Here is a 104,148-nt window from a genome sequence, read left to right on the forward strand (position 1 = left end):
TTGTTCCTTCAGGAAAACATCCCGTCGGTGTTCTTGGCCGCTCCGGACTCTCGCTCTCCGGCGCCTCACTCGCTGACTTGAAGAAAGTTACGCGGGTCGGACATGCAACGTCAAATCGCCTGGACAACAGCTGCTTACGCGTACATCAGTGCAGGTCAGCGCTGCGCTCGTGGCTCCGCATTCCGGGCCTGGGGACCACTTTCGCGAATTCGACCTGCTGTGATCACCAACACGGGCGGTCGTTGAGCGTGTCGTATTGACACCGGGTCATCCCGGACGGTCCGCAATACTGCCCATTTGTCGAGCTGTCCCCACCATTTGGACAGTTACCCTCCGTTCCCCTCCCCCATAGCGTCGGAGAATGACCACCGCACTCCTGTCCCAGTCTCGCTTCGTCACCGATTGCGTTGTGGTGCAACAAGGCTCACCGGGCTCGGGTGCCCAACGGGTGGGGGCCCTGCAATGGAGGCACGGCAGTACGGGTCGCCTCGAGATCGGTCATGACCTCGACCTCGCCACCGTGTCCGACACCCGGATGGTGGCTGAGCTCGAAGGACTGGTGCAGTGCGGTCTCCTCGAGGGCCGGCAGCAGTTCGAAGACGCGGCGACCGGCGTGATTCTCACCTGTGCCGACGACGCGGGCGACTGCTGGCGCGCTTTCTACGCCAATTCTCTGCGTGAGTTGTCGGCTGGCCGATCACCATTTGCACCCATTCACAAGCGAGCGCTCTCGCTCATCAGCGGATCGAGCCTCTTGGAGGTCGGTTGCTGTTTCGGATTCTTCGCGTTGCAGGCCGCCGCGGGTCACTGCGCCGACGTGTACGCGTGCGACATCTCGGCCGGGGCGGTGCGACTGCTCGACGAGGCCGCGCGGCAGCGCATATCGAATGTGCAGGTCGAGTGCGGTGACGCCCTCGCGCTCCCCTACCCGGATGACTTCGTCGACACGGTCACCCTGATCCACCTGCTCGAACATCTGCCCGGTGGTGCGGACATCGCCATCGCCGAGGCACTACGCGTGGCTCGCCGGCGGGTTGTGATCGCCGTTCCCTATGAGCAGGTCGCGAGCGCACACTTCGGCCATCACCACACACTCACCCCGCAGACGCTGACCCGGTGGGCAGAGACCGCCGGACAGCCGGACGCCCTGACGTTCTCCGACCACGGTGGCTGGCTCGTCCTGGCGGCTGATCACAACGGTCGCTAGATCAGGCCACGCTTACTGGCCGCGTACACCGCCTCCGTGCGCTTGGAGACGCCCAGTTTCCGAATGATGTTGCGAATGTGGAACTTAACGGTTGACGCGGAGATGAACAGCGTCTCTCCGATGCTCTTGTTGGAGCTGCCGTCGGCGAGCAGCCGCAAGACCTGTCGCTCCCGTTCGGTCAATGTCTCGGAGTGTCCTTGCCCGGTGACCGCGCGCAGCACCACAGCTGCGCTGCGCGAGTCGAAGGCGCTTTCTCCCCTCGACACAGACTTGATCGCCCGCACCAACTCGGTGGTGTCGATGTCTTTGACCACGTAACCCTTCGCGCCGCTGCGAACGGCACGGACCACCAGGTCGTCGTCGAGGAACGTGGTGAGAACCAGTGCCGCGACCGCTGGATGCCGCCGTGTCAACTCGCTGATCAGACGCAGGCCCTCATAGTCGGTGCCGGCTGTGAGCTTGAGGTCGACAACCATCACGTCGGGCGCGAATCTGGCTGCGCCTTCGAGCGCCTCGCCGACGGTATCGGCTTCTCCCACAACCGAAATGGAGCTCTCGCGTTCCAGGAGAGAGCGCATCCCCTCGCGCAGCAGCGCATGGTCGTCCACCAGCATGGTGCGGATCGGTCGTTTGCCCCCGGCAGGTGCGCGGTCGGTCACGTCCATCATCTGTCCACCCTGTCAGTTGTCGGAATCTCCACCACGATGCGTACGCCGCCGAGCCGGGAGCGGCGAATCCTCAGATCGCCACTGAGCTCTGCGGCCCGGGATCGCATGTTCGCGAGCCCGTGATGCCGTCCGGCCAGGTCACCCACGGTCGCGGCGCGCATCACCCGGCGCATGTACTCGGGGTCACCGGAGCCGTCGTCGTCGACGGTCAGACGGACGTCGCTCTCGGAGTAGAGGAGCACAACTCGAGCATTGGTTGCCTGGGCGTGCACCGCGGTGTTGAACAACGCCTCCCCTGCTATCCGCAAGATCGCGTGCTGGACATCGTGGGCCAGGTCTCGCTGACGGCCTATCACCCTGACATCGGTCCGGAGATCATCCGGCATGTGCATCGAACAGAGTTCATCCAGGATGGCGGCCAGGTCACCGGCACGATCGGAGGGAGCGTGATTGAGCGTGTAGATGACCGATCGCACCTGCTCCACGGCATCTTTGGTCAACTTCCCCGCCACGGCGAGGCGATCCGCGATCGCCGGGTCGGCATCGATGCGGCACACCTCGATCTGGACGCCGGCCGACAACACCGACTGTGCAACCGAGTCGTGGAGCTCTCGCGCGATACGTGCGCGCTCGGTGTTGAGGACCTCTTGGCGCATGGCCGCCGAGAGTTCGCGCTGAGTGCGTTCGAGTTCGGCGTTGCGCTCGGCCAGGTGTGCGGCGTGACGACGGCTCTCCTCGTACGCCTGCTCGGCGCGCACCAGCAGGTGCCGGCTCTCCTCGAACAGGGCCGCGTTCAGAAGCGCCACTGTGGCCTGACCTGCGAGAATCCGAAGAACCACCACGTCGGTCGGATCGATGGTGTGCGTCTGCGAGATCCACGCGGACAGTCCTCCGACGACCTCTCCGTTCAACTCGACCGGTACGTGAATGTGGTGGGCTTCGATGACCGGCCGGCCCAATCTCGTCATCTGGCCACGTAGGACGTCGTTGAGGCGGTTGAGCACTTCGTCGGGTAAGCCCACCGGTTTGCCCGCCGAACCCGCGCCTTCGAAGGCGTACACATCACCGTCCGCATCCATCATGAGGTGGCGCGGCCCCGTACGTTCGAGTCGACCATCGCTCAACGCAAAAAGAACCCATTGGGCCCCGAGATGCTCGCGCGCTGCGTCGAGCACCGACAACACCAGGGTCTCGGGTCCCTCCGCCGTGCGCACGAGCGCTCGGGAGATCCGTTCCAGCGCGCCCACCACGCGCGTCAGGCGTTGCTCGACACCCCTGAACTGCGCATAGTGGCTGCCTTTGACCGAACGTAGGCCGACCAGTGACTCCAGGTCACCCGGCCCAGGACCCGACGGCCGGCCCGTCACAGCGCCTCCCGGTACAGATCGGCGACGGTGGCCGCGTCCGGCTGGCGCGGATTGGTGGTCATGCACGAATCGGCCAGCGCGTGCGCGGAGAGCATCTCGATGTCCGCGCTGTTCACCCCGAGTGGCGACAGACTGGCCGGCATCCCGATCCGAAGGGCGAACTTCGAGACCTGATCGGCGAGCCGATCGGCCACACTCATCGGTGTTCCATGAGTGGACAGCCCCACTGCCTCCGCCAGATCGACGAAACCGTCGGCACACACATGGGCGTTGTAGCGGATGACGTGCGGCAGCAGCACCGAGTTGATGGCGCCGTGCGCAGCATCGCAATGCCCGCCGACAGGGTGGCTCATGGCGTGCGCCGCCCCGAGGATCGCATTGGTGAACGCCATGCCCGCCTCGAGTGAAGCGTGGGCCATGGCCACCGACGCCTCCGGATCGGCAGGGTTGTCGACCAGTCGTTCGAGATGACGCCAGGTGGTCGAAAGGGCCTGCAGCGCAAATGTATCCGTCATCCGACTATGGGCGATGGAAACGTAGGCCTCGATGCAATGGGTCAGCACATCCATTCCGCACTGGGCAGTGACCTCGGGTGGAACCGTGGCCAGCACCCGTGGGTCCACGACGGTGACGTCGGGGACCAAACCCCGGCCGATGATCGTGATCTTGGTGTGCCGCGCTGGGTCGTTGACGATGCAGAACTGGGACACATCCGAGCCACTGCCGGCGGTGGTCGGAATGGCCACCACCGGAGGCAACGGACGCGTTGCCCGGTCGATGCCTTCGTATTCGAGGATGTGGCCGCCGTTCGACGCCAAGATCGCGACGCCCTTGGCCGCGTCGATCACCGACCCGCCTCCGAGCGCGATGATCCCGTCGCCCCCGTGTCGTTTGTACTTCTCGAACGCCGCTGCGACTTCCTGGGCACGAGGATTGGGCGAGATACCGGTGAAACAATCCGAATGCAATCCGACCGACACGATCCTGTCCGACAACTCGTCGAACCACGGCGTGGCACGGATCTTCTGATCGGAGACCACCAGCGGCCGGCGCATCCCCAGTCGGGAAGCAGCAAGAGCGGCCTCGGCCAGCGCGCCGTCGCCGATGATCATCTCGGGAGCATGAAACTTCACGATCCGTGGGGACGGCATGCTGCGCATCATGATCCGATTCCTGTCCGTGGGTGGCAGCCGGTGACTCGGTCGCGCGCGCCGCACCCACGCTCGACCCTAGTGACCACGTGGCCTGCTCAACACGATTTCTGTCAACTGGTGTCCTGTCATCACCTCATGGTCGCTTTCCTGGTACCGCTCTCCGTCACGACAATGCCGTACCGATCTCGTCGGCACGTTCGAGAAGTTCTTCTGCATCGCGCGCCACGACCACGGCATCGCAATACTCGGCGTACTCGCCCATCCCGCAACCGGTCTGGCTCCAGTATCGGCGTGGCTCCGGAGTGACCCAGGCGAGTCGGTGCGTGCGGCGGCGCACTTCGCCGAGTAGGTCGGCCCGCGCAGCGAACCCGTTACCGCGGGCATCGCCGACAAACAAAACACTCGTACGAGCGTCGAGCACACCACCGTGTGTTGTCAGCAATCCGTCCAGGACGCTGCCGTAGTCGCTGGTGGCCGCAAGATCGAGGCCAGGAGCGGACAAGATCCGCGCCAGCGCATCATCTCCGGTGCCGACGAGCAGTGGAGTCGTGACATCGATCGGCTTGTCGACGAAGGCCAGGACCGTGCACCGGTCGGCGATGTGATGCAGGGACTGTGCCAGCCGGAGGATGAAGCCGGTGACCGGGCGCACCGACAAGGACACGTCCACCACGATGACCAGCCGCACTCGGCCCGCCACCAGCGTGCGCCGATAGAGGTCGACAGGGTCTCCATCGGTACGCAGCGCCGCGCGGAGGGTGTGCCGGATCGCCAGCCGGCCACGGCCCTTAGTCCGTGCGCGAGTACGCGGGGCACCTCGCATGCGTCGGACGATCCGGTGGCACGCCTGATCGATGTCTGCTCGGCTGATCGTCGGCGTCGTTGCGTCCCCGGGACGAGGTTCGTCTTCGGCGGCCGGCGCGTCCCGGGTGAGCGCCTCGACGAAAGACTCGATCGCGGCCATCAGGTGTTCGAGCTGAGCCGGATCGAGGTCGTCGGCGCCGGCGGTCCCGTAGACGCGCCGTGCGTCGTAGTCATCGAGCCGGTCCAACACGGCTTGCGCGTCCACGAGCGAGAGGATGCCCGACCGCACTCGCATCGGCGCCGACGAGAGGTCACCGGCTGTGGCCGATCCGGCATTGTCCACCTCGATCGTGTACGTGATACCACCCTGCGTGGAGCCCGAATCCGGGTCTACCGCAAGAGCTTCCGCGCCCGCCGAGACCGTGAAATCGTTCTCCTCGCGGTGCGCCGACTCACCATGGCGTTCACTTCGTTCGGGATCCGAGTCGAAAAGGTCGCCAACCTCTTCGGTGTGCTCGTCGGCCCCGACCATCCGGGCGGCGCCCTGCAGTTCGTCATCCCATTCGAACTCATCTGGCAATCCGCCGGGGGTCCCCCGCACGGTCGGCAGGGCTCCAGGGTCATCGACCGATGCGGGCCCGGTCACGAACAATGCGTTGAACACCGCGTCGAAGGCCGGTCGCTCGTAGTCGTACTTGACGGTGACCGCCTGCAGCGCAGGGCGCAACACCGACAGCTCTGATCCGTAGAGGGCCAGGACACGGCGGGCCTCGATCGTCTCGGCCGGCGACACCCGCACCCCTCGGCGCCGCAACATCCGTCCGAGCACGCCGGCAAGCACGTCTAGTACGGGATCGCGACCCGCGGTCATCGTCGGCCCGAGGACCGTGCCCGGCCGGCTCCGAAGGCTGCAGCCGTGACCGACCCTCTCGTTCCGCTGCCCGCGGCGGCGGGAGTCCCAGCAGTAGTGACGCCGTCTCGGGCATCGTCACCCGACAACTGCGCCTGAACGGTGTCGACGTCTGCGCCGAACTTGACGAGCAAGGACAGCAGCGCCCGCGTGTTCTCACCCGACACCCCGCCGAGCACCGACGCCGCCCGCGCCGCATCCACCACCTCAGCGATCGATGGACTCTTACGTAGCGGCATCGCCCGGAGCCGCCCGGCGAGCGCCACGACGTCCGCGACCGCAGACTCCTCGACCTCGGGCGCACGCGACGCCACGATCTCCCGCTCCCGTGCGGCATCCGGGTAGTCGACCGAGAAGTGAACGCACCGACGCTTGAGTGCCGCCGACAGCTCGCGGGTATCGTTCGAGGTCAGAACGATCCACGGCTGCGAGCGGGCGGTGAAGCTCCCCAGTTCGGGCACGGTCACCTGCTGTTCGGCCAGGACCTCCAGCATCACCGCCTCCATGGCCTCGTCCGTGCGGTCGACCTCGTCGATCAGCAACACAACGGGCTCAGGCGACAGGATCGCCTCCAGCAAGGGCCGGGCCACCAAGAAATCCTCGGTGAACACCCCGACATCTTCGCGGGCAAGCGCCGCCGACGCCGCGGCCAGGTCGGCATACCCTGCCAACTCGGTTGTGATGCGGTCCCGGAGCATCTGCACATGCAGGAGTTGGCGTGCGTAGTCCCATTCGTACAGCGCCCGGGAATCGTCGAGACCCTCGTAACACTGCAGGCGGACCAGTCGGCGTCCCGACGCTGCGGCCAGCGACTTGGCGAGTTCGGTTTTGCCGACGCCGGCCGGACCTTCCAGCATCAGCGGTCTGCCGAGCACGGTCGCCAGATGAACCACCACCGAGAGGTCGTGGTCGATGACATAACCGTTGCCACGCAACGCCTCCGCCAGAGCTTCCGGGCTGTCGAATGATGCTGCGTCCGAGTCGATCCGGGATTCGTACGCCAACTCCGTCATGGTGTCCTCTCTTGCTCGAATCCGGTGTCAGTACGAACCGCTGAAAGCGTGCGACACCATCGGGATCAGGGATTCGACAGTCGACTCGCGCGGGTTGCCCGGCGTGCACCAGTCCCCCATCATGTGTTCGGCGATCGCCTGGACCTGCTTGTCCGAGGTGTCCATCTTGTCGCCACGACCTTCGTACTTGCCTGTGTTCATCCGGTTCTTGTCGTAGCTGTCGATCCGCAGCTGACCGAAGTTGTCAGGGATGCCCAGATCCTTCGACAATCGGATGGCCTCCTCCACCGCGGCATCCGCTGCCTGAACCGTGGTCATCTTGGACGTGTCGACGCCCATCAACTTGGCGATCTCGGCATAGCGCTCGAAACGGGAGGGCAGGTTGTATTCCCACACCCGAGGCAATGCGATGGCGTTGTTCAAGCCGTGATGACTGTCGTAGAAGGCGCTGACCGCGTGCGACAGCGAATGCACCAGGCCCAGTCCGCCGGAGTTGAAGGCCTGCGCCGCGATGTACTGCGCATGCATCATGCCGGTCCGCGCTTCCAGATTCTTCGGATCGTAGACCGCCGTCCGTAGATGGTCGCGAATGAGCTCGATCGAGTACTTGGCATTGCCCAGCGACGGGGCGAAGTCGAGCCGCGACACGTAGGGCTCGCTGGCGTGGGCCAAGACATCGAACCCGCAGAATGCGGTGAAGTGTTGGGGGCATGTGTAGTACAGCAGCGGATCATCCATCGCGAGGTCGACGAGGCAGGTGTCGTCGAATGCCACCCATTTGTGTGGATTCGCCATGTCGGAGGTGTCGGTGATGACGTAAGCCCACGAGGTCTCCGAGCCGGTACCCGCCGTGGTGGAAACCGCGATGTGTTTGGGGTTCTCCTTGTTGGTCGCCTTGGAGAATCCCTCGAACTCGTTGATGTTGCGCCCGTCGTGGGCGATGACCATCCGGGCACCCTTTGCGGCGTCGTGGCTCGAACCGCCACCCACGGAGATGATCCCGTCGCATTTCTCCGACTGATAGAGCGCGGCGGCATCCATGCAGTTGTAGTCCTTGGGATTGGACTCCACCTGATCGAACAGCACCACGTCCACGCCCTGGTACTCGATCTTGCCGGTGAGTTCTTCGATGATGCCCGAGCCGCGGAGACCGGTTGTCATCAGCAGGACCCGCGACATACCCAGTTCCTTGGCCTCGACACCGATCATGTCGTGAGCGCCGACCCCCAGTTTCGCCTTGGGGAACGGGTGAAACTCCTTGATCGGGAATTCCCAGATCTGGTTGAGCTCGATGGCCATGGCGTGTATCTCCTTGTGCTGGGCGGAAACTGTTGCCTCACAAGGATGTTGCCCAGCTCACACCGGAAACAAGGTCACCTGACCCGCGCAGTGGGGGTTCATGTCCATCACGTCAGCACGGCGACCTGGCCATCAGGACAGGTCCACCGCTTCGGTCACTACTGCGGAAGCGGCTCGACCCGTTCGATCTGTGCGCCGAGGCTCCGCATGATCTCGACGAAGTCCGGATAGCCGCGGTCGATGTGGGACACATCGTGAACCTCCGTGACCCCATCGGCCACCAAGCCGGCCAGGACCAGGCCGGCTCCGGCACGGATGTCCGAACTCCAGACCGGCGCGCTCGACAGTCGTTCGATACCGCGGATCACGGCGTGATGGCCATCGGTGCGGGCGTCTGCACCCAGCCGGACCATTTCCTCGACGAAACGAAAGCGAGCCTCGAAGACGTTCTCAGTGATCACCGACATCCCGTCGCTGATCGACGCGAGGGCGATGGCCATCGGCTGCAGGTCGGTCGGAAATCCGGGGAACGGCAGAGTCGAGTAGTTCACGGCAACGGGCCGGCCGGACTGGGCGACCCTGAAGCCATTCTCGTATTGGGTGACCGTCGCGCCTGCCCCGGACAGCTTCGTGAGAACGAGCTGGAGATGTTGAGGGTCGACACCCCTGACCGCGATGTCGCCGCGGGTCATCACCGCTGCGATCGCCCACGTGGCGGCCACGATGCGGTCCCCGATGACCCGGTGGGTGACCGGTTGGAGACGGTCCACCCCCTCCACGGTCAGGGTTGACGTGCCCGCCCCGGAGATCTTGGCACCCATCTGCTGCAGCATGACGCACAGATCGACGATCTCGGGTTCACGCGCGGCGTTGTCGATCGTCGTCACGCCCTCGGCCAGCACCGCTGCCATGAGGATGTTCTCCGTGGCTCCGACAGACGGGAACTCCAGCGCGATCGGCGCGCCGATCAACGTGTCGGCCTCGGCGACCACACAACCGTGCTCGATGACACTGCGCGCACCGAGCAAGCGCAGCCCGTTCTGGTGCATGTCGAGTGGCCGGGAACCGATCGCGTCGCCGCCCGGTAGCGCGACCACAGCTCGACGGCATCTGGCGATCAGCGGCCCGAGAACACACACCGAGGCGCGGAACTGCTTCACCGCGTCGAAGTCCGCGTGGAACTTGGGCTCGGCCGGGGTGTCGATGACCACGGTGTCGCCCGAATGGCTCACCGACGCTCCGAGTCCGCGCAGGACCTCGGCCATCAGAGGGACATCGAGGATCTGCGGGCAGTTGGTGATGGTTGTGGTGCCTTCCGCCAACAGGGCAGCTGCCATCAGCTTCAGCACGCTGTTCTTGGCGCCCACGACCTCGACCTCACCGGTCAGCCGCGCGCCCCCCGTCACCAGAAAACGATCATCCACGACACGTAGCCTAAGCGACCGGTCGCAGCGCGACCCCGACGGCCCGCCACTTGTCCAAGCCCTCCCCGAAATAGACACCCGGAAGTATCTCCGTCGAGACCGAAATCGCGAATTTCGTTGCGCGGTCGCTGTTTTCCCCACTCGGAACACCGAACGATCGCTCCCTCCGCACCAGCAGATACATCAGGACAAAGGTCACCGTGTCCGTTGCCCATGCCGTCATCGACCGCGCCGACGGGTAGATTTCATCCATGGCTGTACACCTGACCCGCATCTACACCCGAACCGGAGACAACGGCGAAACCGGGTTGAGCGACTTCTCCCGAGTGTCGAAGAACGACCCGAGGGTGATCGCCTACGCAGACTGTGACGAGGCAAATGCCGCGATCGGGGCAGCTCTGGCTCTCGGCAACCCGGACCCGGAGATCGCGGAGATCCTCACGCGCGTGCAGAACGATCTGTTCGATGCCGGCGCCGACCTCTCGACACCGGTCGTTCCGGATCCGAAGTACCCCCCGCTGCGCCTGCTACAGAGCTACATCGACGATCTCGAGGTGTGGTGCGACCACTACACCGACAAGCTGGAACCGCTCAATTCGTTCATCCTGCCGGGCGGCAGTCCGCTGAGCGCGCTGTTGCATGTGGCCCGAACCGTCACACGACGGGCGGAGAGGTCCGCGTGGGCTGCCATCGACGCTCACCCCGATCAGACGAGCGCGTTGCCGGCCAAGTATCTGAACAGGTTGTCCGACTTGCTCTTCATATTGTCAAGGGTCGCCAACCCGGGCGGAGACGTGCTCTGGCAGCCGGGCGAGCAGCGAAGCCGCGCCAAATCTGGAACGGGAAACGACCAGTAGGTCGGAGATCAGCGGCGGCGCTCGCGGCCAGTGCGTTCGGCACGCTGAGACGGGCGGGATTCGAGCCAGGATTGAAAGGCTGTGACGGCGCCGCCGTCGAGCGCAAGCTCAAACGCGCCGTCCCGGTCGGCGAGTTCGAGGATCACCATGTCGTCGTCCATCACGTCGGCCTCGGACGGCGTGGGCCCGCGGCGTCCTTTGGACACGACAACTTGACGCAAAACCAGGCGGTTGGGGCCGGGACGCATGCTGCGGAGCCGGAAGTACTCCATCGCGTTGTCGTCATAACGCACCACGCCATGCCGCCACGCTCGACCGTCATCAGCGGGGAGTTCGCGCAACAGCGCAGAAGTACCCGCGCCGCGCAGCTGATTGATGCGATAAAAAACGTAGAACATCGCCAAGGTGACCAGTACCAACACCGCAAGGGCAATCAGATTCCAGTGCACAACCGACACCTCCTTCTGCCCCCGCTAGAAAAACACCCGGTCCCCGCAAACTCCTCGAAGTTCGCGGGGACCGGGGAAACGGCTAGCCGTCCAGATGGTCCCCTGGTCACCAGGATGCCATCCGATCGACGATCTACTTCACGTGGCCCAGCTCTTCGACCGCACGCAGCCGAGACTGCGCACGGATGTAACGCTCGCTGCCCTCTTCTTCCGACTCCAGAACGGAACGTTCTGCGTCGGCGTCGACCTCGTCTGCCCACTCGGCAGACTCGGCGAGGACGGTGACGGTCTCACCGGTGACCGACAGGAAACCACCCTGCACGGCCGCGACTTTGCGTTGACCGCCTTCTTCCTCGATCAACACGAAACCGCCTTCGACCAATTGTCCCAGCAACGGCTCGTGATTGGCGAGGACACCCAGCTCACCTTCGGTGGTCTGAGCGATCACGAAGGTCGCCTCACCCGAGTACAGCCGCGTGTCCGCCGAGACGACCTCGATGTGAAATGCGGTGTCAGCCATGGATTTCGGTCACTTCCCAGAGATTCGTGCGGCAGCAGCCTCGACGTCATCGAGACCACCACAGCTGTTGAACGCCTGCTCGGGCAGGTGATCGAACTCACCCTTGGCGACCCGGTCGAATGCCTCGATCGTGTCGGCAAGCGAGACAACCGAACCCTTCTGACCGGTGAACTTCTCGGCGACCAAGAAGTTCTGACCGAGGAACTTCTGGATGCGACGAGCGCGCTGGACGGTGACCTTGTCCTCTTCGGACAGCTCATCCATACCGAGGATGGCGATGATGTCCTGCAGTTCCTTGTACTTCTGGAGGATCCGCTTGACCTCGTTGGCGACGCGGAAGTGCTCGTCTCCGACGATCGAGGCCTCCAGGATCCGCGAGGTCGACGTCAGCGGATCCACCGCCGGGTAGATACCCAGCTGCGAGATCGGACGGGACAACTCGGTGGTGGCGTCGAGGTGCGCGAACGTGGTGGCCGGCGCCGGGTCGGTGTAGTCGTCGGCGGGCACGTAGATCGCCTGCAGCGAGGTGATCGAGTTACCACGCGTCGAGGTGATGCGCTCCTGGAGCTCACCCATCTCGTCGGCCAGGGTCGGCTGGTAACCAACGGCAGACGGCATACGGCCGAGCAGCGTGGAGACCTCGGAACCGGCCTGCGTGAACCGGAAGATGTTGTCGATGAAGAGCAACACGTCCTGGTTCTTGACGTCGCGGAAGTACTCCGCCATCGTCAGCGCGGACAGGGCCACGCGCATACGCGTGCCCGGCGGCTCGTCCATCTGTCCGAACACCAAGGCGGTGTCCTGGAGAACGCCCATCTCCTCCATCTCGAGGTGGAGGTCGGTGCCCTCACGGGTGCGCTCACCGACGCCGGCGAACACCGAGGTGCCGGAGAACTCGCGAGCGATACGGGTGATCATCTCCTGGATGAGGACGGTCTTGCCGACACCGGCACCACCGAACAGACCGATCTTTCCGCCCTTGACGTACGGGGTGAGAAGGTCGATGACCTTGATGCCCGTTTCCAGGATCTCGGTCTTGCCCTCGAGCTGATCGAAGGCTGGTGGCTTACGGTGAATGCCCCACTGCTCGCCGTCGCGACCGAGCCCCGGTGTGTCGAGGCAGTCGCCGAGAGCGTTGAAGACGTGTCCCTTGACCACGTCACCAACAGGCACCGAGATCGGCTTGGTGGTGTCGGAGACCTCGGTACCCCGGGTCAAGCCGTCGGTCGGCTGCATCGAGATGGTGCGGACAAGATTGTCACCGAGGTGCTGAGCGACCTCGAGCGTCAACTTCTTGGCCACCGAGGGCAGCGTGATCTCGGCGTGAAGGGCATTGAAAAGCTCGGGCACTGCGCCACGCGGGAACTCCACGTCGACGACAGGTCCGATGACTCGTACGACCCGGCCGGTCACCGAGTCTGCGGTCGAACCCGAGACGGATTCGGTTACAGCTGTGGTCATGTTGTCTCTTCCTCTTTGTCGGTGCGCGGGTGGTGATCCGCGACCGCCTTTGGCTTGTTGCTGCTAGTTCGCGAGCGCGTTTGCGCCGCCGACGATCTCGCTGATCTCCTGGGTGATCTGTGCCTGCCGCAGCTGGTTTGCCTCGCGCGACAGGTTGGTCACCAACTCTTCGGCGTTGTCGGTGGCGGCCTTCATCGCGGTACGACGGGCGGCCGACTCCGATGCCGACGAATCGAGCAGGGCCGCGTACACGCGCGTTGCCACATACTTCGGCAGCAGTGCCGAGAGCAACGTCTCCGCACCGGGCTCGAACGTGTAGTTGCGCGCCGGCGTGGACGACTCGTCGTCGTCGCTCTCCGACACCACAAGCGGTGCGATCCTGCGAACCTCAGGCGACTGGTTGAGCATGCTCACGAACTTGGTGTACACCAGGTGCAGTTCGTCGACGCCTTCGATCTTGCCGCCGTCGAGCCCGTCGATCTCCGTGCCCGAGCCGGCAGCGAACAGGTCCACCAAATGGTCGGTGGCTTCCGCCGCGTTGTGATACTCAGGCTGCTGCGAGAACCCCGTCCACGAGCCGGCGACGTTGACCCCGCGGAAGGAGAAGTAGCCGAGGCCCTTCTGTCCGGTGATGAACAAAACCGTCTCTTTGCCCTCGTCCTCGAGCAACTCCAGCAGTTGCCGGGTTTCACGCAAGACGTTGGAGTTGTACGCACCGCACATACCGCGGTCACTGGTCACCACCAACACCGCTGCGCGTTTCGGGTTCTCCCGGGCGACGAGCAACGGATGGTCGAGCGTGCCGGCTCCGGAAGCGAGCTCCGAGAGCACCGCGGTCATCTCCTGCGAGTACGGCTTGGCGGCCGCCACCCGCGACTGCGCCTTGACGATGCGCGAGGTCGCGATGAGTTCCTGGGCTTTGGTGATCTTCTTCGTCGACTGGACTGACCGGATGCGTGAGCGCAGATCACGAATACTTGCCATGGGCGTGTCTCACACTCCTTTCGGTTTGGTCATGGATTGTCGAATCATCTGCCCTAGGACTTCCGGACCTTGATTTCTTCGTTGTTGACTTCGTCGGCCGCGAGAGCGCCCGGATCTTCCTCATTGACCGATCCGGGGCCGTCGCTGGCGAGGAACGACTTCTTGTACTTGTCGGCCGCGGCCTTGAGTGCCTCTGCCTGATCGTCGGACAGAGCCTTCCCGCCCGCGATCGAGTCGTAGACGCCCTTGGCACCGTGGTGCAGGTGATTGAGGAGCTCGCCCTCGTACCGGCGCACGTCGTCGACGGCAACCGAGTCGTAGTGGCCCTCACCCGCGAGGTAGATCGAGACGATCTGGTCCTCGACGGACACCGGGGAGTACTGGTCCTGCTTGAGCAGCTCCACCCAGCGAGCACCGCGGGCCAGCTGGGCCTTGGATGCGTCGTCGAGGTCCGAGGCGAAAGCCGAGAAGGCCTCCAGCTCACGGAACTGCGCAAGCTCCAGACGGAGCGAACCCGAGACCTTCTTCAGACCCTTGGTCTGCGCTGCACCACCGACACGAGACACCGAGGTTCCCACGTTGATCGCGGGGCGGACGCCCTTGTTGAAGAGGTCCGACTCGAGGAAGACCTGACCGTCGGTGATCGAGATGACGTTGGTCGGGATGAACGCCGAGACGTCGTTGGCCTTGGTCTCGATGATCGGGAGACCGGTCATCGATCCGCCACCGAGCTCGTCGGACAGCTTTGCGCAACGTTCGAGCAGACGGGAGTGCAAGTAGAAGACGTCACCCGGGTATGCCTCGCGGCCCGGCGGGCGACGCAGCAGCAGCGAGATGGCGCGGTAGGCCTCGGCCTGCTTGGAGAGATCATCGAACACGATGAGGACGTGCTTGCCCTGGTACATCCAGTGCTGGCCGATGGCCGAACCGGTGTACGGGGCCAGCCACTTGAATCCGGCCGAGTCAGATGCGGGAGCCGCGACGATGGTGGTGTACTCCATCGCGCCGGCCTCGTCGAGCGCGGACTTGACGCCCGCGATGGTCGAACCCTTCTGGCCGATCGCCACGTAGATGCAACGCACCTGCTTGGTCGGGTCACCGGTCTCCCAGTTCGCCTTCTGGTTCAGGATCGCGTCGATGCAAACAGCGGTTTTGCCGGTCTTACGGTCGCCGATGATCAGCTGACGCTGGCCGCGGCCGATGGCGGTCATCGCGTCGATGGCCTTGATGCCGGTCGCGAGCGACTCCTCGACGGGCTGACGCTCGAGGACCGATGCCGCCTGGAGCTCCAGCACGCGCTTCTCGTCCGATTCGATCTCGCCCTGGCCGTCGATGGGCTGACCCAGCGGGTTCACCACACGGCCGAGGAAGTTGTCGCCGACCGGGACAGACAGCACGTCGCCGGTGCGGCTGACCTGCTGGCCTTCTTCGATCTCGTCGTATGCACCGAGGATGACAGCACCGACCTCGTCCTCGTCGAGGTTGAGGGCCACGCCCAGAACCCCGCCCGAGAACTCGAGCAGTTCGTTCGCCATCGCGCCCGGCAGGCCGCTCACGTGGGCGATACCGTCCGAGGTGTCGGCGACTACGCCGACTTCTTCGCGCGATGCCTCGGCCTGGAATGACGAGACGTACTGCTCGATCGCTCCCTTGATCTCGTCGGATGAGATCGTCAACTCCGCCATGAGTACTCGTTCCTTGCTTTCGTTTTCGCTTGTGGTCTAAGTGTGCCCGCGCCGGAGTGTGTCCGGTCGGGTGTCGCGCCCGTCGGGCTAACTCGGCAAGGTCTCGCTCGCCTTGGCCAGTCGGCTGGCCACGTCACCCTCGATGACTTCGTCGGCAACGATGACCTTGAAACCGCCGAGCAACTGCTCGTCGATCTCGATCTGCACCGACATGTCGCGTCCGTAGATCCGCCCCAGCACTGTGCTGAGCCGCTCGATCTGCGCATCGGTCGGCAGTGCCGCCGCGATGACGTGTGCAACCGACTCTCCGCGTCGAGCAGCAGCCAGTTCGGCGATGCCTGACACGGTGACGTCGATCGGCTGATGTCCGCGCTGCAACTGCACAGCCTGTCGGACCAACGCTCCGGTCTCGTCCGTGACCTTTCCGCCGATGACCCTGTCGAGCAACTGCAACCGGCCCTCGGCAGGTGCATTCGAGTCGGACAGCAGTCGCGACAGATCAGGTTCTGCCAGCAGCAACCGACCCAGCCGGAACAGTTCGTCCTCGACCTCGCCGATCTTGCCGCTGCGGTCGGCGACCGTCAGCAGCGCGAGCCGGGCGAGCCGCTCGAGTGCGGTGAGGAAGTCAGCGGTGGCCGACCATTTCGCATCGACAGCGGACTTGACGATGTCGAGGGTGGTGTCGGACACCTTCCCCGACAGGATCGAATCGACCAGCGAAGCCTTGTGCTGCGCCTCGTCGGTGGACTCAGCCAGGTGCTTGCGCAGAACCGGGTTGGCCGCGAGAAGGATTGCGACCGAACCGAGTTCGTCACCGATCGTTCGTAGCTGCTCGACATCCGCCGAGCCGGTCTTCTCGTCGAACGTGCGTGCCAGGGTGCGTACCGAGTCACGGCTCGCCGCCCGCATCGAGTGGGTGCCGATTGCCTCACCGGTGGATGTGGACTCCGGAGCGACACCGCCTTCGGCGGCCATCTGCTCCAGCTCTGCCAGAACCCTGTCAAAGGAATCCTGCTTGGCCTTCGGGTCCTCGAGGTGCTCACGCACCAGGTTTCCGGCGACGTCGAGTGAGGCCAGCCCCAGTTCGCCACGCAGCTGACGGATCAGTGCCTGGCGGTTGAGGGCGACCTGCGCCTTGCCGTGCTCGGTGATGCGCTTGACCTCGGAGTCGGCTTGATTACGCATCTGTTCCGCGATCGCCTGAGCGTCACCGCGTGCCTCTTCACGGATCTGGCTCGCCTCTGCCCTGGCCTGCTCGAGTGCTGTGGCGTGAGCATCTTTCGCCTCGGCGAGCCGGGCCTTGGCCTGCTCGCTCTCGGCGACCTGCGTGGCGATCGTTTCCTTCTGCGCCGCAACGGATTTACGCAGCGGCGGAAGAACGTATCGGATGAAAACGAAGACAACGACGGCAAAGCCGACGAGTTGTCCGATGAAAATATCCACTGGTCAGTTCACCGTCCCGGTCTTTTCGCCCTCGGTCGCGGAGACACGATCGAGGGATGCCGACAACTTCGGGTCCGACGAGACGTCGAATCCGAGTACTCGGCTGGCCAGCCCGGAGGACAGCCTGCCCAGTTCCGCGCGGGCCTCCGCCGCAGCCCGCTGCCCTTCGGCGGCCAACTGTTCGGAGGTGTCGCGCTGAACCGCGTCCGACTCCTCGGTTGCCCGCCGCCTCATCTCCTCGAGGTTCTCGTTGCCCTTGGCACGAGCCTCGTCGCGGATGCCGGTCGCCTCGACGCGGGCGCCCTTCATGGCGGATCGGTATTCCGATTCGGCATCCTCGAAACTCTTGGCCGCGGCCTTGTTGTCCTCGTTGGTCTTCGAGACCAGTGCCTCACGTTCTTCGAGGACCTGGCGGATCGGCGGAACGATGAACTTGCCGAGCACCACCAGCACGATGATGAAGATCAAGAGGACAACGAAGAACGTGCCGTTGGGTATGAGGAAATTCTCTGCGGCGAGATCCATGGTGTCGTTTTACCTGTTTCCCGAAATTATTCGGCGCTGATCGGGGTGGCGAAGACGAACAACGCCATGAAGGCCAGGTTGATGAAGTACGCAGCCTCGACCAGACCGACGGTGATGAAGAACGGAGTGAACAGGCGGCTCTGCGCTTCTGGCTGACGCGCGATGCCTGCGATCAGCTGCGCACCGGCCAGACCGTCACCGATACCGGCGCCAATAGCGCCGCCGGCCATGATCAGACCGCCGCCGATCAGTGCGCCCATGCCAATCATTGGATCCATTTACTTTTCCCTTTCGGTGGTACTGACAATCGGATTGCCAGGTCTTATGGCCCCGCCGGCATCGCACCGGCAAGGGGTCGTGCTAGTGGTGCTCGTCCTCCAGCTCCATTGACTGGCTGAAGTACAAGATGGTCAGCAGGGTGAAGATGAACGCCTGAATGAGGCCGACGAAGAGGTCGAACATCTTCCAGATCGAGTTGGGGGCCCACATGATGTAGGCGGGGAAGATCGCGATCAGCGAAACCATCACGCCGCCGGCGAACATGTTGCCGAAAAGACGGAGTGAGAGTGAGACGGGCTTCGCGATCTCCTCGATGATGTTGATCGGGGCCAGGCCGATGGCGTGACCCTTGATCAGGGCCTTGGGATGGCCGAGGAAGCCGCGACGCTTGACGCCGGCCGCGTGGTACGCGACGAAGACGAACAAAGCGAGCGCGTAGACGAAGTTCGCATCGGAGGCCGGCGGTTTGAGCCACTCCCCGGTGCCTCCGCCTTCCTTGCCGTACTGGACCGGCAGCACCGAGATCCAGTTGGCGACCAGGATGAAGATGAACAGCGTCACGGCCAGTGGCAGCAGGAACGGCGCGACGCGCATGCCGATCGAGCTCTCGACCTGGCCGCGCATCTGGGAGGTGAGGGTTTCGAAGAACAGCTGTACCGGGTTGGGAACACCCGACGTCATCTTGGCCCGCACGTAGAAGGCCAAGCCGAGCACGACCAGGGCCGCAAAAGCGGTCCCGATGATGGTGTCCAGGTTGAAGGTCATCCCGAACAGATCGACGTGGGTGTGGTGCCCGACCTCGATCTCTGCCTCGGCGAGATACGACGTATCTGTCATGACTGGGTACGAAGTCCTTTCATCACTGGAATAACCGTGTTGAGAACCAGGATCACCTGACACAGCGCGAGTCCGAACATCACGCCCAGACCGTCCGGCCTGGCGAGGAACGCCACCACGAGAGCGACGATCGTCAGGAGCGCCAGACGCAGGGCGGAGTTGATCGCGATCGGCCGCTTGCGCGGATTCTCTTCAGCGGTGATTCCTTGCACATACAACTGCACGAGCTTGGCATTGGCCAGACTCAGGGCCAATCCGACGAACATCCAGATACCGAACATGACGTGGCCCAAGTAGGCGCTTGCGGCCACTGCGACGACGACCAGCAATCCACTCAGGATTGCGGGGCGCACCAAACTCAGCGGGACATCCGGGAATACCGGCGCCGAGTCGGAGCTTGACGTCGTCATGCACCTCTCCTCAAGGGTCCAGCGGGTTCGCTAGCTCTGGGGGCAGCCTGGTAGAGCCGTGCCCGTCGATCTGGAACATGATCGGGGCGACAGCTCATCGATCCCTGTGACCATATCAACACTGTCGTGGCCTGCCACCAGGGGGTGCATTGACCGCGATTGCGGCTCTCACCTTGGTGATTCGGCTACTACAGACGATAGTACTACGTCGCATCGCATACCCGAAATGTCCGGGTTAGGTTGCACTTCGTCCCAGATTACTGGACACGGTTCCACCGGCCGCCACCCGGTCAGGCAGATGCGCCCTGGCGGTGTCGTCGACGAAGGCGCGGGACTATGGTAGCGACCATCGCGAGGACCAGTCCGGCTGCCAGGACCGGTACCACCACCGACACCGAGAAGAACGTGCTCGCAGCCGCCCCGAAGGCCAGGAGTCCGACCCAGAGGTAGATGAGCAGCACCACGCGCCTGTGCGAGTGACCGATCTCCAGCAGTCGATGGTGCAGGTGCATCTTGTCCGGTGTGTAGAAGCCGACACCCGCCCTGGTCCTCCGTACGACCGCCATCAGCATGTCGAGCATCGGGATGAACATGACGGCCGCCACCAGGATGATCGGCGAGAGCAACGTGAACACATCGGCGGGGCCGTAGGCGTTGGTGGCCACCCTGCCCGATGCGCTGGTCGAGGCCGTGGCCAGCATCAGCCCGATGAGCATCGAGCCGGAATCGCCCATGAAGATGCGGGCGGGCTGAAAGTTGTGCGGCAGGAAACCGAGGCATGCGCCGGCGAGAATCGCCGAGATGAGGGCCGGTGGGTAGTAACTGACGTCGCCCCCCTGGTCTCGGAGCAGACCCAGCGAGAAGACGCAGATCGCCAACGACGCGATGAGCGCCAGACCGGCGGCGAGCCCGTCGAGGCCATCGACGAAGTTCATCGCGTTGACCGTTGCCACGGTGACCGCGATCGTGAGCAATCCCGCCTGGAGTGGGTCCAGCACCACCGTGCCGATGTCGCCGAACGGGACGTACAGCAGATACCAGCTCACACCCATGATCACCAGGACACCGGCAGCGGTCAGCTGGCCGACGAACTTGGTCAAGGCGTCTATCCCCCAGCGGTCGTCGATGATTCCGACGAGCACGATGACCCCACCGGCGACGACAACGGCGTTCATGTCGTCGGTGTATGCGAAACCCCTTGTCAGAGCGGGTAACTCGCCGGCCAGAGCCATCCCGGCGAGCACACCGATGTACATGCCGACACCGCCGAGACGCGGCGTGGGAATCGCGTGGACATCCCGGGTCCGCGGAACGGCCACCGCACCAGTGCGCGTGGCGATGACCCGCACGACACCGGTGGCGAGATAAGTGATGACCGCGGCGGCGAGCCCGACGAGCATCAGCTCCCGCAGCGGGACGCCTGCACCACTGCTCGTGAGGCCGGACTGCGCTGCGATCAGCACACCACTGCTCTCAAGGGAACTCGAATAGGCCGCGAACACGGGTCAACGCTACTAGCGCGGGCTCGAAAAGCACGCAAGCGGTCGACCTGACCCGCCAGCGAGATCGAGCCGACTCAGCTCCGCAGGCTCTCGACTCCGGTGCCCAGCACCTCGGCGATCTGCTCGGCACTGATCGCACCCTCGCGCAGAATCTTGGGACTGACGTCCGTGAGGTCGACGATGGTCGACGGCATCGCCTTCTCGGCCGGTCCACCATCGAGGTAGACGGCAACCGACTCCCCCAGTTGCTCCCGGGCCTCGGCGGCGGTGGTCGCCGGCGGTCGGCCGGAGATGTTCGCGCTGGAGACGGCCATGGGCCCGACCTCCCGAAGGATCTCGATGGCCACCGGGTGCAGCGGCATCCGCAGCATCACCGTGCCCCGCGTGTCACCCAGATCCCAGGCCAGCGAGGGAGCCTGGTGGACCACCAGACTCAGGCCGCCGGGCCAGAACGCCCGGGTCAGTTCCCTCGCCGTCGACGACACGGACAACACCAGGCCGTCGATGGTGCTCCACGAACCGACCAGCACGGGCACGGGCATGTCCCTGCCCCGCCCTTTGGCGGCCAGGAGGTTGTTGACCGATTCGGAATCGAAAGCGTCGCAACCCAACCCGTACAACGTGTCGGTGGGCAGGACGATCAGGCGGCCACCTTTGGCGGCGCCGACGGCGGCCCGGATACCGGCCGTTCGAGAATGGGGATCGTTGCAGTCGAACGTGGTGCTCACGGGTCCCATCCTTGCATGGTCCCCCTGGCCCACATCCGCGACGTACCCGCCGGTCAGATGCGGCGGGACGTCGTCGTTCTGGTGGCGGTGACAAAACGCGGCCGTCCGGCCAGATCGTGGTTCTGGACGATCGAATCGAACCGGCCATCGGCGGTCAGCACCTCGATCACCGCCTGCCCCGTGCTGTCGTCGTGCTCGATGGCCACTTCGCCACCCGCCTCGAGGAGCTGGGCGACGGTGGCGATCATCGGACCGATGACCGACATCCCGTCCGCTCCCCCGAACAGTGCGAGGGGCGGATCGTGGTCGACCACCTCGACCGGCAATTCGGCTGTCTCGGGTATGTAGGGCGGGTTGGCGACCACGACATCAGCCCTGATCCCGGTCAGAACGGCCGGGTCCCGAACGTCGCCCTGATGCACCTCGACTCGATCCGCAACCTGATCGGACATCCGCGAGAGGTTCCGGTGAAGCCATCGGAGTGGCTCGTCGGCAATCTCTACGGCGTGCACCACGGCGTTGCGCCGAGCATCCGCGATGGACAACGCGAGTGCACCGCTTCCGCTGCACAGATCGACCACCACCGGTTCGGCAACGTCGGCAATCGCCTCCAGTGCCCACGACAGCAGCGCCTCGGTTTCCATCCGGGGTATGAACACCCCGGGGCCGACCTCAAGGTCGACCATGCCGAACTGGACGTGACCGATGATGTGCTGCAAGGGCTCACGCGCGCGCCGCCGGTCGATCATCGCGCGGTACGTGTCGGCCTGCTCCTGCGTCAGCTCGTCGACCGTGACGAGGCCGCCCACGGATGTGCCGGCCACGTGAGCCAGCAGAAGCGCTGCGTCCACGTCTGGGCTGGGGACGCCTGCGGCGGCCAGTTCGGCCGTCGCGGCCCTGCGATGTTCGCGCGCGTTCACTCCGCCTCGAGGCGGGCCTGGCGATCGGCGGCTCGGAGGGCGTCGAGGAGTGCGTCCATGTCGCCTGCGAGAACGGCGTCGAGGTTGCTGGCCTTGTAACCGATCCGGTGGTCGGTGATGCGATTCTCCGGAAAGTTGTAGGTGCGGATCCGCTCAGAACGATCAACTGTCCGCACCTGCGCCGCCCGTCCTTCCGACGCCTCCGAGTTGGCTGCCTCCTCGGCCGCCGCCTGCAGGCGTGCAGCGAGGACCTGCATCGCGCGGGCCTTGTTCTGCAATTGCGATCGTTCGTTCTGACAGGTCACGACGATCCCGGTGGGCAAGTGGGTGATCCGGACCGCGGAGTCGGTGGTGTTCACGCCCTGTCCACCCTTGCCCGAACTGCGGTACACGTCGATGCGGAGATCCGAATCGTCGATCTGCACCTGCTCGACCTCATCGGGTTCGGGATAGATCAGCACGCCGGCAGCCGAGGTGTGGATACGCCCCTGCGACTCCGTGACCGGCACACGCTGGACGCGGTGTACGCCACCCTCGAACTTCAGTCGCGCCCACACACCGTCCGGACCGTCGCCTCTCGACTTGATCGAGATGGTGACGTCCTTGTACCCGCCGAGATCGGACTCGGTGAGTCCGAGGGTCTGGGCCTTCCAGCCGTGCCGTTCGCAGTACTTGAGGTACATCCGCGCCAGATCCGAGGCGAACAGGGCCGACTCCTCGCCGCCTGCGCCCGATTTGATCTCCAGCACCACGTCGTCGCCGTCGTGGGGATCGCGCGGCGACAACAGGTCGGTGAGGGTGGCGTCGAGATCGGCGGCGGTCTTCTCCAGCTCGGGTATCTCGGCCGCAAATGCCGGGTCGTCCGCGGCGAGTTCGCGTGCCGCCTGCAGATCGTCCTGTGCTGCTTGAAGTTTGGTGTACGTGGCCATGATCGGCGCGAGTTCGGAGAAGCGCTTGCCCACGCGGCGCGCTGCAGCGGGGTCGTCGTGCAGCGAAGGGTCGGAGAGCTGCGACTGCAAGCCCGCATGCTCGGCGAGAATGTCGTCGATCGCGGACGGCTCGGGGCTGCTCATGACCTGTTCCTACTCGAGAAGTTGTGACCGGCGGGCGTGACGTCAACCGGGTGATTCGACGAAAACGGCGTCTGACCTGCCGTGAAGGCAGACCAGACGCCGGACGATCAAGCTATTTCTCGGCTGCAGCGTCTTTCTTCGCCGGACGCTTGCCGTAACGCTTCTCGAAGCGTGCGACGCGGCCACCGGTGTCGAGAATCTTCTGCTTGCCCGTGTAGAACGGGTGGCACTGCGAGCAGACCTCGACGTTGATCCGACCGTTGTCCTTGGTGGAACGGGTCTGGAAGGTGTTCCCGCAGCCGCAGACCACAGTGGTCTCGACGTACTCGGGGTGGATTCCTTGCTTCATTCTGGTGTCCCTTTCAATGGTCGCCGGGTCACCTTCGCGGATCGAAGGTGTGAACCGGAACCGGACTCGACCGTTCAGTATGCCAGAGCCGCCACCACGTCAGCGAATCGCTAACATTCAAGCGATCGAGGGCGGGCATACATCCTCGGCACGATCAGTGGAACGACCTGACAATCGTTTTCATTCCGCGACATCCTCTACGGCAGGCAGATCCATGACACGGGCAACACACCTCGCGACTGCAGCAACTGTGCTGGTCTTCGGCCTGGCAGCCTGCACATTCGAGCGGTCCGGCGATCCGGTCGCCGCGTCAGCGGACTCCGAGGCGTCCGCGAGCTTCCGCCCGTCTGCCGACAATCCGGATCCGACCGACGACATCGAAGGCGTCGAGAAGCAGTACTTCCCCGCTGCTCTTCATGTGGTTCCCACCGATCGCGTCCGTTACTCGTTCAGCCCGCCCATCGGTGGCCGACACGATGCTGTTTGGGCCGCCTGCACCGGGGTGGTCTACAACGCGGGCATCCGTTCGGAAAACGCCGTGCACTCGCTCGAACACGGAGCGGTCTGGCTCACCTACAACCCGGAAGACCTCGACGCCGAGGCCGTGGAATCGCTGGCGGAGCGCGTCGACGGAGTCGACTACACGATGCTGTCGCCCTACCCCGGTCTCGACCGGCCGGTGTCGGTGCAGTCGTGGGGGCATCAGCTCAAGGTCGACGATGCCGACGACCCACGTATCGACCAATTCATCACCGCGACGAAACAGAACATCCAGAGCGGTGTCTACCCGGAAGCCCCAGAAGAGACCGGCTACCCCGAACCGGGGGCCACGTGCGCGGCGTCCGGCGCGTTCGATCAGCTCGATCCCCCACCGTTCGATCCACGCCCCGGCACCCTGCCGGAGAACTGAGCACTGCCACCACGCACGAACCCACCCACCCGTTCGGCCCGCCCTGTGACGGGTGGTCCCACGGGATCAGGTGGGTTCGGTGGCTGCGAGCCGGCGACTAGTCGTCGCCCATGGCTCCCGGTGCGGTCTTCTGGACCTGCATGAGGAACTCGATGTTGCTCTTGGTCTTCTTCAGCTGACTCACCAGGAGATCGATTGCCTGCTGCGAATCGAGGCCGGCAAGCACGCGCCGCAGCTTGTGCACGATCGAGAACTCCTCGGGCGAGAGCAGCAACTCGTCCTTGCGCGTGCTGGACATGTTGACGTCGACGGCCGGGAACACCCTGCGCTCGGAGATCTTGCGGTCAAGTTTGAGCTCGGCGTTGCCGGTGCCCTTGAACTCCTCGAAGATCACCGTGTCGCCGGTGGAACCGGTCTCGACCAGAGCCGAGGCGATGATGGTGAGCGAGCCGCCGTTCTCGATGTTGCGGGCAGCACCGAGGAAACGCTTGGGTGGGTACAGCGCCGTGGAGTCGACACCACCGGACAGGATCCGGCCCGAAGCCGGCGACGCATTGTTGTACGCGCGACCCAGCCGGGTGATCGAATCGAGCAGCACCACAACGTCTTTGCCGTCTTCGACCAGACGCTTGGCCCGCTCGATCGCCAGCTCGGCCACCGAGGTGTGGTCTGACGGCGGGCGGTCGAAGGTGGAGGCGATGACCTCACCCTTCACCGACCGCTGCATGTCGGTGACCTCTTCGGGCCGCTCGTCCACGAGCACCACCATGAGGTAGCACTCGGGGTTGTTGATCGAGATGGCATTAGCGATGTTCTGCAGAATCGTCGTCTTACCGGCCTTGGGCGGGGACACGATCAGTGCACGCTGTCCCTTGCCGATCGGCATGACCAGGTCGATGACGCGGGTGGAGATGCGCTCGCTGGTGGTCTCCAAGCGAAGACGCTGATTCGGATACAGCGGGGTCAGCTTGTTGAACTCCGGCCGGCGCTTGGCGGTCTCGACGTCAGCGCCGTTCACCGAATCGAGCCGGACCAGCGGATTGAACTTCTGACGCTGGTTCGACTGCTCACCATCGCGCGGGACCTTGACCGCCCCGGTGATCGCGTCACCGCGACGTAGCCCGTTCTTGCGGATGAGGTTCATCGACACGTAGACGTCGTTCGGTCCGGCGAGGTAGCCCGAAGTACGAACGAACGCGTAGTTGTCCAGCACATCGAGGATTCCCGCGACCGGCTGCAACACGTCGTCGTCGGAGATCTGTGGCTCGCGCTCGTTGCCGCCACCGCCGCCTTCGCCGCGGTCACGTCCCCGTCGACGCTCACGGAAACGGCGTCCCCGCCGACCGCCGCGGCCGTCGCCGTCCTCGTCGTCGTCACGGGGACCGTTGTCGCGGTTGTCACGGGGGCCGCTGTTCTGGCCACTTCCCTGATCGTTGCGGTTGCGGTTCCTGTTGCCCTGCTCGGAGCGGTTTCCCTGCTCCGAACGGTTGCCCTGGTCGTCGCGGTTGCGGTCGTCGCGGTTGCGGTTGTCACGGCCCTGGCCTTCGCGGCTGGAGCCGCTGCTGCCCTGGTTGTCGCGGCCCTGGTTGTCGCGAGTCTGACCCTCTCGGGTCTGATTGTCGCGGCCCTGACCCTCGCGACCCTGGCTTTCACGGCCCTGGTTGTCCCGACCTGCGGCCTGCCCGTCGCGACCACGACGACGCTGCCGCCGCTGGTCGTTGCCGTCTGCCTGGTCACCGTCTTGGGAAGACTCGTCGGTCTTCGGCGCAGCCTTCTCCTCGGCAGGCGCCGCAGTGGCAGCTTGCTCGGGTTCGACCTTTGTGGTTTCGGTGGTCTTCGTCGCTGCTTCGGCGGCGGGTTCCGCAGGGGCGGAGGCGCTCTTGACCTGCGGCTTCTCGGCAGTGGCAGTCGGCGCGTCCTCCGACGGCGCCGTTCCTGCCGAGGTCTTGTCTGCGGGCGCCTTGCTGGAGGCGGCCTTGCCCTTGATGGCAGGTGCGCTGGACGCCCCGCCGCTCTGGCGTTCCTTGATGGCCGCGATCAGGTCGCTCTTGCGCATACCCGACGTGCCCTTGATGCCCAGCTCTCCCGCCAGGCCACGAAGTTCAGTCAGAACCATTCCCGATAGCCCGGTCCCACGACGACGTTCGGCTTTCGGAGTGTCAACTCCACCGAGGTCGAGCGTGTTCTCCGAGCCCGGTGCAGTGATCAGGTCCGTATCCGTCAACGGATATCCTTTCCTTCCCCCGCCGGTAGATTCGCGAGGGCCAAAGTTCTCGCACCCGGAGCCCAGGTGAGAGGTGCCGCTTGTTTTTCAGCGGTCTTATGAGGCGTGTGTCGTTTGCCGCGCTTTATATTTCACGGACTGGCGCCCGCGGGCTGTGATTCGAATTTGACATCCGATGAGAAGCACGCTCGGGTGAAAACATCCGCGGCTGGACGGGTACATGCTAGCCAGGATCAGTAGTTCGGGCAACACCCACAGAATGCGGCGTGTTCACAAACTGCGAATCAATCAAAGTTGCACCCGCCGTGGTCAGTGTACGACTACTCCGGGTGCAATCTCTACTTCCTGCAGAGCAAATCCCAGCTCAGCTGCCTTGTCGCGGGTCTGAGGTGGTAGTTCCGACGCCGTCAGCGCCAGCACGGTGGGCCCGGCGCCCGACACTGTGGCCGGCACCTGCCGCTCACGCAACCATCGCACCAGAGCGGCCGTCGCCGGCATCACCGGGGCCCGGTAGTCCTGGTGCAGTCGATCCTCGGTCGCAGCCATCAGCAACTGGGGTTCGGTCGTCAACGCCACCACGGCCAGGGCCGCGCGGCTGACATTGAAGACCGCATCCGCCCGGGACACCGCGTCCGGCAACAACCCACGGGTGACCGCGGTCGACGACTCGACCTGCGGAATCATGGCGTAGGCGCGAATACCTGGATGCAGCTCCAGCGACCTCGCGAAGTAATTGAGTGCCGGCGAGTCCCCCGCCACGTCGGAGGTGTGGACGCCCGCGGTGGGTTCGGACCAGGACACGACTGCCGAACCGAGGACACTCGCCGAGGCATTGTCCGGGTGGCCTTCGAACTCCGACGACAGCTGGATCAACGCCTCGGTGGACAGTTGTGTTCCCAGGCCGGCTGCGCGGACCAGGCCGGCGGCGACCGCCAGCCCGCCGACGACTGCGGACGCCGACGACCCCAGACCACGGGCATGGGGAATGCTGTTGCGGCACTTGACGTCCAGGCCCGGGGCCGTCACGCCCGCCGCCGCCAGCCCCCGATTGATCGCCCGGACAACCAGGTGTCGCTCGTCGAGCGGTACTCCCTCGGCGCCTTCACCGCTGACGGTGATGCGCAGTGCATCGCCACCGACGGTGACGGAGATGTCGTCGTAGATGCCCAGAGCGATACCCAGACAATCAAACCCGGGGCCCAGATTGGCACTCGACGCGGGAACCCGCGCTTGCGCCTGGACCCCCGCAGGCAGAACGGGATTCACGTCCACACCTTCGCGACGGAGCCCAGCCACGTGCGAGTCATCGCCAGAGGATTCATCAGTCCGCGTTGCCCACACCGTCATGATCGGTTCCCATCAGCCCACATTCAGCGCGCGTGCGACAGCCACCGGATCAACCGGGATTGCCTCTACCGGCGGGATGCCGGCCAACGCGGTGTCGGGATCCTTGAGGCCGTTGCCGGTGACGGTGCAGACGACGAGCTCGCCCGCAGACACCCAGCCCTCTTCACGGGCGGCAAGAAGTCCGGCGACACTGGCGGCCGACGCCGGCTCGACGAAGACACCTTCGTGGCCTGCGATCAGCCGGTAGGCCTCGAGGAGTTTCTCGTCGGTGGCAGCCCGGAATTGACCACCCGATTCGTCTTTGGCGGCCACTGCCTGGTTCCAGCTGGCGGGTGAGCCGATCCGGATGGCGGTGGCGATCGTCTCGGGATCCTTGACCGGTTTGCCGGTGACCAGAGGGGCCGCGCCGGCCGCCTGCACGCCGAGCATGCGAGGGGTCGACCCGACAACACCGTCGCGGTGGTACTCGGTGTAGCCCTTCCAGTACGCGGTGATGTTGCCCGCGTTCCCCACCGGCAACGCATGCACGTCAGGAGCCCTGCCGAGCACATCCATGATCTCGAAGGCGGCAGTTTTCTGACCTTCGATGCGGGCGGGGTTCACCGAGTTGACCAGCTCGATCTCGGTCCACTCGGCGGTGGCCTTGCGAGCCAGTTCGAGGCAGTCGTCGAAGTTGCCCTGCACCTGGATGATCTTCGCGCCGTGCATCACGGCCTGGGCGAGTTTGCCCATTGCGATCTTGCCCTCGGGGATGAGGACGGCGCACGTGATGCCGGCGCGGGTCGCGTACGCGGCAGCCGAGGCCGAGGTGTTCCCGGTGGACGCGCACAGCACCGCGGTCTTCCCGTTGTTGACGGCGTTGCTCACGGCCATCGTCATCCCGCGGTCCTTGAACGAGCCGGTCGGGTTGAGGCCCTCCACCTTGAGGTACACCTCGCACCCGGTGATCTCGGACAGGTGCGGTGCGGCGATCAACGGTGTGCCACCCTCGAGCAGGGTGACGACCTTCCAGTCGTCCTTGACAGGCAATCGGTCGCGGTACGCCTCGATCAATCCCGGCCATGCGCGGTGCACGGCGACAGACTCACTCATTGGTTCCCTCCAGTCGGAGAACGCTGGACACGCTCAGGACGGCCTCCAGCTTCTCCAGTGCCGCAACGGTTTCGGACAATGCCGCATCAGGTGCGCGATGGGTGACCACCACGAGCCGGGCGTCGTCGCCGGCGCCTTCCTGGCGAACGGTCGAGATGCTGATGCCTCGTGAGGAGAACTCTCCGGCGACTGTTGCGAGCACCCCGGCGCGGTCCGCCACCCGCATCGACACGTAGTACCGGGTTCGCACGTCACCCATGGGGGCGATCGGCAGCGACGCGTACGTGGACTCCAGTGGGCCACGACCACCGTGCACTTTGTTGCGCGCAGCCATCACCAGGTCTCCCAACACCGCCGATGCGGTGGGTGCGCCACCGGCACCTTGTCCGTAGAACATCAGCCGACCGGCGTTCTCGGCTTCGACGACCACCGCGTTGAAAGCGCCGTTGACCGCCGCGAGAGGATGTTCGAGCGGTACCAGCGCCGGATAGACGCGGGCCGAAATGCGTTGCTGCCCATCCTCACCGACGATCCGCTCGCAAATCGACAGCAGCTTCACCGTGCAGTCGAGTGCCTGTGCCGAGACGAGGTCGGCAGCGGTGATCTTGGAGATGCCCTCGCGGTAGACGTTGAGCGCGGTGACCCTCGAATGGAAGGAGATCGACGCCAGGATGGCTGCTTTCGCCGCCGCGTCGTAGCCCTCGACATCGGCCGTCGGGTCGGCCTCGGCGTAGCCGAGTCGGCCTGCCTCGGCGAGCGTCTCCTCGTAGTCACTGCCGTCGGCGTCCATCGCGGACAGGATGAAGTTGGTTGTGCCGTTGACGATTCCGGCGACACGGTTGACGGTGTCACCGGCGAGCGACTGCATCAGCGGGCGGATCACCGGGATGGCGCCGGCCACGGCCGCCTCGAAGTACAGATCCACCTTCGCCCCGGCTGCGGCAGTCGCGAGTTCGCCGGTGTAATCGGCGAGCAGCGCCTTGTTGGCGGTGACCACGGACTTGCCGCTCTGCAGCGATTCGCGGATCAACATCCGCGGCGGGTCGATGCCGCCGATGAGTTCGACAACGATGTCCACGTCGTCGCGGGCAACGAGGTCTTCGGGCTTGTCGGTGAGCAGGGCCGGGTCCACCCCGTCACGAGGAACATTCAGGTTCCGGACGGCGACCCCGCGCAGTTCCAGTGGGGCACCGACCCGTGCCTGCAGATCAGCGGCGTTGTCGGTGAGGATGCGAACCACCTCGGTACCGACATTTCCCATTCCGAGTACCGCAACGCCGATGGCGCGGGCCCCGTTGTCGTTGATTCGGCTGTCCGTCACTCGTTCACCTCCAAGCTCAGTAGATCTTCGACAGTTTCACGACGCAGGATCACTCGCGCGTCGCCTCCCCGCGTGGCGACCACGGCGGGTCGGGTGACCATGTTGTAGCGACTCGACATCGAGTAGCAGTAGGCGCCGGTGGCGCCCACCATCAGCACGTCGCCGGGGCCGACATCGTCGGGAAGCCAGCAGTCGCGGATGACGATGTCGCCGCTCTCGCAGTGCTTTCCGACCACCCGACTGACCACCGCGTTCGCAGTGGAGACCCGCGACGCCAGCCGGACGTCGTACTCGGCCTGGTACAGCGAGGTGCGGATGTTGTCGCTCATACCGCCGTCGACGGACACGTAGCGGCGATGAGCTCCGCCCGGACCGAGCTGGACGTCTTTGACCGTGCCGACGGTGTACAACGTGACACCGGCCGGACCGGCGATCGCTCGGCCCGGTTCCACCGCGATGGTCGGGGTGGGTAGGCCCAGTGCGGCCGATTCACGTTCGACGATGGCCGCGAGTTTGTCGGCGACTTCCTGCACCGGAGGCGGGTCGTCGGAGGGCAGGTATGAGATACCCAGTCCCCCACCGAGATCCAGGATCGAGAGTTGGGCGGTCTTGTCCACGCCGAACTCCGAGACCACGTCCCGAAGCAAGGACAGGACACGGTGGGCGGCCAGCTCGAAACCACCCACGTCGAAGATCTGCGAACCGATGTGGCTGTGCAGCCCCACCAGTCGCAGGTTGTCGGTGGCAAAGACGCGTCGGACCGCGTCCATCGCCGTGCCACCGGCCAAGGAAAAGCCGAACTTCTGGTCTTCGTGTGCCGTGGAGATGAACTCGTGGGTGTGCGCCTCCACACCCACGGTGATCCGGATGAGGACGTCCTGGACCACGCCGAGCCGGCCGGCGATCTCATCGAGACGTTCGATCTCGATCATGGAGTCGAGCACCACGTGCTCTACGCCCGAGGTGACCGCGAGTTCGAGCTCGTACGGCGATTTGTTGTTGCCGTGCAGGGCGATCCGATCGGCCGGGAAACCCGCACGCAACGCCACCGTCAGCTCGCCGGCCGAACACACATCGAGAGACAGACCCTCTGAGTGCACCCAGCGCGCGACCTCGGTGGACAGGAACGCCTTGGACGCATAGTGAACGTGCTGCGCCGATCCGAATGCCTTTGCCATCTCGGCGCATCGCGCCCGGAAGTCCTCTTCGTTGATGACAAACAGTGGGGTGCCGTATCTCTCGGCCAGCTCGGTGACCGCGATGCCGCCGATCTGCGCCACACCGTTCTCATCGCGACCGGTGCCCTGCGGGTAGATCGCCTCCGGCAACTGCGCGAGTTCCTCTGGAGAGTTGGGCCTTTCGGCCAGGTGCGGTGCCGCCACGACCTCCGCGTGCCGTGGTCCGGCGGGGTGTGCGTTCACATTCGCTCCGGTGCGCTCACGCCGACCATCGCCAAACCGTTGGCGATGACCTGCTGGGTGGCGCCGCACAGAGCCAACCGTGCGGCGTGGAGATCGGTGGGTTCCTCGTCGCCCTGAGGCAGGACCCGGCACCGGTCATAGAACTTGTGGTACGTGCTCGCCAGCGCTTCGAGATACCGGCAGACACGGTGCGGCTCACGCAATTGCGCGGCTGCAGCGACCACTGCGGGGAAGTCTCCCAGCGTACGGATCAGGTCACCCTCGGCCCGATCCACCAGCAGCTCGAGGTGGTCGGTGGCGGCGGTGAGACCCAGGGCCTCGGCATTGCGGCCGATCGCCGCGAGGCGGGCGTGCGCGTATTGCACGTAGTAGACCGGGTTTTCGTTCGACTGGCTGACGAGGAGGTCGAGGTCGATGTCGATGTTCACGTCCACCGACGACCGGATGAGTGAGTAGCGGGCGGCGTCCACACCGACCGCGTCCACCAGATCGTCGAGGGTGATGACCGTGCCCGCCCGCTTGCTCATCCGCACCGGCTGCCCATCGCGCACGAGATTGACCATCTGCCCGATCAGTACCTCCAGACGGTCGGGGTCGTCGCCGAGCGCCGCGGCCGCAGCCTTGAGCCGGACGACGTAACCGTGATGGTCGGCGCCGAGCATGTAGATACAGAGATCGAACCCGCGGTCACGCTTGTCCTTGAAGTACGCGATGTCGCCTGCGATGTACGCCGCCTCGCCGTCGCTCTTGATGACCACGCGGTCTTTGTCGTCACCGAACGCGGTCGACCGCAGCCACCAGGCGCCGTCGTTCTCGTAGAGGTTGCCGTTTGCCTTCAGTTCGGCGATGGCCTTGTCGACCTGACCGCTCTCGAACATCTTGTTCTCGTGTGTGTAGACGTCGAAGTCGGTGCCGAACTCGTGCAGGTTCGCCTTGATCTGCGCGAACATGAGGTCGACGCCCCGGGCACGGAATGTCTCGAGCCGCTCTGCCTCCGGGAGGTCCAGAGCGCCGGGCGCGGCGTCGAGCACCTGTGCCGCGATCTCACCGATGTAGGCGCCGGCATACCCGTCCTCGGGAGTGGGTTCACCGAGTGCGGCGGCAACCAGCGACCGCGCGAACCGGTCGATCTGTGCGCCGTGGTCGTTGAAGTAGTACTCGCGGGTGACCGCGGCACCTTCGGCCGAGAGGACCCGGCCCAGCGCGTCGCCCACGGCAGCCCACCGCGTGCCACCGAGGTGGATCGGACCGGTCGGGTTGGCCGAGACGAACTCGAGGTTCACCCGGAGTCCGTCGAGAGTCGTTCCGGTCCCGTAGGCCGCACCACGTTCGATCACTCCGGCGACCACCACGTTCTGCGCGTCGGCGGCGAGTCGGATGTTCACGAAACCGGGTCCGGCGATCTCGGCGGTGGCGATGCCCTGACGGCTGGAGAGCTCGGCAGCAAGCCATCCGGCCAGCTCACGCGGGTTGACGCCGACCTTCTTACCGAGTTGCAGCGCGATGTTGGTGGCGTAGTCGCCGTGCTCGGGATTGCGCGGCCGTTCCACGACAACACTCTCCGGCAGCGCGGACGGGTCGAGTCCGTGGTCGGTGAGGACGGTTGAGGTGGCGGCATGCAGCAGCACCGCGAGGTCGGCGGGGGTCACGATGCACCATCCTATTGGCCCGCACCTCATCATTGACAATCGCCGTCTCCCTGCACAGCGATTGCCGTCGACGCGCACAAGTACACTGTCGGTCGCCGGTTCACATGCCGGCACGCACTCGTTCGCTCACCCCAGTTTTTGCACCGAAAGAGATCCATGGCCGACGCCGATAAAAAGGGCAACAAGATTCCCAAGAAACCGTCCACCGCAGGTAAGTCCGGCAAGAAGAAGGCCGGGCAGGTCCCCGTGGTGAAGGCGGGGGGCGTCGGACGGCAGATCCCCTGGATGACCATCGGCGCGGTGGTGGTGATCATCGCGCTCGTCGGCGGACTCGCCGCGTACCTGGTACCCAAGTATCTCGATCAGCGTGAAGTCGCGAAGTTCACACCGTCGGCGTCCAATCCCGACCCTTCGGACAAGATCGACGGCGTCACCAAGATCTATTACCCGGCCGGTCAGCACGTGCAGCCGACGCAGCGCGTGGCCTACGACCAGTCGCCTCCGTTCGGCGGACCTCACGACGCGGTCTGGGCCGCGTGTACCGGCATCGTCTACCCGAACCAGTTGCGGACCGAGAACGCCGTCCACGCGCTCGAACACGGTGCGGTCTGGATCGCCTACAACCCGGACACCATCGCTCCCGGCGACCTCGACATCCTGCAGGACAAGGTCGAGGGCGAGCCGTACATGCTGATGTCGCCCTACCCGGGCCTGGACACGCCGATCTCGCTGCAGTCGTGGGGCCATCAGCTCAAGCTCGACTCCGCAGGCGACGAACGCGTCGACCAGTTCATCGAGGCACTGCGGCAGAACTCGAACAGCGGCGTGTACCCCGGCCAGCCCGACGCCACCGCGTATCCCGAGATCGGGGCCTCCTGCGCGGCGACGCCCGGTGCGTTCGACCCGAACAGCCCGCCGCCGGCGGACGTCGGCCCGATCCCCGCTGACGCCATCCCCATGGACGGCACCGGCACCACCCCCGCCACCGAGGAGGGGCTGGTCGCACCGGAACAGCCGATGACCACTGCTCCCGCCCCGGCGCAGCCCGTCCCGGCCACACCTGCGGGCTGATGGACGACTCGGAGTCCAGTACCGACTCGAACACCCCCCAACAGGCCGAGCCCGGCTCGGATACCGGGAGCGGACCGGCTGAGGCCGAGCGGACCCCCGCTTCTGGCGTACAACGCCGGCAGTTGCCGGCGATGCTGGTGCTCGGCGCGGTCGCCATGCTGCTGCTCGGTGTGGTCGTCGGTCTTTTGCTTCGCATCAGCTTCGAAGGCGACGACAACAACAGGCCCGCCGAAGACTCGGCTGCGGTGGGCTTCGCGCAGGACATGATCCGTCACCACCAGCAGGCTGTGGAGATGGCGACCGTCGAGTTGTATGGCGGAAACGACCCCCAGGTGCAGTCGCTTGCCTACGACATCCTCACCTCGCAGACCAACCAGATCGGCCAGATGCAGTCGTGGCTGACCCGCTGGGACTATCCGCTCGACAATCCCGACGAGGCGATGGCCTGGATGCAGGGTCACAGTGACGGGCACGGTCACGGGGGCAGCACTGAGTCGAGCATGTCGATGGGGCCGAGGGCGCCCGGTTCACCCCCGATGCCGGGCATGGCGACCACCGAGGAGATGACAAAGCTGCGCACGCTGCAGGGCGCCGAATTGGACACCTACTTCCTGCAGTTGATGTTGCGCCATCATCAGGGCGGGTCCGAGATGATGGAGTTTGCCACCGAGCGCGATCACGTCCAGGAAGACTTCGTCCGGCAGCTCGCCCAGCAGATGGTCAATGTCCAGCAATCGGAGTCGGACACGATGGCGAAGATGCTCGAACCCCGTGGGGCGCAACCTCTTCCGATGAACTAGTCGCCGGTCACCGCGCGGGCGGCAAGTCCTCGAAGACCGATCGCCAGTACTCCTCGGGAACGGTGTGGCCGGACTTGAGGATCAGCGCCAGGCCGGTCGCCATGAAGATGCCCAGGATGCCCAGCCACAGGCCGAACACCCCGATGGCAATCCAGGCCGCGGTGACCAGTGGCGGCCACGGATCGACCACCACCAACAGCGGGGCGAACAGGAACCCGAGTCCGATGTACCAGGACGAGCCTGCCCGATCCATGATCAGGACCGCCCGTAGCCAGCGCGGCGCCCCGGGCACAGTGGTTGTGACTGCGTCTTGTCGATCGATATCCATGCCTTCAGGGTCGCCGCATCGGTGGTCGAAAACGATTACGCCGGAGGTAAGAAAAGCACCCCCGCCTCCGTAGTCCGCCCACTGCCCGGCGATATGGCAACGGAAAACGAGAACACGTTCTAGTATGGGACCGTCCACACACGGCTCGGGGATGGTGCATGTACGACTTCGAAGAACGACGTGACGATGACTCCGCCCTGTCATCAGAGCGGTTTCCCAAACCGCCCCTCGCGCTGACCGCGCTCGAACTGGCTCGCGTGATGGTCGAGTACCCCACATCGGCGGTGGTGGACGCCATCCTCCCGAGCCATGGTGTGGGCGAGGGACGTCCGGTGCTGGTGATCCCCGGTTTCTACGCAACCGATGGCCTCACCAACAGGATGCGCTCCCATCTGCGCGGTCTCGGTTACCGAGCCCACGGATGGCACCTCGGCCGCAACTTCGGATTGACCGACCAGATCGTCGAGGGGCTACCCGACCGACTGGACCGACTTCACCAACGTTATGGCGTGCAGGTCAGTGTTGTCGGCTGGAGTTTCGGCGGCCTGCTCGCCCGGTGGCTGGGCCACGAACGTCCCGACGCGGTACGGCAGGTCATCTGCCTGGGGTCCCCGTGGCGGCCTGAGGGTGAGGTGACCAGGACGACGGCGATGTTCGAGCACGCCGCGCGCAAGTACGGCCTCGTCGACAACGCGCGAGAGATCGTCGACACTCTCCGAGGACCGCTGCCCGTCCGGTGTACGGCGATCTATTCCAAGACCGACGGGATACTCAACTGGCGCAGTTGTGCACTCGACGAGGACGACAACTGCGAGAACATCGCCGTTCTCAGCAGCCACATCGGGCTGGTCTCCAATCCACTGGCCCTGAGCGTGCTCGCCGATCGACTGGCCCAGAACCCGCTTGCGCCAGAACCTTTCGACTGGGCGCGGTGTGTTCGTCATACCCTCCTCGGTCCATCGGTGAGCGCCCCGACGTTGAGAAAGACCGCATGAGCACCGACAAGACGGCCGGCGAGTCCGGCAACGAGCCCACAGGCGCAGAGTCGGACGAAGAACTGTGGGAATTGCGTGACGGAGCCTGGGTGACCCGGTTGATACCGATCCTGCGATTGGCGGTCAAGGGCTGGTTCCGGTCCGAGGTGAAGGGCATGGCGAACGTGCCCGATGGCGGAGCGCTGCTGGTGTCCAATCACTCCGGAGGCCTCCTCGCGATGGACGTGCCGGTGATCGCGGTGGAGTTCTTCGATCACTTCGGCAGTGAGCGCCCCCTGTACGTGCTGGCGCACGACATGCTGTTCATCGGCCAGGGAAAACAACTGTTCGCTCGCGCGGGTTTCGTTCCGGCCAATCGCCGCAACGCCGACCAGCTCCTCCGCAGCGGCGGCGTCACCATCGTCTTCCCCGGCGGCGACTACGACGTGTTCCGGCCGTCCACATCTGCCAACCGCATCGACTTCAACGGGCGTACGGGGTACGTGCGGACCGCTCTCGAAGCCGGGGTGCCCATCGTCCCGGTGGTGAGCATCGGAGGGCACGAGGCCCAGATCTTCCTCAGCCGCGGTGAGGATCTCGCCAAGCTGTTGCGTCTCGACAAACTCATGCGGACCAAGCTCGCTCCGCTGTCCTTCGGATTCCCCTTCGGGTTGTCGCTGCAGTTCCCTCCGAACCTGCCGATGCCGACCAAGATCGAGACACGGGTGCTCGAACCGATCGACATCGTCGCGGAGTTCGGACCCGACCCCGACATCGCTGAAGTCGATCGTGTGGTCCGCGACCGTATGCAGTCCACGTTGGATGAGATGGCCCGGGCACGCCGCTTCCCGGTGCTCGGATGACCACAGGATCAGGAGCCACGTAGTGACCGAGTTGATTGGCCGAATTCGCCGGATGCTGTGGACCATCGGGGTACTCGTCCGCAGCGGCATGCTCGCCCCGCTGCGCCCGGACAAGTACCTGCGGATGGGACTCGTGATCTGGCGTCAGGGCACCACACCGATGACCGGCCTCGGGTTGGCAGCAGTGCGGCGGCCGAACGCCACTGCCCTCGTCGACGAACTGGGCAGCCTGACGTGGGCGCAGCTCGACACCCGTAGCGACGCTCTCGCCACGGCGTTGCGCGACCTGCGGCGAGAGCCTGACCAGACCGTCGGCATCCTCTGCCGCAACCACCGTGGCCTCGTCGAAAGCCTCTTGGCATCAACAAAACTCGGCGCCGACTCGCTCCTGTTGAACACCGGGTTCTCGGGCCCTCAGCTCACGGAGGTACTCCTTCGCGAGCACACCGGCGTCCTCATCTACGACGAAGAGTTCGCCGACCTCGTGGCCCACGCCCGTTCGCACGTCGAGGATCTCGCCGAAGTGATCGCGTGGACAGACAGCAGCACCGACGCTCCCACCGTCGAAGGGCTCATCAACAAACATCGTGGCGCCAAACGTCCGGGACGTCCCGATTCCCCGGGACGTATCGTCCTGCTGACCTCCGGCACCACCGGGACCCCCAAAGGCGCACGCCGCTCCGGTGGCGGGGGCGCCGGAGCGCTCGCGGCCATGTTCGACCGCATCCCCTGGAAGGCGGAAGAGAAGATCGTCGTCGCGGCGCCCATGTTCCACGCCTGGGGCTTCGGGCAGCTCGCCGTGGCCGGGACGATGACCTGCACCGTGGTGATGCGCCGCAAGTTCGACCCGGAGGCGACGCTGAAGTTGGTTGCCGAGCACCGGGCCACCGGTCTTGCGCTCGTGCCGGTGATGCTCGAACGCATCATGGACCTGCCGTCCGACGTCCTCGACCACTACCAGCTGAGCTCACTGCGTTTCGCCACGGTCAGCGGATCGCGGATGAGGGCCGACGCCGTCACCGGGTTCATGGACCGGTTCGGCGATGTGGTCTACAACAGCTACAACGCCACCGAGGCGGGCCTGATCAGTACGGCGACACCTGCGGACCTGCGCGCTGCGACAGACACTGCCGGCCGGCCCGCGGCGGGTACCGAGGTGCGGATCCTCGACGACAACCTCGACGAGCTGCCTGTCGGCGAAGTGGGAAAGATCGCCGTGTTCAGCAACTCTCACTTCGAGGGGTACACGTCGGGTGACTCCAAGGACTTCCACGGCGACTTCATGTTGTCGGGCGACGTGGGCCGTCTGGACGAGAACGGCCGGTTGTTCGTGGTCGGCCGCGACGACGACATGATCGTCTCGGGTGGCGAGAACGTCTATCCCCTGGAGGTCGAGGAGACGCTCAACGCCCACCCCTCGGTCCTCGAAGCTGCAGTGCTCGGAGTGGACGACGACAAGTACGGACAACGGCTGGCGGCCTACGTGGTGCTCAAGCCCGGCGAAGATGCCTCCTGCGACGATCTCAAGGCACACGTCAAGTCCCAATTGGCCGGCTTCAAGGTGCCCCGCGACGTCGAGTTCCTCGACGCCCTCCCCCGCAACGCCACCGGCAAGGTGGTCAAACGCGAACTCACCGGACCCGCGTGATGACAAACGCGGAACAGTTTGGGTAAGTCGCCGATGACGCGACCCGGACCCCTCCATACTTCCGGAATGGAGCGAATGGAAGGGGTTGATGCCGGCTATCTGTACATGGAAACGCCAACCATGCACATGCACACGCTGAAGATAGCCATCATCGAGCCGCGAGAGGGTTTCACGTTCGAGCGTTTCCAGGAGCAGATGCTGGCCAGGCTCGGCCAGCTTCCCCCGCTGCAGCGGCGGGCTCTGCCTGTCCCACTCTCGCTCAATCACCCGCTGTGGATCAGTGACCAGCCGATCGAGCCCGCGCGGCACCTCTTTCTGCACGACCTGCCGGACCCCGGGGGTATGGCGGAGCTCGAGGCGGTCACCGGCGAGATCGCGGGAACCCCGCTCGACAGGTCGATCCCGTTGTGGGAGATGCATGTGTGCCAGGGCATGGCGGACGGGCGAATAGCGGTGATAGGCAAGATGCACCACGCGCTCGCGGACGGCGTGGCGGCCAACGCATTGCTGGGCAACATCACCGACCAGAGTGATGATCCCGAACAGAACCCTGCGCCACAAGAGGATTCGAGGTCTGACAGCTGGGACCTCGAACCGACGCCCACCAAGGCCGAGCAGACCCGGCTTGCCCTGTCCGACGCCATCCGCCAGATGGGCACGGTGCACGGCCTCCTGTCGCGTACGGCGTCCGGAGTCAATGCGGTGGTGCGGCATCGTCGGGGTGAATCGGTGTCGGTACCCAGACCGGTCCTCGACGCGCCCCGGGCATCGTTCAACGGCGCTCTCGGCGCCTCGCGCATCTTCGCCACGTGCACGCTCCCCCTCGACGACATCAAGCAGGTGCGAAAAGCCAACGGCGTCACCGTAAATGATGTGGTGCTGGCGATCGTCGCCGGAGCGCTGCGCGACTGGACCCGGTCGCGCGGTGAGGACCTGTCCGGATCACTTCTGGCCGGGGTGCCGGTGTCGACCGACGACCCCGAGGGCCCCGCGCGTCTCGGTGGCAACCGGGTGTCGAATCTGTTCACAACCCTCGCGACCGACGTGGACGACCCACGTGAACGGTTGCTCGAGATCTCGCGGACAACCGCGGCCTCGAAGAAGGTGCAACAGCACCTGGGTCCTCACATGCTCACCGACTGGGTGCAGTTCACTCCACCGGCACCCTTCAGTGCGGCCCTCAAGCTTTATTCGAAATACAACATGGCGGCCAGACACTCGCCGCCGTTCAACGTCATCGTGTCCAACGTCAAGGGTCCGGCGCAGGACGTGACAATCGCCGGTTCGAAGCTGAGTGATCTCTTCAGCGTCGGACCACTCATCGAAGGTATCGGCCTCAACGTGACCGCGTGGTCCTACGCCGGTCGGCTCAACGTCTCGATCCTGAGCTGCCCAGACCTGGTGGACGATCTCAGTCCGCTCGTGGCACGTATGCGTCCGGCTCTCGATGAACTGGCGAACATGCCCGACTGAGCAGTTCGAGCGAGAGGACGACCATATGACAGTGCAGCTGGCCGGCAAGGCCCTGAACCGGGTCGCGAGTACCAGTGCCGACGCCCTACGCACCGGGCTGGGGGCAGGACTGAAGCAGATCATGCCGTCCGCACCTGCAGTCGACGCCGTGCCCGAGGGCCGGATCGTCGAGCTTCCCGGGCGTGGCCGGACATTTGTCGTCGACGTGCCCGGCCCCTCACCCACCGCCCCCACGATCGTGTTGCTGCACGCGCTGGGATGCACCTCGTATCTGAGCTGGGTGGCCACCTTCAGCGAGCTGTCGCAGCACTACCGGGTTGTCACGTTCGACCAGCGATGGCATGGGCGGGGTATCCGGTCGTCGCGTTTCCGGTTCGTCGACTGTGCAGACGATGTGGTGGCCGTGATGGACGCCCTGGGCATCGAACAAGCAGTCGTGGCCGGCTACTCCATGGGCGGCGCAGTGGCCCAGTTGACGTGGCAGCGGCACCGGAGGCGTGTATCGGGCCTGGTGCTCTGCTCCACCGCGAGGAACTTCCGCGGAAAAAAGGGTGAGCGACTGTTCTTCCCACTGATGACCGCGGCGATGCATCCGTTGGCCAGCTTCGCGCTGTCGCATGTCGACCGGCTGGCACAGACCCTCCCCGAGCTGCCGTCGGTGGAAGTGGCGAACCCGACCGCGTGGAGCAAGGTCGAGTTCCGCAGTACCAGCGCCTGGTCCCTACCCGAGGCGCTCGGTGAGCTCGGTCGTTTCGACTCTGCGGCCTGGATCGGCGGGGTCGACGTTCCGACTGCTGTGGTGGTGACCGGAAAAGACCACATCATCCCCTCACGCCGCCAGCGCAAGTTGGCCGACTCTATACCCGGCGCCCAGGTCTTCACCGCACGCGGTGGGCACGCGGCCATCGTGTTGGGGGCAACAGGGTGGGTTCCGGTGTTTCTCGAGGCGGTCCAGAACGTGACCGATCGTGTGACACCCGGTACCAGAGCAGCGATCTGAGCCGGAGATGTCGCCTGAATCTGTGCCCCCGGCAGGATTCGAACCTGCGGCCTTCCGCTCCGGAGGCGGACGCTCTATCCCCTGAGCTACGGGGGCTCATTGGGCGAGAGTCAGCCTAGCGCATCGGGTGTGGGCATCCCAAAACGGATGCGCCGGGCGCGTTCACACGGCCACGAGGTGAGCCCCGCCCACACCCTGATAGCGCTGCGGTGTGCACGTGAGCACGATGACCTGGGTGTTCCGTCCGGCGTGTCCCAGGACTGCTCCCATGCTGGCCAGGCGCTCGGGGTCGGTGTAACCAAGGGCGTCATCGATGATGACCGGAACGCCGTCTGCGGGGTCGACGAGCATGGCGCACGCCAGCCGGCTGATGATGCCCAGCTGTTCTTTCGCACCGCCGGAGAGGGCATCGTGGTCAACGGTGACCCCGTCGAGCGTCCGGGTGGTGATGCGCAACTCCTCATCGATCCCGACGCCCAGGCTCGACCCGAACACAACCTTGCCCAGCCGGAGCACCTGGTCGGTGAACGGCTGGACATAGCGGCGCCGGGTGTTGTCGCGGTGACGCTGCAGCGTGTGGAGCAGCAGTTCTGCCGCCTGCGCACGGACCCTGACGCGCTCCAGGACGCCCTGCGCGCCTTCCAATTCGGTTGCTGCGACATGTAACTGGTCCAGCTGGCCATCGTCGCGACGGATCTCGATGCGCGTACGCAATTCGGCGATCTCGGTCCCGAGACCGGCCAGGCGCGGCTCTGCATGCTCCACCAGCGCCGAGACGTTGGCGTAGTGCAGTTCCAGTGTCTCCGGGTCTGCCTCGTCGATGTCGCGGGCGGCATGTGCCAGCGCCTTCTCCACTTGTGCGATGTGCTCGAGGATCGCCACGCGCCGCTCCTCCAGCGCCTCATCGGTACGCCCGTCGCACAATTGATGGTGCTGGTCTCGGAGACCATCACGATCGGCGCGCAGCTGGACGAGACGCTCGTCCAGGATCCGGTGCTCGTTGTCCAGACTGCGCAGCTCGCTCTGCACCTCCGCTCGTTGCTGTGTGACCCCGGCGAGCCGAACCGAGGCGGCACCTGCACGCCGTTCGGCCTCCTCGACGTCGACGGTGGCTGTGGTCGTCGGCTGCGCGTCGATCCGAGATGTCAGCTCGGCCAATTCGGCACGCAGAGTGTCCTCGTCACGGTCACCCAGAACCGCGGCCAGCTGTGACCGAACGCTGTCGACCGCGTCTGACGCCCGTTCGCGACGGCGCACCTGGGCCCGCAACTCGGCGACGTCCGCGACACCGCGTTCGTCAAGGAAACCCGCAAGGGCCCGCTCCGCACCGGCCAGTCGGCCGGCCAGGGTTGCCGACTCGGCCCCGGGCGCCACGGCCACCCGCACCACACCGTCCACCTCCACGACCGTGCCCTCGGTGAGGGCGAACTCGGTGGATGCCGTATCGACACCGTCGACGGTGATGGCGTGGTCTCCGAGTTTCGTGACCGTGACAAATGCTGCAGCAGAACGTGATTCGGCGCCCGCGATGGTGACTCGCTGGGCGAGGTCTTCGGCGATGTCGAGGTCGTCGTGGTCACTGGTGACAGCGGCGACCTGGCGCCGGGCGGCCGTCAGCTGTTCGCGCAGCGATCCGACGCGCTCCAGCAGTGCGGTGACCTCGTCGCGGCGCGTGCGCAGCGCACCGTTCTTCGCCGCAGCCCTGGCGGCGGCGACCTCCTCGGCCGCCCGGACCTCTGCCAGCCGCGCATCCTCCATGTCGCGGTCGAGGCGCGTCAGCTCGACCCGTCGTGTGTCCGCGACACCTCTGACGTGTTCGACCGCCCGGACGGTCACGTCGATGGTGTGCTCACAGTCGTTGACCCGCTTGCAGGCTGCGGCGCGCTGGGCCTTCTCGCGGTCGAGAGACTGCAATTCGTTCTGGAGAGAGCGCATTTCGGTTCGGGCCTCGTCATGCCGCCGTTGCAGCCCCACCGCCTGCTCTCGCTGCTCGGTGAGCGAGGCCAGTTCCACCTTTGCCATCTCCAGCGAGTTCGCCAGCTCCCGGCGCGTGGTGGTGAGCGTCTCCAGGCGCGCCGCGTCCGCGGTCACCTGGTCCATCGCAGCGGCCAGCTCGGTGTGACGAGCCTGGGCGCGTTCCATATCGGCTGTGGCCGCGGCCAGTTCCCGGGCAGGACGACCTTGTGCCGCAGTGAAATAACGTTCGTACTCCGCACGTACAGCGTCTAGCAACGCCGAGTCATCCGACCCGGGGTCGGTTCCCGACGACGTCGTGCCTGCTGCGGTGTCCAGCGCACGAGACAACGCAGCGCTCGACGACAGTTCGCCGACCACCGGGTCTCCTGCCTGGAGCAGGCGCAACGCCTTGAACAGGCCCGCGTCGACACGTTCATCGAGGATGGCGCACACACGCTCGTGGGCCGCACGGCCACTGAGCTGCTCTCTCACCGGCTCATCGATGACCAGTTCCGTGCGGGCACCCCTGTTGTACTGCTTGGTGTAGGTGAATCGGTAGGGGCCGCAGCTGATGTCGGCCTCCACCACCGACCCGACATCGAGACCGGATGGGACGACGGCACGTACCTTGGCGCTCTTGCTGTCCGAGCGCACCTCCAGCAGCAGATCGAGAGCCTCGATCATCGATGACTTACCGGCCTCGTTGGCACCTTCCACCACGGTGACCCCGACCTCGGGAAAGATGATCTCCCGCTCGGTGATCCCGCGAAAGTGGCTCAGCCTCAGTCGATGCAGCTTCACCGGCTACCACCGGCCAGCCGGAAGAGCAGGGCGAGGGCCTCCTGCGCCACGGCTGCCTGCGAGTCGGTGGCGCGTGCCAGCTCCGACAGTTCGGTGACGGCGTCGCCGATGAACCCCGTCAGTGCCATCTCGGCGAAGTCCTCGTCGTCGGGTCTGATCACCAGGTCGTGACGCAGATCCCAGAACGTCAATGCGGCAAATCGATCCGAGAACTCCTCGAGCATCGCATCGAGTTCTGACCGTTCGGTGATGCTCACGGACCCACGCAGCGCCAATTGCACCACGGTGTTCGCCTTGTGGTCGAAGGCGTCGAGGCGCCGCCGCAACCCGGAGATGTCGTCGGCGCTGTTGATGTCGTGCTCGACGGTACGAAAAGCCCACTGCCCCACGGGTTCGGCAGTGACATGCACGGTGTTCTCATCGCGCGCAGGGGTGACACCCGGCATGTACTGGCCGCGGGTGAGGGTGACCACCAGCGCTCGGCCCGGATCCTCCTCGCGGTGATCGTAGTTGGTGACTTCCTGCGCCCCGGAATACCAGATCCGGCCGGTGTCACCGATATCGGTGACCGAATGCCGGTCTCCCAGCGCCACATAGTCGATCAACCCGTCCGCGATGGCACGTTCGAGTTCGGCGACCTGGATGAGGGTCGGGTCGTCGGAGTCGGGCGCGAGCGTGTCGACCCGGCCATGACCGGCAACGATGCGGATGTCCTCGCTCGGCCCGAGCATGGAGACCTGCTGTGCGATGGTGTCGGCCAGCGGCACCTTGCTGGTCCACGGCGCGGCGATCAGCTGCAGGCCGGGGCGCACCTGAAACGCACCGACCGTTCCGAGAACGTGGACGTGGTCGGGTTTGTGGTCGGTGAACACGCGCGAGTTGTAGATGCTCGCGGCGTCGAGTGGGTCGTGATTGCCCGGGAGGAGGTACACCGGGCACCCGATCTGCTGCATGTGGTCGAGACTTCGACGGATGACGCGCGAGGACACCTGCCGGTCCTCGAACACGTCACCGCACACCAGGACGAACTCGGCGTTGTGGGTGGCGGCCAGCTGACCGATGCGTCCGATGGCCTCCTGACGCGCTGCTGTGTACCGCGCCTGGGCATCGCCCTTGAGGAAGTGCCTGGTCATGCCGAGCTGCCAGTCCGCGGTGTGGATGAAGGTCACCTCCTGCGCAGGCAGCGACAACGGCAGAGCTGCACTCATGGGTGACCTCCCCTCGTGGCCCGGATCGAACACAGTGACGACTGGTCCGATCCTACGAGTGGTGTCCGACAGAGCGTTGGATCTTCAGCGGTGGGTCACGCATCGCTTGTCGAGGCGGACACACCGGCTTTCAGTATCGCTCGCTCTCGATCACCACCGGTCCGGCCACCGCGAGCACGATCAGCCGTGTGTCGTCGGCGATCTCGTAGCCGAACTGGTATCCCGTGTCGATGTCGTAGCGCGAATCGCGGTCCTGTCGGCGACCACTTCCGTCGACCACGATGATCTCGCACAATCCCGGTTGGGTCTCGGCGCTGCACGAGTAGTCGATCAGCTCCGGCGACGGCTGCGGGTCGACCACCGACACCCCGGCATAGATTTCCGGGCTCACGGCTTCGACATCGACGGTGACCTCGTCTCCCGATCCGATCGTGGCCGCGGGATCTCGGGCGGCCAGCCCCGAGAAGTCCAATCCGACAACGGCTTTCAGGAGGTCGGTGTCGACCCGTGAGATGGCCCGCTGGGCGATTGCGATCCAGTCGAAATAGGTTGCCACCGGACTGATCTTCCAACCGCCGTCGGCCGGCACCGCGACCACATGACCGAAGGCACCGTACAGACGCTCGGCAAAAGGGCCGCCATCGGAGATGCATCCCTGGTCGCCCTCCCCGACCGTGCGTATGCAGTCACCGTCGAAGACAACTGTTGCCTCGGTGCCCTCGGAACGGAGTGTGGCCTCGAACTTGTCGATCCGGACCCGCGCCTGGTCGTTGTCCCCCCTGGTGACCTCGACATCAAGATCGTCGATCGTCACCGGCGACTCGATTCCGAAGTCGAAGTCGAACTCGGAGTCCGCCTCCAGCTCAGCATTGATGCCGGGGGCGTATGTCTTGAGCAGTCGCGACTCGACCCCGCCCATCGCGTCCGCGACATGAGTGACGTCAGCGGTCTGGAGGGTCTCGACCAGTCCCTCGACGAATCCGGTCAGCGCCTGTTCCGGAGAGTCATAACCGGCTTCGGGCGGGCCGGGATCAGCTGTCTGCCAGCCCAATTCCTCTGCGGTGTACTGGGCCGCAGTGAATGTGGGACTGACGAACCAGCCACCGTCGCGCAGCACCGACATCAGGAAAGGCGCCTGCTCGCGGTCACCGACCACCGCCGTCTCGGTGCCGGTGTCGACGTCGTCGGCTGTGGTGGTCTTGTAGGAGACCTCGGGTCCGGCGATCGAGACCTCGATCTCGACGGCACCGACCGCCGCCGGATCAACGTCGGGGACGAGGTCGGCCAGCGACTCGATTGTTCTGGCGTCGATTTTCAGGATGATGGTGGCGCGTTCGATCGAGACCTTCGTCAGATCGGCTTCCACCGCCTCGGACGTCAGACGCAAGTCCGATATCTCCACCGAGATGCCTTCGAATTGATCGATGGGTGACTGCCCGGCGGATCCCAGCTTGCTCTGCAGGTCGCCGATATCACCGATGAGTCCGGCCAGCTGGTCGGTCTCATCCGGCGGCAACAGTAGCCCGAGCCTCGTCCAGTCCTCCTCCTCGAGAGCGCCCAAGAAGTCCTTCACCGAGTTCGTGGCGCTCGACGCCCCGTTGACCTGGGTGACGAGTAGCCGGTTCACCGCGAATCCGCCCGTCGCCACCAGGACTATCGCAGCCACGATCGCAATGGCCTTGAGAAGGCCGGGGTTACGTGACGGGCCGGGCGGTCCGGGTTGCGGCGCAACGGGGCCGGGATTCGACGAGTAGCTCATCGGATCACACCACTTCGGGCCAGGGACGGCGCCAATGCCTCACGCCACACGATGAACGCCGGCACCACGAACCCGACAAGCCAGAGCGCCAAGGGCGCCGGCAGGTTCCAGTTCACCCGCACACTCATCACCACCAGGACCGCTATCGCAGAGATGACGAGTCCGATCGCAAAGCCGAACAACGCTTTCTGCTGGTCCCCCGGCCCACTCGACATCCTGTCGCGCACGAGTGTGGCCCCGGCCAGGGCGAGCGTGAAGAACACCAGCGCTGCGAGCACGGCGGACGTTGCCGAGTACAGGGTGAGCCCGGCGACCGACAACGCCACCCAGAGCAACGACACCGCCATCACCACACCCAGCGGCGCACTGTAGTACTCGTGCTGCGTCATCGCGATCCGGCGCGGTAGCGCAGGCGACAACGCGGCAGCCCCGATCCCACCGAGGACGGCGATACCGAGGTAGCCCGTGGTCACCGAATCAACCGATTCGTATGGCACTCCCGGCAACGACACCATCAGCGCCCACCCTGCAGCAGCCCATCCCAGAAGCGAAAGCGACAGGGACGAACCAGTTTTACCGGTGGCCGCCGACAGGATCAGGCGGCCGACCACGATCAGCCAGGCCGCGGCTGCGGCCGCGGAGACCAGCGGATCGAGGACGCTCACGCGCAGGCCTGCGACGGCATCGAGGTTCTCCACGAAACGCACCACATCGATCACCACAGCGGACACCGTCATCACCGCGAACAGCCCGCCGACGACAAGAAGAAGAGCCCGCGACTGCCGACCTGCGACGCCGAACCCGTCGTGGCCCGAGACATCGAAGAGATCGGCCTCACGCGGCTGTCCCGCGAGAACCGCTCCCGCCAGCCCGATCCATACCGCCGGACCGAAACCCGTACCGCCGTAATCCCATTCGGTCCAGCGGCATGAGATATCCCAGCCAAGGCAGACCATGACCACTGCGAGATAGGGGGCCACACAGATCAGTTTGAGCGCACGCAGCTTCGCCGGCGTCCACGTCTGCCCGAACATTCCCCTCCGACTCGCGGCCGGCAACAACAGCGACAGCAGCGAGAGGCCCGTGACGATCGCGACGTCGACGCGGAACAACGCGAGGGTGTCGGCGTCCCAGTCCAGACCCAGCGAGGCCAGCAGCGCCACAGCCGCCAAGAAGTCGCGAATCCGGTCTGCTCTCGTGGGTGCCCACGGAGCGCCACCGACAAGCGAAGCCGAAGGCGGACGTTGCAACACATCCGAGGGTTGCGATGGGGGCACCGTTCCTGGTTGCAAAGTGCGCTCCTCCCGTTGGGCACCAATGCAGGTCACATCGTAGGTCAGGGTGAAGGAAAATCCTGTCATCCATTCGGCGCAGGGATACTGGGCAGATGAACCCCTCCCCCCGCAGCCACATGGTGTTCGCTGCCGCCGCCGGAACATCCAGTGTGGCGCTGGGACTCGGCGTCGGCTACCTGCTGGCACCTGCCGTCGATCGGAGTTCGTCGCCTCTACAGGCCGTGGGGTCCGAGGTGATCGACCGCATGCCCGAGGGTCTCAGGGAATCGGCCATCGATGCGTTCGGCACTGCCGACAAGACAGTGCTGCTGGTGACCATCGCGGCAATCATGGCGGTGCTCGCCGCTTGCGCCGGAGTGGCCGAATACCGGCGTCCCCCGGCCGGACTCGTCATGGTGGCCCTGGTCGGAGCACTCGGGGCCGCAGCGGCGGTGGCGCGGCCGAACGCGTCGCTCGGGTGGGCGCTACCCACGATCGCCGGGGTGGTGGTCGCCGTGCTCGTACTGCACTGGCTGATACGGGCACTGCCCCCGCGGGGCGGCGAACCCGCAGACCACAACGATGCGCACGGCGACGGGTCTGCCACTGCCACCGACCGACGCCGGTTCCTGGTCCGAGCCGGTGCAGTCGGCGGCGGGGCGGTCCTGGCCGGACTCGGCGGTGTGACCGTCCGACGGGTCAGTGGCGGGGTGGGAGCCGATCGCGGCGCCTTCGCCGTGCCCGATGCGAGCAACCCGGTCACCACACAAGCGCCGTCCATTGCTCAGGTCAGCTCGTTCATCACCCCCAACGACGACTTCTATCGCATCGACACCGCGCTCGTGGTGCCACAGGTCAAGAGCACAAGCTGGTCGCTGCGCATCCACGGGATGGTCGATCGAGAGATCAGGCTTGATCTCGACCAGCTACAACAAGACAACAGCGCCTTCGACGCCGTCATCACATTGACCTGTGTGTCCAACGAGGTCGGCGGCGACCTCGTCGGCAACGCGACCTGGACTGGCTACCGCCTGAAGGACCTCCTGGCTGCGGCCGGCCCGTCCGCGGACGCCGACATGGTGTTGTCGACCAGTGCCGACGGATGGACCGCCGGTACTCCACTGACCGCATTGACCGACGGTCGCGACGCCATGCTGGCGGTGGGGATGAACGGTGAACCGTTGCCGCTCGAACACGGCTACCCGGTCAGGATGGTCGTCCCGGGCCTGTATGGATACGTCTCGGCGACCAAGTGGGTCGTGTCGCTCGAGGTCACCAGATTCGATCGCGCGGAGGCCTACTGGACCACGCTCGGCTGGGCCGAGAAGGGGCCGATCAAGACCAGTTCGCGCATCGACGTGCCGAGGACCGGTTCCTCACTCACCAGCGGCCCGGTCACCGTCGGAGGCGTGGCCTGGGCACAGCACCGCGGCATCAAGGGCGTACAGGTGCAGGTCGACGACGGGCCGTGGAACGACGCAGAACTGTTGGATCCCAACGTGATCGACGCATGGCGACTGTGGAGGTGGCAGTGGGATGCCCCATCCGGCGAGCACCGCCTGAGGGTTCGGGCCATCGACGGCGAAGGCGCAGCGCAGATCGAATCGGAGACGCCGTCGGTGCCGGACGGAGCGACCGGACTGCATTCGGTCGAGGTGCAGGTCCGGCCCTGAGCTAGCGCGGCTCGGCGCAGTCGGCCATCCATCCGGCGAGCAAAGCCAGCGACCTCCGCGCTGCGGCATCATCGCGGTCGACGAGCCACCACTGCACGGTGCCGAACAGCATCTGCAACGCAGACCGCACCAATTCACGTTCGGACACTTCCCATCGCATCCCGCAGCGATCGCCGATCTCGGAAAGATAGGTGTGTCCGTACTTCTCGGCGATCGTGTGTTGCAGCAGCGCCTGACCGGCCGACGCCGATTCCGTCGGCTGCCGCAACGAGAACAGCATGGACTCGATCATGAGCAGCCAACGATTCGGGAATTCGGCCGCGCGTGCCCACACCGCAGTGACCGCCTCCTGGATGGAGATCCGGAGCGCGTCCCGGCCGGTACCGAGGTTTTCGGTGGGCACCGAAGCGAGAAGCGCCTCGAGTTGCTCGGCGATCACCTTCTCGATCATCGCGGCGACGAGTTGTTCCTTGTCGTCGAAGCAGTAATGCACCACGCCGAGGGAGACCTTGGCTTCCTCGGCGACACCACGCACGGTCACCGCGCTCATCCCGCCGCGGTCGGCAAGCGTCAGAGCGCAGTTCACCAATTGTGCGCGGCGGTCCTCCACCGACAACCGGCGCGAACCTGGAACGTCACTGCGCATGGCGCACAGTACATCCCGAGACGAGCGCCGACGTCAACCACGGTGGACACACGGCTGGTCAGTCCCCCGCGCCAGATTGCGCCGCGGCTTTCGCAGTGCTGTTCGCCTTCGGAACCCCGGCTGCGCCCTCGGTGCCGGCGGGGACTTCGCCTGGTTGCGACCCGCCCGCGGGCACCACCGCTTCCATCATGTGCCGCGGCCTGGCAAAGGCTGCAGCAGCGACGACACCGATCAGCAGGGCCGCAGCCGGCAGCAGGAGCGACTGCCCCATCGCTGCGGAGAAACCGTCCCGAACCGACTCCGGGAGCCGTCCGGCCTGATCCATCGACGAAGACCCGAACCCGGGGACCTCTGCGGCGAGGCGGGTCTGCATCAGGGCACCCACCGCAGCGCTACCGAGCACCGAGCCGATGAGACGCGTGGTGTTGTACACGCCGGCACCGGCCCCGGCACTGGTCATCGGGAGGTTTCGCGTCGCGGTGGCAGCCAACGGCGCCCAAATACCCGAACTCGCCGCGCCCATGAGCGCCACGGGCAGCAGAAGCTGCCAGATCGGGGTGGTCGGCGTGGCGATCATCGCGAGCCAGCCGATGGCCACCGCGTTGAGCAGCAGGGCCGTGGCGACGATGTATCGAGGGTGGACCCGGTCGACCTGCCGGCCGACTATGGGCGCGAGCACGCCGGTGAGAACCGCCATCGGCACGGTCACCACGGCCGACTCCGTCGGGGTCAGACCCGCGACGAGCTGCAAGTAGTACATCAGCGGGACCATCATCCCGGCCGTCGCAAAACCCATCGTCGTGATGCCGATACTCGCCAGTGAGAAGTTCCGGTCGCGGAACAGGCGCAGGGGCACAAGCGGTTCAGCCGACCGCCGCACGGTCAAGATCTTGTGCTGCCAATAGACGAACAACGCCATCAACACCAGGCCGAAGCCGATGAGTCCCCAGATCCAGGCCGCCCAGTCGTATTTCTCACCGTCCTGGATACCGAAGACCAGGCACGTCAGACCGATGCCGCTGAGCGCCATGCCGACGAGGTCGAAGTGGCGTTTGCTCGTGGACACCTGCGGCACCAGCTTCCACGCCAGCGCCAGACCGATGATGCCGACGGGGACGTTGACGAAGAAGATCCACTCCCAGCCCAGACCGTCGACGAGCCCGCCACCCGCGAGCGGCCCGATCAGCGTCGCGACACCCGCGACGGTGCCCCAGACACCCATCGCCGCGCCACGCTTGTTCTCGGGAAAGATCCTCGTGATCAGTGCCATCGTCTGCGGCGTGATCAGCGCCGCGCCGACACCCTGCAGACCGCGCGCGAGGATGAGCATCTCGATCGAACCTGCGAACCCGCACCACACACTCGCGACCGTGAACACCACGAGGCCTACGAGATACACGTTCTTCGGTCCGTACCGGTCACCCAGACGTCCGGCGACCAGCATGGGCACCGCGTAGGTGAGCAGATAAGCGCTCGAAACCCAGATGACCCCGTTGACATCGGTGTCGAGCGCCCGCTGAATGGCGGGCTGGGCAACCGAGACGATGGTCATGTCCACGAGGATCATGAAGAACCCGATGCACAACGCGCCCAGCGCAAGCCAAGGTCTGGTGGTGATGGCCGGGGTGGGGCTGGGGCTACTCACTGTCTTCCTCTGTTCTGTTCGATGGGGTCGTGCGCGCCAACCACTCCTCGATCCACAGGAGGTCGCCGTTCTCCAGCCGATCACGCAGGCTCTCGGTCCAGGCGATCTCAGCCTGCATCACCGCCTGCCGGCAACCGGCATCCAGCAGGAACATCTCGGGGATGCCGCCTTTCGAGGCCGCTTCCACCGACCGGTTGACCGATTCGAGTTCGCCTCGCATCGCACCGAGCCGCTCGGTGAGAAGCCCGACAACCTCATGCCGGCCCAGCGAGTGCGCCTCGGCCAGGGCGAGGTAAAAGCTCGGGTACTCGACCGCGGGTGTACGAAGCATTGCCGTGAGAGAGCGGCGCAAAGCGCTGGTGCCCGCCTCGGTGATGGCGTAGACGGTTCGTTCGGGCCGGTTGCCGGAACGCTGAACACTGTTGATCTGCAACAGATCCTGGGCGTGCAGCCGGTCGACTGTGTGGTAGAGCGATCCGGGTCGGGTCTTGGCGAAACGGTCCTCGTTGCGTTCGAGCAACGTCTGGACCATTTCATACGGATGCATCGGCCGTTCCGCCGCCAGCCCGAGGACAAGAACGGCCAACGGGGTCAGTTCGACATCGGCAGCAGCACTGCGTTGCGTCATCGTCCTCCCCCACCCGGCCTTCGGCCCCGAATAGTCCATGTGGAATATACCGCGTCGAAGTCCGTCTGCCCAGCCCTGATCAACGGCTACCCTGGAAACGATGAGCACCGAGTCGACACACTCAGCGCACGACACCCCCGGCACCTACGTGACCACCGGTGAAGAGTTCGTGCGGGACACCCGATACATCGACAACCGCATCACGCGTGACGGCGTCGGACCCGCGGGCGAGACATTCAAGGTCGAGCCCGGCCGGTACCGGCTGATCGTCGCCCGCGCATGCCCCTGGGCGAACCGGGCGATCATCGTGCGCCGACTGCTGGGTTTGGAGTCGGTGCTGTCGATGGGCCTGTGTGGCCCGACCCATGACTCGGACAGCTGGACCTTCGACCTCGACCCCGACGGACTCGACCCGGTCCTGAAGATCCCGCGCCTGAAAGACGCCTACCTGACGCGATACCCGGACTACCCGCGGGGAATCACCGTCCCGGCCATCGTCGACATCCCCACCGGCGCCGTGGTCACCAACGAGTTCCGCCAGATGACCCTCGACTTCTCCACCGAGTGGGTCGACCACCACCGGGACGGGGCTCCTGACCTCTACCCCGAACATCTGCGCGGCGAGATCGACGAGGTCATCGACGTCGTCTTCAAAGACGTCAACAACGGCGTGTACCGGTGCGGCTTCGCCGGCAGTCAGGACGCCTACGAAACCGCCTACGATCGTCTGTTCACACGTCTCGACCAGCTCTCCGACCGGCTACGCGAGCAGCGTTACCTGGTGGGCGACACCATCACCGAAGCGGACGTGCGCCTGTTCACCACCCTGGTCAGATTCGACCCCGTCTACCACGGACACTTCAAGTGCAATCGGTCCAAACTGAGTGAGATGCCCGTGCTCTGGGCGTACGCGCGCGACCTGTTCCAGACCCCCGGATTCGGCGACACCGTCGACTTCACCCAGATCAAACAGCACTACTACATCGTTCACGAGGACATCAATCCCACGAAGATCGTGCCCAAGGGACCGGATCTGTCCGGCTGGCGCACCGCTCATCACCGTGAAGCACTCGGCGGTCGACCGTTCGGCGACGGCACCCCGCCACCGCCGCCCATCGACGGCGAAGTGGTTCCCGCCGGACAAGGAGCCTGACCCATGGCCAAAAAGCAGCTGTCGTCCATCGGCGATGGACAGATCGTGGGGGCCGGACGCAAACCGGAGGGCATCCTGGACGCCCTGGTCGGTCAGGCGCAGCACCTGCAGGCACCCGCCGTCGCCAAGTACGTCAACCACCTGCGTCAAGAACACCCCTACGAGTCACCGGCACAGATCATCGCCCGGCTCGAACAGCGCTTCCTGATGGCTGTGACCGGATCTGGCGGAGCGGTCGGCGCCGCGGCTGCGTTCCCGGGTGTGGGCACCGTGATGTCCCTGGCATCCCTGGGCGCCGAGACCGCCTTCTTCATCGAGGCATCGGCACTCCTGTCGCTGGCCATCGCCGATGTGCACGGCATCCCGATCGACGACCGCGAACGCCGCAAAGCCCTCGTGCTGACGGTGGCGCTCGGTGAGTCGGGGCTGGCTGTGGTGCGTGACTCACTCGGCGCGAAGTCCGGCGGAACCATGGGCCGTGCGCTCGGCGGCGTCATACCGGCACCGGTCATGCGCACACTCAATCAGCGGTTGGTCAAACGCTACCTGCGCAAGTACACCCTCCAGAAGTTGCCGTTGGCGGCCGGCAAACTCCTTCCCGCCGGCCTCGGCGCGATCATCGGAGGCGTCGGCAACCGCACACTCGGCAAGATCATCATCAACAACTCACGCAAGGTCTTCGGCCCTGCTCCCAGGGAATGGCCGTCGAACCGTCCCCACATCATCGCGCCATACGACGGGCCGTCCCCTAGTTGACGGCTCCGCCAGAAGACGTTCGACCCGGGTGGATCCGGCGGCTGACCCGGGAATGTCTGCGTCACCGCAGACTGGTTGTCATCGTCCTCGCTGTCACCGGCCTCGCGCTGCTGATCGACCTCACGATCCCCCTGCTGACCAAGGCCGCGATCGATGAAGCCACCGGGGCCGCCGAGCACGGTTACTCGATCGCTGCGATCGCCGGGGTCATGGTGGCGCTGGCATTTGTCCGATTCGGATGCCAGTACGGTCGCCGCCTGACCGCTGGACGACTATCGCTCAACGTGCAGAATGCGCTGCGGTTGTCGATCCTGAACAGCGTGCTCCGCCTCGACGGTGCGGCTCAGGATCAGATCCGCACCGGGCAGGTGGTGTCGCGCAGCATCACCGATTTGCAGCTGGTGCAGGGCCTCCTCGCGATGGTGCCCCTCTCGCTCGGCGCGATGGTGCAGGTGGTTCTCGCCATCGGGGTGATGTTCTACCTGTCACCCTTGCTCACAGTGGTTGCCCTGCTGGTCATCCCGGCCGTGTCGGCCATCGCCTTCAACAGTCGCAAACGCCTGTTCGCCGCCACCTGGTCCGCGCAACAATCGGCCGCCGACCTCGCCCAGCACGTGGAGGAGACGGTGACCGGCGTCCGGGTCGTCAAGGGCTTCGGTCAGGAGGATCGGGCTGTCGACGAGCTCGTGGGCCTGGGCCGTCGGCTGTACTCCATGCGCCTGCGGTCGGCGAAGATCAACGCACGTTTCGCGCCGTCGCTCGCGGCCGTGCCGCAGCTGGGGATGGTCGCGATCATCGCCCTGGGCGGGTACCTCACGATGCAGGGCTCGATCACGGTCGGCACCTTCCTCGCGTTCGCCACCTACGTCACCACGATGACCGGACTCGCCCGGCTCCTCACCTCACTGCTGGTGTCGGCGCAACTCGCGCGGGCCGCCGTCGAGCGCGTGTACCAGGTGATCGACGAACCACCCGATCCCGCTCTGTCCGCGCGCAGCACCCTTCCCGGTGATGCCCTCGGACTGGCGCTGAACAACGTCACCTTCACCTACCCGGGAGCCCGAACACCCGTGCTGAACGGGGTCGACCTCCACATCGCCCCCGGTGAGGTCGTGGCCGTCGTCGGTCCGCCCGGCTCGGGCAAATCGACCCTCGCCCTACTCGCCGACCGCTTCTACCGGCCCCAGGCCGGCACGATCGAATTGTCGAACAGCCACGGCAGTTTCGACATCTCCACGGTGGAGACACAGGAACTCCGGTCGACGGTCGGCGTGGTCTTCGACGAGGCCTTCCTCTACTCGGACACCGTTGCCGCCAACATCGCCCCGAACGCCCACGTAGGCAAATTCGACACCACCACCGACGAGAAGCCACCGCTGCCGTCGGGCATCATCTCGGCCGCCGAACGAGCCGGCGCACACGGTTTCGTGACCGCACTCGAACACGGATACCGGACCATCGTCGGAGAACGAGGACTGACACTGTCGGGCGGACAACGCCAGCGCATCGCACTGGCCCGCGCGCTCTATGCCGACCCCCGCGTACTGATCCTCGACGACGCGACCTCTGCGGTCGACGCGCGGACCGAGGCCGACATCTTCACTCATCTGCGCACCTCCACGCGGACCATGTTGATCCTGGCCCATCGCCGGTCCACCCTGACCCTTGCCGATCGTGTCGCCGTTCTCGACGGAGGCCGCATCATCGACGTCGGTACCGAGGCCGAACTCAACGCTCGCTGTGCCCTCTTCCGCTCACTGATGAGCACGGATGTCCGCGACGTCGACCTCGACGAGGAACTCGCCGCCGATCAGCCGGTGGCGGTCGATGAGCTCTGGCCGAGCGAAACACCCGATCGCGAGCCGCGGCTGCGCAAGGTCGCGGCACCGGCGACGATGGGTCCTCGCGGCGGTGGCGGGATGGCCGGCGCGCTCGGTGCGATGGCTCCGACCCCGAAACTCCTCGAAGCGGTGCAGGCGCTCCCCCCGGCCGACGAGTCACCGGACGTCGACGACAACGACATCCGCACCGATCGACCCGACTTCTCGCTTCGTCAGTTGCTGCGCCCGGTTCGCTGGTTGCTGGCGTTGGTCGTGCTGTGCATATCCATCGACACCCTGGTGGGTCTGGCCTTCCCGACGATCGCCCGCTACGGCATCGACGGAGCCACGGCCGACCGGTCGAGCCATCTGTGGTTCGCGGCCGGTGCAGGTCTGGGCGCCGTTGCGATCGGATTCGCGGCTACCGCCGTGATGACCGTGATCACCTCCCGCGCCGGCGAGCGCGTCCTCTATGCACTGCGCGTGCGAAGTTACGCGCACCTGCAGCGACTCGGCCTGGACTACTACGAGCGCGAACTGTCCGGGCGGATCATGACGCGCATGACCACCGACGTCGATGCGCTGTCGACGTTCCTGCAGACGGGTCTGTCGACCGCGATCGTCAGCACCCTCACGGTGGTCGGTGTGGCGGTTGCCCTCATCATCACCGACGCCTCTCTCGGACTGCTGATGCTGGTGGTGTTCCCGCCGATCATCGTGGCGACGATCGTGTTCCGCCGGATCTCGTCGCGTGCCTACACCCGCTCACGGGAATTGGTCAGCGAGGTCAACGCCGACTTCCAGGAGAACGTCGGCGGCGTGCGCACCACCCAGGCCTACTCGCACGACGGCTTCGCCATGGCGCAGTTCTCGGCACGGGCTGCGGCGTACGTTCGGGCCCGCATGGTGTCCCAGCAGGCGATCTCGATCTTCTTCCCCTTCATCACCCTGATGTCCGACCTCGCGACCGCGGGAGTGATCGCCTTCGGCGCCCACCAGGTTGCCGGCGGCAGCACCAGTGCGGGCACCCTCGTCGCGTTCGTCCTGTATCTCGGCATGCTGTTCGGTCCGGTCCAGCAGCTCTCGCAGGTCTTCGACGGGTACCAACAGGCGCTGGTCGGCCTTCGCCGGATCTCCGATCTGCTCGCCACCCGCAGTAGCGTGCGCTGTCCCGACGGCGTGCCCGAACTCGCCGTGGCGACACCGGAGAACGGATTCACCGGGCACGCCGAACTGCGAGAGGTCGGGTTCCGCTATCCCGGGTCGACAACCGATGCGCTCGCCGGCGTGGACCTCGATCTACCCGCCGGCACCTCGCTGGCCCTGGTGGGTGAGACCGGCGCGGGCAAGTCGACCATCGTCAAGCTCCTCGCCCGGTTCTACGACCCGACAAGCGGATCGGTGCGGATGGACGGCACCGACATCCGGGGCTTCCGGTTGTCGTACTACCGCTCCCGACTGGGCGTGGTCCCGCAGGAACCCCACCTGTTCACCGGCACCGTCGCCGACAACATCGCCTATGGCAGACCAGACGCCGACCACGAGCAGATCGTCGCGGCGGCTCGCGCGGTGGGGGCGTTGTCGATGATCTCGGCGCTGCCGGGTGCCATGAACCATCCGATCGGTGAGCGGGGGCAAGGACTGTCCTCCGGTCAGCGACAGCTGATCGCGCTCGCCCGTGCCGAACTGGTGGACCCCGACCTCCTGCTGCTCGACGAGGCGACCGCCACGCTCGATCAGGCCACCGAACGACGGGTGATGGCAGCCGGCCGGCACCTCACCGGATCACGGAGCTCGGTGATCGTCGCGCATCGACTGGCGACCGCGGCGCGAGCCGACCGCATTGCCTTGGTCGCCGGCGGGCAGATCGTGGAGCTCGGAACACATGACGAGCTCCTGGCGTTGGACCGAAGGTATCGCGCCCTGTGGACGGCGGGTATCACGCCGGACGAGGCGAGCGAACCGACAGCCGGACACGGCGGCAACCGACCGGCATAGCTTCGGCGGCACTCGGGGACTAACCTTTAGACCTGGATACTTCGAACGGAGTTCCGGGCGGCGTGATAGCGGCGGAGACGGCCCCTGGCGCGGGACTCGACATGGATACGTAAAGGGAATTGAGGCGAGATACTGCCGTGAGCAGCAGTTCGATTTCAGACTTCGGACAGAACGAGTGGCTGGTTGAGGAAATGTACCAGCGCTTCAAAGAAGACCCGAGCTCGGTGGACCCGAGTTGGCATGACTTCCTGAAGAGTTATGGCGCAGAGGGTAATGGGTCCGAGGAGGCGAAATCCCCGCCGAAGTCGGCGTCGAAGGCGACTGCTGGGTCACAGCCGAAGGCCGACGCCTCATCGAACGGCTCTGCTGCCCCCAAGTCCTCCGCCAACGGATCCGCGGCCAAGCCCGCTGTCGACCCGACTCCGGCGAGCAAGGCCGCTGCCGGCCAGTCCGAGCACAGCAGGGACGCCTCGTCGTCGACCACCACCTCGGCCGATTCGACCACCGACAAGTCCGCGGAGTCGGTGAGCAAGGATGCCGCACCGGCGGCCAAGAAGTCCGCGCCGGCCCCCCGCAAGGACGCCCCCACCAAGAAGGACTCCCCGGCGAAGAAGTCTGCGCCGGCAGCAGCCGATGCACCGACCGAGGCCAGCAACAAGGTCCTGCGTGGTGCCGCTGCCGCTGTTGCCAAGAACATGGCGGCCTCGCTGCAGATTCCGACGGCCACCAGCGTTCGCGCGGTGCCCGCCAAACTGATGATCGACAACCGGGTGGTCATCAACAACCACCTCGCCCGCACCCGTGGCGGCAAGGTGTCGTTCACCCACATCCTCGGGTACGCGATCGTCCAGGCGATCAAGTCGTTCCCGAACTTGAACCGCCACTTCGAAGAGGTCGACGGCAAGCCGAACGTGGTGACCCCGGCGCACACCAACCTCGGCCTGGCGATCGACCTGCCCGGCAAAGACGGTTCCCGCACGCTTGTGGTCGCGGCGATCAAGCGTTGCGAGACCATGAACTTCGCGCAGTTCCACGCGGCTTACGAAGACATTGTCAGGCGGGCTCGCGAGGGCAAGCTGACCGCCGAAGACTTTGCGGGCGTGACGATTTCGCTCACCAACCCCGGAACCATCGGCACGGTCCACTCGGTGCCGCGGTTGATGAAGGGCCAGGGCGCGATCGTGGGCGCGGGCGCGATGGAGTACCCGGCCGAGTTCCAGGGCGCCTCCGACGAGCAGATCTCGGCGCTCGGCGTCGGAAAACTGATGACGCTGACGTCCACGTATGACCACCGCATCATCCAGGGCGCGGAGTCGGGTGATTTCCTGCGCACCATCCATCAGTTGCTGCTGTCGGACGAGTTCTTCGACCAGATCTTCACCACGCTCCACATCCCGTATGAGCCGATCCGCTGGCGTCGCGACATCCCCGAAGGCGCCGTCGACAAGAACGCCCGCGTACTGGAACTGATTGCGGCATACCGCAACCGTGGCCATCTGATGGCGGACATCGACCCTCTGATGATCGATTCGGACGCACGGTCGGCTCACCCCGACCTCAACGTGCTGACCTACGATCTGACGCTCTGGGATCTCGATCGCAGCTTCAACGTCGGTGGGTTCCACGGCGAGAACAAGATGAAGTTGCGCGATGTCCTGTCGATCCTGCGCGACTCCTACTGCCGGCACGTCGGTGTGGAGTACACCCACATTCTCGAGCCCGAGCAGCAACAGTGGCTGCAGGAACGGGTGGAGATCAAGCACGTCAAACCGCCCGTCGCGGAGCAGAAGTACATCCTCTCCAAGCTCAACGCAGCCGAGGCATTCGAGACGTTCCTGCAGACCAAGTACGTCGGGCAGAAACGGTTCTCGCTCGAGGGTGCCGAGGCAGTCATCCCGATGATGGACGGCGTGATCGATCAGAGCGCCGAATACGGCCTCGACGAAGTGGTTGTGGGCATGCCCCACCGTGGCCGGCTCAATGTGCTCGCGAACATCGTCGGCAAGCCGTACTCGAAGATCTTCACCGAGTTCGAGGGCAACCTGAACCCGTCGCAGGCGCACGGCTCAGGCGACGTCAAGTACCACCTCGGCGCCGAGGGCAAGTACTACCAGATGTTCGGCGACAACGAGATCAACGTCTCCCTCACCGCCAACCCGTCTCACCTCGAGGCCGTCGACCCGGTCCTCGAAGGTCTGGTGCGGGCCAAGCAGGACCTGCACGACAAGGGCGACGGCGCGTTCACCGTGCTGCCGCTGATGTTGCACGGCGATGCCGCGTTCGCAGGCCAGGGTGTGGTCGCCGAGACGCTGAACCTCGCCATGCTGCGGGGTTACCGCACCGGCGGCACCATCCACATCGTGGTGAACAACCAGGTCGGTTTCACCACCGCCCCGGAGGCATCGCGGTCGTCGGAATACTGCACCGATGTCGCGAAGATGATCGGTGCGCCGATCTTCCACGTGAACGGCGACGATCCCGAAGCATGTGTGTGGGTGGCCAAGCTGGCCGTCGACTACCGGCAGGCGTTCAACAAGGACGTTGTCATCGACCTGGTCTGCTACCGCCGTCGCGGCCACAACGAGGGTGATGATCCCTCGATGACCCAGCCGGCGATGTACGACGTCATCGACACCAAGCGGTCGGTGCGCAAGAGCTACACCGAAGCGCTCATCGGCCGTGGTGACATCTCCACCAAGGAAGCCGAAGACGCCCTGCGCGACTACCAGGGTCAGCTCGAACGGGTCTTCAACGAGGTCCGTGAGTTGGAGAAGTACCAGGCTGCACCGAGCCCCTCGGTCGAGGCCGACCAGCAGGCACCGGTGAAGCTGGACACCGCCATCAGCAAAGAGACGATGGAACGGATCGGCGACGCGTTCATCAACGTGCCCAAGGGTTTCACCGTGCACCAGCGTGTCCAGCCCGTGCTCAAGAAGCGCTACGAGATGTCGCGTAACGGCGATGTCGACTGGGCGTTCGGTGAGCTGCTCGCATTCGGTTCACTGGTCGAAGAGGGCCGCACCGTGCGACTGTCCGGTCAGGACTCCCGCCGAGGCACCTTCACCCAGCGTCACTCGGTACTGATCGACCGGGAGACCGGCGAGGAGTACACACCGCTGCGTACGGTCGCCGAGACCAACCCGGACAAGCCGGGCCGATTCCTCGCCTACGACTCCGCACTCAGCGAATATGCGGTGGTCGGCTTCGAATACGGATACTCGGTCGGTCATCCCGATGCCCTTGTGCTGTGGGAAGCCCAGTTCGGTGACTTCGTGAACGGCGCCCAGTCGATCATCGACGAGTTCATCTCGTCGGGTGAGGCCAAGTGGGGTCAGACCTCCGACGTGGTACTGCTGCTGCCGCACGGTCACGAGGGTCAGGGTCCCGACCACACGTCGGGACGTATCGAGCGGTTCCTGCAGCTGTGCGCAGAGGGCTCGATGACCGTGGCCCTACCGTCGACTCCCGCAAGCTACTTCCACCTGCTGCGTCGCCATGTGCTCGATGGCATCAGCCGTCCGCTCGTCGTCTTCACCCCGAAGTCGATGCTGCGGAACAAGGCTGCGGTGTCGCCGGTGTCGGAGTTCACCGAAGGTCGTTTCCAGTCGGTCATCGACGATCCGGCCTTCACCTCCGATGCCGAACGCGAGAAGGTCCGGCGGGTGCTGCTGGTGTCGGGCAAGTTGTACTACGAACTGGCCGCACGCAAGGCCAAGGACAAGCGTGACGATGTCGCGATCGTCCGTATCGAGCAGCTCTACCCGGTGCCGCACAAGCGTTTGCGCTCGGCACTGAGCCGCTACACCAGCATGGAAGAGATCTTCTGGGTCCAGGAAGAGCCGGCCAACCAGGGTCCGTGGCCCTTCTTCGGTCTAACGCTCCCCGAGATGCTGCCCGAGTTCTTCAACGGCCTGCGCCGGGTCTCGCGACGGGCGATGTCGGCCCCGTCGTCGGGTTCGTCGAAGGTGCACGCCGTCGAGCAGCAGGAGATCATCGACACCGCCTTCGGCTGACCGGTCATACCCCGATGATGGGGCCTTTTGGCGAAGTCCACCTGGGCTTTACTCGCCAAAAGGCCCCATCATTGGGTGGTGGGGGTGGCTGCTGCCAGTGTCGCGATGAGCGGCAGTGCGCGGGTGATCAATTCGACGAGGGCGTCGCGGTCCACGCCGACTGAATCTTGCAGCCACCGAACGGTCACCTGCTCGGTGAAGGTGACCCAACCGTGTACGGCGAGTTCGATCAGCGGGGTGCGCGTCAGATCGAGAAGTTCGGCCAGCGACAACACCCGTTCGGCCATCACGGTCCGGGTGTGCTCGGCGACCTCACGCATCGCCGGATCCGAGGCACCGCTCCCCTGCAAGATCGCGAGATAAGCCGAACGGTTCGCCGACACGTAGTCGATGTACTGGGCCAGCGATGCCCGGGCGATCTCGATCGGATCGCCGAGACTCAGATCGGGTTCGGTTCGCGCGAGCATCCGCCTGCTCTGCTCCGTGGTCAGTGCCACCAGGAAGTCCTGCTTCGACTCGAAATAGTGGAAGAGCAGAGCCCGCGACACGCCCGCTGCCTCGGCGACCTCCTCGACGGACACCTGGTCGAGCGCGCGGTTGTCGAGCATCCGCAGGCCGTGGCTGATCAGCTGATCACGCCGTGCCTGTGGGCTCATCCGGGTTCGCCGAGCGGTCGTCACGCGTCCGATAGTACTGACTCTTCGTCAATAGTCGGGCCGTGGACGCCGTTCCGCTATTGACAGCTCGTCAATAGGCGGTATGTTCGTACCCATGAACGTTGTAAAGATCGCCATCATCGGCGCAGGCTTTTCCGGATTGGGTGCTGCCGTCAAGCTGCAGCAGAACGGTTTCGACGACTTCGTCATCCTCGACCGCGGCAGCAATTTCGGTGGTACCTGGCGCGACAACACCTATCCCGGTGCGGCATGCGACGTCCCCTCGCACCTGTACTCCTACTCATTTGCGCTCAACCCCTCGTGGAGCCGCTCCTTCTCGCAGCAGCCCGAGATCCACAAGTACATCAACGGCGTCGCCGACAAGTACGACCTGGGGTCGCGGACCCAGTGGAACACCGAGGTCATCAAGACCGCCTGGGACGAGAAGGCCGGCCACTGGGTGATCGACACCGACAAGGGTCAGTGGCAGGCCGAGTTCCTCATCGGCGGGATCGGCCCCCTCTGCGAGCCCAAGCTCCCCGACGTCACCGGCATCGAGAGCTTCACCGGCGAGATCTTCCACTCGGCGCGATGGAACCACGACTACGACCTGGCCGGTAAGCGCGTAGCAGTGATCGGGACCGGCGCCTCGGCCATCCAGATCATCCCCGAGTTGGCCAAGAAGGTCGGGCGACTCGACGTCTACCAGCGCACTGCCCCCTGGGTGCTGCCGCGTGCCGACCGGCCCTACTCCGCCAAGGAGAACTGGGCGTTCAAGAACATCCCCGGATTCCAGCGTGCGGTGCGCGCGAGCATCTACGCCTCGCACGAATTGGTCTCGTTCGGCCTCACCCACCAGCCCAACGTCCTGGCACCCGCGAAGATCATCGGCAAGCAGAACATCGCTCGCGGTATCTCCGACCCGGCGCTCCGGGCGAAGGTCACCCCGAACTGGAAGGTCGGCTGCAAGCGGATCCTGTTGTCGAACACCTACTACCCGGCGCTGAACCAGTCCAACGTCGAGTTGGTCACCGACCCGATCAAGGAAGTCACCACCAGCGGCATCATCACTGCCGATGGCGTGAGCCGCGAGGTCGACGCCATCGTCATCGCGACCGGCTTCCACGTGACCGACTCCCCCACGTTCGAGCACATCATCGGCAAGGACGGGCGCAGCCTCGCCCAGGTCTGGGAGGCCGAGGGGATGAACGCCTACAAGGGTTCGACCGTCAACGGCTTCCCCAACATGTTCCTGATGGTGGGACCGTCCACCGGGCTGGGCCACACCTCGATGGTCTACATGATCGAGTCCCAGCTCAACTACCTCGTCGACTACTTCAAACTGTCCCGCGAGTACGGCATCTCCCGGGTGGAGGTGCGGGCCGACGCACAGCACGATTACAACGCCACCATCCAGAAGAATCTCAAGACGAGTGTCTGGGAAACCGGCGGCTGCGCGAGCTGGTACAAGGACAAGTTCGGCAACATCACCACGCTGTGGCCCGGATTCACCTTCAACTACCGGCGCCTGACCCGTAAGTTCGACCTGGCTGCGTACGACACCTCGACCGCAGCCGCGATCGCTCCCGCGGCAGGCGATGGCGATGGCACGACCAACACACTGAAAGAAGCGGTGACGTCATGAAGGACTTCAGGGGCAAAGTGGCCGTGGTGACCGGCGCCGGTTCGGGCATGGGCCGCGACCTGGCACTCCAACTCGCAGCCAAGGGCGCCAAGGTCGCCATCTCGGACGTCAATCCCGCCGGTCTCGAAGAGACCGAGCGCATGCTCAAAGAGCAAGGCGCCGAAGTACATTCGCAGCTGCTCAATGTTGCCGAACGCGAAGCCGTCCTCACCTACGCGGATGATGTCGCCCAGCATTTCGGCAAGGTCAACCTCGTCATCAACAACGCCGGCATCGCCCATCACGGTGAAGTCGAGCTGACCGAGTTCAAGCAGTACGAACGCGTGATGGACGTGGACTACTGGGGCGTGGTGAACGGGACCAAAGCGTTCCTGCCGTACCTGATCGCATCGGGCGACGGGCATGTCGTGAACACCTCGTCGTTGTTCGGCATCCTGGCCATGCCGGGTCAAAGTGCGTACAACGCGGCAAAGTTCGCGGTCCGCGGCTTCACCGAATCGCTGTATCAAGAGATGCGGATCGCCGGACATCCGGTGAACGTCACCTGCGTCCATCCCGGTGGCATCAAGACCGCGATCGCCCGCAACGCCACCGTGTCCGAAGGGCACGACCAGAAGAACACCGCCGAGTTGTTCGACAAGAAGCTGGCCCGCACCACCTCGGCACGGGCCGCGGAGATCATCATCAAGGCGATCGAGCGCAACCGTCCACGGGTTCTCGTCGGCGCCGACGCCAAGGTGCTCGATCTGCTGGTTCGCGCCGGCGGATCCATGTACGAGATCGTCAACAGCAAGCTGGCGGTCAGGTTGCTGCCGAAGGCGGACCCGTCGCCCGTGACCTCCACGTCTCCGCTCCTCTGACCCCTGACGATCATGGAACTGAAACCATTTCTGTCGGTCCCGGCCGGTGAACTCATCTTCCGGCCGCTGTTCGCCCTCACCCTCAATTCGCGATGGTCGCCGCAGACCCAGCGCAAGCTGCTGGAGATGAGTACGTTGCTGCTGCCGAAGGTGCCTCACTCGGTGATCCGGTCGGTGACCCTGGGCGATCGGTCTGCCGAGCGGGTCAGTGTCGGGGCCACCGAACACGGTCGGGCGGTGCTGTATCTGCACGGCGGTGCCTACATCGTCGGGTCCCCGACCACCCACCGGGCACTGACCACCACGCTTGCGCGGGCCGCAGGCGCCGAGGTCTATGCCCTCGACTACCGGCTTGCACCCGAGCATCCGATGCCCGCCGCGGTCGATGACTCGGTTGCCGCCTACCTCGCCCTGCTCGAACGCGGATACAGTCCCGAGTCCGTGGCGATCGCGGGAGATTCGGCAGGCGGCGGGCTCAGCGTGGCCACTGCGCGGGTATTGATCGACGAGCACGGGGTCACTCCCGCTGCGCTCGGTCTGATCTCACCATGGGTGAACCCTGCTGGGGTGTCGGAGGATCTCGGCACCGACATCGTCGTGAACCTCGAGTGGTCGCGTCAGGGCGCAGCCGCCTACCTCGGAGACGGTGATCCCACCGATCCCCGGTATGCGCCGGCCGTCGGACCTTTGGAGGGGCTACCGCCCACCCTGGTCCAGATCGGTCAGCGTGAACTGTTGCTCGAGCAGGTCACCGAGTTCGTCGCGTCCCTGCGTGAGGCAGGGGTCGACGTCACCGCATCCGATCTCGGTCCGCTGTGGCACGTGGCGCACACCGCGGCACCGCTGGTGACCGAGGCTGCCGCCGCAGTTGACGACCTGGGTCGATTCCTCAGTGATCGGCTGCGGTACTCACAGGCTGTGCTCACCGAGCCAGCGGGTCGCAACGCCGGATAGCTCCGCACCACCGTCGACCTCGGCCGCCATGGTGGTCAGGTCGGCGGTGGTCAACTCGCCCGCAACCTTGTTCATCGCACGGAACAACGTGCGGCTGAGGGCCGCGGTGCGGAAGATCGGGACCAGGTCCTGCGCCCGCATCGCATCGTTGCCGTCGTCGAGACCCTGGAGTCCGGCGTCGTCGGCCACCACACCCAATGCCGAGAACAACCCTGCGGCGCGGCCCGCGGCCACTTCCGCGACCGCCGCCTGCGCGTCCAACACCCGAGCGGGACCGAAGGCGCATCCCGCCCCGGCCAAGTCGCTGACCGTCTCTGGCGCCGGTTCCTCCACGGTGACCAGAGGCAGCCCTGCCGGGAGTGCGGCGCACTCTGCGAGTTCATCGATGTCGGCCGTGGCGGCGAGGTCACTGGACACGAACACCAGCGGCTTGTTCTGCACGGTGGTGGCATCGCCCGCCGAGACACCCTGCGGTAGTGCCTGATTGAGCTGGTTGTAGACGTCCTCCGAGGTGCGTCCCGATGCCCCCGGATCGAGCTGTGCCAGCAATTCTCCGGACCACGCCGGGAACAGATCCACTGTGCGGTTGTCCATCTGGTCGAGCAGGCCACTGTAGCCGGCCACCGGATGTTCGTCCGAGACCGCCGCCCCTGCCCCGCGAAGAGCTCCCGCATAGATGGCTGTGGCAACTCGACTCGGCGTATCGGCCGTCGACCCCATCACCAGCTCCTGCGGCGCGGGTCCCGGGTCCGAACAAGCGGCGACCATCAGCGCGCAGGCCACCACCAGGACCGGCAGACCTCGTCGGATGTGTTGCAGCAGAGCGGAATTCACTCTTGCGTGGCCACCCTGGCAACCGCGTCGGCGACCGCAGGTGCCACTCGGGGGTCCAGCGGGCTCGGCACGATCATCTCTGCGGACAGGTCATCGCCGAGGACCTCGACGATCGCGTCGGCGGCGGCCAACTTCATCTCCTCGGTGATGCGTCGTGCGCCCGCATCGAGCGCTCCACGGAACACTCCGGGGAAGGCCAGCACATTGTTGATCTGGTTCGGGAAGTCACTGCGACCCGTGGCGACCACTGCCGCGTACTTGCGCGCGACGTCGGGATGGACCTCGGGATCAGGATTGGACAGAGCGAAGATGATCGCATCGGAGTTCATCGTCGCGAGGGCGTCCTCGGGCACCTTTCCGGCACTCACCCCCAGGAACACATCAGCATCGACGAGGGCGTCCGACAACGATCCGGTCCGGCCGTCGGGGTTGGTGCGCCCGGCCATGTCGACCTTGACGTCGTGCAGGTTGTCACGGCCACTGTGCACGATGCCCTTGCTGTCGATCACCGTGACGTCGGCGATGCCGTCGGCAAGCAGGATGTTGGCGCAGGCCACGCCGGCGGCGCCGCACCCCGAGATGACGATCTTGAGGGTGCTGCGGTCTTTCTTCAGCAGCTTGGTGGCCGCTTTCAGCGCGGCGAGCACCACGATGGCGGTGCCGTGCTGATCGTCGTGCATGACCGGACAGTCAAGGGCTTCGATCACCCGCTTCTCGATCTCGAAACACCGCGGTGCCGAGATGTCCTCCAGGTTCACCGCACCGAAGGAGTGCCGCAGGCGGATCAGCGTCTCGACGATCTCGTCGGGGTCCTTGGTGCTGAGCACCAGGGGGATCGAGTCGAGCCCGGCGAAGTTCTTGAACAGCGCCGACTTGCCCTCCATGACGGGCAGTGAGGCGCTCGGACCGATGTCACCGAGCCCCAGCACCGCACTGCCGTCGCTGACCACCGCGACGAGACGATTGGTCCAGGTGTAGCGCCGGGCCAATTCGGGGTCGGCCGCGATGGCGCGGGACACCTCGGCGACGCCGGGTGTGTAGGCGATCGATAGAGCACGCTTGGTGTCGAGCGGCGAGGTGATACTCACGGACAATTTGCCACCCTCATGGCCGGCGAAGATCTCGTCGCGGGTGATTGTCGATGCGTCGGCGTCGGGGGCGGGCAGTTCACTGCCCATCAGGTCAGTCACGCCGATCACGCTACTTCAACCCAAAAGCTCTCACGGCCATACCTGGTAGTCGTGAGGTTGTCTCGGGTGGTCGTGACGTGTTCGCAGCCCGCACTCCACCGATTCGACATCAACCAGCACCGATGATCCAGACGCAATCCCGCTGCCGGGGCCCCGCGCAACCGCCGGAATCGGTGGGCGTCGCGGTTCCGGGCGTAGCATCCCCGGTGGACTTTCGCCACGCACAGACAAGGGAGGTGCCATGCCGCCACGGCCGCATCTGCGTACCAACACACCAGGCAAACCCTCCTCCAGGGTGCCCATCCCGCCGTCACGTGCAGTCGTCGACTGTGCGGTGTACGTCGACGGCAAACGCCTGCCGGGGCTGCGCACGTTCAGTCACGCCCTCGACGAGGTGCGCTCGACCGGGCGGGGCTACGTGTGGGTGGGTCTGCACTCCCCCGACAGCCGGCAGATGGAAGGGGTGGCCAACACGTTCGGCCTGCACGAACTGATGGTCGAAGACGCTGTGCAAGCCCATCAGCGGCCGAAACTCGAGCAATACGACAACACGTTGTTCCTGGTACTGAAGACCGTCAAATATGTTGCCCACGAATCTCTACAGGTGGCGAACGAGGTCGTCGAGACCGGCGAGATCATGGTGATGGCGGGCAACGAGTTCGTGATCACAGTGCGCCACGGTGACCACACGGGGCTCTCGGGGGTTCGCAAGCAACTCGAGGAACTCCCCGAGCGCCTGGCTCTGGGGCCCACCGCGGTGATGCATGCCGTGGCCGACCATGTGGTCGACACCTATGTCGACGTCACCACCGCCGTGGAGTTCGACGTCGATGCGCTCGAAGAGAACGTCTTCTCGCCCGGCCGCCGGATCGAGATCGAACCCGTCTACCTCCTCAAGCGTGAGGTCATGGAACTGCGACGGGCCGTCGACCCACTCGACGCGGCGCTGCGCCGGCTCACCTCGTCCGAGGACAAGCTGATCCCGAAAGAGGTACGGCGCTATTTCCGCGACGTCCAGGACCATCACACCAGCGTCAACGAGCGGATCGCGAGTTATGACGAGGTCCTGACATCGCTGATCGACGCCGCATTGGCCAAGGTCGGTATCCAGCAGAACACCGACATGCGCAAGATCTCGGCATGGGTGGCGATCGCATCGGTGCCCACGATGATCGCGGGTATCTACGGGATGAACTTCGACAACATCCCGGAACTGCACTGGAAGTACGGCTACTTCGTGGTGCTGACCTTGCTGGCCACGATCTGCGTGGGCCTCTGGCGGACGTTCCGGCGCAATCACTGGCTGTGACCATGCGCGCACGCCCGCGGTCGACGGTCAACCGATGGTGGCGCCTGCCCTGACCGGGTCGTTCACGTCGATTCCCGCTTCGGTCCACGCTGCGCGGAGTGCGTCCACACCTTTGAGCCGGACCCACGCCGCCTCGTTTGCCGTGACGGGGATCGCCCGGAAGAAATGCACGTCTTCGAGGTCACCGGGTATCTCGCACGGCGCGATCTTGTCGTCCTCGAGTACGACGGCCGTGAAGGTCGCCCCTTCCCAGAGGGGTTCGCCGAGATCGATCAGCGCATCGGCGGTCAAGACCAACCCTTCCACCGCCGGCGCCGCGGCCAGCATCGCGACCGTGCGGTGCAGCCCGATCAGCTGTGTGGAACGGGCTGAGGCATCGGACAGACGCATCCGGATCACCACCTCCGCGCGGGGTCCCGCCGTCGGATCCACGATCAGCTGGTCCGGTTCCCCCATCGGATGCCGGCTGCAGCCGAGCGACACGTACGCCACGCTATCGGGCGCGATTGAAAAACGAAGGACGTCAATCGATTCGAGCCCGAGGAAGGTGACCGACGCCCGCTGGGGTTCGACGTCGTCGAACATCTCACGCAGGTGCGCCGCCACCCGATCGATCACCGACGACTCCGACTCGCTCACACGCTCAGGGTAATCCCCCTCATCTGACCCGTAATCGCGGTCTTCGGCGCGTCATCACCCGGCCGCGTCTAGGGTCGAAGACGTGGTGCGTGTGCTTTCGGTATCGGACGAGGTCGTCGACAGCCTCTACTACGGGGTTGCCGAGGAGTTGGCGCCCGACCTGATCGTCGCTGCCGGTGACCTGCCCTTCGATTATCTCGAGAAGCTCATGGCCCATTTCGGTGTTCCGTGCGTGTTTGTACCCGGCAACCACGACCGGGACCTGTCCGGCTTCAAGAAGACCAGGGCGGGCTGGACCGAGGCCGGATTGCCGGTCCGCGATCCGGGGCCCGAGGGCGCGGTGAACGCCGACGGCCGCATCGTCACGGTGGCCGGTGTGCGCATTGCCGGACTGGGTGGCTGTATTCGCTACAACGACGGCCCCAATCAGTACCGGGAGGCGGCCCAGCGTCAACGGGCCAATCGACTGGCCTTGCGCCGCTTCGCGTATCGGATGATGCCCGGGAAGTCGGCCGTCGACATCCTGCTCACCCACAGTCCGGCGCGCGGCATCGGGGACGCCGAAGACGGCCCGCATCGCGGGTTCCGCTGTTTCCTCCCGCTGGTCTACCGGTTGCGTCCACAGCTCCTGCTCCATGGCCACATCCATCCCCACGGCCAGACCCCGATGGATCACACCATCCTGCTCAAGACGATCCCGGGCAAGACCCTGCGCCGCAGCACACTCTCGCTGAACACCGTCGGCTACTGCCTGTTCGACATCGAGCCCGGCGGAACCGGGATCCGGATACACCGGAGACGCCATGGCGCGTGACACCGGTTTTCCCAGCGCCGACGCCGAGAACGACTTCAGCAGGCAACGCAGACGAGCCGAGCTGGCACGTCTGTCGGCCTGGCTCACCCGACAACCCGCAGACGTCAACACGGTCCTGCCGTTCGACGAAGTCGTTGCGGCCCTGGGTAAGACGGGCGAGACGTTCCTCGGGCTCACCGTTGTCGAGGTCTCCACGATCGTCGGCAGCGTGGACCGCACCCGCGACTTCGACCGCTACTTCCGGCCCACGTCGGCCCGCGTACGCGAACGCTGGCAGCGCCTTGCCACCGCCCAGCGACGCGGTGAATCCGTACCGCCGGTGCAGCTCTACCGCATCGGCGACATGCACTTCGTCATCGACGGGCACCACCGCGTCTCGATCGCGATCTCACGACATTTCACGACCATCGACGCGTACGTGACCGTGATCCACACCCGCATCTCCCCCGAGGGCATCACCGCTCGATCCGATCTTGTCCTCAAGGACCATCGGCGTCTGTTCTTGTCCCGGGTCCCGCTGGAAGGCAAGCAACGCGAGGCCATTTCGTTCGAGGACCCCTTCGACTACGCCGAGTGCGCCGAGAACGTGGAGGCCTGGGGGTTTCGGCTCAGTCAGGAGACCGGCACGTTCCTGAGCCGGGTGGAGGTCGCCCGCCGGTGGTTCGGCGAGGAGTTCCTGCCGGTGGTGCGGATGGCTCGGCGCGCCGAGATACTCCCCGAGGTCACGAGCGACGCCGAGCTCTATCTGTGGCTGGCGTCGGAACGATACCGCTTGGTACGCAAGCACATCTGGGACGAAGCAATCATCGACGAGCTGCGTGAACATTCCCGTCGCAGGCGTAAGTCGACCTGATCGCACGCGTTGCCCACGCGCCCTGTCCACAACGCATCTACAACGCAGCGAGCCCGGCGGGATTACCCGCCGGGCTCGACTGTCGATCGGTACTACTACAGGCTGAGGTTGTGACCGCTCGCCTGATCGAACACCGACACCTTGGAGGTGTCGTAGAAGAGCTCTGCCTGCTGCCCCTTGCCGATGTTCGACTCCGGTGAGAGGCGGGCGATCAGTTGGCCGCTACCCATCTGCGCACCGGCATCCGCCGCGATGTCCGCAAGCGCCTTGGCGGACGACTGGCCGCCCTCGACGGTGAAGTGCGCGTAGTTGTCCGAGCCCATCGACTCGAGCACGCTGATCTGCACGGTGAAGGTGGCTCCCTTGGACCGCGCCAGTGGGTCGACCAGACGAGCATCTTCGAAGTGCTCCGGCCGGATGCCGATGAGCACCTCGCCGTTGCTGCGAGCATGTTTGGCGTTCTCCACCACTCGCCGCATATCGCTGACCGCCACCTCACCGATCGCGGTTTCGATGCCGTTCTGGGTGAGGCGTCCGGGCAGGAAGTTCATGGCCGGCGAGCCGATGAACCCGGCGACGAACAGGTTCGACGGCCGGTTGTAGAGCTCCTGCGGAGAACCGATCTGCTGCACCAGGCCGGCGCGCAGGACCACAACCCGGTCGCCGAGGGTCATGGCCTCGGTCTGGTCGTGGGTGACGTAGACCGTGGTGGTGCCGAGACGCTGCTGCAGCTGGGCGATCTCGGTACGGGTCTGCACACGCAGCTTCGCATCGAGGTTCGACAGCGGCTCGTCCATCAGGAACGCCTTGGGAGAGCGCACGATCGCGCGGCCCATGGCCACCCGCTGCCGTTGACCACCGGAGAGGTTGGCCGGCTTGCGGTCGAGGTACTGACCGAGGTCGAGGATGCGCGCTGCCTCGTCAACCTTCTGCGAGATCTCGGCCTTGGGCATCTTCGCCAGGGTCAGCGGGAACGCGATGTTGTCACGCACCGTCATGTGCGGGTACAGCGCGTAGGACTGGAACACCATCGCGATGTCGCGGTCTTTCGGTGCCTTCTCGTTGACCCGTTCTCCCGCGATGCGGAGTTCACCGGAGGAGATGTCCTCCAGACCGGCGATCATGTTGAGGGTGGTGGACTTTCCACAACCCGACGGGCCCACCAGGATGATGAACTCGCCGTCGGCGATGGTGATGTCGACGTCGTTGACGGCCACAGAACCGTCCGGGTACTTCTTGCTCACCTTGTCCAGCACGATTTCGGCCATTGGCTATCCCTTCACGGCGCCGGAGGTCAAACCGGCAACGATACGACGTTGGAACAAGAGGACAAAGATGATGATGGGGATCGTGATGACCACGGCCGCAGCCGCGATGGATCCCGTGGGTTCTTCGAACTGGCTGCTGCCGGTGAAGTTCGCAATCGCCACCGGGGCAGTGATCGAACGCTCCGTCGATGTCAGCGAGATCGCTAGCAACAGGTCGTTCCAGGCGAAGATGAACACGAGGATCGCAGCGGTCACGATGCCCGGTGCGGCCAGTGGCGCGATCACCTTGCGGAAGGCCTGAGCCGGGGTGGCTCCGTCCATCTTCGCGGCTTTCTCCAGCTCCCAAGGGATCTCACGGAAGAACGCGGACAACGTGTAGATCGCCAGCGGCAGCGCGAAGGTGATGTACGGGATGATCAGGCCGGCCCAGGTGTCGAAGAGCCCGAGACGCCGCTCGATGTTGAACAACGGTGTCACCAGCGAGATCTGCGGGAACATGGCGATCAGCAGGGCTGCGCCGATCAGCGCCTTCTTGCCCGGGAAGTCAAGCCGCGCAACAGCGTAGGCGGCCATCGTGCCCAGGGTCACCGCGATCACCGTGGTGATCAGCCCGATTCCGATCGAGTTGATCAGCGCCGAGGTGAACGCACTGGTGTCGAAGATGCTGGTGTAGTTCTCCCAGGTCCAGGAAGTAGGGATGAACTTGCCGTCCTTGACAGAGCCGGGTGGCTTGAACGACAAGCTGATGATCCACAGCACCGGGATCAGTGCGTAGAGGACAACCAGCAGGTTGATAACGGTCCAGCCGACACGTCGGCCCATCACAGTGTTCATGGCTCAGTCACCGTCCTTCTGCGTCGGAGCCGGGCGCCGAAGCACCGAACAGCTTGATGAAGACGAAGGCGATGATCGCCACGCACAGGAAGATGAGCACACTGATCGCTGATCCAACTCCTAGGTTGAATGCCTTGAAGAGGTTGTCGTAGCCCAACATCGACACCGAATAGGTGTTGTTGCTACCTCGGGTGAGGATGTAGATGTTGTCGAACACCCGGAACGCGTCCAGGGTGCGGAACAGGAGTGCGACGAGGATCGCCGGCTTCATCAGCGGCAGGATGATCTTCGTCAGGCGTGTCCACGCTCCGGCGCCGTCCATCTGTGCGGCCTTGAGCAGGTCGTCGGGCACCAGCGCCAGGCCGGCCAGGAGGAGTAGCGCCATGAACGGCGTGGTCTTCCAGACCTCGGCCAACACGATCACCGCCAACGACGGCCACTGTTCCGTCAAAGGCGCTGTGCCGTCGGGCAGCAGATTGGCCAGGTAGCCGGTGTCCGGCGTCCACGCGTAGTACCACGAGAACGCGGCGACCACGGTGACGATGCCGTAAGGGATCAGCACCAAGGTGCGAATCGCGCCCTTGCCGAACAGGGTTCGGTGCATCACCAGCGCGATGGCCATGCCCAGCACCAGCTCGATCACCACCGAGACCACGGTGATGCCCATCGTGACACTGAAGGCCGTCCACCAGTAACTGTCACTCAGCACGGTCGCGTAGTTCGAGAACCCGACGAACTCGTCCTGCCCGGGTGCCGACAGGCTTGCCTTCTGCAAACTCAGCCAGAACGCGTACACGATCGGGTACCCGGTCACCAGGATCATCAGGACCACAGCGGGTGCGATCAGCAGCAACCCCAGCCGGCGTTCGGCGCGCTTTCCCTCGCTGAGCGCCGGCTTCTTCTTACCGGTGCTCTGCGGCGCGTTCTGCGTCTCGATGGTCGCGGTCATGGGATCAGCCCCTCACCCTTGATGGCTTTGTCGACCTGATCGGCGAGCTGGTCGACCAGGGTCTCCGGATCCCAGGCGCCGACCGGGCTGAGCTTGGCCACCAGCAACGTCGAAATTGCTTGATAGACGGGCGATGCCGGCCGCAACGCGGCGTTCTCGCTCTCGAGCTGCGTCTTGATCTGTTGCCCCATCGGGTACGCGGCCTGGAAGTCCGGGTCGTCGTAGATCGCCGCCAACGTGGGCGGGGTACCACCACTGATGGAGTACAGCTTCTGCGACTCCTCGTTGGTCATGCACTCGGCAGCCTTGAACGCGAGATCCTTCTGCTCCGAGGTGTCGGCGACCGCGATGTTCACGCCACCGAGGGTCACCTTGGAGGGAACCTCCGGAAGGACACCCGGGTACCTGGCGAAGTCGAACTTGGTGCGCACCACGTCGTTCACAGGTGCGAGTTCGTTGTCCGGCGGCGGGTTGTCCGGATCGGCGAACAAGGGGCCGAACTCCTGCTTCACCTCGGGCAGGAACGCCACATCACCGGCTCCGGCGTTGGACCGCATCGAGGGAAACACGAACGGCCAGTTGACCTCGAAGGTCGCCTTGCCCGATTCCATGCCCAGGCGGGCCGAGGACTCATCGCTGTTGGTGATGGACGGGTCGGCGCCGGGCGCTGTGGCGACCGACTTGAGGGTCTGCAGTGCCTTCACCGTGGCCGCGCGATGTTCCGGGGTGTCGTTGAGCGTCTGCTTGTTCGGATCGTTCGGGTCGACGACCTGGCCCCCGGCACTGGAGAGCACCGAGTTGAACCAGACCATCAAACCCTCGTATTGCTTGCCCTGGACCATGATGTAGCTCGGTCCACCGGCCTTGCGGATGATCTCGTTGTCCGCCAGCATCTCGTCCCACGTGACCGGCGGCGTGTCCTTGTTGAGGTACTGCTGCAGCACATCGGGTCGGTACCAGAGGAGCTGGGTGTTGGTCCATGTGGGAATGGCGTAGAGGCGTTTGGCCTCGTCGTCGTCGGTCTTCCAGACAGCGGTTTCGTATGGCCCACCGAGGGTGTCGGCCTTGATGCGTGCCGCCAACTCGTCAGGAACCGGCTCGATCCAGCCCGCGTCGGCGAACTCGGCGGTCCACACCACGTCCATACCCATCAGGTCGAGGCCGTGGTCGTTGCCCGCGAGCCGTCGTGCCAATTGCAGACGCTGATCGTCGGCTGCCTTGGGCAGCGCGAACGTGTTGATCTTGTATTCGCCTTTCGAATTCGCTGCGCAGGTCTCGGCGGCCTGCTTGATGAACGATGCGCCGTCGGCGGGTGCGTACACGTTGAGCGTGCCCGGCGTGGAACCCGAACTGCACGCGCTGAGCACCGGCAGTGCCACAGCCACTGCAGCACAAGATATTCCGAGCTTCTTCCAGGCGGCGACCTTCTTGGGCCCACCGATTGTCTTGGCTCTTGCGGATTTGTCGTCCACCGCGGGTGGATCACCGTTGCACTGCACGCAGCCTCCTCGATGAGTCGCCGGTGCGCGCAGGGATCTCGGCGCACACCATTGATTGCCTGCGACGTACGTTATAGGCGTTAAATAGTGACACGCAACACAATCGGCATGATCGTGCCAACTCGAGACCAAATCGTTGACTGCAGAAAGGCCCTGACCTGCGCCGGGCGGGGCAGCTACGGCTGCAGGCGACTCAACATGTCGCGGGCGCGTTCGGCACTGCGCGGATCGCACAGCACGTCGTACCGTCCGGCGACCAGCTGCATCGTCGAGGAGAAGTCACGCTGTCCGCGCGTGGCCGCATAGGGAATAGAGGTGGACACCACGCCGAAGACGATGCCGCCGACGAGCCCGAAGAGCAGCGGCACCAATGGATTGGTGTCCACCACGATGCCGACGAGCAGCCCGAAGAACAGTCCCAGCCAGGCGCCGGACACCACACCTCCGCCGATCACCTTGCCCCATGTCAATCGGCCGAGCACACGCTCGACCTGCATCAGGTCCACACCCACGATGGTGACGTCCTGCACGGCGAAGTTCTCGTCCGAGAGGTAGTCGACGGCACGCTGCGCCTCGGCATAGGTGGTGTACGACCCGATCGGCCAGCCCTTGGGCGGCGTGGGCAGGCCGGGCCCCGGCGCGGGTTTCATCGGATTGCTCATGTCTTCACTCCTTGTTCGAACGCTCGATTCGATTCGCGGCCGTCAGACGTCCACAGGCGACGGTGAACGGGACATGCCCGCCGCGCGGCCCTTGCCGGCAATCACCTCGGCCATCTTCCGGCTCGCCTCATCGATCATCTCACCGCGGAACCGGACGGCGCCGCGTTCGCCACCTTCGGCGGTCGCCGCGTGTGCATAGGCGTCGAGCAATTCCTCGGCGTCGTCGTAGTCGGCCTGCCGCGGCCGGAACACCTCGTTTGCGACATCGATCTGGCTCGGGTGCACCACCCACTTGCCGTCGTAGCCGAGCGCCGCCGAGGACTCGGCGACTGTCCTAAAACCCGCTGCGTCATCGATTTTCAGGTAGGGACCGTCGATCGCCTGCAGACCGTGAGTGCGGGCGGCGACGAGGATGGTCATCAACACGTGGTGATGCGCATCGCCTTTCAGATAGCCCTGGGGCTGTTCACCGACGGCCAGCGACCGCATGCCGAGACTGGCCATCATGTCGGCGGGTCCCAGGACCAACGAGCGCAACCGCGGACTGGCCGAAGCGATCTCGTTGATGCATGTCAGTCCGGCGGCGTTCTCGATCTGGGCCTGGATCCCGATCTTCCCCGCCGACAGACCGCAACCCGACTCCAGTTGGCCCAGCATCAGGTCGAGTGCGGTGACCTGCGCAGCCGAGGTGACCTTGGGCAGCAGGATGGAGTCGAGGTGGGCGCCGGCGCCCTTGACCACGGTGACCACGTCGTCGACGGTCCACGGTGTGGTCCAGTCGTTGACCCGGACCACCCGCTGTTGCCCGGACCAGTCCGCCGCGCCCAGCGCCGCGATGACCGACGCGCGTGCGGCCTCTTTCACCGAGGGCGCCACCGCGTCCTCCAGATCGAGGAAGACCTCGTCTGCGGGCAGCCCCCGCGCCTTGGTCAGCATCTTCGGACTGCTGGCGGGTACGGCCAGCACCGACCGTCGGATCGCGGTGTCAGAGGCTGGCATGGGACTCCTTTGTCGTCGACCGGGGCTCGCGACCACTACCCTTACAGCCATGGCAGCGGTGAGCAAGGCGTTCGTGGCCAGGCTGGCCGGTCTGGCGGTACTCGGCCCCGATGGTGAATCCATCGGCCGTGTCCGAGATGTGGTGGTGTCGATCCGATTCGGAACCGGCCAACCCCGGGTTCTGGGCTTGGCGGTGGAACTGACCACCCGTCGGCGCATCTTCGTTCCGATGTTGCGCGTCACGGCAATCGAGCCGACATCTGTGACGCTCAACACCGGAACGGTCAGTCTGCGACGCCTCATCCTGCGTCCCGGCGAGGCGCTGGTTCTCGGCCAGATCGTGGAATCGCGTGTGCAAGTGGATGATCCGGATCTCGAGCACCTTCGTGGTCATGACCTCACGGTGGTCGATCTGGCGATCGAACGTCGCCGCACCCGCGACTGGGTGATCTCCCGGGTCGCGGTTCGCGGTGCGCGGTCGCGGCTCGGTCGGCGCGGGGAAACCCATGTCGTGGAATGGAATCACGTACTCGGACTCACCCAGAGCGCGCTGTCGCTGCCCGGTCAGGGCGTCACCCAGATCCTGTCGCAGTTCGACGGCATGCGGGCTGCGGACGTCGCCCACGCACTCCGGGAACTGCCGTCGAAACGCCGCCAGGAGATCGCGTCGGCCTTCGACGACGAACGACTGGCCGACGTGGTGCAGGAGTTGCCCACCGACGACCAGACGGACCTGCTCGGGCACATGGAGGTCGAACGGGCCGCGGACGTACTCGAGGCGATGGACCCCGACGATGCCGCCGACCTGCTCGGTGAACTCCCGGATTCCGAGGCCGAGGCGCTGTTGCAGTTGATGGATCCCCAGGAATCCGAGCCGGTTCGTCGACTCATGTTGCACTCACCGGACACCGCCGGTGGTCTGATGACCACCGAGCCGTTGGTCGTCACCGCCTCCACCACCATCGCCGAAGCCCTGGCCCGGGCACGCAATCCAGACCTCACCCCGGCGTCGGCGTCGCTCACCTTCGTGGTGCGACCACCAACCGCCACCCCCACAGGAAAGTACCTCGGCTGCGTGCACATCCAGGCCCTGCTTCGCGAACCGCCGGCCAACCTCGTCGGCGGCATCATCGACGACAGATTGCCGCATCTGGGCTCCGAGGACTCTCTCGAGAAAGTGACCCGGTATTTCGCCACCTACAACCTCGTGTGCGGTCCGGTCATCGACGACGACGGTCATCTGCTTGGCGCGGTGACGGTCGACGACCTCCTCGACCACCTGCTGCCCGAGGACTGGCGAGAAACCGAGGGTGAGGACGAGCTGACCACGGAGGGGCCACGATGACGGGGCCCATGGACCGCGACCGCGCTGCGTCGGGCCGGGCCGAGCGCCAGTCGTCGCGGTCGGCCCGCCGTCTCGACACCCCCACCGAAACCCGCCGGTGGATGCCGAAACTGAACCTCGACAGCGACCTTGTCGGTGTCTACAGCGAACGCATCGCCCGCTTCCTCGGCACCGGCCGGTACCTCGCCATCCAGACCGCCCTGGTGATCGTGTGGATCTTCCTCAACCTCGCCGTGATCAGCCTGCAGTGGGATCCCTACCCGTTCATCCTGCTCAACCTGGCGTTCTCGACCCAGGCGGCCTACGCCGCGCCGCTGATCCTGCTGGCCCAGAATCGGCAGGAGAACCGGGACAAGGTCTCACTCGAAGAGGACCGGATGCGGGCCGAACAGACCAAGGCGGACACCGAGTTCCTGGCGCGGGAGCTGGCCGCGGTACGCCTGGCCGTCGGCGACACCGTCTCCCGCGACTACCTGCGCCGCGAGCTCGACGACCTGCTGACCGAACTCACCGAGCGGATCCTCGGCGACCAGCGCAAACGTGACGAGCCCAAGAAGGGCGACGACCGCAAACGCGGAGACAAGAAGCGCGACGACGGGAACTGACCCCGTTCCCCTGCCGGGTCCACTCGTCTGACGGTCGACCGTCCCCGACCGCTCCCGACCACACCGAGCCCGCCGGCGAACGCACGCCGATCCGGTCAATAAGTATGGTTCGCCCGCGGGCATCGATAACGAATATGTATCGTGGGTCACAATCAGTTCGTGATGTTCGGGGTCGGGGAGTCAACAGGAGTGCCGAAAGTGCGCTGGGGTCGTTTGGGCAAGGGCGGGAACCAAGGAACAGAGTCGTCGAAGCATGCTTTCGACCTCTCCTCCGTGCGGTGGGGACGCGTTCAGCTGCTCACGGGGTGTGCTGTCATCGGAGTGGGATTGATGGCCGCGGTCAGCTCGAGCGCGCACATCGGACCCGCGCCCACCCTCACCGTCGTATCGGCGGATCAGACGGTCGCGGCGGCCGCCCCGGAGATCCTTCCCATCCCGGCCCGGCCCGAACTCGAGTTCCGCCCCCCGGCGGTCAGCCCGGCGCTTCCCGCGATGCCGGATCCGTTGGCAGTCCCCCGGATGAGGGCGGCAGCACTGCCCGACGGACCTCTGGGTATCCCCGGCATCGTCTTGCAGGCCTACAAGCTGGCCGAACAGCGGGTCGGCGCAGAGTCGCCCCAGTGCAAACTGCCTTGGTTCCTGCTCGCAGGCATCGGCCGTATCGAGTCGGGGCATGCCGGCAACGGCAATGTCGACAGCTCGGGAACCACGGTGACCCCCATCGCAGGACCCATCCTGAACGGCACCCTCGCCGGTAACGAGGTGATCGTCGACTCCGACGGAGGACGTCTCGACGGCGACGCCGGCCACGACCGGGCCATGGGACCGATGCAGTTCATCCCCTCCACCTGGGCGTCGTGGGGCAGCGACGCAAACGGTGACGGCAAGTCCGATCCGAACAACATCTTCGACGCCACCTACTCGGCAGGCCGTTACCTCTGTGCCGGAGTCACCGACATCATGGCCGAGAAGACCAAGGTCAGCGCGGTCATGCGCTACAACCACTCCGCCGAGTACGCGGCCAACGTGCTGGCGTGGGCGGCCGGTTACGCAACGGGCGTCACCCCCACCGACACCGGTCCCCTGCCCGCGCCGACGTCGGGTTCGTCGACCCCACCGAGCACATCGTCGACCAGCTCGCCGAGCAGCAGTGCTCCGCCGAGTGAGAGCCCGTCGTCGTCCAAACCCTCCACCACCACGCCCACACCGTGCCCGATCATCTGCCTGCCGACGATCGTGCTGCCCACGCTCCCGCCACCACCGCCGCCGCCGAGATAGCACGCCCGCGCGCGCAGTGGCAGCCCGTGGGGGCGGGAGGTTGATGCGCGCGTAAACTCGGGGCCGATGACACAAGCAACGTTGCCGACCGAATCATCGATTCGCGCCGCGCTGGCCAAGGTGAACGACCCCGAGATCGGTAAACCGATCACCGAACTCGGCATGGTCAAATCCATCACCGTCGCCGACGACTCCAGTGTGGGTATCGGTATCTACCTCACCACCTCGGGTTGCCCGCTGCGCACCGAGATCACCGAACGGGTCACCGCGGCGGCGGCCGACGTGCCGGGGGTCGGATCGGTGTCGGTGGAACTCGATGTGATGAACGACGAGCAACGCACCGAACTCCGCAAGAGTTTGCGCGGTGATCGCGCCGAACCAGTCATCCCCTTCGCTCAGCCGAGCTCGCTGACCCGGGTCTACGCGGTCGCCTCGGGCAAGGGTGGTGTCGGCAAGTCCAGCGTCACGGTGAACCTTGCTGCCGCACTTGCTGATCGGGGCCTCAAGGTGGGCGTGCTCGACGCTGACATCTACGGCCACTCGGTGCCACGAATGCTCGGCAACGACGCGAAACCCACCCAGGTCGAGAAGATGATCATGCCGCCGATGAGTCATGGCGTGAAGTTCATCTCGATCGCCCAGTTCACCAGCGGCAACACCCCCGTCGTCTGGCGCGGACCGATGTTGCACCGTGCTCTGCAACAGTTCCTCGCCGACGTCTTCTGGGGCGATCTGGACATCCTGCTCCTCGACCTGCCGCCCGGCACCGGCGATGTGGCCATCTCGGTCGCGCAGCTCATCCCCGGCGCCGAGATCCTGGTGGTCACCACCCCGCAGCAGGCCGCAGCCGAGGTGGCAGAACGCGCCGGCGCCATCGCATTGCAGACCCGCCAGAAGATCATGGGTGTCGTGGAGAACATGTCGTGGATGGAACTCCCCGACGGAAGCCGGATCGAGCCCTTCGGTTCCGGTGGTGGAGCCCGGGTGTCCGAGCGTCTGACCATCGCCGTCGGCGCGGAGGTACCCCTCCTCGGCAAGATCCCGCTCGACCCGGCTCTGCGCGAGGGCGGAGACGCGGGAGTTCCGTTGGTACTTTCGTCACCTGATTCCGCCGCCGGCGCAGCACTGCGTCAAGTGGCCGATCGCCTGGCCATCCGCAAGCGGGGACTGGCCGGGATGAACCTCGGGATCGACACCACTCGGCGCAACTGACGCACGCCACCGCGGGGTTTCAGCGATCCAGCAACGCCTCGACGCCGTCGATGATCCGGGCGAGCCCGAACTCGAACGACCGCTCCGGACTACCGATGGACTGGTATTCCGCGCCCACTGCCGTACCGACCCGGCCGGACACCGGGTAGTCGTCTCCGTCCATCAATCGGGCAAGCACGGGCGCGTTGATCTCCCACCACTGTTCGTCTGACATCCCGGACTCGGTACGCGCCCGGGCAGCTTCGATCGACGAGCGGGCAGCGCTCTCGGTGAAGCCTGCGATGACCGCGAGCGTGGCATCCATCTCCAGATCGTCCAGACCGATCCCTTCGATGGCCGCGAGTTGCCATTCGTACCGCGCCGATGCGTGGGGTCCGATCCAGGGGCGGCTCTTCTGCACGTGCAGCAACCACGGGTGCCGGTGATACTCGTCCCATAGCTGGCGTGCGATGGCGGTCATCCGTTCGCGCAGGTCACCGCGGTGCGGCGCATAGTCGACCTCTCCTGCCACCTCATCCACCATCAGCCCGATGAGCTCGGACTTGCCCGGCACGTACGTGTACACCGACATCACGCCGAGGCCGAGGCGTTCGGCCACCTTGCGCATGGAGAACGCGGCCAACCCTTCCTCGTCCGCGGTCGCGATCCCGGCGGCGACCACCTCGTCGACACTGACCCTCTGCCGAGGGCCGCGCGTCCCCTGCGGCTCCCCCACCTTCGACCGCCACAGCAGAGTCAGGGTCCGGTCGACGTTCGGTGGTTGTTCGGCTGCGTCTTCCATCCGCCCACACTATCCCCGTGTGGTGTACGGTGAACTTTCGCACTCAACCTCGTACACCATACGAAGTAAGGATCCGATGACGTCACCTCCTTCGATTTCAGCGATCGGCCTCCACAAGCGCTACGGCGACACCCGCGCCCTCGACGGCTTCGACCTCACCGTGGAGGCCGGCACCATCCACGGCCTGCTCGGTCCCAACGGGGCCGGCAAGAGCACTGCCGTGCGGGCCCTGGCCACCCTCATCGACCTGGACGCCGGTGTCGCCACGGTGGCCGGCCACGACGTCGGCGGCGGGGCCGGTTCGGTCAGACGCGCGATCGGCCTGGTCGGGCAGAACGCGGCCGTCGACGAACTACTCACCGGACGCCAGAACCTGGTGATGTTCGGCCGCCTCTTCGGGCTCACCAAGAACAGGGCGGGCGCGCGGGCCGACGAGCTGCTCGAAGGCTTCGGCCTGACCGATGCCGCAGGACGGTCGGTCTCCAGCTACTCCGGCGGGATGCGGCGACGCCTCGACATCGCGGCAGGACTGGTCCTGACGCCTGCCGTCCTGTTCCTCGACGAACCGACCACCGGCCTGGACCCTCGCGGGCGAAATGACGTGTGGCGCACCGTCCGTGAGGTCGCGGCGGCAGGGACCACGGTGCTGCTCACCACTCAGTATCTCGACGAGGCCGACCAATTGGCCGCCCGTATCTCGGTGATGAATCACGGGCGTGTGATCGCCGAGGGCTCCCCTGACGAACTCAAGCGCCGCATCGGCGGCGATCGGGTGACCGTGACCGTGACAGCCGACGATTCGCTTGACCGGCTCACCTCCAGCCTGGCAGACGCCGTCGGAAGCCCCGCGACCTCGGTTGACGCGCACACACACTCGGCGACGTTCGAAATCGACTCCGCGGTCATCGGTTTGGCCACGGTGGTGCATGCGCTCGAGGCCGCGAGCATCACACCCATCGACCTGACACTGCGCCGACCCACACTCGACGAGGTGTTCCTGCACCTCACCGACAGCGGCAGCGGCAGCGGCACAGAATCGGGAAACCACAGCACTACGGAAACACCCCAACGGCCAACGGAAGCAACGGATCTCACCGGAGGCGACAAATGACATCGACGCAGCCCATCGCCACCACGCTGGCGCTGTTCACACACGCCTGGGTCATCACCCGACGAAACCTCGCCCACTGGGTGAAAGATCCGTGGACCCCGATCTTCGGCCTGATGTTCTCGATCATGCTGTTGCTGATCTTCGGGTTCCTGTTCGGCGGCGCAATCGAGATCCCGGGGACCGGCGGGTCCGACCGCGGTGACTACATCGACTTCCTGCTGCCCGGCATGCTGACCATGACGATGATGTTCGGCGTCGAGTCCACCACCTCGGCCATGTCCGCGGATGCCCGGAAGGGGATCACGGACAGGTTCCGATCGATGCCGATCAGCAGTTCCGCGGTCTCACTCGGGCGCGTCGGCGCCGACATGATCAACTCGGTCGTCGAGCTTGCTGTCCTGATCGTCGGAGGTCTGCTCATCGGGTGGACAATCGGTGCCGGAGTCGGTTCTGCCCTGGCCGCCGTCGCATTGCTGTTGCTCTTGCGTTTCGCGCTGCTGTGGGTGGGCATCTTCCTCGGCCTCACCTTTCACGGCAGCGCTGCGACGTCTGCCGTTCAGGTTCTGGTCTGGCCGGTGGGATTCTTGTCGACCGCGGTGGTGTCCGCGGAGACGATGCCGGGCTGGCTGGGAGCGATCGCGGCGTGGAACCCGATCTCCGCCACCGCCACCGCTGTTCGCGATCTGTGCGGGAATCCGACCGGACTCACCGAGGGGCCGTTGACCGAGTGGGCCATCCCCCTCGCTGTGGGTTGGCCACTGCTGATCAGTGCGGTGTTCATCGCTCTGTCGGCGCGGTCGTACCGGCGCCTGCGCACCTGACCGGGAACGAGCTGACTCAGGTGGCGTCCCAGCGCTCGACACCTGAGGGCGCGGGGGCGACCGTGTTGCCATCGGGTGATGACGTGGAGGTGCCTGCGCCCAGAGCCTCGGGCTTCGACGGCTCGGTACCTGCCTTGTTCAGCGAGATCACCTGTGAGTTCTCGTCTGTGGTCGGCAGTGGCTGGGAGACCGGTTTGATCTTGGCGTCGCCGGAATCGAACTTTCCGGTGAAGAAGGAATCATCACCGTCGAGGAGGTGCTTGGTGATCACCGATCGAGGGGTCATACCGCGCAGCTCGTTCAGGTCGGACAGTGGTTTGCGCAGATCGTCGAACTCGGGGCCGAGGTCTTCCTTGAGCTGCGCGGTGGCCCCGGTCGCGTAGTCACGAACCTGGCGCACCGACTTCATCGCCCAGGTCACCGCACCCGGGAGACGCTCGGGCCCGAGGATCACCAGGCCGGCGATCATCAAGATCGCGATCTCACCCCAACCAACACTGCTGAACACCGTTCCAGGTTACTGGCCTCGGCGACTCTGTCGAATCGAACGGGCTGCCAAGTCACTGTGGGCGCTCGGCAGCACAGCTGGGTCTAGTCCGCGGCGGGTGTGATGGTGCCGTCGAAGGTGCGTCCGTCGCGCCAGTACTGGAACGGCACCGGCGTGCCGATCTTCGACGTACGGACGGCCACGGTCAGCTCATCGGCATCCTCGATGACACGATCGCCGAACTTGGTGATGACGTCGCCCTCGCGGATACCGGCCGCCGCGGCAGGTGATGCCTCCACGACGTTGCGCACCTGCGCTCCGAGCACCCTGTCATTACGAACCGAACTGGCGTTGACACCGATCTGCGCGTGAACCACTCGGCCGTCCTTGATCAGGGACTGCGCGACGGGGAGGAACTCGTTGACCGGAATGGCGAAGCCCAGACCGATGGATCCGCCGCCAGGGGCCAGGCCGGCCGTGTTGATGCCGATCACCCGGCCCTGGTCGTCGACCAAGGGCCCGCCCGAGTTACCCGGGTTGATCGCGGCATCGGTCTGGATGGCATCGATGACCGCGTCGGTGTCGGACGTCTCGTCGGGCCGCAGGGGTACCGCCCGGTTGGTGGCACTGATGATCCCGCTGGTGACCGTGCGATCGAGTCCCAGCGGCGCGCCGAACGCCACCACCTCTTCGCCGATCTGGAGTTTGTCCGAGTCGCCCAGTTTGGCAACCGTCAAGTTGTCGACCCCGTCGACCTTGAGCACGGCGAGGTCGGTGCGGATGTCGCGGCCCACGATGCGAGCGGGAACGCGGGTGCGGTCGGAGAACACCACCTCGAGCTTCGCGCTGCGGTCGTTCGCCGCCATGGAGATCACGTGGTTGTTCGTGACGATATAGCCGGCCTTGTCGATCACCACACCGGATCCGGTGCCACCGCCGTTCGGCAACCGGACATCGACCATCACCACCGCTTTTTCCACTGCTTCGGCGACGCGGGCGACCTGACTACGTGGTTCGTCTTCGTTGTCGTCATCGCTGCCCGAAAGGCTGACGGTATTCGAATGAAGGGGTTCGGTGACCTCCGCGGTGACCCGGCCGACCACACCACCGATCACCCCGACCACCAGCGCGATCACGGCGAGCACGGACAGGGCCTGCCAGCTGACCTTGCGGTCGAAGAGCACTTCGCGGACCCCGAGTTTGCGTCCGGGCACCGTGGGTTCGGCAGGCGGTGGGGTGTGAACAGCAGGCGAACTCAATTGCGCCGGAGCGTCCGGGTCCCGCCAGGGGTCGGATGTGGACTCGGGTTCCTCTGATTCCCCGAAGCGGGAATCCGGGTCGCGTTGCAGGGTGCCGGCACCCTCAGGCCGAGAGAAGGCCTCGCGCAACACCGGGTCCGGGTTGGCGACCACGGGCTGCTGGGGACGACTCCGGGCATACTCCGGGGCAGCGAAGGCCCCTGTGACCCCCTCGGGCCTACCGAAGACGGCGGCCGTTCGCTCGGGAACAGGAGGATGATCGTTGGGCCGGGGCGCGAGTCGAGGTGCCTGACCGACTGTGCCGGCGGCAGGCGGAGCCGTGTAGGGATTCGATGATGGCGTGGAGCCGTGCTTGTCGGTCTCGGTCATCGGCCCGCCCGTGTCACCGGTGTCATGAAAAACTCGAACCCCTCGCTTGCGGCTGATCGCTGGAGGATCGCTCCGGCGGCGCCGGTGAGATCCTCACCGAGGCTACCTGGCACAGTCGCTAACGATCGCGTCGCCGCTGACCGCGATGAACGGGGAATCCGGGTGCGTCGAGGTGGGAATCGGCCTTGGCCTGCGTACCGGCATCACCTGCCGCGCGGAGGTCGATCTCCCGCGTCGGGATCTGATTGAGTTCGCCGAGCAGGCGGGCAGGCATCGGGATCTCGCCGGAGCGCCGGAGCGCCGACCGTGCCGCGCTCTGCGCCTCGACCTCGGCACGGCACTGGGCACACATCTCGAGATGCTGAGACGCTCGCATGTAGGCGTTCATCCGCAATTCGCCGTCGACGTAAGCAGCGACGGCCTCGGTCGCGAGGTGTTCGGTCGACAGGAACTTGCGACCACCCTGCGTGCCGGGGGCCCGATAGTTCTTGTTGGTGGTGACCATCGCCGAGGTCGGCAACCACCCCAGGACGCGGCGCCGATTGCGCATGCCCCTGGACTCGTCTCGCGCGTCCACCGTCTCGTCGGCGGAGTCGTCGGGTGTGTGGTCGCTCATCACGATCGCCCCTTCCGCTGCCGTCTACTCGATGCTGCCCGGACTCGACTCTACGGACTCGACTGTACGGACTGCGGCCATTCCACGCCGCACGAAACCCATCGAAACGGACGGATTTCCTGGAAGAAGAACGGTCAGCGCGTCGGCGGAGTTCCCATCAACGCGCCAGATGTCCGGCGACCGCGATCAGAAATCGTGAGCGAGTACCGATCGACCGGAGTGGTGGCCGCTGGCCGCGAGGTTGTCTCGGATGGCCTGGCGACCTCGGTGGATCCGGCTACGGACTGTTCCGAGTTTAACTCCGAGCGTCGCGGCGATCTCCTCGTACGACAATCCTTCGATGTCGCAGAGCACCACCGCTGCACGGAACTCCGGGGCCAACGAATCGAGGGCGGTCTGCAGGTCGGGGTCGAGGTTCGCGTCGTGGAAGATCTGCTCGGGATTGGGGTCGTTGCCCGGCACGCGCTCGTAGTCCTCGGGCAATGCCTCCATGCGGATCTTGTTGCGGCGACGCACCATGTCCAGGAACAGATTGGTGGTGATGCGGTGCAGCCAGCCCTCGAACGTTCCGGCCCGGTAACTCGACAGCGATCGGAACACCCGGATGAATGTCTCCTGGGTGAGGTCTTCGGCGTCGTGCTGATTACCGGAAAGCCGGTAGGCGAGGCGGTACACGCGGTCGGCATGTTCACGAACCAGGTCGTCCCACTCGGGCATCAGAGCCGTGTCACCGGTGGCATCGAACCGCGCCGTCCCGGACTCGGGCACCACCGCATCGACCGCGTCTTCCCGGGCGAGATCGGACTCGCCCACGACTGCGTCGGTCCCGGTGTTCTCGGCGTCTCGGTTGACATCAGCCACGGTCAGCTCCACTTTCTCCGCGGACCGTCGGTGGACGGTCATTGGTTCGCACCCTTTTAGCTGATTCGCTGAAGTATTCATACCCAGTTCGGTCAACATCAAAGCCTGCCTCGTTGTTCCCCTATGACCTTGTCCGACGGGGGTGTGCGGGCACTATGAGCGGGCTGAGTGTTACCTGAGAGTGTGGCGACCCTCGCTGCGGCAGAATCGCTGCTCAGCGCGCCTGCGACCCTATCGGTGACCCCGGCGTTAACCTCGACCCTGTGTCCGACCACAGCTCCCCCGCCGATCCAGATGCGACCGCCCCGTCCGGGGCGTCCGGTCCCGCCATCGACCCGGCCGTGCTGAGCCGCTACGCCGAATCCGCGATTGTCGAAGACGAGGCACTGCGCCTCGCTCGTGAACGTTCCGACGAGTTGGGTGCGCCGGCGATCACCCCCGCAGTCGGTGCAACCCTGTCGCTGCTGGCGCGATTGGTCGATGCGAAAGCGGTTGTCGAGGTGGGTACCGGCGCAGGTATCAGCGGGCTGTGGTTGCTCAATGGCATGCGGACCGACGGCGTCCTGACCACCATCGACGCCGAGGCCGAGTACCACCGGGCAGCGAGACTTGCCTTCACCACCGCCGGGATCAGCCCGTCGCGGACCCGGTTGATCAACGGTCGGGCAGCCGAGGTGCTCCCCCGCCTCGCCGACGCGAGCTACGACCTGGTGTTCGTCGACGGCGCGGTGACCGATCAACCGCGCTACGTCGCCGAGGGCCTGCGTCTGCTGCGCGGCGGAGGAATCCTCATCGTGCACAACGCGTCGGCCGACGGCACGGTCGCAGATCCTGCCAGCACTGACCCCGCGGCCCAGGCCGCGCGTGAGGGCGCCTTGCTGATCGCCGATGACGACACACTGCTCCCGGTGGTGATCCCGCTCGGCCGGGGCCTGCTCGCAGCGGCCAAGGCACGCACGGACCTCGGCTGAGCGGTCTGCCCCACCTGCCGAGGGTTCGCGGGAGGTCGAGTCAGTCGGCGCTGGGCGCCATCGCGGTCAACTCGGGATACTTCGGTGCGATCGTGTCGCCGGTGGAGACCCCACGGAGTCGACGGCCGACCCACGGGATCGCGTACTCGACCGTCCACTGACGGCCCTCGCGGCGCCGCTGGGTCGGCGAGACCAGTTGCGCCGGACCGAAATCCACCGGGACGAGATCGTGCTCGATGCCGAGCGCCCGCAGCACCTCGATCGCCATGTAGACGTGACCGGCCGACGACATGTGCATCCGGTCGAACTCCCACATGCGACGCTCGCGGAAGATCCGCATCCGCCAGAAGTCGACGAGCACGAGGTTGCGCTCCTCCACGACCTCGCGCAGCAACTCGTTGAAGACAGCGAACCGGCCGCGCAGTGCGCCGAAGACGGATTTCCCTCCGGTGTCGTACGCGGTGAAAGCGATCACGGTCGCGCCTGCGTCCTGGAGCCGGCCGACCGCCGCGTCGTACGACTCGATCAACGCGTCGATGTCGACGCTGGGACGAAGCAGATCGTTGGCCCCTGCGCAGATGGTCGCCAGGTCCGGTTTCATCGCCAGGGCGGGCTCGAGTTGTTCGCCGAGTACCGCGGGCAGCAGCCGTCCGCGGATCGCCAGATTCGCGTACCGGAATTCGGGGTCCTCCCTGGCCATCACCTCCGCGACCCGATCGGCCCAGCCGCGCACCCCGTTTGGGCAGCGCGGTTCGACGTCTCCCACGCCCTCGGCGAACGAATCTCCTATGGCGACAAAGCGTTTGAAGCTGGGAGACGTCTCAGACATCGGTCGAGAACCTCAGGCCACCGTCGGGGATGGTCACACCAGGCCACACACGCGCGCCACGGAGCAACTCACAGCGCGCTCCGATGTCGGCGCCGTCACCGATCACACCGTCGCGGACGAGGGCGCGGGGTCCGATGCGCGCGCCGAAACCGATGATGCTGCGTTCGATCACCGCGCCGGCCTCCACGACGGCTCCGTCGAAGATCACGGCGCCGTCGAGGCGGGCGCCCGCGCCGATCTCCGCACCGCGTCCGACCACAGTGCCGCCGATCAGAAGTGCACCCGGCCCCACGCCGGCGCCTTCGTGCACCAACGATTCGCCGCGCGGACCGGTGAGTGCGGGCGAAGGCGCGATCCCGCGGACCAGGTCGGCCGAGCCACGCACGAAGTCCTCGGGAGTTCCCATGTCGCGCCAGTAACCGGAGTCCACGTGACCCTGGACATGATGGTCGTCGGCGAGGAGTTGCGGGAACACCTCACGCTCCACCGACACAGGCCGATCGTCAGGGATGGACTCGATGACCGACCGCTTGAAGACGTAGCAGCCCGCGTTGATCTGGTCCGTCGGGGGATCCTGGGTCTTCTCGAGGAATGCGGTCACCCGGCCGGTGTCGTCGGTCGGCACACACCCGAAGGCACGTGGGTCGCCCACCCGGACCAGATGTAGGGTCACCTCCGCCCCGGAGGTTTGGTGGGTGTCGAGAACCGCTCGGACGTCGGTGCCGCACAACACATCTCCGTTGAACACGAGGATGTTCTCCGCGGTCAGCTCGGACAGCACGTTCCGGATGCCACCGCCGGTACCGAGGGGCTCGGACTCGTGGACGTACGTGATGGACAACCCCATCTTTGATCCGTCACCGAAATACTGTTCGAACACTTGGGATTTGAACGAGGTGCCGAGCACGATCCTGGTGATCCCCGCCGCGCTGATCCGCGCGAGGAGGTGGGTGAGGAACGGAAGTCCCGCAGTCGGGAGCATCGGTTTGGGGGCAGACAGGGTGAGTGGTCGCAGGCGGGTTCCCTTGCCGCCCACCAAGATCACCGCCTGGACGTCGCTGTGCCGCGCCGGGTCGTCGTTGGTCGTCTGGGCGGTGTCGATGGTGGTCACGGAGTACCTTTCGCCGATCCGGTTGGGGACTTCTCACGTCGTTGAGCTCGTTTTGCCGCAGCCACGACAACCGCCGAGCGCGCACCGAGACCGGCACGGAGTGCGAGCCGCAGGGGCGCTTGCCACCAATGCGGGTGACGGTCGGCCTGGAATCGGTAGGCACTGCGGTGGTGCGCGGGGAGCATCAGCTCGGGATTGCGACCGGCGGCGTGCCCCTTGGCATGCAGGACCTCCGCGTCTGGCACGTAAACATTGAGCCAGCCGGCGCGGCCGAGCCGGTCACCGAGGTCCACGTCTTCCATGTACATGAAGTAGCGCGAGTCGAATCCGTCGATGGCATCGAACGCGCGACGACGGAGCAGGAGACATGACCCGGACAGCCACCCGACCGGCCGTTCGGAGATGTCCTCGTCCGCCTGCCGGTAGGCGGCAGTCCACGGGTTGGACTTCCAGACCGTTCCGAGGACCGCGTGCCCTGTCCCCGACACGATGTCGGGCACTCGGCGGGCCGACGGATAGATGCTGCCGTCGGGTTCGTGGATCAGCGGTCCCAGTGCCCCGGCCTGCGGCCATCGCTCTGCTGCCTCGAGGAGTTGATCGATGGAACCGGGCCCCCACTCGACATCGGGATTGGCCACCACCACGAACTCGATGGAAGGGTCGATCTCGGCGACCGCGCGGTTGACCGCGCCTCCGTAGCCGATGTTTCCGCCCGTGTGCAGCAGCGACACGTGGTCGTACTTCTCCGCGGCCGCCTCAGGGGCGCCGTCATCGGAACCGTTGTCGGCGAGGATCACCGTCGGGAGGGTGGTCGATGCGTGTTTGAGCGTCTGGATGAAACGGGACAGATACTCGCCTGACGAGTACGTCACCGTCACCACTGCGAATCGCTCGGGAACCGGCTCAGTCGTCACCGGCTCAGCGTAACCGGAGACCACTGGGTCGCCGGGCACCCCGTGGGACAGTCCGTCGTCCGAGCTCACCGGACGTGCAGCGCCGCAGACAACGCCGAGCGCCACTCTCGCAGCGGGGTGAGACCGGCCTCCTGCCATGCCCGTCCCGACAACACCGAATACGCGGGGCGGGGCGCGGGCCGAGGAAAATCGGCCGAGGTGGTGGGCAGGACCCGGGCCGGATCGGCGCCGATCTCCGCGAAGACGGCCTGGGCCAGATCGAACCAGCTGCAGCTGCCGGCGTTCGAAGCGTGCAGCGTCGCTCCCCGGGCCCCCGAGTCGCCGTGGACGACCTGCTCGGAGAGTTCGAGCAGCCCGTCGGCCAGATCGGCGGAGTACGTCGGGGAACCGACCTGATCGGTGACCACCGAGACGGTGTCGCGCTGCGATTCCAGTCGGCGCATCGTGCTGACGAAGTCCGACGAGTCGGGCATGCCGGTGTACACCCATGCGGTGCGAACAATCGTGGCGTCGGCATCCGCCGACCGCACTGCCTTCTCCCCCGCGAGTTTGCTGATGCCGTAGACCGAGGCCGGGCCGGTGGGGTCGTCCGGTTCGAGCGGACCCGACGCAACCCCCGTGAAGACATAGTCGGTCGAGATGTGAACGAGGTGCGCACCCGTACGGGCGGTGAGCCGGGCGATCTGGCCGGGCCCCTTGCCGTTGACCGCCATCGCGGTCTCCCGGTCGTCTTCGGCGGCATCGACAGCGGTGTAGGCCGCGCAGTTGACCACCACGTCCCCCGGGCCGATGTCACCGAGTACCGACTGCACCGACTCCTCGTCGGTGATGTCCAGATCTGCCGACGTCAACGCACGTACCGCGCCCTCGGCGCGAGTACTCAACTGTTTGCCCAATTGCCCCCCGGCGCCGGTCACGATGACAGAGCGCACACCTGTACCCATGGGGTCCATCATGTCCGGTTGCGTAGGTGCTCTGCCATTCGCACGGCGAGATTCACACTCCTGCGCGTCGCGGTGGTCCGGTACACGCCGCTTCCGGCATCCCAGAGCAGAGACGGATTCGCACGTAACATTGCCACTACTTCAACAGGTGCACTCTCCCGGTGATGGGGCGTGCTCCATCCGATGCCATCCGTCCACTACCCGTTAGGAGCGCTCACCGCCGTGGACCGTCCATCTTCGGATCGACCGTCAGGCGGGCGACGCCCTAACTCCACCGGCGGCCGTCATCAGCGGCCCCTTCCAGGTGAGGGTCCCACCGGCGGGCGACGACGTCCCCGCGGCACCGAGTCGGACGTTCCCCGTAGACCTCGAGCCGATGAGACCTCACGCCGACGGGTGCCGCGTGATCCCCTGCCCCCCGACGCGCCCCGCCCCAGGCGCGGAGACGGCGCCTCCCCACCGAGCACACGGGCCGCACGGTCAGAGCGCCGGGATCAACCGGGTCGGGCACCGAGGTCCCGCGCCGACGCGGGCGGGCGGCCGCCCCGTGAACCGGCGCCGGCCTCCCCCACTCCGGCACACTCTGGGCGACCGCTGACGCGCATCATCGCGGCGGGGGTGTCGGTGCTGGTGCTGATCGCCACCGGATATGCGTGGAACCAGATGACCGACCTGGAGAACAGCATCACCAAACTGGGTGGTCTGAGCCTGGGCAGCGGTAAGGACGGAGCCGTCGACATCCTCATGGTCGGCACCGACTCGCGAACCGATGCCCAGGGCAACCCGCTGTCGGAAAAAGAACTGGCGCAACTGCACTCCGCTGACGAGGTGGCGACCAACACCGACACCATCTTGTTGATCCGCATCCCGAACGACGGGTCCTCCGCGACGGCCATGTCGATCCCCCGCGACTCATACGTCGAGGTGCCCGGCATCGGGAAGACCAAGATCAACTCGGCGTACGGCTCATCCAAAGAAGCCCGGCGCGAGGCCCTGGTCAACGACGGGATGGATCTCGAGCAGGCCGACAAGAAGTCCGTCCAGGCGGGACTCGACGCACTCATCACCACGGTCGCCGACCTGACGGGTGTCGAGGTCGACCACTATGCCGAGGTGGGGCTACTCGGCTTCGTCCTGCTGACCGACGCGGTGGGCGGTGTGGACGTGTGCCTCAAGGCGCCGGTCTCCGAACCGTTTTCCGGTGCGGACTTCCCCGCCGGCCGCCAGACACTCGACGGACCAGAGGCGCTGAGTTTCGTCCGGCAACGCCACGATCTGCCCCGCGGCGACCTCGACCGCATCGTGCGGCAGCAGGTCTTCATGGCATCGCTGGCCCAGAAGGTGCTGTCGGCAGGCACTTTGTCCAACCCCGGCAAACTCGGCGATCTCGAGAACGCGGTGTCACGTTCGGTGGTGATCGACCAGGACTGGGACATCATCAAGTTCGTGGAGCAGCTCAAGGATCTGTCCGGCGGACGCGTGCAGTTCGCGACCATCCCGGTGGTCACCGAGCAAGGCTGGAGCGACGACGGCACCCAGAGCGTGGTCGAGGTGGACCCGGCGGCCGTCAAGGCATTCACCGATGGGTTGCTCGGAGAGAAGAACGGTACGGGCGACAAGAAGTTCGTGCCGAGCCAATACACAGTGGACGTGATCAACTCGGGCACCGTCGACGGTCTGGCCACCAACGTGTCGAAGATCGTCGCATCCAAGGGGTTCCGGACCGGCGAGACCGGAAATGCCACCAACCCGTCCACCGACAGCACCGTGCTTGCCGCTGCGACCGACGACGCAGGGGCGAAAGCCGTTGCGGGCCAACTCGGCGGACTACCCGTGAAAGAGGACAAGACATTGGCACCGAACACGGTTCGGGTGATTCTCACCGACACCTACAGCGGTCCGGGCTCGATCGTCGACGACGGTCAGCAGGACAGCCAGAGCACCGAGGCGACAACGCCCCCACCGGCTCCGGCGATCACCGCCGGCGGCACCGGACCGGAGTGCGTGAATTGACAACTCTCACCGATGCCGCGCTGAACCCGGCGTTGTCCAGCGACGGCTCGCAGCCTCTGATCACCTACTACGACGACGCGACCGGCGAGCGCACCGAACTCTCCGCCATCACCGCGGCGAACTGGGCAGCCAAGACGGCCAACCTCGTGCGCGACGAGTTCGGGCTGATGCCGGGTGATGTGGTGGCGGTCGACCTGCCCGCGCACTGGCAGAGTGCCGCGGTTCTGCTCGGCGCCTGGTGGGCCGGTCTGCACGTACGGGTGGGCTACTCCGACGATGCGGCACTTGCGTTCTGCTCGATGACGTCGCTCGAGCGGGTGGAAGGTGCGCCGGAGATCGCCGTCGTCTCACTCGATCCGTTCGGTATGCCGTTGCGTGACCTGCCGATCGGGCTCACCGACTACTCGGCCTCGGTGCGCGTGCACGGGGACCAGTTCCGGCCCGGTGGACCCGGTGATCTCGCTCTCGACGACCGCACGGTAGACGAAGTGATCACCGAAGCGACGACCTTTGCCGCCGAGGCCGGAATCGTAGCCGGATCGCGCATCATGTCGAGCCGGCACTGGGACAGCGCCGACAACCTCGTGGTCAACCTGCTCGCCACCCTGGTGGCCGGCGGTTCCCTTGTGCAGGTTGCCAATCCGGATCTGGAGAAGATGGCCGCCCGAGCGAGCAGTGAGAAAGTCACCGCGACGTTGTCGTGAGCCGAGTCCGACCCCGACCCCGGCTCCGCGGGACCTCCGGGACCGATTTCGTTCAGAACAGCGTTGGCTGCGGGGTCTCGACGGCCGCAGCCTCGCGCACCGCCTCACGCAGTCCGGACTGCCGGTCGCCGCTGAGACCGTGGTGCTCGAGCATCGGATCAACCCTGTCGCGCAACCACGTTCGGTATTCCGGGGCCACGTAGGCGCCGTGACCGTAGAGCCGGCGGTACTTGCCGACCAGGGCAGGATGGTGCTCGGCGAGCCAGGACATGTACCAGCCACGGGTGGATCCGCGTAGGTGTAGTGGAAATGCGGTGACCGACGTTGCACCCACCTGTGCCAGATGTGCGAACAGGTTGTCGAGGTCTGCGCGCGAATCGCTGAGCATGGGCAGGATGGGTGAGGCCATCACGTGGCAGTCCAGGCCGGACTCACGGACAGCCTCGATAAGATCGAGGCGTGCACGGGCCGACGGCGTGCCGGGTTCGACCTGTTTGCACAGGGTCTCGTCGAGCAGCGCCAGGGAGACGCCCACCGACACCGGCACCGATTTGGCTGCTGCCGCAAGGAGTTTGAGATCGCGACGCAGCAGCGTGCCCTTGGTGAGGATCGACATCGGCGTACCCGAATCGGCGAGCGCGCGAATGATGCCGGGCATCAGCCGGTACCTGCCCTCAGCCCGGTGGTAGGGGTCGGTGTTGGTTCCCAGAGCCACGGGCTCACGCTTCCAACTCTTGCGCATCAACTCTTTCCGCAGCACTGCCGCGACATTCACCTTGACCACTATCTGGGTGTCGAAGTCACGGCCGGCATCGAGATCGAGGTATTCGTGGGTGGTACGCGCGAAACAGTAGACACATTGATGGAGGCAGCCCCTGGTGGGGTTGATGGTCCAGCGAAACGGCACCTGCGAACTCTCCGGAACCTTGTTCAGCGCGCTCTTGCACAGCACCTCGTGGAACGTGACCCCGTCGAAGTCGGGGGTGCGCACCGACCGGACCAGCCCGGCGCGACTCAGGCCGGGCAGCGCCGGAGACGGATCGCTCGCCTCTTTCTCGTCTCCGGCGTCCAGCAACTGCCCTTCCCACCGCATTCCCAGATTCGAACACGCGTTCTAATTCTTGTCAAGCCGGCCCGACCTGCCCGGGCCGTGTCCTACAGCGCGGCTGCGGGATCGGCGCGCAAGGCGCGCCTGGCAGGCAGAGCTGCGCTGAGCAGCCCAGCCAGTCCACCGACCACCACGATCACCACCATCTCGACCCACGGGAGATCGGGTATGGACACGCGGTCAGCTCCTACGATTGCGGCCGCGCCGGCCACCCCGTAGGTGGTACCGAGAGCAACTCCCGCGACCGAAGCCACCGCAGCGATGATCGTGGCCTCGCCCAGCAGCATCGCACGCACCCCCCGGCTGCTCAGACCGATCACCCGCAACAGCGCATTCTCACGTCGGCGGTCGATCACCGACAGCGCCATGGTGTTTCCCACACCGATGAGAGCAACCACCACGGCGACACCGAGCAGCGCCAAGACGATCCGCAGAACCAGCGTGAGGATCTCATCGAGCTGCTGCTGGGTCTCGACGCCACCGGAGAAGGTTGCGTCCGGTGCAGATGCGGCCACGAGATCGCGGAGGGAGTTGACCGTGTCCATGCTGTCCGTCCCGAAGGAGGACAGACGCACGGCCATCCCGGTCGGAACCGGCGCCCCGCCCACCGATGCGCGATCCGCGAAGGAACCGGCTTCGCCTTCGACCACTGTCATCGTTTTCGTGATCCCTCCGGCCAGAACGGTCACCCGCTCACCGTCCTGCACGCCCGCGAGCGCTTGATCTTCTGGTGCCAGCGCGATCTCATCCGCAGTGGGGGCACTGCCCGACCTCATCACCGCAGGCAAGGACGAGCTGTCCACGGCGGCGATGTTCAGTGCGATCCCGTTCACATCGATCTTCGTTCGGGTCAACGGGACTGCCGCGGCCACGCCCTCGGTGGTCCGGAGCGACTCGACCAGTGGAGCCGGCAGCGGCGAACCGGACGACACGATCAGATCGACCGGGTGCATGTCGGAGATCAACGTGCTCACGCTCGACCGCACCACCTGCGCGCCCACCACCATCATCGTCGTCAGGGTGATGCCGATGATGAGGGCCGACGCCGTTGCGGCCGTGCGCCGTGGAGCCCGCCCGGCGTTTGCTCCCGTCAGTTCGGCGACCGGCCCCGCGGCGGTGCGTCGGAACATCAGTGCGGCAGCCGATCCCGCTGCCCGGACGATCGGCGGCACGAGAACCACACCGGACAGCATGATCGCGAGGAACGTCGCACCGCCGCCCAATGCTGCTGCGGGAACCGATTTCTGTCCGATCCCCCAGATCAGCACAATGGTGCCGAAGAGGACCAGAGCCGTGGCGGCAGTGATCCGGAAGATGTTACGGCCGCGCGGCTCCGACGAAGCGACAGTGGTGAAGGCCGCCAGCGGGGAGACCCTTGTCGCCAGTCGCGCCGGGACGGTTGCCGCGAGCAGCGTCATCACCACGCCGAGTACGACGGGCACGAGCACGGCGGTGAACGGGATCGCCAAGTGGGTCAACGGCAACTCGGCACCGGTCATCCGGGTCACCCAGGTGGCCAGCGCGACACCTCCGATCCCGAGGATCACACCTGCCACCGAGGCCACGACACCGAGGATCAGTGCCTCCATCCGAACGCCGGACCGCACCTGGGATGCGTCTGCCCCGATGCACCGCAGCAGCGCGAGTTCCCGGGTTCGTGAGGTGATCAGTACGGCAAAGGTGTTGGCAATCACCAGACACGACACCATGGCGGTGATCGCGGCGAACACGAGCAGCACGGAGGCCAGGATCACCGACCCTCCGGTGAACTGCTGGACCACCCGGTCGGCGGCAGCCTCACCCGACATGGCCTCGGCCCCTGGGACGGTCGAGGCCACGTCGTCCACCGCAGTCATGACCGACGCCGGGTCGGTGTCCCCCGCGAACGCGAGTCTGATCACCACATCATCTCGATCATCGCTCCGCCCGGAGTCCACCGCGGACACGGCGGCGCCGGGTGCGAACAACTGCGGTACGCCTGACGTGGCGTCACCACGCTCGACCAGACCCACCACGGTGATCTCCACAGCGGTCCGGTCGGTGGCGGTGTCGACGTCCGGTCGCACGAAAAGCCGTTGTCCGACCGCGAAGTTCGAGCCTGCATATGCCAACGCCTGACGGTCGCCCTGCGGAAACACGCCGACCGTCAGTTTTTGCCATCGCAACTGCTCGTCGCCTGCCAGTGCGGTCAGCTCCACCTGCGAGTACGTCTTCGCGCCACTGGTCACGCTGACCAAGCGGTTACGGTCGACGGCAACCGCTTGTACGCCGGACACATTCGCCAGTTGCTCTCCCGTCTGATCCGCGAACTCGGACGGTACCGATACCGCCGCGTCGGTTGTCGAGAACTGAGCTGCCACCGACGCGCGCACCGATTCGGTGGACGTCGCGGTCAGTGTGAGTGTCGCGGCGACAAATGCCACACCGATGGCTACCGCCAAGACCGACGCCACATAGCGTCCCTTGTGTGCCCGCAATTGGGCCAGTGCTACTCCCCTCATCGTGGGTCACCCACAGAGACCTGATCGGTGCCATGACCACGCATCGCTGCCAGCACGGAATCTGCTGTGGGTGCGAGGATTCGGTCCACCATCCGTCCGTCGGCCATCACCAGCACCTGATCGCAATAGCTCGCGGCCACAGGGTCGTGGGTCACCATCACGATGGTCTGGCCGATGCGGCGGCTGCTGCTCTGCAGCAGCGACAGCACCTGCGCGCCCGACCTGCTGTCTAGGTTGCCGGTCGGCTCGTCGGCGAGGATGAGTCGCGGCCTGCCGAGCAACGCCCTGGCGATCGCGACGCGTTGCTGCTGCCCGCCGGACAATTCGCCCGGCTTGTGGTCCAGCCGATCCCCGATCCCCAGCACCGCCACCAGTTCGTCGAACCACAGCTCGTCGGGAGATCGCCGATCCAGGGTGAGCGGGAGCAAGATGTTGGCCCGTGCGGTCAGCACCGGCAACAGGTTGAACGATTGGAAGACAAAGCCAAGCTCTCGGCGCCGCAACCGGGTCCGCTGAGAATCGTTGCATCGCGACAGATCGGTGTCCCCGATCAACACCGTTCCCGCCGTTGCGGTATCCAGTCCCGCGAGACAGTGCATCAGCGTCGACTTGCCAGACCCCGACGGCCCCATGATGGCCGTGAACTTGCCGACGGGGATGTCCACGCTGACATCACGCAGCGCGTGAACCGCCGCATCACCGTGCCCGTATGTCTTCTGTAATGCAATGGTCCTTGCCGCGTATGGATCTGACATTGGCCCCACCTCTCGTGTCACACGCCGACTTGCGTTGTGGCACAAACCTATTTCGGATCAGGAGGTCGACACATCGACGTGCGGGCGGACATCTGCAGATCGTCGGGTCAGCCCCCGGGATGACCATCAGCACCCGGCGTGGTCCTCCAGGACGAGAAGAGGAACCTACCGGTGGAGGGTGAGGATGTCGTCGATCCCGATCATCCCGGTACGGAAGGCGAACAACACCACCTGCACACGGTCGCGTGATCCCGTCTTGGTGAGCACCCGGCCGACATGCGTCTTGACCGTGGCGAGGGACAGATGAAAGTCCGCGGCGATCTCGCCGTTGGTCATCCCGACAGCGATGGCCCGCAACACCTCTGTCTCCCGGGGGGTCAGCGGATCGACGAGGTCGGGCACCACGGTGGCGTGGCCGGCAGGTGCGGGCGGCGTCGGCATCGCGGCGGTTCCCGCCACGTGGGTCAGCAAGCGTCGGGTGGACCGCGGCGCGATCACGGCGTCACCGGCATGAACCGTTCGGATCGCGGCCAAGAGCTCTTCCGGTTGCGCGTCCTTGAGCAGGAACCCGCTGGCACCAGCGGAGATTGCGGCCAGCAGGTACTCGTCGGTGTCGAACGTCGTCAGCACCAGGACTTTCGGGATACGCTGCTGCTCCAACCCACCCGTTTCCTGCTCGGCGAGCAATTGCCTGGTGGCCGCGATGCCGTCGACGCCTGGCATCTGGACATCCATGAGCACCACGTCGGCGGGGGTTCGGCGCAGAGTCTCCACGGCTGCGGCGCCGTCGGATGCCTCGAGCACCACCGTCATGTCGGCCTGCGAATCGATGACCATTCCGAAACCCGCACGTACCAGCGCCTGGTCATCGACAAGCGCTACCCGGATCACCTCGGTCATCGAACCTCCCCGGTGGGCAGCGACGCGCGAATACGGTATCCGGGTCCGTCGTCACGGGGGCCGGCCTGCAGCGTCCCACCATGTAGTTCGGCGCGTTCGCGCATGCCCAGCAACCCCTTTCCGCCTGCCGGACGCAGCTCGCCATCACCGATGGTAGGAGCGACGCCTCGACCGTCATCGGAGACGATGATCGTCAATTCATCGATCTGCCAATGCAACCCGACTTCCGCGGAGGCTCCGAGCCCCGCGTGTTTGAGGATGTTGGTGAGCGATTCCTGCACGATTCGATAGGCGGTCAGTCCGCATCCCACCGAAACGTCGCGAGCGGAACCAAAAGAGTCCAGTCGAACCGGCAAACCCCCGGCCCGCACGGACTCGGTGAGTTCGGGGATGTCGGCGATGCCTGGCACCGCCCGTATCTCGCGTGGCCCGTCGTCACGCAGCACCCCCAGCAGCGACCGCATGTCGGCGAGGGCCTGCCGCCCGTTGTCGGCGATGGTGGCCAGCGCCTTGACAGCCTGCGCCGGATCCTGTTTCGCCGCATACCGGCCGCCATCCGCCTGCGCGATCACCACCGTCAGCGTATGAGCGATGATGTCGTGCATCTCGCGCGCAATCCGGGTGCGTTCGCCGATGGCGGCGATCTCGGCTTCCTGTGCCCGTTCGAGTTCCAGCAGGCGGGCCCGCTCACGTAGTCCCTGCACTTCCCGAAGTCGCGTGCGCCGCAACATTCCGGTGGCCCAGATGCCCACGGCGATGACACCCAGGCTCACGGCCCCAGATGCTTTGAATTCATATGCGGCCGTGTCGTCGGCTGCGGAATACAGGCGTCCCGACGACACCACGCAGCCGACGAGGCCGAGGGCCAATGCGGCTTGAGTGCCTCGCGTCGAACCGTAGGCGGCCATCGAATAGATCCCGATCACCGCGGCCACCATCACCGCTGGACTGAGTCTCTCGTCGACCGCCAGATGCGCAAAGGCCGCGGCGGCGATGACCAGACCGGAGACGTCGGGGCGGGTCCGGCGGAACGCGACGGCGACACAGACAATCGTGCCGACCGCGATACGCCACACGAGCGGTGTACCCATGTGTTCCCACAGTTCGGGAACGACGCTGAGCAACGCCAGCGCCGCGGCCAGCAGCGAGTCGAGCAGCAGCCGACGCGGTTCGGCGAAGCGGTTCCAGCGCTGCAAGATCCGCTGGAAGTCCATGCTCGTCAATCTAGCGCCCGGGCGGGTGCCCGGGCATCAGACCGCGGGAGGATTTCTGACGTGGGTCAGCGCAGTAGTGCGCGTGACATCACCACTCGCTGGATCTGGTTGGTGCCCTCATAGATCTGCGTGATCTTGGCATCGCGCATCATGCG

92 protein-coding genes and 1 tRNA gene are annotated in these 104,148 nt (G+C 65.6%); 30 read left to right on the forward strand and 63 right to left on the reverse strand.

The features are described from left to right. Positions 1-361: 361 nt before the first annotated feature. Complete coding sequence (mftM, locus tag ACVWY6_RS24155) at positions 362-1,207, forward strand: mycofactocin oligosaccharide methyltransferase MftM (RefSeq protein WP_457541461.1); 846 nt, start codon at positions 362-364, stop codon at positions 1,205-1,207. On the opposite strand, the gene ACVWY6_RS24160 is transcribed toward mftM, so the two are convergent. From ACVWY6_RS24160 to ACVWY6_RS24195, 8 genes are all read right to left on the reverse strand, one after another. Then, positions 1,204-1,872 carry a MadR family response regulator transcription factor gene (locus tag ACVWY6_RS24160; protein WP_023957923.1) on the reverse strand — a complete coding sequence of 223 codons (669 nt, stop codon included), beginning with the start codon at positions 1,870-1,872 and terminating at the stop codon, positions 1,204-1,206. The two genes, mftM and ACVWY6_RS24160, sit on opposite strands and share 4 nt — an antisense overlap. Beyond that, a complete protein-coding gene (locus ACVWY6_RS24165) occupies positions 1,872-3,242 on the reverse strand; it encodes a MadS family sensor histidine kinase (protein WP_457541463.1) in 1,371 nt (456 codons plus the stop codon). The genes ACVWY6_RS24160 and ACVWY6_RS24165 overlap by 1 nt, the downstream gene beginning before the upstream one ends. After that, the gene (locus tag ACVWY6_RS24170; RefSeq protein WP_457541465.1) at positions 3,239-4,405 is read right to left on the reverse strand and encodes an iron-containing alcohol dehydrogenase; all 1,167 of its coding nucleotides are present in this window, start codon (positions 4,403-4,405) and stop codon (positions 3,239-3,241) included. The genes ACVWY6_RS24165 and ACVWY6_RS24170 overlap by 4 nt, the downstream gene beginning before the upstream one ends. Before the next feature lie 154 nt (positions 4,406-4,559). Next, positions 4,560-6,071, reverse strand: coding sequence for a MadC family VWA domain-containing protein (gene madC / locus ACVWY6_RS24175; protein WP_457541467.1), 1,512 nt, complete (start codon positions 6,069-6,071; stop codon positions 4,560-4,562). Beyond that, a complete protein-coding gene (locus ACVWY6_RS24180; RefSeq protein ID WP_457541469.1) occupies positions 6,068-7,123 on the reverse strand; it encodes a MadB family AAA-type ATPase in 1,056 nt (351 codons plus the stop codon). The genes madC and ACVWY6_RS24180 overlap by 4 nt, the downstream gene beginning before the upstream one ends. Positions 7,124-7,150: 27 nt before the next feature. Further along, complete coding sequence (gene mdo, locus ACVWY6_RS24185) at positions 7,151-8,422, reverse strand: NDMA-dependent methanol dehydrogenase (RefSeq protein WP_023957913.1); 1,272 nt, start codon at positions 8,420-8,422, stop codon at positions 7,151-7,153. Positions 8,423-8,580: 158 nt separating this feature from the next. Beyond that, positions 8,581-9,846: a UDP-N-acetylglucosamine 1-carboxyvinyltransferase gene (gene murA / locus ACVWY6_RS24190; RefSeq protein WP_023957911.1), complete on the reverse strand. Its 1,266-nt coding sequence runs from the start codon at positions 9,844-9,846 to the stop codon at positions 8,581-8,583. A 10-nt stretch (positions 9,847-9,856) separates the two neighbouring features. Beyond that, the gene (locus tag ACVWY6_RS24195; protein ID WP_457541472.1) at positions 9,857-10,099 is read right to left on the reverse strand and encodes a hypothetical protein; all 243 of its coding nucleotides are present in this window, start codon (positions 10,097-10,099) and stop codon (positions 9,857-9,859) included. Between ACVWY6_RS24195 and ACVWY6_RS24200 the strand changes: the two genes are divergently transcribed. Beyond that, complete coding sequence (locus ACVWY6_RS24200; RefSeq protein ID WP_457541474.1) at positions 10,098-10,703, forward strand: cob(I)yrinic acid a,c-diamide adenosyltransferase; 606 nt, start codon at positions 10,098-10,100, stop codon at positions 10,701-10,703. The genes ACVWY6_RS24195 and ACVWY6_RS24200 overlap by 2 nt on opposite strands. Positions 10,704-10,711: 8 nt before the next feature. On the opposite strand, the gene ACVWY6_RS24205 is transcribed toward ACVWY6_RS24200, so the two are convergent. The 15 genes from ACVWY6_RS24205 to rpmE all read right to left on the reverse strand — a co-directional run bounded on the left by ACVWY6_RS24205 (position 10,712) and on the right by rpmE (position 23,868). Next, positions 10,712-11,152 carry a DUF2550 domain-containing protein gene (locus tag ACVWY6_RS24205; RefSeq protein ID WP_051406508.1) on the reverse strand — a complete coding sequence of 147 codons (441 nt, stop codon included), beginning with the start codon at positions 11,150-11,152 and terminating at the stop codon, positions 10,712-10,714. A gap of 133 nt (positions 11,153-11,285) precedes the next feature. Then, positions 11,286-11,672: a F0F1 ATP synthase subunit epsilon gene (locus tag ACVWY6_RS24210; protein ID WP_023957903.1), complete on the reverse strand. Its 387-nt coding sequence runs from the start codon at positions 11,670-11,672 to the stop codon at positions 11,286-11,288. 9 nt (positions 11,673-11,681) lie between these two features. Further along, on the reverse strand, positions 11,682-13,133 hold the full coding sequence (atpD, locus tag ACVWY6_RS24215) for a F0F1 ATP synthase subunit beta (protein WP_023957901.1): 1,452 nt from the start codon (positions 13,131-13,133) through the stop codon (positions 11,682-11,684). A 63-nt stretch (positions 13,134-13,196) separates the two neighbouring features. Further along, the gene (locus ACVWY6_RS24220; protein WP_030174335.1) at positions 13,197-14,117 is read right to left on the reverse strand and encodes a F0F1 ATP synthase subunit gamma; all 921 of its coding nucleotides are present in this window, start codon (positions 14,115-14,117) and stop codon (positions 13,197-13,199) included. Positions 14,118-14,170: 53 nt separating this feature from the next. After that, a complete protein-coding gene (gene atpA / locus ACVWY6_RS24225) occupies positions 14,171-15,802 on the reverse strand; it encodes a F0F1 ATP synthase subunit alpha (protein WP_023957897.1) in 1,632 nt (543 codons plus the stop codon). 87 nt (positions 15,803-15,889) lie between these two features. After that, on the reverse strand, positions 15,890-17,245 hold the full coding sequence (locus ACVWY6_RS24230) for a F0F1 ATP synthase subunit B/delta (RefSeq protein WP_023957894.1): 1,356 nt from the start codon (positions 17,243-17,245) through the stop codon (positions 15,890-15,892). 3 nt (positions 17,246-17,248) lie between these two features. Next, positions 17,249-17,770 carry a F0F1 ATP synthase subunit B gene (locus ACVWY6_RS24235; protein ID WP_023957892.1) on the reverse strand — a complete coding sequence of 174 codons (522 nt, stop codon included), beginning with the start codon at positions 17,768-17,770 and terminating at the stop codon, positions 17,249-17,251. A gap of 26 nt (positions 17,771-17,796) precedes the next feature. Continuing rightward, complete coding sequence (locus tag ACVWY6_RS24240; RefSeq protein ID WP_023957890.1) at positions 17,797-18,048, reverse strand: F0F1 ATP synthase subunit C; 252 nt, start codon at positions 18,046-18,048, stop codon at positions 17,797-17,799. An 82-nt stretch (positions 18,049-18,130) separates the two neighbouring features. Beyond that, the gene (gene atpB, locus ACVWY6_RS24245; protein ID WP_023957889.1) at positions 18,131-18,886 is read right to left on the reverse strand and encodes a F0F1 ATP synthase subunit A; all 756 of its coding nucleotides are present in this window, start codon (positions 18,884-18,886) and stop codon (positions 18,131-18,133) included. Beyond that, a complete protein-coding gene (locus ACVWY6_RS24250) occupies positions 18,883-19,296 on the reverse strand; it encodes an ATP synthase subunit I (RefSeq protein ID WP_023957887.1) in 414 nt (137 codons plus the stop codon). Before ACVWY6_RS24250 ends, atpB begins: the two co-directional genes overlap by 4 nt. A 290-nt stretch (positions 19,297-19,586) precedes the next feature. After that, positions 19,587-20,759: a glycosyltransferase family 4 protein gene (locus ACVWY6_RS24255; RefSeq protein ID WP_232232976.1), complete on the reverse strand. Its 1,173-nt coding sequence runs from the start codon at positions 20,757-20,759 to the stop codon at positions 19,587-19,589. Between the two features lie 113 nt (positions 20,760-20,872). Continuing rightward, a complete protein-coding gene (locus ACVWY6_RS24260; protein ID WP_030174324.1) occupies positions 20,873-21,526 on the reverse strand; it encodes an L-threonylcarbamoyladenylate synthase in 654 nt (217 codons plus the stop codon). A 53-nt stretch (positions 21,527-21,579) separates the two neighbouring features. After that, the gene (prmC, locus tag ACVWY6_RS24265; RefSeq protein ID WP_457541479.1) at positions 21,580-22,446 is read right to left on the reverse strand and encodes a peptide chain release factor N(5)-glutamine methyltransferase; all 867 of its coding nucleotides are present in this window, start codon (positions 22,444-22,446) and stop codon (positions 21,580-21,582) included. Beyond that, positions 22,443-23,519: a peptide chain release factor 1 gene (gene prfA, locus ACVWY6_RS24270; protein WP_062800231.1), complete on the reverse strand. Its 1,077-nt coding sequence runs from the start codon at positions 23,517-23,519 to the stop codon at positions 22,443-22,445. Before prfA ends, prmC begins: the two co-directional genes overlap by 4 nt. A 112-nt stretch (positions 23,520-23,631) precedes the next feature. Beyond that, positions 23,632-23,868, reverse strand: coding sequence for a 50S ribosomal protein L31 (gene rpmE / locus ACVWY6_RS24275; protein ID WP_023957876.1), 237 nt, complete (start codon positions 23,866-23,868; stop codon positions 23,632-23,634). A gap of 214 nt (positions 23,869-24,082) precedes the next feature. Between rpmE and ACVWY6_RS24280 the strand changes: the two genes are divergently transcribed. Next, positions 24,083-24,778 carry a DUF3105 domain-containing protein gene (locus ACVWY6_RS24280; protein ID WP_457541481.1) on the forward strand — a complete coding sequence of 232 codons (696 nt, stop codon included), beginning with the start codon at positions 24,083-24,085 and terminating at the stop codon, positions 24,776-24,778. Positions 24,779-24,875: 97 nt separating this feature from the next. Here ACVWY6_RS24280 and rho read toward each other — a convergent pair whose 3' ends face one another. The 6 genes from rho to argS form a co-directional block, all read right to left on the reverse strand. Then, positions 24,876-27,002, reverse strand: a complete 2,127-nt coding sequence (gene rho / locus ACVWY6_RS24285) for a transcription termination factor Rho (RefSeq protein ID WP_457541483.1) — start codon at positions 27,000-27,002, stop codon at positions 24,876-24,878. 309 nt (positions 27,003-27,311) lie between these two features. Next, positions 27,312-28,268 carry a homoserine kinase gene (thrB, locus tag ACVWY6_RS24290; RefSeq protein ID WP_031332212.1) on the reverse strand — a complete coding sequence of 319 codons (957 nt, stop codon included), beginning with the start codon at positions 28,266-28,268 and terminating at the stop codon, positions 27,312-27,314. 93 nt (positions 28,269-28,361) lie between these two features. Continuing rightward, positions 28,362-29,441: a threonine synthase gene (gene thrC / locus ACVWY6_RS24295; RefSeq protein WP_023957868.1), complete on the reverse strand. Its 1,080-nt coding sequence runs from the start codon at positions 29,439-29,441 to the stop codon at positions 28,362-28,364. Continuing rightward, complete coding sequence (locus ACVWY6_RS24300) at positions 29,434-30,762, reverse strand: homoserine dehydrogenase (protein WP_023957866.1); 1,329 nt, start codon at positions 30,760-30,762, stop codon at positions 29,434-29,436. The genes thrC and ACVWY6_RS24300 overlap by 8 nt, the downstream gene beginning before the upstream one ends. Continuing rightward, entirely contained in the window at positions 30,759-32,183 is a 1,425-nt protein-coding gene (gene lysA / locus ACVWY6_RS24305; RefSeq protein WP_457541485.1) for a diaminopimelate decarboxylase, read from the reverse strand. The genes ACVWY6_RS24300 and lysA overlap by 4 nt, the downstream gene beginning before the upstream one ends. Beyond that, complete coding sequence (gene argS, locus ACVWY6_RS24310; RefSeq protein ID WP_030174304.1) at positions 32,180-33,832, reverse strand: arginine--tRNA ligase; 1,653 nt, start codon at positions 33,830-33,832, stop codon at positions 32,180-32,182. Before argS ends, lysA begins: the two co-directional genes overlap by 4 nt. A 156-nt stretch (positions 33,833-33,988) precedes the next feature. Between argS and ACVWY6_RS24315 the strand changes: the two genes are divergently transcribed. Both ACVWY6_RS24315 and ACVWY6_RS24320 read left to right on the forward strand, forming a co-directional pair. Further along, a complete protein-coding gene (locus ACVWY6_RS24315; protein WP_023957860.1) occupies positions 33,989-34,903 on the forward strand; it encodes a DUF3105 domain-containing protein in 915 nt (304 codons plus the stop codon). Next, on the forward strand, positions 34,903-35,703 hold the full coding sequence (locus ACVWY6_RS24320) for a DUF305 domain-containing protein (protein WP_457541487.1): 801 nt from the start codon (positions 34,903-34,905) through the stop codon (positions 35,701-35,703). The genes ACVWY6_RS24315 and ACVWY6_RS24320 overlap by 1 nt, the downstream gene beginning before the upstream one ends. 7 nt (positions 35,704-35,710) lie before the next feature. Here ACVWY6_RS24320 and ACVWY6_RS24325 read toward each other — a convergent pair whose 3' ends face one another. Further along, entirely contained in the window at positions 35,711-36,031 is a 321-nt protein-coding gene (locus ACVWY6_RS24325; RefSeq protein WP_457541488.1) for a hypothetical protein, read from the reverse strand. A 158-nt stretch (positions 36,032-36,189) separates the two neighbouring features. Here ACVWY6_RS24325 and ACVWY6_RS24330 point away from each other — a divergent pair, with 158 nt between their 5' ends. The 5 genes from ACVWY6_RS24330 to ACVWY6_RS24350 all read left to right on the forward strand — a co-directional run bounded on the left by ACVWY6_RS24330 (position 36,190) and on the right by ACVWY6_RS24350 (position 41,989). Beyond that, a complete protein-coding gene (locus ACVWY6_RS24330; protein ID WP_457541490.1) occupies positions 36,190-37,026 on the forward strand; it encodes an esterase/lipase family protein in 837 nt (278 codons plus the stop codon). After that, the gene (locus ACVWY6_RS24335) at positions 37,023-37,868 is read left to right on the forward strand and encodes a lysophospholipid acyltransferase family protein (RefSeq protein WP_457541492.1); all 846 of its coding nucleotides are present in this window, start codon (positions 37,023-37,025) and stop codon (positions 37,866-37,868) included. The genes ACVWY6_RS24330 and ACVWY6_RS24335 overlap by 4 nt, the downstream gene beginning before the upstream one ends. Before the next feature lie 52 nt (positions 37,869-37,920). Beyond that, positions 37,921-39,516 carry an AMP-binding protein gene (locus ACVWY6_RS24340; protein ID WP_457541549.1) on the forward strand — a complete coding sequence of 532 codons (1,596 nt, stop codon included), beginning with the start codon at positions 37,921-37,923 and terminating at the stop codon, positions 39,514-39,516. A 66-nt stretch (positions 39,517-39,582) separates the two neighbouring features. Then, positions 39,583-40,989 carry a WS/DGAT/MGAT family O-acyltransferase gene (locus ACVWY6_RS24345; RefSeq protein WP_457541494.1) on the forward strand — a complete coding sequence of 469 codons (1,407 nt, stop codon included), beginning with the start codon at positions 39,583-39,585 and terminating at the stop codon, positions 40,987-40,989. Between the two features lie 25 nt (positions 40,990-41,014). Beyond that, entirely contained in the window at positions 41,015-41,989 is a 975-nt protein-coding gene (locus ACVWY6_RS24350; protein ID WP_457541495.1) for an alpha/beta fold hydrolase, read from the forward strand. A 23-nt stretch (positions 41,990-42,012) separates the two neighbouring features. Here the strand turns inward: ACVWY6_RS24350 and ACVWY6_RS24355 are convergent. The 5 genes from ACVWY6_RS24355 to ACVWY6_RS24375 form a co-directional block, all read right to left on the reverse strand. After that, a tRNA-Arg gene (locus ACVWY6_RS24355) sits at positions 42,013-42,085 on the reverse strand. A 66-nt stretch (positions 42,086-42,151) separates the two neighbouring features. Then, entirely contained in the window at positions 42,152-44,746 is a 2,595-nt protein-coding gene (locus ACVWY6_RS24360) for an AAA family ATPase (protein WP_457541497.1), read from the reverse strand. Beyond that, complete coding sequence (locus ACVWY6_RS24365; RefSeq protein WP_400727064.1) at positions 44,743-45,915, reverse strand: metallophosphoesterase family protein; 1,173 nt, start codon at positions 45,913-45,915, stop codon at positions 44,743-44,745. Before ACVWY6_RS24365 ends, ACVWY6_RS24360 begins: the two co-directional genes overlap by 4 nt. Positions 45,916-46,084: 169 nt before the next feature. Then, positions 46,085-47,713 (reverse strand): hypothetical protein, encoded by a 1,629-nt coding sequence (locus ACVWY6_RS24370; RefSeq protein WP_457541499.1) that lies wholly within the window; start codon positions 47,711-47,713, stop codon positions 46,085-46,087. Next, positions 47,710-49,005, reverse strand: a complete 1,296-nt coding sequence (locus ACVWY6_RS24375) for a DUF7937 domain-containing protein (protein ID WP_457541500.1) — start codon at positions 49,003-49,005, stop codon at positions 47,710-47,712. The genes ACVWY6_RS24370 and ACVWY6_RS24375 overlap by 4 nt, the downstream gene beginning before the upstream one ends. A 95-nt stretch (positions 49,006-49,100) precedes the next feature. Between ACVWY6_RS24375 and ACVWY6_RS24380 the strand changes: the two genes are divergently transcribed. Continuing rightward, the gene (locus tag ACVWY6_RS24380) at positions 49,101-50,660 is read left to right on the forward strand and encodes a molybdopterin-dependent oxidoreductase (protein WP_457541502.1); all 1,560 of its coding nucleotides are present in this window, start codon (positions 49,101-49,103) and stop codon (positions 50,658-50,660) included. A gap of 1 nt (position 50,661) precedes the next feature. On the opposite strand, the gene ACVWY6_RS24385 is transcribed toward ACVWY6_RS24380, so the two are convergent. Genes ACVWY6_RS24385 through ACVWY6_RS24395 form a run of 3 tightly spaced genes read right to left on the reverse strand, consistent with a single transcriptional unit; the run spans position 50,662 to position 53,579 of the window. Then, the gene (locus ACVWY6_RS24385) at positions 50,662-51,306 is read right to left on the reverse strand and encodes a TetR/AcrR family transcriptional regulator (RefSeq protein ID WP_023957834.1); all 645 of its coding nucleotides are present in this window, start codon (positions 51,304-51,306) and stop codon (positions 50,662-50,664) included. 58 nt (positions 51,307-51,364) lie between these two features. Then, complete coding sequence (locus ACVWY6_RS24390) at positions 51,365-52,951, reverse strand: DHA2 family efflux MFS transporter permease subunit (RefSeq protein ID WP_457541504.1); 1,587 nt, start codon at positions 52,949-52,951, stop codon at positions 51,365-51,367. Continuing rightward, positions 52,944-53,579, reverse strand: a complete 636-nt coding sequence (locus tag ACVWY6_RS24395) for a PadR family transcriptional regulator (protein WP_457541505.1) — start codon at positions 53,577-53,579, stop codon at positions 52,944-52,946. Before ACVWY6_RS24395 ends, ACVWY6_RS24390 begins: the two co-directional genes overlap by 8 nt. A 100-nt stretch (positions 53,580-53,679) precedes the next feature. Here ACVWY6_RS24395 and ACVWY6_RS24400 point away from each other — a divergent pair, with 100 nt between their 5' ends. The 4 genes from ACVWY6_RS24400 to ACVWY6_RS24415 all read left to right on the forward strand — a co-directional run bounded on the left by ACVWY6_RS24400 (position 53,680) and on the right by ACVWY6_RS24415 (position 63,319). Further along, complete coding sequence (locus ACVWY6_RS24400) at positions 53,680-54,732, forward strand: glutathione S-transferase family protein (protein ID WP_457541507.1); 1,053 nt, start codon at positions 53,680-53,682, stop codon at positions 54,730-54,732. A 3-nt stretch (positions 54,733-54,735) separates the two neighbouring features. After that, a complete protein-coding gene (locus ACVWY6_RS24405; RefSeq protein WP_023957828.1) occupies positions 54,736-55,488 on the forward strand; it encodes a hypothetical protein in 753 nt (250 codons plus the stop codon). Further along, a complete protein-coding gene (locus ACVWY6_RS24410; protein WP_457541509.1) occupies positions 55,485-59,306 on the forward strand; it encodes an ABC transporter ATP-binding protein in 3,822 nt (1,273 codons plus the stop codon). Before ACVWY6_RS24405 ends, ACVWY6_RS24410 begins: the two co-directional genes overlap by 4 nt. A 137-nt stretch (positions 59,307-59,443) precedes the next feature. Then, positions 59,444-63,319: a multifunctional oxoglutarate decarboxylase/oxoglutarate dehydrogenase thiamine pyrophosphate-binding subunit/dihydrolipoyllysine-residue succinyltransferase subunit gene (locus ACVWY6_RS24415; protein WP_457541511.1), complete on the forward strand. Its 3,876-nt coding sequence runs from the start codon at positions 59,444-59,446 to the stop codon at positions 63,317-63,319. Positions 63,320-63,387: 68 nt separating this feature from the next. Here the strand turns inward: ACVWY6_RS24415 and ACVWY6_RS24420 are convergent, their stop codons facing one another. After that, a complete protein-coding gene (locus ACVWY6_RS24420; RefSeq protein WP_457541512.1) occupies positions 63,388-63,999 on the reverse strand; it encodes a TetR/AcrR family transcriptional regulator in 612 nt (203 codons plus the stop codon). Between the two features lie 91 nt (positions 64,000-64,090). On the opposite strand from ACVWY6_RS24420, the gene ACVWY6_RS24425 reads away from it, so the two are divergent. The 3 genes from ACVWY6_RS24425 to ACVWY6_RS24435 are packed head-to-tail and all read left to right on the forward strand — an operon-like array spanning position 64,091 to position 67,434. Further along, the gene (locus ACVWY6_RS24425) at positions 64,091-65,620 is read left to right on the forward strand and encodes a flavin-containing monooxygenase (protein WP_457541514.1); all 1,530 of its coding nucleotides are present in this window, start codon (positions 64,091-64,093) and stop codon (positions 65,618-65,620) included. Further along, the gene (locus ACVWY6_RS24430; RefSeq protein WP_023957819.1) at positions 65,617-66,480 is read left to right on the forward strand and encodes an SDR family NAD(P)-dependent oxidoreductase; all 864 of its coding nucleotides are present in this window, start codon (positions 65,617-65,619) and stop codon (positions 66,478-66,480) included. Before ACVWY6_RS24425 ends, ACVWY6_RS24430 begins: the two co-directional genes overlap by 4 nt. A gap of 12 nt (positions 66,481-66,492) precedes the next feature. Further along, positions 66,493-67,434, forward strand: coding sequence for an alpha/beta hydrolase (locus ACVWY6_RS24435; RefSeq protein WP_457541516.1), 942 nt, complete (start codon positions 66,493-66,495; stop codon positions 67,432-67,434). Here ACVWY6_RS24435 and ACVWY6_RS24440 read toward each other — a convergent pair. Together ACVWY6_RS24440 and ACVWY6_RS24445 are read right to left on the reverse strand one after the other, a co-directional pair. Then, positions 67,390-68,268 (reverse strand): glycine betaine ABC transporter substrate-binding protein, encoded by an 879-nt coding sequence (locus ACVWY6_RS24440; protein ID WP_457541517.1) that lies wholly within the window; start codon positions 68,266-68,268, stop codon positions 67,390-67,392. The two genes, ACVWY6_RS24435 and ACVWY6_RS24440, sit on opposite strands and share 45 nt — an antisense overlap. Further along, positions 68,265-69,446, reverse strand: a complete 1,182-nt coding sequence (locus tag ACVWY6_RS24445; protein WP_457541551.1) for an NAD(P)-dependent malic enzyme — start codon at positions 69,444-69,446, stop codon at positions 68,265-68,267. The genes ACVWY6_RS24440 and ACVWY6_RS24445 overlap by 4 nt, the downstream gene beginning before the upstream one ends. Before the next feature lie 253 nt (positions 69,447-69,699). Here ACVWY6_RS24445 and ACVWY6_RS24450 point away from each other — a divergent pair, with 253 nt between their 5' ends. Further along, a complete protein-coding gene (locus ACVWY6_RS24450; RefSeq protein WP_457541519.1) occupies positions 69,700-70,767 on the forward strand; it encodes a magnesium and cobalt transport protein CorA in 1,068 nt (355 codons plus the stop codon). A 27-nt stretch (positions 70,768-70,794) separates the two neighbouring features. On the opposite strand, the gene ACVWY6_RS24455 is transcribed toward ACVWY6_RS24450, so the two are convergent. After that, positions 70,795-71,406 (reverse strand): suppressor of fused domain protein, encoded by a 612-nt coding sequence (locus ACVWY6_RS24455; RefSeq protein WP_457541521.1) that lies wholly within the window; start codon positions 71,404-71,406, stop codon positions 70,795-70,797. Positions 71,407-71,488: 82 nt separating this feature from the next. Here ACVWY6_RS24455 and ACVWY6_RS24460 point away from each other — a divergent pair, with 82 nt between their 5' ends. Together ACVWY6_RS24460 and ACVWY6_RS24465 are read left to right on the forward strand one after the other, a co-directional pair. Then, positions 71,489-72,220, forward strand: coding sequence for a metallophosphoesterase family protein (locus ACVWY6_RS24460; RefSeq protein WP_062800190.1), 732 nt, complete (start codon positions 71,489-71,491; stop codon positions 72,218-72,220). Continuing rightward, on the forward strand, positions 72,210-73,073 hold the full coding sequence (locus ACVWY6_RS24465; protein ID WP_023957804.1) for a hypothetical protein: 864 nt from the start codon (positions 72,210-72,212) through the stop codon (positions 73,071-73,073). The genes ACVWY6_RS24460 and ACVWY6_RS24465 overlap by 11 nt, the downstream gene beginning before the upstream one ends. A 95-nt stretch (positions 73,074-73,168) precedes the next feature. On the opposite strand, the gene ACVWY6_RS24470 is transcribed toward ACVWY6_RS24465, so the two are convergent. The 6 genes from ACVWY6_RS24470 to ACVWY6_RS24495 all read right to left on the reverse strand — a co-directional run bounded on the left by ACVWY6_RS24470 (position 73,169) and on the right by ACVWY6_RS24495 (position 79,284). Continuing rightward, positions 73,169-74,341 (reverse strand): ABC transporter ATP-binding protein, encoded by a 1,173-nt coding sequence (locus ACVWY6_RS24470; RefSeq protein ID WP_062800187.1) that lies wholly within the window; start codon positions 74,339-74,341, stop codon positions 73,169-73,171. 3 nt (positions 74,342-74,344) lie between these two features. After that, positions 74,345-75,175 carry a carbohydrate ABC transporter permease gene (locus ACVWY6_RS24475; protein WP_023957800.1) on the reverse strand — a complete coding sequence of 277 codons (831 nt, stop codon included), beginning with the start codon at positions 75,173-75,175 and terminating at the stop codon, positions 74,345-74,347. A gap of 7 nt (positions 75,176-75,182) precedes the next feature. Next, positions 75,183-76,124: a carbohydrate ABC transporter permease gene (locus tag ACVWY6_RS24480; RefSeq protein ID WP_030174192.1), complete on the reverse strand. Its 942-nt coding sequence runs from the start codon at positions 76,122-76,124 to the stop codon at positions 75,183-75,185. Continuing rightward, positions 76,121-77,566, reverse strand: a complete 1,446-nt coding sequence (locus ACVWY6_RS24485; protein WP_400727058.1) for an extracellular solute-binding protein — start codon at positions 77,564-77,566, stop codon at positions 76,121-76,123. The genes ACVWY6_RS24480 and ACVWY6_RS24485 overlap by 4 nt, the downstream gene beginning before the upstream one ends. A 233-nt stretch (positions 77,567-77,799) precedes the next feature. After that, positions 77,800-78,285 carry a general stress protein gene (locus ACVWY6_RS24490; protein WP_023957794.1) on the reverse strand — a complete coding sequence of 162 codons (486 nt, stop codon included), beginning with the start codon at positions 78,283-78,285 and terminating at the stop codon, positions 77,800-77,802. A gap of 42 nt (positions 78,286-78,327) precedes the next feature. Then, a complete protein-coding gene (locus ACVWY6_RS24495; protein ID WP_317712972.1) occupies positions 78,328-79,284 on the reverse strand; it encodes an HpcH/HpaI aldolase/citrate lyase family protein in 957 nt (318 codons plus the stop codon). 49 nt (positions 79,285-79,333) lie between these two features. On the opposite strand from ACVWY6_RS24495, the gene ACVWY6_RS24500 reads away from it, so the two are divergent. From ACVWY6_RS24500 to ACVWY6_RS24515, 4 genes are all read left to right on the forward strand, one after another. After that, positions 79,334-80,629 (forward strand): magnesium transporter MgtE N-terminal domain-containing protein, encoded by a 1,296-nt coding sequence (locus ACVWY6_RS24500; protein WP_030174183.1) that lies wholly within the window; start codon positions 79,334-79,336, stop codon positions 80,627-80,629. A gap of 8 nt (positions 80,630-80,637) precedes the next feature. Continuing rightward, positions 80,638-81,234: a DUF1003 domain-containing protein gene (locus ACVWY6_RS24505; protein WP_023957790.1), complete on the forward strand. Its 597-nt coding sequence runs from the start codon at positions 80,638-80,640 to the stop codon at positions 81,232-81,234. Between the two features lie 159 nt (positions 81,235-81,393). Then, positions 81,394-82,512: a lytic murein transglycosylase gene (locus tag ACVWY6_RS24510; protein WP_457541524.1), complete on the forward strand. Its 1,119-nt coding sequence runs from the start codon at positions 81,394-81,396 to the stop codon at positions 82,510-82,512. Positions 82,513-82,578: 66 nt separating this feature from the next. Further along, positions 82,579-83,724: an Mrp/NBP35 family ATP-binding protein gene (locus ACVWY6_RS24515; protein WP_457541526.1), complete on the forward strand. Its 1,146-nt coding sequence runs from the start codon at positions 82,579-82,581 to the stop codon at positions 83,722-83,724. 19 nt (positions 83,725-83,743) lie between these two features. Here ACVWY6_RS24515 and ACVWY6_RS24520 read toward each other — a convergent pair whose 3' ends face one another. Beyond that, the gene (locus tag ACVWY6_RS24520) at positions 83,744-84,505 is read right to left on the reverse strand and encodes a TetR/AcrR family transcriptional regulator (protein ID WP_023957782.1); all 762 of its coding nucleotides are present in this window, start codon (positions 84,503-84,505) and stop codon (positions 83,744-83,746) included. Positions 84,506-84,581: 76 nt separating this feature from the next. On the opposite strand from ACVWY6_RS24520, the gene ACVWY6_RS24525 reads away from it, so the two are divergent. Both ACVWY6_RS24525 and ACVWY6_RS24530 read left to right on the forward strand, forming a co-directional pair. After that, positions 84,582-85,616 carry an ATP-binding cassette domain-containing protein gene (locus tag ACVWY6_RS24525; RefSeq protein WP_457541528.1) on the forward strand — a complete coding sequence of 345 codons (1,035 nt, stop codon included), beginning with the start codon at positions 84,582-84,584 and terminating at the stop codon, positions 85,614-85,616. After that, entirely contained in the window at positions 85,613-86,437 is an 825-nt protein-coding gene (locus ACVWY6_RS24530) for an ABC transporter permease (protein ID WP_457541530.1), read from the forward strand. Before ACVWY6_RS24525 ends, ACVWY6_RS24530 begins: the two co-directional genes overlap by 4 nt. 16 nt (positions 86,438-86,453) lie before the next feature. Here ACVWY6_RS24530 and tatB read toward each other — a convergent pair whose 3' ends face one another. The 4 genes from tatB to sigE form a co-directional block, all read right to left on the reverse strand. Continuing rightward, positions 86,454-86,945, reverse strand: a complete 492-nt coding sequence (gene tatB / locus ACVWY6_RS24535; protein WP_457541531.1) for a Sec-independent protein translocase protein TatB — start codon at positions 86,943-86,945, stop codon at positions 86,454-86,456. Between the two features lie 83 nt (positions 86,946-87,028). Beyond that, positions 87,029-88,552: a trypsin-like peptidase domain-containing protein gene (locus tag ACVWY6_RS24540; RefSeq protein WP_457541533.1), complete on the reverse strand. Its 1,524-nt coding sequence runs from the start codon at positions 88,550-88,552 to the stop codon at positions 87,029-87,031. Positions 88,553-88,670: 118 nt separating this feature from the next. After that, a complete protein-coding gene (locus ACVWY6_RS24545; RefSeq protein WP_084248454.1) occupies positions 88,671-89,168 on the reverse strand; it encodes a zf-HC2 domain-containing protein in 498 nt (165 codons plus the stop codon). Between the two features lie 186 nt (positions 89,169-89,354). Next, positions 89,355-89,981, reverse strand: a complete 627-nt coding sequence (gene sigE, locus ACVWY6_RS24550) for an RNA polymerase sigma factor SigE (protein ID WP_457541553.1) — start codon at positions 89,979-89,981, stop codon at positions 89,355-89,357. Between the two features lie 311 nt (positions 89,982-90,292). Here sigE and ACVWY6_RS24555 point away from each other — a divergent pair, with 311 nt between their 5' ends. Then, positions 90,293-91,000 carry an O-methyltransferase gene (locus tag ACVWY6_RS24555; RefSeq protein ID WP_023957770.1) on the forward strand — a complete coding sequence of 236 codons (708 nt, stop codon included), beginning with the start codon at positions 90,293-90,295 and terminating at the stop codon, positions 90,998-91,000. Positions 91,001-91,040: 40 nt separating this feature from the next. On the opposite strand, the gene ACVWY6_RS24560 is transcribed toward ACVWY6_RS24555, so the two are convergent. The 4 genes from ACVWY6_RS24560 to rfbD all read right to left on the reverse strand — a co-directional run bounded on the left by ACVWY6_RS24560 (position 91,041) and on the right by rfbD (position 94,798). Next, positions 91,041-91,829: an SGNH/GDSL hydrolase family protein gene (locus tag ACVWY6_RS24560; RefSeq protein ID WP_023957767.1), complete on the reverse strand. Its 789-nt coding sequence runs from the start codon at positions 91,827-91,829 to the stop codon at positions 91,041-91,043. After that, entirely contained in the window at positions 91,822-92,931 is a 1,110-nt protein-coding gene (manB, locus tag ACVWY6_RS24565; protein ID WP_051406504.1) for a mannose-1-phosphate guanylyltransferase, read from the reverse strand. Before manB ends, ACVWY6_RS24560 begins: the two co-directional genes overlap by 8 nt. Before the next feature lie 5 nt (positions 92,932-92,936). Then, on the reverse strand, positions 92,937-93,854 hold the full coding sequence (locus ACVWY6_RS24570) for a glycosyltransferase family 2 protein (RefSeq protein ID WP_457541536.1): 918 nt from the start codon (positions 93,852-93,854) through the stop codon (positions 92,937-92,939). Positions 93,855-93,919: 65 nt separating this feature from the next. Next, positions 93,920-94,798, reverse strand: coding sequence for a dTDP-4-dehydrorhamnose reductase (gene rfbD, locus ACVWY6_RS24575; protein ID WP_457541538.1), 879 nt, complete (start codon positions 94,796-94,798; stop codon positions 93,920-93,922). A 618-nt stretch (positions 94,799-95,416) separates the two neighbouring features. Between rfbD and ACVWY6_RS24580 the strand changes: the two genes are divergently transcribed. Both ACVWY6_RS24580 and ACVWY6_RS24585 read left to right on the forward strand, forming a co-directional pair. Continuing rightward, the gene (locus ACVWY6_RS24580; RefSeq protein WP_457541540.1) at positions 95,417-96,811 is read left to right on the forward strand and encodes an LCP family protein; all 1,395 of its coding nucleotides are present in this window, start codon (positions 95,417-95,419) and stop codon (positions 96,809-96,811) included. Continuing rightward, positions 96,808-97,515 (forward strand): TIGR03089 family protein, encoded by a 708-nt coding sequence (locus tag ACVWY6_RS24585; protein ID WP_457541555.1) that lies wholly within the window; start codon positions 96,808-96,810, stop codon positions 97,513-97,515. Before ACVWY6_RS24580 ends, ACVWY6_RS24585 begins: the two co-directional genes overlap by 4 nt. A 52-nt stretch (positions 97,516-97,567) precedes the next feature. Here the strand turns inward: ACVWY6_RS24585 and ACVWY6_RS24590 are convergent, their stop codons facing one another. The 6 genes from ACVWY6_RS24590 to ACVWY6_RS24615 all read right to left on the reverse strand — a co-directional run. Next, on the reverse strand, positions 97,568-98,608 hold the full coding sequence (locus tag ACVWY6_RS24590) for an Rv2578c family radical SAM protein (protein ID WP_062800171.1): 1,041 nt from the start codon (positions 98,606-98,608) through the stop codon (positions 97,568-97,570). Positions 98,609-98,670: 62 nt separating this feature from the next. Beyond that, a complete protein-coding gene (locus tag ACVWY6_RS24595; protein WP_457541542.1) occupies positions 98,671-101,124 on the reverse strand; it encodes an FtsX-like permease family protein in 2,454 nt (817 codons plus the stop codon). After that, positions 101,121-101,879, reverse strand: a complete 759-nt coding sequence (locus ACVWY6_RS24600; protein ID WP_062800167.1) for an ABC transporter ATP-binding protein — start codon at positions 101,877-101,879, stop codon at positions 101,121-101,123. Before ACVWY6_RS24600 ends, ACVWY6_RS24595 begins: the two co-directional genes overlap by 4 nt. A gap of 165 nt (positions 101,880-102,044) precedes the next feature. After that, on the reverse strand, positions 102,045-102,779 hold the full coding sequence (locus ACVWY6_RS24605; protein WP_457541544.1) for a response regulator transcription factor: 735 nt from the start codon (positions 102,777-102,779) through the stop codon (positions 102,045-102,047). Next, a complete protein-coding gene (locus ACVWY6_RS24610; protein ID WP_457541546.1) occupies positions 102,776-103,993 on the reverse strand; it encodes a sensor histidine kinase in 1,218 nt (405 codons plus the stop codon). The genes ACVWY6_RS24605 and ACVWY6_RS24610 overlap by 4 nt, the downstream gene beginning before the upstream one ends. 65 nt (positions 103,994-104,058) lie before the next feature. Further along, on the reverse strand, positions 104,059-104,148 hold a 90-nt coding region (locus ACVWY6_RS24615; protein ID WP_457541557.1), incomplete at its 5' end, for an acyl-CoA dehydrogenase family protein.

This window comes from Williamsia sp. R60, assembly GCF_054063855.1.

What these genes read in the sequence shown, in the direction of transcription:
- ACVWY6_RS24540 (WP_457541533.1), bottom strand. Translation starts at nt 88,552, where the DNA reads ATGACCGAGACCGACAAGCACGGCTCCACGCCATCATCGAATCCCTAC.
- ACVWY6_RS24400 (WP_457541507.1), top strand. Translation starts at nt 53,680, where the DNA reads ATGAGCACCGAGTCGACACACTCAGCGCACGACACCCCCGGCACCTAC.
- ACVWY6_RS24495 (WP_317712972.1), bottom strand. Translation starts at nt 79,284, where the DNA reads ATGCCAGCCTCTGACACCGCGATCCGACGGTCGGTGCTGGCCGTACCC.
- ACVWY6_RS24525 (WP_457541528.1), top strand. Translation starts at nt 84,582, where the DNA reads ATGACGTCACCTCCTTCGATTTCAGCGATCGGCCTCCACAAGCGCTAC.
- ACVWY6_RS24610 (WP_457541546.1), bottom strand. Translation starts at nt 103,993, where the DNA reads ATGGACTTCCAGCGGATCTTGCAGCGCTGGAACCGCTTCGCCGAACCG.
- atpA (WP_023957897.1), bottom strand. Translation starts at nt 15,802, where the DNA reads ATGGCGGAGTTGACGATCTCATCCGACGAGATCAAGGGAGCGATCGAG.
- ACVWY6_RS24560 (WP_023957767.1), bottom strand. Translation starts at nt 91,829, where the DNA reads ATGTCTGAGACGTCTCCCAGCTTCAAACGCTTTGTCGCCATAGGAGAT.
- ACVWY6_RS24315 (WP_023957860.1), top strand. Translation starts at nt 33,989, where the DNA reads ATGGCCGACGCCGATAAAAAGGGCAACAAGATTCCCAAGAAACCGTCC.
- ACVWY6_RS24445 (WP_457541551.1), bottom strand. Translation starts at nt 69,446, where the DNA reads ATGGGCAGTGAACTGCCCGCCCCCGACGCCGACGCATCGACAATCACC.
- ACVWY6_RS24465 (WP_023957804.1), top strand. Translation starts at nt 72,210, where the DNA reads ATGGCGCGTGACACCGGTTTTCCCAGCGCCGACGCCGAGAACGACTTC.
- ACVWY6_RS24345 (WP_457541494.1), top strand. Translation starts at nt 39,583, where the DNA reads ATGGAGCGAATGGAAGGGGTTGATGCCGGCTATCTGTACATGGAAACG.
- prfA (WP_062800231.1), bottom strand. Translation starts at nt 23,519, where the DNA reads ATGAGCAGCCCCGAGCCGTCCGCGATCGACGACATTCTCGCCGAGCAT.
- ACVWY6_RS24515 (WP_457541526.1), top strand. Translation starts at nt 82,579, where the DNA reads ATGACACAAGCAACGTTGCCGACCGAATCATCGATTCGCGCCGCGCTG.
- ACVWY6_RS24475 (WP_023957800.1), bottom strand. Translation starts at nt 75,175, where the DNA reads ATGAACACTGTGATGGGCCGACGTGTCGGCTGGACCGTTATCAACCTG.
- ACVWY6_RS24530 (WP_457541530.1), top strand. Translation starts at nt 85,613, where the DNA reads ATGACATCGACGCAGCCCATCGCCACCACGCTGGCGCTGTTCACACAC.
- ACVWY6_RS24505 (WP_023957790.1), top strand. Translation starts at nt 80,638, where the DNA reads ATGGACCGCGACCGCGCTGCGTCGGGCCGGGCCGAGCGCCAGTCGTCG.
- ACVWY6_RS24590 (WP_062800171.1), bottom strand. Translation starts at nt 98,608, where the DNA reads ATGCGGTGGGAAGGGCAGTTGCTGGACGCCGGAGACGAGAAAGAGGCG.
- ACVWY6_RS24235 (WP_023957892.1), bottom strand. Translation starts at nt 17,770, where the DNA reads ATGGATCTCGCCGCAGAGAATTTCCTCATACCCAACGGCACGTTCTTC.
- ACVWY6_RS24200 (WP_457541474.1), top strand. Translation starts at nt 10,098, where the DNA reads ATGGCTGTACACCTGACCCGCATCTACACCCGAACCGGAGACAACGGC.
- ACVWY6_RS24335 (WP_457541492.1), top strand. Translation starts at nt 37,023, where the DNA reads ATGAGCACCGACAAGACGGCCGGCGAGTCCGGCAACGAGCCCACAGGC.
- ACVWY6_RS24480 (WP_030174192.1), bottom strand. Translation starts at nt 76,124, where the DNA reads ATGACCGCGACCATCGAGACGCAGAACGCGCCGCAGAGCACCGGTAAG.
- ACVWY6_RS24500 (WP_030174183.1), top strand. Translation starts at nt 79,334, where the DNA reads ATGGCAGCGGTGAGCAAGGCGTTCGTGGCCAGGCTGGCCGGTCTGGCG.
- ACVWY6_RS24330 (WP_457541490.1), top strand. Translation starts at nt 36,190, where the DNA reads ATGTACGACTTCGAAGAACGACGTGACGATGACTCCGCCCTGTCATCA.
- ACVWY6_RS24380 (WP_457541502.1), top strand. Translation starts at nt 49,101, where the DNA reads ATGAACCCCTCCCCCCGCAGCCACATGGTGTTCGCTGCCGCCGCCGGA.
- ACVWY6_RS24325 (WP_457541488.1), bottom strand. Translation starts at nt 36,031, where the DNA reads ATGGATATCGATCGACAAGACGCAGTCACAACCACTGTGCCCGGGGCG.
- atpB (WP_023957889.1), bottom strand. Translation starts at nt 18,886, where the DNA reads ATGACAGATACGTCGTATCTCGCCGAGGCAGAGATCGAGGTCGGGCAC.
- ACVWY6_RS24320 (WP_457541487.1), top strand. Translation starts at nt 34,903, where the DNA reads ATGGACGACTCGGAGTCCAGTACCGACTCGAACACCCCCCAACAGGCC.
- ACVWY6_RS24250 (WP_023957887.1), bottom strand. Translation starts at nt 19,296, where the DNA reads ATGACGACGTCAAGCTCCGACTCGGCGCCGGTATTCCCGGATGTCCCG.
- ACVWY6_RS24545 (WP_084248454.1), bottom strand. Translation starts at nt 89,168, where the DNA reads ATGAGCGACCACACACCCGACGACTCCGCCGACGAGACGGTGGACGCG.
- ACVWY6_RS24430 (WP_023957819.1), top strand. Translation starts at nt 65,617, where the DNA reads ATGAAGGACTTCAGGGGCAAAGTGGCCGTGGTGACCGGCGCCGGTTCG.
- ACVWY6_RS24470 (WP_062800187.1), bottom strand. Translation starts at nt 74,341, where the DNA reads ATGGCCGAAATCGTGCTGGACAAGGTGAGCAAGAAGTACCCGGACGGT.
- ACVWY6_RS24170 (WP_457541465.1), bottom strand. Translation starts at nt 4,405, where the DNA reads ATGATGCGCAGCATGCCGTCCCCACGGATCGTGAAGTTTCATGCTCCC.
- ACVWY6_RS24385 (WP_023957834.1), bottom strand. Translation starts at nt 51,306, where the DNA reads ATGCGCAGTGACGTTCCAGGTTCGCGCCGGTTGTCGGTGGAGGACCGC.
- madC (WP_457541467.1), bottom strand. Translation starts at nt 6,071, where the DNA reads ATGACCGCGGGTCGCGATCCCGTACTAGACGTGCTTGCCGGCGTGCTC.
- ACVWY6_RS24405 (WP_023957828.1), top strand. Translation starts at nt 54,736, where the DNA reads ATGGCCAAAAAGCAGCTGTCGTCCATCGGCGATGGACAGATCGTGGGG.
- thrC (WP_023957868.1), bottom strand. Translation starts at nt 29,441, where the DNA reads ATGAGTGAGTCTGTCGCCGTGCACCGCGCATGGCCGGGATTGATCGAG.
- rpmE (WP_023957876.1), bottom strand. Translation starts at nt 23,868, where the DNA reads ATGAAGCAAGGAATCCACCCCGAGTACGTCGAGACCACTGTGGTCTGC.
- ACVWY6_RS24490 (WP_023957794.1), bottom strand. Translation starts at nt 78,285, where the DNA reads ATGAGCAATCCGATGAAACCCGCGCCGGGGCCCGGCCTGCCCACGCCG.
- ACVWY6_RS24220 (WP_030174335.1), bottom strand. Translation starts at nt 14,117, where the DNA reads ATGGCAAGTATTCGTGATCTGCGCTCACGCATCCGGTCAGTCCAGTCG.
- ACVWY6_RS24600 (WP_062800167.1), bottom strand. Translation starts at nt 101,879, where the DNA reads ATGTCAGATCCATACGCGGCAAGGACCATTGCATTACAGAAGACATAC.
- ACVWY6_RS24435 (WP_457541516.1), top strand. Translation starts at nt 66,493, where the DNA reads ATGGAACTGAAACCATTTCTGTCGGTCCCGGCCGGTGAACTCATCTTC.
- ACVWY6_RS24280 (WP_457541481.1), top strand. Translation starts at nt 24,083, where the DNA reads ATGACACGGGCAACACACCTCGCGACTGCAGCAACTGTGCTGGTCTTC.
- ACVWY6_RS24180 (WP_457541469.1), bottom strand. Translation starts at nt 7,123, where the DNA reads ATGACGGAGTTGGCGTACGAATCCCGGATCGACTCGGACGCAGCATCA.
- ACVWY6_RS24240 (WP_023957890.1), bottom strand. Translation starts at nt 18,048, where the DNA reads ATGGATCCAATGATTGGCATGGGCGCACTGATCGGCGGCGGTCTGATC.
- ACVWY6_RS24450 (WP_457541519.1), top strand. Translation starts at nt 69,700, where the DNA reads ATGCCGCCACGGCCGCATCTGCGTACCAACACACCAGGCAAACCCTCC.
- ACVWY6_RS24595 (WP_457541542.1), bottom strand. Translation starts at nt 101,124, where the DNA reads ATGAGGGGAGTAGCACTGGCCCAATTGCGGGCACACAAGGGACGCTAT.
- ACVWY6_RS24605 (WP_457541544.1), bottom strand. Translation starts at nt 102,779, where the DNA reads ATGACCGAGGTGATCCGGGTAGCGCTTGTCGATGACCAGGCGCTGGTA.
- mdo (WP_023957913.1), bottom strand. Translation starts at nt 8,422, where the DNA reads ATGGCCATCGAGCTCAACCAGATCTGGGAATTCCCGATCAAGGAGTTT.
- ACVWY6_RS24520 (WP_023957782.1), bottom strand. Translation starts at nt 84,505, where the DNA reads ATGGAAGACGCAGCCGAACAACCACCGAACGTCGACCGGACCCTGACT.
- rfbD (WP_457541538.1), bottom strand. Translation starts at nt 94,798, where the DNA reads ATGGGTACAGGTGTGCGCTCTGTCATCGTGACCGGCGCCGGGGGGCAA.
- ACVWY6_RS24160 (WP_023957923.1), bottom strand. Translation starts at nt 1,872, where the DNA reads ATGGACGTGACCGACCGCGCACCTGCCGGGGGCAAACGACCGATCCGC.
- ACVWY6_RS24370 (WP_457541499.1), bottom strand. Translation starts at nt 47,713, where the DNA reads ATGAGCTACTCGTCGAATCCCGGCCCCGTTGCGCCGCAACCCGGACCG.
- ACVWY6_RS24425 (WP_457541514.1), top strand. Translation starts at nt 64,091, where the DNA reads ATGAACGTTGTAAAGATCGCCATCATCGGCGCAGGCTTTTCCGGATTG.
- ACVWY6_RS24350 (WP_457541495.1), top strand. Translation starts at nt 41,015, where the DNA reads ATGACAGTGCAGCTGGCCGGCAAGGCCCTGAACCGGGTCGCGAGTACC.
- ACVWY6_RS24395 (WP_457541505.1), bottom strand. Translation starts at nt 53,579, where the DNA reads ATGACGCAACGCAGTGCTGCTGCCGATGTCGAACTGACCCCGTTGGCC.
- ACVWY6_RS24340 (WP_457541549.1), top strand. Translation starts at nt 37,921, where the DNA reads ATGCTGTGGACCATCGGGGTACTCGTCCGCAGCGGCATGCTCGCCCCG.
- ACVWY6_RS24195 (WP_457541472.1), bottom strand. Translation starts at nt 10,099, where the DNA reads ATGGATGAAATCTACCCGTCGGCGCGGTCGATGACGGCATGGGCAACG.
- atpD (WP_023957901.1), bottom strand. Translation starts at nt 13,133, where the DNA reads ATGACCACAGCTGTAACCGAATCCGTCTCGGGTTCGACCGCAGACTCG.
- mftM (WP_457541461.1), top strand. Translation starts at nt 362, where the DNA reads ATGACCACCGCACTCCTGTCCCAGTCTCGCTTCGTCACCGATTGCGTT.
- ACVWY6_RS24210 (WP_023957903.1), bottom strand. Translation starts at nt 11,672, where the DNA reads ATGGCTGACACCGCATTTCACATCGAGGTCGTCTCGGCGGACACGCGG.